The sequence below is a fragment of the Nocardia sp. GCM10030253 genome, assembly GCF_042675075.1.
Classification (GTDB): Bacteria; Actinomycetota; Actinomycetes; order Mycobacteriales; family Mycobacteriaceae; genus Nocardia.
In genome coordinates, this window is the sequence record NZ_JBHTDL010000004.1 from 287,827 (window position 1) to 400,303 (window position 112,477).

A 112,477-nucleotide genomic window follows, 5' to 3' on the forward strand; every position below is an offset into this window, starting at 1 on the left:
GCGGTGACGGACCCGCCGCCCGGCGGCATGCACACCAGTTGGTGGCGGGCCGCGGCGTCGGCCCGCAGCACGCGCAGCCAGTCCGTGGCTGCGATGGTTCGGCGCACGTCGATCTCCTTCTGTGTGGAACAACCAGTAGGCGGATATTCCTTTGTAGCAACTTCGCCGGTCTGCCGTTGGGCCGACACCCTGCTCTGCCGGGTTATTCTTGCTGCTCCGGTGAGCTGTTCGTATCGACGAGGCGGTAGGTATGACGGAGTGGACGACAGAGCAGTCCAGTGGATCGACCACGATCGAGATTCGGGTGCCCGCGCTGCTGGAGCAACTGGTCATGCTGCGGGCGCTCGCCGAAACAGTCGCTCTCATTGCGGATTTCGGGCTCGACGAGGTCACCGACATCCGCTTGGCGCTCGACGAGATCGCCACCGAGCTGATCCTCGGCGCCGTACCGGACTCGACCATCGATTGCCGGTTCACCTATCGCGAGTCCGCGATGCTCGTTCAGGTTTCCTCCGTCGCCGCGGCGAACACCGTGCCGGGCCAGGACAGCTTCGGCTGGCACATCGTGCGCACACTGACCGACACGGTGAACGCGGTTCAAGCCCCGCTCGACACGGCGGTTGGCGGGTATCCGACCGTCGTCGATTTCCAATGGGTGCGAGGTGGCACCGATGGCCGATGAGCAGGCCTCGCCACCGGCGCCGAGGCCGCGGCGAGCTCGTTCAGGCGGCGACCCCTACGACAATATCGGGCCACTACTCACCGAGCTCGCCGCACTCGACGCCGCCGATCCGCACCGAGAAGCGGTGCGCCAGCAGGTAATCGAGCGCTGCCTGCCGCTGGCCGATAACATCGCGCGCAAATTCAGCGGCCGCGGCGAGAACTTCGACGACCTGCTGCAGATCGCCAGGGTGGGCATGGTCCAGGCCGTCGACCGGTTCGATCCGTCCTTCGGTGCATCATTCCTGTCTTTCGCGGTGCCGACCATCATGGGCGAAGTACGGCGGCATTTTCGCGATCACACCTGGGCGCTGCGAGTTCCACGGCGGCTCAAGGAAATTCAACAGACAATCGGCCCCACCACCGAAGCACTTGCGCAGCGCCTCGGCCGTATGCCGAAGGCCAGGGAGATCGCCGAGGAAATCGACGCCGATCTGACCGAAGTCACCCAGGCGTTCATCGCCCGCAATGCCTACCAAACCTCTCCCATCGACCCCGCACCCGGTAGCGGCGACGACGGAGCCGCGGCGTCGGTCCTGGATACCCTCGGCTCCGACGAACCGAACTACCGCACCGTCGAGGACTACCTGGCGGTCAAACCGCTCATCGCCGCCCTGCCCGAGCAGCAGCGTCAGGTACTGATCATGCGTTTCTTCAAATCCATGTCCCAAGCCCAGATCGCCGAGCAGCTCGGCTGCTCCCAGATGAATGTCTCCCGCATCCTCTCCAAGACCCTCAACACACTGCGAGAGCAAGCACTACGCGATTGACCCGAACCTCTCGGCGTCCGGGAGGTTCGGCCCATGTGCAGCCGGCTCAGAGCCGGGTGTAGTTCTCGTCGTCCTGCTCGAAGGCGGTCAAGATGTCGGGCGTCAGGGTTGGACGTGTGTCCGCGATGGCCGTGAGGTAGTCCGCGGTACTCGCGAGTTCACCCCTGCCGTCCAGCATTTCGCGTTCGAACGCGGCCTGTGCGCCCTTGCGCGCCGCGAACTCGATATCGGCGGGAGTGAAAAGCGCGCTCGCGCTCACCAATTGGTGGAGATCGATGTGATCACCGGCGGGCCCGATGTATCGACGCCACATTGCGCGGCGGGCGGGCGCATCCGGAGGTCCGATCGGAATCACATAGTCGAACCGCCCCGGCCGCAGGAAGGCAGAATCCAGCGAACGCACGGAGTTCGTCGCGCACACCAGCAGGCGGCTGTCCTTCTCCCGGAAAGCCGGGATCAGCTTCAGCAACTCGTTGGTGACGCCGTGCGCGGCGCTGGTCGCGCTACCGGAGCGTGCGACGGCGATCTCCTCGACCTCGTCGATGAAAAGCACGAGTTCGTCGAGTTCCGCGATGTCATCGAATGTTTCACGCAGCGAGGCCGCCAAGCCGCCCTGTGCGGCCGCGGCCAACCTCGACGGGAACAGCTCGACAAACGGCCAGCCGAGCCGCGACGCCACCGCCTTCGCGAAACTCGTCTTGCCGGTGCCCGGCGGCCCGAACAGGATCACGCTCTTCGGCGTCTGCACGCCATAGCGTTCGGCGGTGTCCCGGTTCGCCAGTGGCAGCACGATCCGGCGTTCGATGACGTCCTTCTCACGGTCCATGCCTGCCATCGACTGCCACAGGCCAGGCGGCAGCAGACGCCCACCCAGCTCGGTGAGCAGGTTGGTCTGCTGGGGCCCGAGGCGCTCGAGCATCTCGTAGTAGACCAGTCCGTCACGGCGCAGGTATCCGGAATTCTCGAAGGCAGTGGCGCCCGTCGCACCGTCGGGAAGCACAGCGCAGATCCGTCGGACACCGGCCGTCCGTAGTCGCCGCTCGAGCTCGGCGAGCAGAGCACTGCCGATGCCGCGCTGCCGCCAGCGCGACCCGAGCGCGACCAGCAGCACCCAGGCACGCTCGCCCTGAACTTCCGCAACAGCCATCCCGACCATCTCGGCACCGACCTCGGCGACCACCGCCGACTGTCCCTTCCTGGCGGCCGCCATCACCTCGGCAACGGCAAAGACCGGTTCAACAGATCCGGGGGTTCGACTCTGATCCCAGATCTGAATCGCCTGGTCCAAGTCGTCATCGCGAAAGTCGCGCAACCGCCATACCGGCATGCACACCTCGACTCGGCCATCCGAGAGCCCCATCCGGTTCCAGTGAACACCCTGGGACAACACCTCGACAAGGACCGCTGCACCGATGCCTGTTTTCCGAGGATCGCCGGGCCGCGCAGCGGCGGACTCGCGACATCCGGGAAGACGCGCAACCGTCCCTCCCTGTCGTCCACTCGGGCCAGTTCGCGAGGCCGCCCGAGATCGTCATTCCGGCCACGCCGAAGTCGTTGGGGGCCAACGAGACCACCACCGTGTGCTGTGACAGTATGAGAACTCGTGAGTCGCGAAGCCGCTGCATCCAAAATGTTCGATCCGGTGAACGCGCATGAACGGCTGGTCCACGACTATGAATCCGGAATCGGTATCAGCGGCTCCAGCATCGCGCCGTCTTTCGTTCCCGGCAGATATCTCGCCGCCACACTGCCGGTCTGGGCGCTGGCCGCCGGATCGGTCGCGGCGCTGAACACCGCCGCGAATCGAATCAGGGTCACGCACGGCCTGCACCCGGTGGCGTATCGGCTCGACCCGGACCGCATCACCGCTGCCTTCTCCAGCGAACGTCTGCTGCGAGTCGACGGACGACCGCCGACGATGTTCGCGGATCTGTCGGGCTTCTTCCCCACCTTCGACGGCTGGGTCCGCACGCACGCCAACTACCCGCACCACCGCACCCGGCTCCTCGCCGCCCTCGGTCTGCCCGACGACATCCCGATCGATCTGGCCGTCGCGCAGATGGCGATGAGCCGCGCATCCGATATCGAGGAGCGCGCCGCCGAGGCGGGTGCGATCGCCGTGCGGGTCCGCACCGAACAGGAATGGGCCGAAAGCCCGCAGGGGCAGGCGGCCGCGGCCGGACCGCTGGTCGCGATCGAAACCAGGGACGATCGTGGCGAGTCCGGATTGCCTATCGGCGCAACGCCTTTGCAGCCGCTGCGCGGCGTCCGAGTGCTCGATCTGACCCGAGTGATCGCCGGGCCGGTCGCGACCCGCGCGCTGGCGCTGCTCGGCGCCGAAGTGTTGCGCATCGATCCACCACAGCTGCCCGAGATTCCGTGGCAGTTCGCCGACACCAGCCAGGGCAAACGCTCCGCCCTCCTCGACCTGCGCACCCAACTCGCCGTGCTCGACGATCTACTCGCCTCCGCCGACGTGCTGATCACCGGATACCGGCCCGGCGCGCTCGAGCACGCGGGACTGAGCACTGCCACCCGACCTGGACTCGTGCACGGCCGGGTCAGCGCGTGGGGCGAATCAGGTCCGTGGGGCAATCGCCGCGGTTTCGACAGCATCGTGCAGGCGGCGGCGGGCATTTCGATCGTGGAGGGCGCTCCTGCCGTCCCCGGCGCGCTGCCCGCGCAGGCCCTCGACCATGCCTCCGGCTACCTGCTCGCCGCCGGTGTGATCGATGCGCTGGTCGCCCGGGCGTCCGACGGTATCGGCCGCGACGTCCGAGTTGCCCTCGCGCGCACCGGTTCGTGGCTGCTGGCCGCACCGAATCGCGCGCCGAGTCATCCGCAGGCCGCCGCGCCGAATCCCGCCGCGACCGTGATGCACGGAAACGTGGTCACCGCCGCTCCCGCACTGCCCGAGTATCCCGACTACGCCTGGCCAGCTCCCGCGTACGGCACAGACGCAGCCGCCTGGCCCGTCCGCATGCGCTGACCTAACCCGGCACCCATCCAGCAGACCAGCTACGCATCGACGATGCGTAGCTGGGCGCTGCGTTCGTGTGTGCGGGTAGTTGGCGGAAAATTCGTTTGCGATTTCTTGTCGGTGGGCGATGAGATGGTGGTCCCTACATCGTCTGCACCGACATGTACCTCATGGATGACATCGCGCCGGAAGGAACCAGCACTGTGGCCACCACTATCGGCCCATTGCCCAGCTCGGCCGCCGAGCCGCTCGCGGGGCGACGGGAGTGGATCGGGCTCGCGGTGCTGGCGCTGGCCTGCTTGGTCTACGCGATGGATCTGACAGTGCTGCATCTCGCCGTGCCGATGATCAGCGCGGATCTGCACCCGACCAGCGCGCAGCTGCTGTGGATCATCGACGTCTACGGCTTCATGGTGGCCGGCCTGCTGATCACCATGGGCACCCTAGGCGACCGGATCGGGCGGCGCAGGTTGCTGATGATCGGCGCGGCCGCCTTCGCGGTGGTGTCTATCGTGGCGGCATTCTCCCCCACCGCGGAAATTCTGATCGGCTGCCGGGCCATGCTCGGTATCGCAGGGGCGACACTCGCGCCGTCCACCCTGTCGTTGATCTTCAACATGTTTCGCGACACCAGGCAGCGCTCGGTGGCCGTCGGCGTGTGGGTCGGCGCGTTCTCCGCGGGCGGCGCGGTCGGGCCACTGTTCGGCGGCGTGCTGTTGGAGAGCTTCTGGTGGGGCTCGGTGTTTCTACTTGCCGTCCCGGTGATGGCACTGCTGCTGGTACTCGGCCCGAAGGTGTTGCCGGAGTTCCGCGATCCGAACGCGGGCAGACTCGATCCGGTCAGCGCTGCCCTCTGCGTGGCCACCATGATCGCGCTGGTCTTCGGTATGAAGAAGATCGCGCAGGACGGCATCGGCAGCGTCGCGCTGCTGGCTATGATCGGCGGCGGCACTGTCGGCGCGCTCTTCGTCCGCCGCCAGCTCACCCGCCCCGATCCGATGCTGGATCTGCGACTGTTCCGGCTCAGCACTTTCCGGATCGCGTTGCTGATCAACATGATCGGCATCTTCGTTGCCTTCGGATACTTCTTGTTCGTCGCACAGTACTTCCAGTTGGTCCTCGGCCTTTCGCCGCTGGCCACGGGTGTGGTGATGGCACCATCCGGGCTCGGCTTCATCGTCGGGTCGCAGCTGGCGCCGCGCATCGTCCGAGTGGTGCGACCCGCCTACCTCATCGGTGCCGGGATGGCGGCCTCCGGTGTCGGATTGCTACTGATGCTGCAACTCTCGGTAACCGGCGACCTCGCGCTGGCGGTGGTCGCGTCGGTGATCATTTCGCTCGGGCTTGCCCCGGTATTCGGCATCACCACCGAGCTCATTGTCGGGTCGGCACCACCGGAGCAGGCGGGCGCGGCATCCGGCGTGTCGGAGACGGGCGCCGAACTCGGTGGCGCGCTCGGTATTTCGATCCTCGGCAGCATCAGCATCGCGCTCTACCGCGGCGACCTCACGGAGTCGCTGCCCGCGGGACTACCCGCCGAGGCCGACCGGTTTGCGCGCGACACCCTCGGTGCTGCCACCGAGGTCGCCGCCGCCTTGCCCGGGCAAATCGGAGAGTCTGTCCTGCTGGCGGCACGCGAGGCGTTTCTGCACGGCGTGCACGTCACCGCGGGCATCGCTGCCGTTGCCGCACTGGCGATTTCGGTGATCGCGGTGATTCGACTTCGCCATATTCCGGCCGGGGCACCCGAGCAGGACTGACCGGTCAGGTGCGCAAATCCTGGGCGAGCACCGCGATCGCTTCGGTGAGCCTGGCGCCGTCGGGCAGATTCTTGCCCCGAGTGATCATCCACAGCACACCGAGTCCCTGGGTGAGAACGAAATACAGCTCGGCGATCGCCCGCGCCGCGTCGTGATCCAGTGCGGGATGCGCCTCTCGCATCGACCGCGCGAGGTCCTCGTAGGCGCCGCTGAGGCTGTCGGTCATGAATTCCTGCGACTCCGGTGAGCGCGCGACGCGCAATAGGTTCTCCAGACTCGCCAGCATCCCCTCGCGGTTGTTCTCGAATACCTCCCCCATGCCGTCCCACATCTGGGCGAACGCCGCCAGCAGCGGTGTGCCGCTGGTGTCGTTGATCAACGCCTCCATGCTGTCACCGATGCCGGTGCCGAGCGCCTCCGCCAGCGCCTCGGTGATCAGCCGTTCCTTGGAGCCGAAGTGGTAGCCGATCGCGGCAAGGCTCACCCCGGCCGCCGCGGCGATATCCCGCGCGGTGGTTTTCGCGACACCGCGTTCCAAGATGGCCTTCCGTGCTCCCGCCAGTAGATCTTCTCGGTTTCCCATGCCCTCACCATACAACGTCTTAGACATTCGTGCTAGACACACGTGCCACATTCGTGTTAGACATATGTCTAATACGAATGTTCTTCAGACGGGAATTGAGAATATGAGCACCACCAGCACGCTCCACGTCCTCGTCAGCGGTGGCGGAATCGCAGGCAATGCGGTGGCGATGCAGTTGCTGCGCGCGGGCATCCGCACCACCGTTGTGGAGCGGGCGGCCGAGCCACGGCCCGGCGGTCAGGCCGTCGACCTGCGCGGACCCAGCCGCGAGGCGGCCGAGCGGATGGGACTGATGCCTGGCATTCGCAAGTACCAGCTCGACGAGCGCGGCATCGCCTACGTCGACAAGAACGGCAGGGAATTTGCCAGAATTCCCGCCGAAATGTTCGACGGCAAGGGCCCGGTCGCCGAAATCGAGATCACCCGCGGCGATCTGAACCAGGTGCTGCTCACCGAACTCGCTACCGTGGGAGGCGAACTCGACTACCGCTACGGGGAGTGGATCGCCGGTCTGAAGCAGCACGACACGGGTGTCGACGTCACCTTCGCATCGGGTTCCACCGAACGCTTCGATCTCGTCATCGGCGCGGACGGCGTGCACTCGGCGACACGACGGCTGGCGTTCGGTCCGGAAGAACAGTTCGCGACCTACCTCGGCGGCTACATGTCCTTCTTCACGATGCCGACACCCGCCGGTTCCGAACCCGGCTGGTTCACGATGCACACGGTCCCCCGCGCCGCCGTCGCGATCCGTCCCGACGCCGAGCCCGCCACCTCGAAGGCGATCATCACGCTGCGCACCGACGCCGACCCTGCCCTGCGGGGCGATGTCGCCGCACAGCAACAGCTCATCCGGGACATGCTCGCCGAGGCGGGCTGGGAGGCCTCCGCGGTGATTGCCGCAATGGCAACGACGCCGGATTTCTATTTCGACGAATTGGCGCGCGTCGACATGCCGACCCTGGCGGCAGGACGGGTCACGCTGCTCGGTGACGCAGGGTTCTGCGGCTCCCCGATGACCGGTATGGGCACCGCGATGGCCATCGTCGGCGCCTACGTACTCGCTGGCGAAATAGCCGCAGCCCCAGACGATCTCGCCGGTGCGCTGGCCCGCTACGAGGCCATCGTCACGCCGTTCCTCGCCAAGGCCAAGGAACTGCCTGGCGGTGGCATCAAGATGATGCTGCCCAACTCGCGCCTGGGGACCAGGGTGGCCCACGCCAGCATGAAATTGATGACCTCACGACTGTTCAAGCCGTTGATCATGAAGATGATGACCAACACCGACGACTACGAACTGCCTACCTACTGAGCCTCGAGCCGGATGGCCCGCCGCCGCTCGCTACGCTCGCAGGGTGCGGCAGCAAATCATTATGGACGTCGATACCGGGATCGATGATTCCCTCGCGCTGCTCTATCTGCTGGCCTCCCCGGAGGCCGAGGTCGTCGGCATCGCCGCCACCGCGGGCAATGTGCCCGCATCTCGCGTGGCGGCGAACAACCTCGCGTGGCTGGATGTGTGCGGGGCGCCCGACATCGAAGTCGCGCTCGGCGCCACCGAGCCCCTGGCTATCCCACTGCGCACCACCGAGGACACGCACGGACTGCAGGGCGTCGGCTACGCGGAGCTGCCGGAATCCGCGCGCCGACTTTCGCGTCGTTCGGCCGCCGAGATGTGGGTCGAGCTGGTCCGCGAGCGCCCCGGACAGATCGTCGGCCTGTGCACCGGACCGCTGACCAATCTCGCGCTTGCCCTCCGGGTGGAACCCGAACTGCCCCGACTGTTGCAGCGACTGGTCATCATGGGCGGCGCGTTCAACCATCCTGGCAATACGACGCCGACCAACGAATGGAACGTGCACGTCGACCCGGAGGCGGCGAAGGAGGTTTTCGACGCCTTCTCCGCCGCAGCACCGGACCGTCGACCGATCGTGTGCGCGCTCGACATCACCGAGACCATCGAGATGTACCCCAGACACCTTGCGCTGCTGGCCGAACGCGCGGGGAGCCTACCCGTGGAGATCGTTTCGGAAGCCGATTCGGTGGATGCCCGATCCGCGGCGAGCAACCCCATCGTGCGATATCTGACCGATGCGGTGCGTTTCTACTTCGACTTCCACCGGCTCTACGACCAGGGCTATCTGGCGCACATGCATGACCCGTTCGCGGCGGCGGTCGCCCTGGACCCCGCGCTCGCCCGCACCCGTCCGGCGACGGTCGATGTCGAACTGACGGGAGCACTGACCCGGGCTACCACGGTGGCCGATTGGGCCGGGATGTGGGGCCGAGAACCCAACGCCGACATCGTGATCGGCACCGATCCCACGGCGTTCTTCGAGCGAATGATCACCAGGGTCGGCGATTACGCCCGAGCCGTCCACCCGCCGGCGACACCCGAGGATGCGTGATGATCGGCGACAACGACGACGACAATTCTTACCTAGCCGACTTCCGCACCCGGCTCGATCTGCCCGGCATCATCGACGTGCATACGCATTTCATGCCCGACCAGGTGATGCACAAGGTGTGGGCGTACTTCGATGCCGCGGGTCCGTTGACCGGCAAAGCCTGGCCCATCGCCTACCGAGACGACGAGCAGGTCCGGCTCGAGACGTTGCGCGGCTTCGGCGTTCGCGCATTCACCTCGCTGGTGTATCCGCACAAACCGGATATGGCGGCGTGGCTCAACGAATGGGCCGCCGACTTCGCCGAACGCACCCCGGACTGCCTGCACACCGCCACGTTCTACCCGGAACACCACGCCGCGAGCTACGTCGAGGCGGCCATCGAGCGCGGTGCCCGAGTGTTCAAGGTGCACATTCAGGTCGGCGACTTCCATCCCTGCGATCCGCTACTCAATCCGGTCTGGGGGCTGGTCGAGGACGCCCAGATCCCGGTCCTGATCCATTGCGGTTCAGGTCCGGCGCCCGGCGAATATACCGGCCCGGAACCCATTGCGGCTCTGCTGCACCGGTTCCAACGACTGCGGCTGATCATCGCCCACATGGGCAATCCGGAGTACTCCGAATTCCTCGATCTGGCCCAGGATTACCCCGGAGTCCACTTCGACACCACGATGGTGTGGACCGATTTCAGCGAGGCCGACTCGCCCTTCCCCGCCACCGAGCACGGCAGGCTGCACTACTTCGGTGACCGCATCCTCTTCGGCAGCGACTACCCGAACATTCCCTACTCCTACGGTCATTCGATCTACGCGCTGGAGCGGCTCGATCTCGGCGACACCTGGTTGCAGCAGGTCTGCTATCGAAACGCGGCCCGGCTCTTCGAGATCGAATGATCGTCGGAGTCCTCAGGCGGAGGCGACGGTGAACCTGGTCCGGGAGTGCGCAGGGTGCTCGGCCTCGTCGAGCAGGGCGACCGCGAAATCCTCCATGGAAATCGTCGAGATCCCGTCGGCGCCTGCGAGCAGTTCGTCGGCACCGAGCTGGTAGGCACCGGTCCGCTCGCCCGGCACCAGCTCGGCGGGCGGGCTCAGATAGGTCCAGTCGGCGTCGGTTTCGGCACGGCAGATCGCCAGCTGATCGGCGCACGCCTGTGCGATCGGCCGCAGTTCGGCCGGGAAGTCGGGGATCTCGTGCAACATGGCGCCATCGGCGCCCGGCACGGTCAGGGTGGACGCACCACCGACGACCAGCAATCGGGCGCCGGTCTGCGCCAACCCGGCCAGCAGCACCGTGGTCAGTGCGGGTAGTTCGTGCTCGCGACCCGACGCCGGACGCGTCGCGGTGATCACCACATCCGTCTCCGCGCTGAGCGTCACCACATCGACCGGATTCGAAGCATCTCCGGTGCGGATCGCCGCGCCGGAGGGCACCGCGGCCGCGCGCGCCGGGTCGCGGACCACTGCGACGACCTCATGTCCCCGTTGGAGCGCCTCGGCCACCACCCTGCTGCCCACATCGCCCGCCGCTCCGAACACTGTGATGCGCATGATTCCTGCCTCCTCCGGGCCACTGCCCGATCCACTTGCTTAGCTCTAAGGAATATAGCTTAGCGATAAGCAACTTCCCTATGAGATAACTCACCGCTGAGATATTCGCTAGGCTGCGCAGGTGACCGATCATGTCGAACAGGTGCTCGTGCAGTGGCAAGCACAGCGGCCTGACCTGGACGTCTCCCCGATGGCCGTCTTCGGACGGCTCACCAGACTGTCGCAACTCGTCAGCGCCGAGCTCCGCAAAACCTTCGCCCCACACGGCCTCGACGCCGCTTCTTTCGATGTGCTCGCCACGCTGCGCCGCAACGACCCACCGCACCGCCTGACACCTACCGAGCTCATGCGCTCCGCCATGGTGACCTCCGGCGCCATCACCCAACGCCTGGACCGGCTGGAGGAACGCGGCCTGGTGAGCCGCGCCCGCAGCGAACACGACGGACGCGGCATCCTGGTGACGCTCACCGAAGCCGGTCACGAGGTCATCGACGCCGCGCTCCCCGACCACGTCGCGACCGAACAACGACTACTGATTCCGCTGTCCCCCGCGCAACGTGATGCACTCGCCGAAACCCTGCGCACGCTGCTCGAATCCTTCGGCGAATCCGCCTGATTCGGCTCCACTCGCACACCCGTACTACCGCGGGTTTCTAAGCGGCCGGGCGATACCGCTCGGCGCGGGTATTCGCCCCGACCACTCGCAGCGCAGTACGCAAACCCCACTGGTTGACACGCCCCGGAACGACTCGACCACCCTGCGCGAACGCGGTGGCGAGAGCGGCAAAGGCAGCGCTGTCGGCCAGCGTCCATGGGATGTCGAAGCGGTCACGCACCAGCTCCGGCAGGCAGCCGTAGGTGAGCAAGCGCAACGGCGGCGACAGCACCACACCTGCCGCGCGGCCGAGACGATCCGGTGCCATCGGCACACCACATTCAGTGTGCCCCCACCATGCTCGGCAATGTGCAACGCCCGCGCCGCCGACGGCGTCATCTCCAGCACCTCGGCGCAGATGCGACGGAATTTCGCTTGGAACGCAGCGTAATTCGGCGGTATCGGCCGGGCACTCACGCCGTAGCGCTCATACCACTCGACGGTTTCGGCGTAGAGCTGTTCCTGCTCGGCCACGGTCAGCGTGTGCGGCTGGAAGAACTGCACCGACCGGAAGATCTCCCAGGTGAAGGTGGCATGCGCCCACCAGAATGTCTCCGGCTGCAGCGCGTGATATCGGCGGCCTCGCGCGTCGAAACCGCCGATACCCCGATGCAGATCCCGAATGTGGTGTGCACGTTCGGTGCCGCCAGGCGCGAGAATCGTCGCCCAGATCTGCGGCACCGAACGTGTGATTCGCTCGAATGGCTCATTGAAGAAGTCCGAGTGCTCCTCCACACCGGCACCCAGCTGCGGATACATCAGCTGCATGACACCGGCCGCCGTCCCGGGAAGCAGCGAGCGCACGTCGGCGGCGTAGCGCCGCAACAGCGAATCGGATTTCACTATTGAAACCTCCCGGGCCAGGCCGTATCCCACCACGGTAGGGCGACTGAGACAGTGAATCAACAGCTGTCTCGGTCTTGTTGGCGCATTGTTAGGCGATGCCCTCGCCTGCACTGGTCCGAGCGCAGGTTCGGCGACGGACCCCGTCCCGCAGCACTATTCGGTGTCGACCCGATCGAAGTGGAACGGGCAGTGTGTGCCGCCGAAACCGATCGTGGTGGCGCGGTCGAACCGGAAGCCGTCCCGCCGCGGCTGGATCGCACCGATCCAGTTCGCGTCGAACTCGCACATCACCGACGTCAGCTCCGCCGCCGAATGATCAACCAGCACGTCGTGATAGAAGCAGCGGACGACATCGACGTGATAGCTCCGCTCGTCGTCGACCGGTCGCACGAAGGTGAAGCCCGCGCCGAACGTTTGCTCCTCCCGCGTCTTCGATACCGCGACCATGGCCGCGAACGGATCCGGCGCCACATCCAGCATCGCCCGGGTGCTGTCCGCGACGAATTCGCCGACGGGTTCGACGAATGCCGCGCGCAGGATGGCGATGGCTGCTTCGCGGCCGAGTCGAGGCCGAAGTTCGCGGTATGCGACCACCAGTGCGAGGGTCATACGCAGGTTGTATTCAGCGGGTGCGTCCACGATGTGATGCGCGTTCGCGGCTTCCAACTCCGCGAGCCGTGTCCGCATCGCGGTGGACAGTCCGTCGGGCAGATCGTGATTGCGCAGCGCCGCAGTGATGTGGTCGAAGAACCCGTCGACGATCGCCGCGGAATCACGGTCGGGGTCGGGCACGTAATCGTCGCCGGCAAGCCCGAATTGGTCGGTGTTCATGGTATGTCCTTTCGAGACGGATGCCGGTCCCGAAACACAGCAACGAACCCCGAAAGTCGGGAGCCTGCCGTGCTCGAAACCGAACGAGCACGCCAGCACGCTCCACCGACCTACCTGGTGCTGACGATCTTTGATTGATACTTGCCTTTGCAGCATCGCATGCCGCAGGCGGCTTCGTCCACCGCGGCGCACTGGTCGACACGATCGAACACAGCAAGGCTCGCGGCGAAATCCCCGAACGCGCTACACGCCGCCGCGGCGACCGAGATCGCCGGCGCGCTGACCACACAGCTGGGCACGTAACGGGGTTTGGTTCACTCAGAGGTATGAGCGATCTCTTCGTCAAGATCTGCGGCCTGCGCACCGAGCAGGACGTGGACACCGCGGTGGCGGCCGGAGCCGACGCGATCGGCTTCGTTTTCGCGGCAAGTCCACGTCAGGTCGACGCCGCGACCGCCCGCCGCCTCGCGCAACACGTGCCTGCCCGGGTGCTGACCGTCGGGGTCTTCCGCGGCCAGTCCGTCGACGAGGTCCAGCGGTTGGCACAGGACAGCGGTATCCGCGCGGTGCAACTGCACGGCGACGAAGGCCCGGAGTACTACGAAGCGCTGCGCGCACAGGGCCGCACCCTTATCCGCGCCACCGCCGCCACGGAGGTCCCCGCTCGATGTGGCGAACTCGGCGAGGACCTGCTGCTGCTCGACGCCCCGGATCCGGGCTCGGGCAAGCCGTGGAACTGGGCGTCACCGGAGTTCACCGCACCCACGGGCCACTGGCTCCTGGCGGGCGGCTTGCACCCTGGCAACGTGCGTCAGGCCGCCGAAGCGACCCTCGCGTGGGGTGTCGATGTCTCCAGTGGAGTGGAGAGCGAGCGGGGTGTGAAGTCCCCGGACCTGATCCGCGCCTTCATCGAGGCAGCGCGGCTTCAGCCGTAAACCGGCGGCGCCGCTCGGTGAGGCTCGGCGACGGCGCGGGACACGTTGCGACGAAGCAGGTCTCATGCTTGTCTTCATCTGCCCCGGCGCCGCACTCGCCCGCCAGTTACCGGCGACAGAGCCTTTCGCCCCTTGCTTGCCGTCCAGGCGTCTGCGAAAGTGATGGCCCGTCAGTACGAAGCGGAAGAAGGCGGACTCGACGGTGCTATCGCTGCTGTGGATCATCTTGCCTTACAGCGCTTTTCTCTCTTTCGCCGTAGGTCACCTATGGCGATACCGCCGCGACCGATTCCACTCTTACACCGCGCGCCCGGACATGGATCGCACACAACGCCTCGGATCGACAGCGTTTCGAATCGGTTTCGGCATCGTGGTCGGCGCACGCATCACCGACATGATCGCCTCGGGACCACACAGCCGCCCCGAAGGCTCGATCTATGTCGTCATCCTTATCGTCGAGATCATCGCCGGGGTAGCGGCGATGATCGGCGCGGCGTTGTTGTTTCTCCCGGATCTGATCGCCAGCCCCGCCCGGCCCGCGATCACCCGGTTGGACCGCATCACGCTGCCGGTCTTGATCGCGGGCCTGCTGTCCGGCGTGCTGATCAGATTCGATCCGAACTCCTCCGACGCCGGATACCGAACCGCTGAATCACTCTTCGCCTGGTTCCGCTCGCTGTTCACACTCCATCCCTACCCCGAGGCGATGCGACACGCCCCGCTGATCTACCAGGCCCGCGGTCTGATCCTGTTGCTACTCATCGCAATCTGGCCCTACACGCGCCTCGCGGGTATCTTCGCGGGCCCGATCATCCGCCTCATCCCGAGAGCCCGACCCGAACTCCCACGGCCCTTCCGGGCACGAACGGCCAAGGACTGAGTAGATCGTCGAGACCGGGTAGCTATGCCCCGAGCTTGTTCTCAGCCGTGGCGTCGGTCGCCCATCACCAGTTCGGAGAGATGTGCTTCGGATTCGGGCGAGAACGGGTCTCGCTGCGCCCGGTAGGCGGCCACCGCTTGTCGGGTGTCTTCGGCGACCAGGTCGGCGTTGATCTGGGCCGCGGCGGCAGCGCCCGCCGCGGCGGCGGTACCGACCTGGGCGGCCAGGTCGGTGACATTGCCCGCGACCCACACTCCAGGAATTTCGGTACGGCCGGTCGCATCGGCCGGGATGTGCTCGCCGAGCCCTGAAGGATGCTGCGTGGGCCGTAGTCCGAGCGATGCCAGGAAGGCGGCGCGCGCCACCATCCGTGATTGGACGGCCAGCGCGGCCCGGCGGACCACCGTGCCGTCGCTCAGCCGCACTCCCACGAGGCGGTCCTCGGCGATCTCCAGGGCAGCCACCTCACCCACCACCACGCTGATGCCGCGGGCAGCCAACTGCTCGGCCTCCCCAGCGGTCAGCGGCGGCATGATGTGGGAGAAGAACGTGACGTCGGCGCTCCACTGACGAAACAGCAACGCCTGGTGCACCGCCATCGGACCACTGGCCAGCACACCGATGGCCTGGTCGCGGACCTCCCAACCGTGACAGTACGGACAATGCAGCACATCCCGACCCCACCGAGACCGCAGCCCCGGCACATCCGGCAACTCATCGACGAGCCCGGAGGTCACCAGCAGACGACGCGTGCGGATGGACCTGCCATCGGCCAGCGCCACCCTGAACCCCTCGGCCTCCCGAACCGCAGCCGTGACCTCCCCGGCGACCATGTGACCGCCATAGCCACGAACCTCGGCCCGACCGATCTCCAACAATTCCTCCGGCGGCATCCCGTCCCGCGCCAGCAGCCCGTGCACACCCGCAGCCGGTGCGTTGCGCGGCGCGCCCGCGTCGATCACCACCACCGACCGCCGCGCCCGAGCCAGCATCAGCGCCGCGTTCGATCCGGCAGCGCCACCGCCGACCACCACCACGTCATATCCATCACTCAGTCGATCGGTCACCATGACCACCTCCTCTCGGACCACCATGCGAGACCACGGGCAATTCCGGCAAACTCTTTTGCCGATATGGCAAACTGACGGACATGGACGACGACCTCGATCACGCGCTCGACGCGGTCGGACCCCGGCTACGAGCACTGCGCCGCCAGCGCGAGACCACGCTGGCCGACCTGTCGGCAACGACCGGCATCTCGGTGAGCACCCTGTCCCGCCTGGAGTCCGGCACCCGGCGACCGACACTGGAGCTACTACTCCCCCTGGCCAGAGCGCACGGCGTCACCCTCGACGAACTCGTCGACGCGCCACCCACCGGCGACCCGCGCATCCACCTGCGCCCGGTCACCCGCCACGGCATGACCATGCTGCCCCTGACTCGCCGCGCCGGCGGCATCCAGGCATACAAGCTCGTCATCCCCGCAAGCAGCCACCGCAAGGAACCCGATCCACAGACCCATGAGGGCTACGAATGGCTCTATGTCCTCAACGGACGACTGCGGGTCGTCCTCGGTGCGCACGATCTGGTGCTCGCACCCGGTGAAGCGGCCGAGTTCGACACCCGCGTACCGCATTGGTTCGGCGCCGCGGAGGCCGAACCGGTCGAGTTCCTCAGCCTGTTCGGCAAGCAGGGCGAACGCGCACACCTCCGTGCCCGCCCGCAGACAGCAAAAACAGGTCCCAGCTAGCGCCCACCGCCCAGAACCATCCGTGGGCGACCGCCGCGCGCGCGAATGTCTGATCCGGTTGGACGCGCCTCCCACCGACGGCACTGCCACGCCCGCATCGGGCGGTAGGCTCGGCCAGATGCACGTCGTCGTCATCGGTTCGGGGATTTCGGGTCTCTCGACAGGGGCCGAGCTGCTACGCGGCGGCCATGATGTGACTGTCGTGAGTGCGGAACCGATCAGTGCGACGACATCGTTTCTTGCTGCGGCCGTGTGGTTTCCGACTGCGGCGGGCCCGGCCGATCGAGTCGGTGCGTGGAGCACTGAGACCTTCTCGCATCTGGAAGCACAAGCCGCCGCACGCACGCCCGGAGTACGCATGTGCGAATCGCTTGCCCTCTATCGGAGCGAACCCCCGACTCCGACGTGGTCGCGCACGGTACGTGCGTTTCGTGCCGCCGAAGCCGACGAACTCCCGCCCGGCTACAGCTTCGGCTTCAGGTTCACCGTTCCGCTTGTCGAGATGCCTGTCTTTCTGCCGCATCTGCACGACGAGGTCGCCGCAGCGGGGGCGCGGTGGGTCAGGCGCACGGTGCACCGACTCGAAGATGTCGCCGAGCTGGCACCGGACGTCGTGGTCAACTGTGCCGGGTTGCGCGCCGGACAACTGGTCGACGATCAGACGGTCTATCCGATTCGCGGACAAATCGTTCGCGTGACCAATCCGGGATTGTCCGTGTCGGTCCGCGATGAGGCGCATCCGCTCGGCCGCGCGTATGTCCACCCGCGTGAGAACGACTGCATCCTCGGCGGTTCCCTCGACTCCGACCAGTGGGATGTGACACCGAATCCCACTCTGGCACAGTCGATCCTGGATAGATGCCGTGACCTCGCCCCACAACTGGCCGACAGCCGAGTGATCGAAACACTGGTCGGCCTACGGCCGGGCAGAAGCGAGGTTCGCCTCGAGCTCGACGGATCCCCCGCGTCCGGCACACCCGTGATCCACAACTACGGGCACGGAGGATCCGGCATCACCATCGGTTACGGCTGCGCACGCGAGGTCGCGACGATCGTCGACAGCCTCTGACATTCGGGACGTTCAGCGACCACGCCAGTGTGTAGTGCGCCCGGTGACCGTCAACTATCGAAGGCGTCGAGTATCTCTTCGGCCGCTAGCGCAGCGGTGAGGGTGCCGTCGCGGACCTGCTTTTCTATCTGGGCGCGAATGGCTTTCACCTTCGGGTTGTCGGCGAGGCGGCGCAACAACTGGTCGTGAACCATGGTCCAGGTCCAGTCGATCTGCTGGCGGCGGCGCTTTTCGTCGAATTCGCCTGCGTCGGTGAGGACTCGGCGGTGCTCCAGGACAGTGTCCCAGAACTTGTCGAGGCCATGGCCTTCCAGACCGCTCATGGTGAGGACCGGTGGGCGCCACAGGGCGTCGTGCGGGTGGATGAGACGCAGGGCGCCTGCCAGTTCGCGGGCGGCGGACTTGGCTTCGAGTTCATGCTTGCCGTCGGCCTTGTTCACCGCGACCAGGTCGGCGAGTTCGAGGACACCTTTCTTGATGCCCTGCAACTGATCTCCGGTCCGGGCCAGGGTGAGGAAGCAGAACACGTCGACCATGTTGGCGACCGTCACCTCGGACTGGCCGACGCCGACGGTCTCCACCAGGATCACGTCATACCCTGCGGCCTCGAGCAGGACGATGGTTTCGCGTGTTGCCTTCGCGACCCCGCCGAGTGTGCCCGCGGTCGGTGACGGGCGGATGTAGGCGTTGCGCTCCAACGACAGTCGTGCCATGCGGGTCTTGTCGCCGAGAATGGAGCCACCGGTGCGGGTCGAGGACGGATCGACGGCCAGCACTGCCACCCGGTGGCCTTTGCCGATCAGGTCCATGCCGAGCGCGTCGATGAACGTCGACTTGCCGACGCCGGGAACACCGGTGATACCGACACGATTCGACACCACGGTGTTGTCGGTGTCCGCATCGGGGGTCAGCCGCAGCAGTAGTTGCTGTGCCAGGGCACGGTGATCGGCCCGTGTCGATTCGACCAACGTGATCGCTCGCGCCAGGGCGGCCCGCTCGTTGCCGCGGACCGCCTCGGCGAGTGCGTCTACGTCGATGACGCGTTTGCTCATTCGGCGCTGGTGGAGTCCACAGCGCCGCTACCGATCTCGTGTCCGAGCTCGGTAGCGAGCTTCTTCAACAGATCGATCGCCGCGTCGGCGATGACGGTGCCCGGCGGGAAGATCGCCGCCGCGCCTGCCTCGTACAGCTCGTCGAAGTCACCGGGCGGGATGACACCGCCGACGATGACCATGATGTCGGGTCGACCGACATCGGCCAATGCCTGTCGCAGGGCGGGCACCAGCGTGAGGTGGCCTGCCGCGAGCGAGGACACACCGACAACATGCACGTCGTTGTCGGCCGCCTGCTGCGCCACCTCTTCCGGGGTCTGGAACAGCGGACCCACATCGACGTCGAAGCCGATGTCGGCGAAGGCCGTAGCGATCACCTTCTGGCCTCGGTCGTGACCGTCCTGGCCCATCTTCGCGACCAGGATGCGGGGTCGACGACCTTCGGCCTCGGCGAATTCCTCGACGAGCTCGATCGCCTTGCTGATGTTGGTGACCTTCCCTGCCTCGTCGCGGTACACACCGGACAGCGTACGGATTTCGGCCTGGTGGCGGCCGTACACCTTCTCCAGCGCGTCGGAGATTTCACCGACGGTCGCCTTGGCTCGCGCGGCGTTGATGGCGAGTGCGAGCAGGTTGTTTTCCATGCTGCCCTCGGAAGAACCAGCGGCGCGGGTCAATTCGGCCAGCGCCCGCTCGACCTCGGCCGTATCACGTTCGGCGCGTAGCCGTTGCAGCTTCTCGATCTGCTCGGCGCGCACCCGCGAGTTCTCGACCTTGAGGACCTCGACCTGCTGGTCCTCTTCGACCTGGTACTTGTTGACGCCGATCACCGGCTGCTGGCCGGTGTCGATGCGCGCCTGGGTGCGGGCGGCGGCTTCCTCGATGCGCAACTTCGGAATGCCTTCGCCGATGGCCTGCGCCATGCCGCCGTGCGCCTCGACCTCGGCGATATGCGCACGAGCCCGGTTGGCCAGCTGATGGGTGAGCCACTCGACGTAGTACGAGCCGCCCCACGGGTCGATCGGACGAGTCGTGTTGGACTCTTGCTGGATCAGCAGCTGGGTGTTGCGGGCGATGCGGGCGGAGAAGTCCGTCGGCAGCGCGAGCGCCTCGTCGAGAGCATTGGTGTGCAGCGATTGGGTGTGCCCCTGGGTCGCGGCCATCGCCTCGATGCAGGTGCGCGCCACATTGTTGTAGGCGTCCTGCGCGGTGAGCGACCAGCCGGAGGTCTGCGAATGGGTGCGCAGCGACAGCGATTTCGCGCTCTTGGGCTCGAACTTCGCGACCAGCTCGCTCCACAGCAGGCGCCCGGCCCGCAGCTTGGCGACCTCCATGAAGAAGTTCATGCCGATGGCCCAGAAGAACGACAGCCGCGGCGCGAACTTGTCGACCTCCATGCCCGCGGCGATACCGGCGCGGATGTATTCGACACCGTCGGCGAGCGTGTAGGCCAACTCCAGGTCGGCAGTCGCGCCCGCTTCCTGAATGTGGTAGCCGGAGATGGAGATCGAGTTGAACTTCGGCATCTTCGAGCTGGTGTAGGCGAAAATGTCGGAGATGATCCGCATCGAGGGCTTCGGCGGGTAGATGTAGGTGTTGCGGACCATGAACTCTTTCAGAATGTCGTTCTGAATGGTTCCGGCCAGCTGTTCCGGCGTGACGCCCTGTTCTTCCGCCGCGACGACATACAGCGCGAGGATCGGAAGCACCGCACCATTCATGGTCATCGAGACACTGACCTGATCGAGCGGAATGTGGTCGAACAGCTGGCGCATGTCGAGGATGGAATCAATGGCGACACCGGCCATTCCGACGTCACCCTGGACGCGCGGATGGTCGGAGTCGTAACCGCGGTGCGTCGCCAGATCGAAAGCGACCGACAGACCTTTCTGCCCGGCCTGCAGGTTGCGGCGGTAGAAGGCATTCGAGTCAGCGGCGGTGGAGAAGCCGGCGTACTGGCGAATGGTCCACGGCTGGTTGACGTACATCGTCGGGTACGGGCCGCGCAGAAACGGCGCGATGCCGGGCACGCTGTCGAGCGGATACCCTTCCGCGGCAACGGCATCCCGGTCCGCCTTGGTGAATACCGGTGGCACCTCGATGCCTTCCGGTGTCGACCACACCAGCTGCTCGGGCGTGTAGTTGTTCGCCTCGGCCGCCCCCTGAATGTAAGCGTCCACCTGCGCGGCATCCACCGCAGCGGGTTCCGCGGGACGCTCGGCCAACGGCACATCGGCGAAACTGCCGATCACGTGCTCGATTCCACCTTGTCGTTCGATCCCACTCAGTGTCATCAGGCTCCCACCTTCTCCAGCAGGCCGGATAGCGCGGCAACCGCATCGATGCGAGCCGCGAGGTAACCGTCCGGACGCTGCGCGCCCGTCACATCCGCGACCGCCTTCTGTGCGCCGGCCAGCAGCACGGTCTCGACTCCAGCGGCACGCAATGCGTCGACCGCGGCGCCCGCATCGGTGCCGTAGCGCTTGTCCGAACCACACAGCACCGCGATCGTGGCGCCGGACTCCGTTGCCGCCGTACCGATTCCGTCGGCCGCAAGCGGGCCGGGGTTGATCGACTCGATGCCGCCGGAAGCCAGCAGGTTGGCGATGAAGGTCACCCGCACGTTGTGCTCGGCCACCGAGCCCAGCGGCACCAGCAGTGCACGCGGCCGGGCACCGTTGGCCGCCAGGTAGGCATCCGAACGGTTGCGCAGCGCCTCGAATTGGGCACCGTAGCGAGCGATCCGCGCGTCCCGGCGCGCGGCCTCCGACAGCGGCGCTTCGGCCAGGTTCGGGAATTCGTTCACCCCGGTGACCGCTGTCTTGCGGTGCGCCACATCGGAATCCCTTGCGGCTCTCGTCGCGGCGATCCGCTCGGCGAGCAAGCCGGACTCCAGCGCCGCCCGGTAGCCGCCCGCGGCCTCGATCTCCTGCATGAACTCCCACGCCTTGGCGGCGAACGCGGCGGTGAGGTCCTCGACGTACCAGGAACCGGCGCCCGGGTCCTGCACGTGGCCGAGGCGTGATTCCTCGAGCAGCAGCAGCTGCGTGTTGCGAGCCATGCGGTCGGCGAACGGCTTCGACACGCCGAGCTCGCCCGCGGGCAGAGCCGAGTCGAACGGCAGCACCGTCACGGTGTCCGCGCCGCCGACACCGGCGCCGAACGCGGCAAGCGTGGTGCGCAGCATGTTCACCCACGGGTCACGTTGCGTCATCATGGCCGCGGAGGTCACGGCGTGCTGCGGCGCGCCACCGAACGCGGGTGCACCGCACACGTGCGCGACGCGGGCCCAGAGCTGGCGGGCCGCACGGAATTTCGCGATGGTGGCGAACTGGTCGTCGGTCGCGGCGAAACGGAACTCGAGCTGGCCGAGCGCATCCGCGATGTCATGGCCCGCGGCGAGGGCTCTCAGGTACTCCAGACCGGCTGCCACCGCGGCACCCAGTTCCTGGGCGTCCGAGGCGCCCGCATCATGGAAGACGGTACCGTCCACGGTGATTGCACGAACTGTCTCGGCACGTGCGATCGCCTGCTCGGCCAGTACGAGCGCCTCCGCGAGGTCGACGTCGGCGGTGCCCGAGAAGCGGCTGGTGAGCGGGGCCGCGCCGAGCCCGATCTGAATGTCCTTGCGCGCGGAGAGTTCGTAGCCATCGAGGACGGTGAAGATCTGCGCGGCCGCCGCCGTGGCCGCGCTACCCGCATCCAGGGTCAGCGGAGCCAGCTCGAACAGCAGCCCGGAGAGGGCTGTGCGCACGTCGGCCACCGGCACGCCACGTTCGCCGACACCGAGCCACACTGCGCTGATGCCGTTCTCCAGACCGAACATGATCTCGCGGCTCGCCGCCGCGGCATCGGCGGCCCCGACGTAGGCGCTCACATACCAGCCGCGGTTCACGTCGCGGGCGGCGTCCCGGCCGCGCACGAACGGGAAGGCACCAGGCAGCGGCTGTTCCGGCCGCTCGTCGCGGCGGGTGTACAACGGGTTGACGGTGAGCCCGTCGTAGGTGGTTTCCGCGAGCAGCCGCTCGGGCTCGTCGGGAAGATCGGCGGCGTCGACCTTACGGGCCTTCGCCAGCACCCCGGCCACGCCCTTGCGCCATGCGGCGTACTCGGGTACCGGATCCGCCGTCGGATCTGAAGCAATCGGCATAGCTGCTGTTCCTCTTCCACTCGATTACGGGCGCACCCACTATGTGCGCCCGATACCGTCGTATTCGCCCAGCTCAGCGAGCACTTAGGTTAACGAGCATTCGTCCCGTTTCTTTTGATGCTAGCGGGAGGTTTCCGGTCGGTTGATCCTGGCCGCCACTACCAACCGGTAACCTGACGCGGGTGACCAGGCTGATCCGTAACCCGCGTATCGTCGCGCTGCTCGTCGGCGGCATCGTGGTTTTCGTCGCGGCCATGCTGGTCCCGCTACCGAGCCCGCAGCAGATGCAGGAGTGGGCCGGCACCGTTGGCCCGCTCTTTCCGCTGCTGTTCTTCGTGGTCCACGCACTCGTCACAGTAGCGCCGGTGCCGCGCACGGTGTTGACGGTGAGTGCCGGGCTGCTTTTCGGCCCCGCGCTCGGTATCGCACTCGCGGTCTCCGCCACCACCGTCAGCGCCGCCTTGGCGATCCTGCTCGTCCGCGCGCTCGACCGGGACCGGGTGGCAGCGCATCTCACCCATCCGGCGGTGCGCGCCATCGACAATCGCCTCGAACGCCGCGGCTGGCTGGCCGTCGGGTCGCTGCGGCTGATCGCGTTCGCGCCGTTCTCGGTGATCAACTACTGCTGCGGGCTGTCCTCGATCCGATTCTGGCCATACATGCTCGCCACCGTCTTCGGCATCCTGCCCGGCACCGTCGGCACCGTCATCCTCGGCGATGCACTCACCGGCGGCACCCATCCCGCGATGCTCGTGGTGTCCGCCGTCTGCATTGCCGTCGGGATCATCGGCCTGGTCGTCGATGCGCGGTGGACGCGGACCCACGAACCGGCGCAGGCTGCGGTTGTCACCACGCCCGCGCAAGTCTCGGTACCCGAGTAGCCGCGCACACCGACTGCACTGCCGCATCACACTCGACCGCTGCCACCCCGTGTGATGGCCGAGGCGACTCGACGCCGTTCGTCGCGGGCGAGGGATCCAGTAGCAGCCCACAGATGAGCGCGGGTGGCCTTGGCCGTCGACGGCGCGTCAGTCCACAGTCAACTCGATCGGCACCGCGAATACGTCCACCATCGCTCCGTTGCGCAGCACCGTCACCGGTAGCGAGACCCCGATCGCGTCGGCGAACAGCTGACGCTGAATGCCTTGCGCATCACGAACTTCCGAGCGCGCTACGCTGAGCACCAGATCGCCTCGGCGCAATCCGGCATGGTCGGCGGGACCACCGCGCACCACCTCGACAACGCGCACGCCTGCCGGCTGCCCGGTGCGCGCGGCGACAGTCGCGGGCAGTGGTGCGGGCACTCCGACCAAGCCGAGGTAGGCGCGGCGCACCCGGCCCTCGCTGAGCAGGGTGCTGATGATCCGCCGGGTGGTCGTGTTGATCGGAATCGCAAGGCCGAGCCCGACGCCCGCCACCGCGGTGTTCACCCCGACCACTCGACCCGACGAATCTGCCAGTGCGCCACCGGAATTGCCGGGGTTCAACGCGGCGTCGGTCTGGATCACGTCCTCGATCACCCGCCCGGCCCGCCGCGACGCGACCGGCACCGCCCGGCCGAGCGCACTGACAACGCCCGCAGTGACCGAGCCCGCCAACCCCAGCGGACTGCCGACCGCCACCACCAGTTGGCCGACGACCAACTTGTCGGCGTCGCCGAGTACGACCGCGCCCGGCGCCCCGGCTCGTGCGCGCAGCACCGCGAGATCCGACAGCGGATCGATGCCCACGACATCGATCTGCGATTCCACCCCGTCGGCGAACATCACCTCGCCACTGCCGGCCGAGCCGACAACGTGCGCGTTGGTCAGGAGAAAACCGTCGTCGGTGAATACCACCGCCGATCCGGTCCCTCGCCGCGTCCGCACGCTCGCCACATGCGGCGTCACCGATGCCGCCACCGCGATGACCGTGCGCGAATAGGCATCCATCGCAGCGTCTTCCGAGCGCCACGCCGAGGACCGAATCGACTCGTCGTCCACGACGGCCCCCATCCTGCTGCCTGAATTACTTCTTCTCACCAGGATGCGCCCGCCGGACCCGATCGCGCACCCTGTTCGCCTCGGGCACAATCGGCCGCCGGCGCACCGGCGGCCCGATCGTGTGCCAATCCGTCCAGCACGCAGCGCAAACGCTGTTCGAACCGCGGCACGGCGCTGGTGCCGAATCGTCGTTGCGGCGCTACCGAGCTGTCAACGCGAAGCGACTCGGCCCGGCATCCGATTACGCGCCCGGCACCCGGTCCAGGAAGCCGAACACGCTGATGATGCGCCCGTCGGGCGCCAATGTGATGACATCAGAGCCCGCGACCGGCGCACTCCCGTCCGCCACGGACACCAGCTCCCAGGAGAAGCGGGCGGTGTCGTGATGCCCGTCCACCGGGCCGGTCTGCCGAAATTCGAAACCGGGGAACTGCTCGTGCACTCCGCCGATCGCGGCGGCGACCGCGTCGTGCCCACTGACATCAGCGAGCGGATCCGTGTAGAAGCCGTCCTCGGTCCAGGCGTCGGCGACGGCCTTCGCCCGCACGTCCGCGTCGGTGGCGTTCCACGCGGCGAAGTAGCGGGCCACCGCATCGTCATACTGCGACATGATGAATTCTCCTCTGTCGTAATGGTTTCGACCATCCGACGCGATCGCTCGAACCGGATGCCTCAACCATGCCGGGTTCCGATCACCGAGTCGATTACGCCGGAGGTAATGATTCGGCCGACCCGCCTCACCCCTTGACCGACCGGTCGGTCATGCCTACGATTAATGCAACGCGTCCCTTCCGCGGCGACGCGATGAAGGAGTGGCGCCATGATTCTCCGAGTCGACACGCCCCTCGGCGAGGTCGCGGCCATGGTGACCGGGCAGGATCCCCAATCGGCTCCGACCCTCCTTTTGCTACATGCGAATCCGGGTGATCACCGAGACTTCGATGCGGTGATACCCGAATTCGGGAAAGACTGGTCGCTGGTGGCGGTCGATTGGCCGGGCTACGGCCGGTCCACGGCCGCCGACCCACGGTCGGTCACCGCGGCCGGTCTGGTGGATGCGGCCGAAGCCGTCCTGAATACGCTGGTGGCCAAGGGATTCCGGCAGATCTCAGTGATCGGCAACAGCGTCGGAGGGTACGTCGCGGTTCGGCTGGCACAGCGTCGGCCGGACCTGATCACCGCGGTCGTACTGGTTCAGCCCGCCGGGTTCGCCGGAGTGAACCCCGGCACCCGGGCGGTATGCCGTCTGATGGGGACCCGCGCGATCGCACGGTACGCGGTCGCACCAAGCGCACGCATGTATCTCGGGCCACGTCGAACGGCGAGCCAGCAAGCCACCTACGAACGCGCCAAGCAGATTCCACGAGATCCGCGGCGGCTGGACGTCTACTGCGCGCTCTGGCGCAGCCTCGCCGATCCCCAATGCGATCTGGTCGCCGAATCTCCACTGATTCCGCGGATCCCGGTGCAGGTGGTGTGGGGAACCCGCGACCCGATCAACCCCTGGCCGCTGAACCGGCGCGGCATCGCACGCGCGCTCCCCCAGGCCGAGGTCGTGACACTACCGACCCGACACGAACCCTTCAGCGAAGATCCGGATACGTTCCTCGACACCGTAATCCCCTTCTTCACCCGCCGAGAAGGCGCGCGATCATGAGGCCTGCGGAGCCGGGCCGAAGGGCGTTGCTGCGCGCCGGACAGGACCTGCTCGCTCGCTCGGATCTCGGCAAGCTCTCGGTGAACTCGATCACCGCCGCAGCCGGTATGGCGAAGGGCAGCTTCTACCAACACTGGCCGAGCCGCGCCGACTACATCCTCGCGCTGCACCGCGCCTTCCACGAGGACCTCTTCGAGCGGGTGCGGCAGACAATCTCGGGATTCACTCCCGGCGCGGATCGCCTCGCCGTCGGCATGCACGCCTACCTCGACGGCTGTCTGGCCGAGCCCGCGACCAAGGCGCTGCTGGTCCAAGCCCGCACCGAAGCAGGGCTCTGCGACGAGGTCGCCACGCGCAATCATCAAGCAGCCCAACTCATCACCGATGATCTGACCGCACTCGGATGGACCGCCCCGGAACCGATCGCCGTCCTGCTCGTCGCATCGATCGCCGAGATCGCGCTGGCCGAACTCACCGCCGCCGAACGCCGCGACGATCTACGTGACGCGGTATTGCGCCTGAGCCGCCCGGAGCGGGCCATCACCACAGCTAGCCCCGCTATTTGATACAGGCGGGGTGCGGCTCGGCGTCCGTTGCCCGCCCACCGCGACACGCACCGCCATCGAGCACAAACTTCCCGTGTTCGATGGCGGTGCCGCGCTTGTCATCTCAGCGTTCGGCTATCAGTTGCGGATTCTGCTCGAGATCTTCTGGCTCCTCCATCACCGCTTCGCCGCGGGCGACCATGCCCGCCTCGTCGGAGAGCTTCAGGTGTGGGATGAACAGGGCGAGCAGGAGCGCGATCAGCGCGCCGGGGATCAGGTACCAGAAACCGGGGACGAGGGCGTCGACGTATGCTCCGACGATCGCGTCGTGCAGGTTCTCGGGCAGCTGTTTGACCACCGATGGCACCAGTGCGCTCGGATCGAGTTTCGCCGCGGCCGTCTCCGGTCCGTGCGATCGGAACACATCGGTCAATCCCTCGGTCAGCCGACTGGTGAAGATCGAGCCGAAGAGCGCGCCACCGAGCGCGCCACCCATTTCCCGGAAATAGTTATTGGCGCTGGTCGCAGTGCCGATCTGGTTGGGCGCCACGGCATTCTGCACGACCAAAACGATGATCTGCATGATCAAGCCGAGGCCCGCACCCATCACGAAGAGCATGGCCGACACCACCCACATCGAAGTGTTCGCGTCCAGCCGGGTCAGCCACAGCATGTCGAGAGCAATGAGCGCCGCACCGAGCGGCGGGTACACCCGGTACCTGCCGGTCTTGGTGACGGCCGCCATCGACGTCACCAGGGTGATCATCAGGCCGACCATCATCGGTATCAACAGCAGACCCGAGACCGAGGCGGATGCTCCGGTGGCCATCTGCAGATAGGTCGGGATGAAGCCGATCGCCGCGAACATCACCAGACCGAGCAAGAATCCGATCACCGAGGTCAACACGAAGGTCCGATTGCGGAACAGCCACAGCGGCAGCATCGGCTCCTCGGCGCGCGCCTCCACCATGACGAATGCCGCCACCACGACCACGAATGCGGCAATCATCGTCACCATCGCCGTCGAGCCCCACGTGTACTGCTTGCCACCCCAATCGGTGATCAGGATGAGTAGCGTGGTCGCGGACGACATCAATACGACACCGAGATAGTCGGGCCGGGTCTTGGGGCGGTGGCTGGGGATGTCCAGGTAGCGGAATGCGATGACCAGCGCCGCAATACCGATCGGCACGTTGATCCAGAAGCACCAGCGCCAGTCGAGGTGATCGGCGAAGAAGCCACCGAGCAGTGGACCCGCGACCGAGGTGATACCGAAGACGGCGCCCATCGGAGCCATGTACTTGCCGCGATCCTTGGCAGGCACCACATCCGCGATGATGGCCTGCGCCAGGATCATCAGGCCGCCACCGCCGACGCCCTGCAGCCCGCGGAAGACGATGAACTCCCAGAAACCCGTCGACGCGGCCGCACCGACCGAGGCGGCCGTGAACACGGTGATCGCGAACAGGAAAAGCCAACGCCTGCCGAACATGTCGCCGAATTTGCCGTAGATCGGCATCACGATGGTGGTGGCCAGCAGATACGAGGTGGCGGTCCAGGCCATGTGGGAGATGCCGCCGAGATCGCCGACAATGGTCGGCATCGCGGTTCCCACGATCATCTGATCGAGGCTGGCCAAGAACATCCCCGCGATCAGCGCGGAGAAGATCAGCCAGATCCGCTTCTGGGTCAAGACAATGGGGGTTGGCGGCGAATCAGCCGTCGTGGTCATCGACACGTCTCCTTTTCGGGCCCACCGGCTGGTCGAACAGCCGAGCGGCCATTGCACAGTGATCGTGTATTGCGGTCGCCAGCGACCCGGTCGGGTCGCCGGACAAGGACATCGCCGCCCTCGAGGTGATGGTCGTCATGAGTCCCGCTGTGAGCGCGACGAATTCGGGTGACACCTCGGTACCCATCCGCGCCGAGAGGAGTTCACCGATGGCGGCCTCCAGCCGGACGCCGGAGGCGACGAAGGCAGCGAGCACCCTCGGCTCGGTCTTGATGATCTCGGTCACTAACGAGATACCCTCGCGCACTTCGCGTTCCGGCTCGAATCCCAGGGCGAACAACCAGGTGAGATCGTCGATGAGGATGCCGGTCGGGCCGCCGGCGATGAACTGCTCGCGCAGTTCCGGTGTGCCGATCTCGCCGACCGGCCCGACCACCGCGTCCATCTTCGTCTCGTAGTAGTTGAAGAATGTGCGCGGCGAGACCCCGACCGCCTTCGCAATGTCATCGACGGTCGTCGCGTCGAGCCCTCGCTCGACCGCCAGACGCCGCGCGGCGAGGCAGAGATCGAGCAGGGTCCGGCGCTTCTTCTGCGCACGCAGACCCATCGGTGGCTCGTCGCGCGGTGCCTGAGACATGACTGAAAATTTAGCACAATCTGCAATATTTCAGAAACTGCAAGCTTTTCGACTCAACTCGGCCACACCGCGTCACGGCCGCCACCCGGCCGAGCGGATACCGTGGGACCGAAAGTCAGCCCTGCGAGAATGTGGTGCGGTAGTGAAACTGTTACTCACCGGAGCGTTCGGCAATATCGGCTCGCATGTGTTGGCCGAGCTGCTGCGGCGCAAACACGAGGTCCGCTGTTTGGCCGCGCGGACACCCGCGGACGAGCACCGTGCGGCACGGTTCGCGTCCGTGACCGATGTCCGCTGGGCGGACATCCGGGACGCGGGCGCGGTGGCCGACGCGGTGGCCGGTGTCGAAGCGGTACTGCATTTCGCGGCGGTGATTCCGCCCGCCAGCGATGACGATCCCGAATACGCCCGGCAGGTCAATGTCGACGGCACCGCCAACGTCATCGCCGCCTGTCGCGCACAGCCGAAGTCGCCGCGCCTGATCTTCGCATCCACCTTCGACGTGCACGGTCGCACCCTGGACAAGCCGCCACCACGCCGGATCGACGATCCGCTGGAAGCCATCGATGCCTACAGCAGGCACAAGATCGAGGGCGAGGCGCTGGTGCGGCGCAGCGAATTGACCTGGTTCATCCCCCGTTTCGCCGACGTGCCGATCATCGGTGTGCGCAGGGCGGAGCCGATCATGTTCGAGATCGGCCTCGACAACCGGATCGAAGTGCTCCATCCCGCGGACGCCGCGTTGGCCATGGCCAATGCGCTGGAGACCGAGCTGATCTGGGGCACGACGATGTTCATCGGCGGCGGCGCCTCGTGTCAGGTCACCTATCGGCAGTTCGTCGCCGGAGTGCTCAATGCCATGGGCTTGCGGATGCTGCCGGAGGCGGCGTTCAGCGACAAGACCTACGCCACCGACTGGCTCGATACCGAGGCCGGCCAGCGGATGCTCTGGTATCAGCGCTGCGACTTCGACACCATCACCGCCGATATCGCCGCGACCCTCGGCTGGAAGCGCCACCTGATGCCGCTCACCCGCCCGTTCGCGGAACGCGCGATGCTCCGACTATCCCCGTACTACGCCGATGCCGTGGACGGCTCGTGATCGAGTTCGTCAGCTGCCGGATGGCGCGGGCCCGCCAACCGCGCTACCGGCTAACTGTTGTCCTAGTGGTTACTGAATTCTCAATTAAATGCCCATAACGCCCTATCGGCAGCGGCTTCCGCGTACGCTGCGAGGATGCTGACCACCCCCAAAAGGGGTGTCCGCGCCGCCGCTGTCACCCTGCGGCAAACACGGTCGGCTCTCTTGGGCGTCCATATTGATCGGCCCTGCTGGAGTCTCGGTCGGTACCGGGCAGGTACCGGCGACAGCGATGCCGCTGCCCGAGTGCGATGCGCTCCCCTGGTGTCCTGCACCCAGTGTTGATTCCGTAACCCGCAAGACAGGTGGTCGATTCGATGACCCCATTGCATATTTCCCTGGTCACCGTAGTGATTGCGTTCGCAACCATAGTCATGTGGCCCAGTACCCAAAAAATCCACGGACCGATCGCTTTTTTGCCACCCATACCGCCGCCCCGACGAGACGACAGTCGCCGCGTGCCGAGAACGCCCGTTTCCGCCGCGAGCGCCCATGCCGCCCCCGAAACCACTTTGGCGATCGACGAGGCGCACACGGTGATGCAACAGCACATGACCTGTCGAGTCGACAGGTGTGCACGCAAGGCAGCCGCATTCTCCACGCTCGTCGACGCAGGCCGCGTCACTCCGGACCACTCCTACTTCCGTTCCCGACCGAGGACTCATCCGAGCTGAGTCGTCAGCGCAGCCAACCCTTCCGCTTGATGTAGACCAACGGAATCACCGCCGCAACCAATGTCATCGCCGTGGTGGCCAGGAAGCCGTATTGCCACTCCATTTCCGGCATCCAAGTGAAGTTCACGCCGCAGAAGGCGGCGATCAGGGTTGGTGGCAAGAACACCGCGGTGATGATCGTGAACACTTTCACGATCTGATTCTGCTTCACGTCCAACCAGGTCGTCAGCGACTGCTGCAGGTAGCGAACCTTGTCGTGCTCGAAACTGGCATGCTCCTTCACCCCGTCTATGTCGGCGACCAGGACAGCAATCAACGCTCCAAGGCCCTCCAGGGTGTCCGGCGCATCTGCCATCAGATGACGCGCCGCGCGAGCAAGCTGAAGTTGACTTTCCTGGACGCGAGACACGATCTCCTCGGTCTCGTTCATCCGCGACATGATCTCGCGGATGTCCGCGACACCGATCTCACGCCCGCGTTGGTCGAATCCTGTTGTGACCATCTCGATCTCGTCGTTCATCGCTTCCAACGCATCGCTGCCGTGACGAACAACTTCCGCGGACTCCTCGTTCAGAGCCCACAGCAGCGCGTACATGACGCTGTGCGATGAAGCGGTCAGCGCGGGGTTGCGCTGCATCTTCGCGACAGCCTTGTCGAAGAGGGTGAAGTGCTCGTCCGGCTGCAGCGTGACCAAGAACTCCGCACCGAGCGCGAACACAATCGAGTTCCGTTCGATCACGTCGCCGCGCTTGACGTTCATCGCCACCGGCAAATACAGGAAGCTCTCGCTCTCCCCCACCCCACTCCCGGTGCCCGCGAAGTCCACACCCAACCGCTCGCGAAGCACCGCGGCCGTATCGATGTCAGGCTTGGAGAGCGTAATCCAGTGCCGCTGAAGGACTTCGGTATCGAACCTGCCAGCGGGAAGCGCAAAGATCGCCATGCCAGCACCTTACCCACGAGCCCACCGGTGACGTCATCGGCGAACCCGCCATCACACACCGCCACTGCGCCGCCGCCCGATGGCCACCGGTCTACCAGCCAATCGAAGAATGGACGCAGCAACCGGCCGATAATGACCTACGGCGGCTGGGACCGGCCAGGCTCCGATGGCGATGCGGCGACCTTGCGATCGTTACGACAATACGACGACGCGATCAGGCGTACCGCTGCTAGGCTCGTTCCAGAGGTGAGCTGACTATCTCCTGGGAACGGGGGTTCAATTGGTCGGATAGGAAACGGCTTGCTCTTTTGTGGGGATCGGGGCCAGAAAGCCAGCGTTCGGTAGGCGTTGCGCGAGGGCCTTTCACGGTTTCCAATTCATGAATTCGAATTCCCTAGCCATCCGGCATTCAGTCCGCAGCCATGGTCGAACTGTCGCTCCGGCTTCCACCAGAGGCGACGGAAGCCGCTGGCTTGGACGCCCGGTTTGCGGTTGATAGCCGACCAAGATTGGAGTGGACAATGAGTGATTCGGCGGAATCGGGCTCCGCACAGCCTGAACCGGTGCGCAGGAAGCTGAAGCTACGGCGGGAGACAATCGAACATCTCAGGGACGACCTGTTCAATCTGCAGGCCGAAAGCCTGTGGACCTGTCCCGGCGACCGCATCCCGCGGGACGATCCTGAAACCACTTACTTTCAGGTCGACGGTGTTCGGGTCGAGGTTCACATCGACGTCCACGAGACCCCGCGCGATCAGGTCTGAACCGGCATGCGGCTATACGCCGTACCACGCCTGCGCAGCAACGAGTTCCGAGTCCCGCTAGCCGGCGGTAAGCCATGCGTCGTGGTGAACGCAGCCCAGGAGTGGGACGCCGTGCGGCGCTGGCGGCCCAGCTACCTCGAGAAGATAGTGGGCGACCGTGAGGTGGCGGTACGTGAGACCACGGGCCCACCGATCAACATTTATCAGAGAGCGGCCGAGGGGGGCGTAATTCCGTTCGGGGAATTCTTGGATTGGGTTCTCGAGGTCGACGCCGATGTCTCCGAAAAACTCGACTCCCATGGTGATGGCCAATGCGACCTGGGTCCGGCAGAGATATATCAACTGGTCGCAACGCTTGGGTTCGAGTGCTCCTACTATCTCGACGCTGGTCTCGGGACGCTGTCGGCCACGTTGCTGAGGGACATCCGGGTGCCGGATTGGTTTAGCTCCGGCGTCCGCACCATCACCCTGTGGTGCGGGGTGTTCGGCACATCGTGCGGGCTGCACTGCGATCTGTCACCGAACTGCAATGTCCAGGTCATCGGTCGCAAACGCTTTATCCTGTTCGCGCCGGATCAGTCTCCATTGCTGTACCCGATCAGTGGTCGAACACATTGCCGCTTCGATCCGAACCTCCCTGACTTCGACTCATTCCCGTCGGCGCGCCGGGCGATCGGGTGGGAATGCACTCTCGAACCCGGCGAGTCGCTCTACATACCGGTCGGGTGGTACCACCAGACCACCATCGTCTCCGGGTGGGCGACCAACGTGAACGTCTTCTGGCGTCGCCCGTTTCCGCACGGGCTGGCCACGCCCGGAGTGTGGCCGCACCTGCTACGCCGGGCCAGAGCGCTGGCACTGGCTCGAATGGGAGTTGTCAAATGATGAGATCTCCATCAGCGCAGCGAAGTTCGGGGGCCATGGAGTCGGCGGGATTCTTCATCCTGCGCACTCCCTATCTTCCCGCGAAGGCGCTGTTGGCGCTCGGGGACCACATGGAGTCCGACAGTGGCGTACCGGACGCCGCGACGCTCGAACGTGACCGCGCGCGCGTGCACCGTTTTCTCGACGAGTTGTTCGCTCGCCCTGACATTGCCGAGGCGCTCTACCTCGCGTCGCCGTCGTTGTCGCGCCGGCTCGAGAACTGGCGCAATGCCCCCGCGGCTCCATCGGCCTCGCGTATCGAACGTGCGCTGCTGTCCTACGCCTCCCGCATGGCGACCAGAGCGACGCCGTTCGGGCTCTTCGCCGGGTGGTCGAGCGGAGAACTCGGTCCGGACACCAGACTTCAGCTTGCGGCCACGCACGCCTACGGTCGCCGCACCAGCCTCGATAGCGGATTCCTCGTTTCACTGGGTGAAGCCCTGCTCGCCGATCCGTCGATTGCCGCGAATCTGCACTTCGTGCCGAACCCGACCCTGTACGAGGCGGGTGACCGGCTGCGTTACGTGCTCGCGCGCGGCCGCGAAGTCGACCTCGTCGCGATCACCCCCGACAAGGCATTGCGACGGGTGCTGGAGCACGCCCGGCTCGGCGCCACCGCCGGCGTGCTCAGCGAGACAGTGCGCGACACCGACGACGGGATAGAACTCGACGAAGCCGCAGAGTATGTCGGGACACTCATCGAACAGCAGATTCTGATCGGCGGGTTGGACCGGTTCGTGACCGGGCCGGATCCGTTGGACGCACTTATCGAGAAGCTGGCGGGGGTGGCATCGGCCGACGTACTCGAGGCCTTACAAAGGTCCCGCTCGCTCGTGCGCGACCTCGACTCCCGACCTGCGGGAACGGGTCTCGGACACATCCACATGATTGCGGAGGCGCTGCGGCCCCTGCCCGTACCAGTGGACCCGGCCCGGCTCGTGCGATGCGATCTCGAGAAGCCCGCCGACGCGGCACTGAGCGCCGAGGTCGTCACCGTGATCGGCAATGGTGTCGACCTGCTGGCGCGAATCGGCGGCTCAACCGGCGGGGATCCGCTGCGCGCCTTCAAAACCGCGTTCATGCGCCGCTACGGCGACCGTGAGGTGTCGTTGTATGAGGCACTCGACGCCGACTACGGCGTCGGCTTCCCCGACCCCGCCATTCCCGGGCCGGTATCGGCCGGCTCCGAGCCGCTGCTCGAGGGACTCCAATTCCCCTCGATCGACGACCCGGCGCCTGACCTTTTCGGCCCGCGGGACGCTCTCCTGGCGGGATGGCTGCTGACGGCGGCGCGGGAGGGCCGCCGGGAGCTGGTCCTGGGGCCGGAGGAGGTCGCCGAACTCGAGCGGGTAACGCCGAGGACTGCGGATTTGCCTTCTTCGCTCAGCGCGATGGCGACTGTGCTGGCATCCGGCCCCGAAGCCGTTACCCGAGGCGACTATCGCGTCTACCTGTCGGGCGCGGCAGGTCCATCGGGCGCCAATCTGCTCGGCCGTTTCTGCGGCGGCGACGACGATCTCACCGACAGGGTTCGGGCGTATCTGCGCGCCGAAGAAGATCAACAGCCGGACGCGGTGTTCGCCGAGATCGTCCATCTACCCGAACCTCGCCTCGGCAACGTGCTGACCCGGCCGGTGCTGCGCCGGTACGAGATTGTCTACCTTGGTCAGTCCGGCGCAGCACCCGACAACCAGATTCCCGCCGCCGATCTGCGCGTCTCGGTGCGGGCCGGGCGGGTCGTGCTGCGATCGGCACGACTGGAACGCGAGATCATTCCCCGGCTGACCGCCGCACACAACTTCACCGGCCGTGGCAACATCGCCCTCTACCGGTTCCTGGGCTCGTTGCAACATCAGGCCATCACACCGTGGCTGTCGTTCTCGTTCGGTGCGCTGAGGAACGCGCAGTTCCTGCCCCGAGTATCGACGGATCGGTTCATACTGTCGCGCGCACGCTGGACCATCGGCGCAGGCGAGCTGACACCGGTGCGCGAAGGCAGCGGCGTCGCGCGTTTCGAGGCAATGCGGGCGTTGCGGGCCGCGCACGGACTGCCGCGCTGGGTCGCGGTGGCAGATGGGGACCGGCTGATCGCAGTGGACCTGGCGAACGTGGTGTTTGTCGACGTCGTCGCAGGTCTGGCGCGAGAACGCGGCCAACTCTCGTTCGTCGAACTGTTCCTCGGCCCAGACGAACTGCTGGCGTCCGGGCCGGAAGGCGCCTACACACACGAGCTCATCGTTCCGATGCGCAATACGGCAGCAGCACCGATTTCTGGCGACGATGCGCAGTCGAGGACCGCGGCAGGCGCTCCACCGCTGGTGCGGCGGTTGGCGCCGGGATCGGAGTGGCTATTCGTCAAGCTGTACACCGGGGCCGCGAGTGCAGACCGGGTGCTGCGCTCCGTCGTACGGCCGATCGTCTCCGACGCGCTCGCCGCGGGCACGGTCGACGAATGGTTCTTCGTCCGGTACAGCGATCCGGACTGGCACCTTCGTCTCCGCCTGCATGGCGATGGTGCGGAGCTACTCGGTGAAGTGCTACCCGCATTGACTGCGTGCTGCGATGCGCGTCTACAGGACGGGCTGATCTGGCGCATGCAGGTCGACACCTACGAGCGAGAGGTGGAACGCTACGGCGGCGCGAACGGTCTTCTGCTCGCCGAACGTGTGTTCTTCGCCGACAGCGAAGCTGCCCTTGGTGTGGTGGAGCGGCTCGACGGTGACGAAACCGCCGATGCCCGTTGGCAGTTCGCCTTCGTCGGCGCCCACCAGCTGCTCACCGACTTAGGCCTGGATCTGGTCGAGCGTCATGCCGTCGTCAGCGCCGCCCGAGCCAGGTTCGCGCGACGATTCCGGGTCGACACGCCACTGCGTCGGCAGTTGGGCAAGCGCTACCGCATCGAGCGCGCCGGATTGGAGCGGGCAATGCACGACCCGGCAGGCCCGCTGGCGGCGTTCGCGGCACGAAGCGCCGCGTTGCGGGCCGTCCGGATCCGGCTACCGGACACCGTGGACGCAGAGCTCCGGCACAGTTGGGCGGCAAGCATCGTGCACATGCAGATCAACCGGATCCTACGGGCGGCGACGAATCGGCAAGAGTTTGTGATCTATGACCTGCTCACCAGGCATTACGAGTCCGAGCTTGCTCGCCGGGGATGACCGACGCCGCCGTCCGCGGATCCGACAGACGCATGGTGTTGTCATCACCCGGCACCGACTGGCTCACCGCCCGAACGATCCCGAGCTCGCACGGCCCGATTCTCGCGACGAGGCGGGCGAGCTCGGGCTGGGTGGCGGTTATCCGTTGGCCAGGTGTTGAGCCAGCGAGGCGGCTTCGGCGGCCAGGCCAGGGGGATTGGTGGCGATGAACATCGAATCGGTGGCCAGGTTGCCCAGGATGTGCCAGGTCGGGTCGGGTCGGTCGGCGACGAGGAGTCGGCGGGTGCCCGGTTCGGCGCGTAGGCCGCCGGTCGGTGCCAGTTCGGCTGCGCCGCAGGCGAGTAGGGCGCTGACCAACGGTTCGGTTTCCACCGGTGTGGTGTAGGCAGGCGGGTTGACGGCGTTGAACACGGTGTCCGCGATCCACTCGGCGGCGTCGAACACCGTGAAGCCGCCGCCCGCACGCGCCTCGATCTTGGTGACCCCTGTGCGAAGTCGGAGCTGTCCCGAATCCAGCAGGCGCAGCATGATTCTCGCGTTGTGCGGGACCATCGGGGAGCTCAGGCTGCTGATAGTGCGGAAATGCGCGGTGCGAAGCAGGCTTCTGTCCTCTTCCGTGAGCATGGGCCACAGGATCGGGCCGATGGTGCGGATCGCCATCGCCAGCAAACGACGGCCCTGGTGCGGGGAGTCGATCGCGGCTAGTTGGCGGCGCAGCCGGGAAAGCGGCTCCTCGGTGTCGGTTTCCAGAATTTCGGCGGCGAAGGAGTCGAAATCCTGTCCGAGGTCGGCAAGTTCGGCGCGCATGAGCTCGACCAGCTGGGTGAAGGTGACGGTGCCGTGTTCGGCCAGCGGTAGCACGTTGGCGGGAATGAGGTGTTTCGGCGCCAGCGGAAGCGGGCGCTGCTGGACGAAGGGCAGGACACCGCTGCGGGACAGCAGGCTGATCGGACCTGTGTGGCCGTTCGCGGTCAGGGCAGCGGCGATGTCGACCGCGGTCAGGCCGCTACCGATAACCGCGACGTGTGCCTCGGGCCGGACGGCCGTCAATGTTCGGGCCAGCGGATAGGGCTCATTGGTGTATCCGGGCGCGCCGGTCAGTCCGTAATGGTCATGGGGACGGCCACTTCCGACGCAGAGGACGGCGCGATCGACCGCATGGGTGCTGCCGTCGGTGTACAGCGCACAGCCGCCGTCCGCGGCAAATCCCGTGACGCGGGCATTCACCACGCTCACCTGCCACCCGTTGCGTCGCAGCCGCGTGATCGCGGTCCGCGCGCTCTGCTCGAGATACTCGCCGTACACGCCACGCGGGACAAGTGGCTGCCCGAGACCCTCGTCGAGGTAGCGCGCCGTATCGCCGCGGCCATCCAACCAGCGCTCATAATGGCTCCGGTCGCCTGCTCGCACCGACATCAGTGCAGGCGGGGCGTTCACCCGCACCGCCTCCAGGTCCGGCTGGTACGGCCGACCCCGCCATACCGCGGGCGAACCATCGAACACGGTAATGGTGCCTGGCGTCGAATCGATGCCGGCGAGTGCGTCGAGCAGGCCGACCGCGGCCGCGCCGGCGCCGATGATGCCGATGTGCATGGTGAATCTCCCTTGGTTCGTATCCGCACCGGCTGTCGGGGCGATGCGGATCAGCGTCATCCGTCGGCGGCGCGCGCGATATCCCGCGATTGCGGGAATTTCCCTGCCGTCCTATGGCTTCCCCCTCACATGCGGGATGGCGATTGCGGGCGTACGGCAGCAGGATGGCGAGCATGAGCACTCCGGCACCGCACGCGGTCGGCGCACTGTTGTCGGGCATCGCCACCGCGCCCGACGCCCATGCGCTGTTCGCGCAGACCTCGGCTCGGCTACGCCGGATCGCGCCGTTCGATGCCGCGGTATGGGTGGCGACCGATCCGATCAACGGGCTGACCACCGCGCCGGTGCGGGTCGAGAACCTGCACGAGGGTGGCTGCGGAACCTATTGGGAATCCGAACTCTTCGCCGAACACGTGAATCTCTTCCGCGACCTGGCGCGAGCCCGGGTACCGGTCGCCGGGTTGCGCGAGGTGACCGGCAATCGCCCCAGCCTGAGCCCGCTGTACCGGAGTTTTATGTGCCCGCGTGGCTTCGAGGACGAACTGCGCGCGGTGCTGCGCGTCGACGGACAGCAGTGGGGTCAGCTGAGCCTGTTCCGGGAGCGCGGGCGAAAGCCGTTCCGAGCCGACGACATTGCGCTGGTGCATACTCTGTCCGCCCCGATGGCCCGGCGGCTGCGCGGCTTCGCACAGCCCTCGGCACCGGCTTCGACGCACCGCGGCGACGCTCCAGGCATGCTGCTCTTCGACGCGACCGGTGGGCTGGTTTCGATCAACGACGAGGCCCGTCACCTGCTCGCCGAGATGCCGCCGGGACCGTCCGCGACGACGGGCGTCGGCATCGAATTGCCGCTACCGGTCTGGATTCTCAGTACCGCGGGCCGGGCCCGATTGACCGGCGAGAGCGCCCGGATCCGCATCAGGACCACGACGGGCCGCTGGTTGATCTGCCACGCCTCATGCCTGCGTGATGCCGACGGGAATGCCGGAATGACCGCGCTGGTCATCGATGTGGCCACCCCGTCGGAGGTCATGTCCCTGGTGGTCGCCGCCTACGAACTGACCCGCCGCGAACTCGAGGTCACCGAACTGATTGCGCGCGGCCGGTCCACCGGCGAAATCGCCGCCGAGCTCACCCTTTCCGCGCACACGGTCCGCGACCATGTGAAAGCCATCTTCGACAAGGTCGGCGTCACCAGTCGCGGTGAACTCGTGGCAAAGCTCTTCACCGACCACTACGAACCTCTCGCCGCCCGCGTGACGCTGCGAGTCCTCGACGGTGCGGCAAGCGCCTGAAGGGACGCGACCACAATCACGGCCGCCTTGAACCCTTCCGCGTGATCATTCCCTTATAGTGCCGATTGCGGTCGAGTTCGGCACCGGGTGAGGCTCCCCCGGATCTGTAGCGACACTTCCGATGGGTTCCGACTGCTTGACCACATCCCAGGAATCGACATGTGCAACATTCCGTGAATGGAGTAGAAGCGTGACGATCAGCAGGCGTGGTCTCTTCGCCAGCGGTGCCGCGGCCGCAACGGCTGCCACCGCGGCGTCGGGCGTGATGGGGGTCGGCAAAGCCCGCGCCGATGTCGACCCTGATCGGCCGAATATCCTCATTGTGCTCGTGGACGAGATGCGCGCGCCGATGTGGTTCCCCGACCAAGAAGCGCTGGACGGGATACTGCCGCATATCGCTCGAATCCGCCGAGGCGCTGTGTCATTCGAGCAGCACTACACCGCGGCCAACGACTGCACACCGTCGCGCGGGGTCCTGCTGACCGGCTTGTACTCCCATCAGACCGGCTGCATGATGACCTCGCAGTCGACATTGTCGCCGTTGTTCCCCACCTGGGCTCGATGATCCGCGAACACGGATATGAGACGACGTGGTGGGGCAGTGGCATCTCGGCCATGATTCGGACACGATTCCGGGGTCGCTGGCGAATTACGGATTCGCGGGCGGCACCTATCCGTCGCCCAACGGGGCACCCGGACAAGGCTTGCAGATGGACCCGGCCATCGTCGACCAATTCATCGGATGGCTCGAAGCGGAAGCAGGTCGAGCACCGTGGTGCTGCACGGTGTCGCTGGTCAATCCGCACGACATCCAGTGGTGGCCCCGATGGACCCAATCGCCTCGGGCGGGAGCGCATGGCGCGGGGAAGCGAGGTACGCACACCTCGCCGATCGCCTCGACATCGCCGCCCTGTGCCGCGATGGAGGCAAACCCGGACGGCCCTGGATCGTCCACGCCACCGACGAACCCACCATCGAAGAGGCGGCGGTGCTCTTCAACCAGAGTGCGCCCGCACACGTCGCAGCGGTACGCACCGCCGACGCGAAATATGTGTCATATTCGCACTTCGTCAATGGACGAATAGAAGTAGACCCGGCGCGCGAACAAGAACATGAGCTCTACGACTACGCAGTGGCGGGCGGACAACTCGAACTCGACAACCAAGCCGAAAGTAACGGTGATCTGCGCGCCCAGATGGAACCGCTACTGCAACAAGCCATTGCCGAACTGAACCAGCCACTTCCAGCCCACCTGCGCCCAGCGCAGGAACAAGGGTGGGCGGACTACCTGGCACAGGAACACAATGTCCTCGCAATGGCACAACACGTGCTCGGCGAACTGCAAAACGCCCTCCCCAAGTAGTCCCGAGCGATCCGCGGAGGCGTCGTCCGAGATTGCCTGGTTCTCGTCGGATGGCTCGCCCGCGGCGAAGACCTGAGCTCGACGCCCCCGTCGCGATGTCTCGCAGCACCGTGGACATCCGCCAGTGGCTCAACGAGTTTCGATCAGCCGACCGGTCGCGGTCGACCCGGCCGTTGACTTATGCAGGTAAATACCTGCATAATCTCGATGTGAGCGTTGAGCCGCGAGAGATGGACTCGATCTTCAAAGCACTGGCCGACCCGACCCGGCGGCTACTGCTGGATCGACTGCGCGAGCACAACGGCCAGACCCTTCGAGAGCTGTGCGAACACCTCGACATGGCGCGTCAGTCCGCCACACAGCATCTCGACATCCTCGTACGGGCCAATCTCGTCACCGTCGTGCGGCGCGGACGGGAACGGCTCCACTACCTCAACCCGGCGCCGATCCACGAGATCGAACAACGCTGGATCTCGGGGTTCGACAAGCCCCGTCTGCAAGTGATCAGCGCCATCAAGAACCGAGCAGAGGAGTACGCCATGAGCGACAGCCCCGTGTCCGTGCCGACCTACGTCTACGTCACCTACATCCACGCCAGCGCGCAGCAGGTGTGGCGGGCCCTGACCGACGCCGACCTGACGACGCAGTACTGGGGACACGCCAACGTCTCGGACTGGCAGCCAGGCTCGGCGTGGGAACACCGGCGCGTCGATGGATCGGGCCACGTCGATGTCGTCGGCAAGGTGCTCGAGGCCGAGCCGCCGACGCGGTTGGTCATCACCTTCGACGACGCCCCCGACATCGCCTCGGCACGAGAACCGTCGGTAGTCACCTTCGTCGTCGAACCACATCACGACATCGTCCGCCTCACCGTGACCCACGAAAACCTCCCCAATCAGGAGATGCTCAACGGGATTTCGCACGGATGGCCCGCCGTACTGGCAAATCTCAAATCGCTACTCGAGACCGGCACCGTTCTCCCGCAGGCCCCCTGGGACATGTCACGCGCCCACGCCTGAGACGGCAACCGGCAACGGCCCCAACCGAATTCACGCAACTCACGCACGACTGGAGGCAGAAGCCATGATCGACACCACCGCGCTGCGGGACGCATACACCGCACTGGACAACGCGGCCGCCACAGTGGCCGACTCCGGCTCGAGCCCTGTCCCGCCGACCGGCGAATGGAACGCCGACCAGATCCTCGCGCACGTCGCCCTCGTCAACGGCGCCACCATCGCCGCTGCCGCCTCGGTCGCGTCGGGAGAAAACACGACCTATGACAACCGCCGAGCACTCGACACTTGGACCATCGAACGCCTCACCACACTCGCCGGCGGGAACACGGGGCTTCGCGACCGGATCCGCCGCCAAGCAAATGTCCTGTGCGAACTCAGCGAGCTGCTCAGCGACGCCGAACTCGACACACTGGTCCCCGCCCTGCTCCTGTCCAACAACACCGTCCTGGTCGATCGGCCGATGCCGCTGCGAGAAATCATCACCGGCCTCGCGGACGCGGAGCTGCCCGGCCACACCCAACAACTCATGGACCTGCTACCAGCCCGCGCCGAAGCCACAGCGTGATCTTCCGGCGAGACCACATCCCCTCTCGAGTCACCGGCCAACTCGGCTGCACCGACATCACTACCTGATCGCTCATTACCTGGCAGTCAGTCAGGCCAACACTTTTGAGCCACATTCGAGGTGGCCGGACAGATCCGCAGGAAGATGACGTCGTGATAGAGGTCCGCGTCGCCGATGTCGACTCCGGACGCCAGGACAACCGCCATGGTGTCCATGGTTCCATGCCTAAATCTCACCGGAATCGACACGGAGGGTGGGAGATCCAGACCGTGGGGTGTCTATTGGTGCGCGTGACCCCAGTAGATGCTGGTCATGTAAGTCGATCTGGCCGATTCTGAGGAGCTCAATTCATGCATAACACCCGGACCACCGTCGCAGCTCCCCTCATCGCCATTTTCGCGGCGCTCAGCATCTCGGCTGCCCTGCCAGCCTCCGCTCAGGCAAAGCCGGTAGCGCCGGGCGAACAATCCAATGAGCAGAAGTGCGAGGACTACCGAAAGATGAGCAACCTCGCCTCGGACCGAGCTGCCGCCGAGTACGCTGCGGGCAATATCGCAGAGTCCAAGAAGTGGTCGGGAATTGCGGATACCTGGTACACGCACGCCGTGAACCTCGGCTGCCGCTGGGCAACTTGGCGCGTGAACGGCCCGGGCGAGAGCCCCTCCAACCCCCCAGCCGTGAGCCCGCAGCCCTGAGGACCCGGCCCCGGCTCCCGGCAACAACCTGGCGGAAGCTGGCTACACGCAGTATTGGCAGGTTCCACTGGCAGGGAGCTGAATGTAGCACTGGGTGCACACCGCAGCGCGGGTCTGTTGCGGCTTGGTCTCGGCCTGCCCGGTGGCGCTACCCGAACGGCGGCTTGCCACCTTGGGAGTCAGCGGCGGGATGCCTCTGTCGGCCGGTATGTCTGCGCCGTGATACTGGTAGCACTGCCACCTGGCGTAGGCGGCGTGCAGCTCCAGATCGTCCGGGATCGGTAATCCGGCGAGTTCCAGCACGTATTTGTAGGTGTCGCCAACGGTGTGGTTCTGCCGCACACACAGTGCGGTGAGAGGCGGCTCGCCCGCGCTGTGGCACCGCCGGGCGACCTTGCGCAGGATGGCATCCATCCAGGTACGCGTCGGCGCCTCGGTGTGCACGCCGGACGTCTCCTGCACCCGCTCGGCCAGCGCGCTGACAGTGATGAAATGCCCGTACCCAGTGGCGATCTCGGACAGTTCGGCGTGCGCGGCCAACGCCCACGCCACCGTCGCCTCACGCAACGGTACCGCGGCGCCGTCATCTGCCCGCCATGCTGCTGCCACCGTGGGTGCCGAATTCCTGATCACCCGACCAAGTTATCCCGAGACCCCATGGACAAGCGAATGGCATGGCGAGGCCGCATCGAGGGCAGCTGGCACAGACTTCACGAAAGCGATTGCAGCACAGCGGAGTCAGCGTTCACGAATCCTCGGCGACGATCTGAACACCGGTCGAGATCACAGCCGTTGCCGTCAGGCCGAAGATTGTGTGAAATGTGTCGCTGAAGTGGCTGGGAGAGGCGAATCCGGCCTCGGTGGCGGCCCGGGTGAGGTCCATTCCTTTGCTGAGCGCTGCGGCTACGTACAGCATTCGTGCCCACATACGGTATCGGCGGAAGCTGGTACCGGCGTGCGCGGAGAAGAGATGGAGAAATCGTGAGGTGGATAGACCCGCTCTAGCCGCGAGTTCGGCGGCGGCGGGATTGCCCGCCGGTTGGTCTCTGATCGTGACCATGGCGGCGTGAATTCGCTCGTCGATCTTCTGGGATTCCAGCGCACCGAGAATCCGTTCCCGCAACTGTCCGAGGTTCGGTGAATCGGAGTCACGGAGGTGCCGGATGATCGGAAATTGGGCTCGGTGGTGGAGGCAGATAGTCGGTGACTGTTCGAGCATCAAATTCCGGATGCTTCGGGATCGCGCCGAGCCGGGGTCGAGGTAGAAGAACAGCATTCGACCACTGTCCGAAACGATCTGATGCATGGTTCGCGCAGGGATCAGGGCGGTGTGGACGTTTCGTTCGGCGAACCCAGACGCTCGCAATACGAACGGAGCATCGATTCCCATCGCGAAACAATCCACAGCGGTGGCATGCGCGTCGAGATGGAATGACGGCCCCAGGTAGGCAGCGTGACCGGGCCACAGCCAAATCGTGGGTGCCGACTCTCGCGGAGTTACCAGGCGCGTACGGCTGTCCATACGTGTCATGATCGCACCACTGAAACGCATCATGCGATCGTGATCAGCAATCCCGCGCCGAGGGCCTCGACACAGAAATAGAACCAGATCGGATAGAAGGATGTCGCGGTGTCGAACAGCCGTGACAGCAAGCGGCCGAATGCCATGCCCGCCAACGAAACTCCGACACCGATCACAATTCCAGCATGCATGTCAGTGTTTCCCGAGGCGGCCCACCACAGTATGGCTGCCACGGCGATCCCGAATCCGCCATATACCGCCCGGATCTCGGACCGGCTCGTCGGCGTCTCTACAGTGATGTCGAAAGGCCGGGCCAGCGCCGCCGGAGCGGCTATCGCGAAAACACCCATGGCACAGAAAAGCACACCGACACCGGCAATAGCTCCGGTTCTCATCGGGGCACCGCCACGCGATCGCGGATCGATGCGTCATGTCGTGGCGTCACCAGTGCGAACCCGACGGCGAGCGCGATCAACCCGGCGACATCGAACCATGCAATCCGCACGAGGGACGGATTCCCCGGACGCTCGGCCAGTACGAGAATGATGAAACTCGCGAAACTCGTAGCGTTCGCCGTCACCGCGGCGCTGCGCAGGTGCGGGCGAAAGACCGCGACCAGTAAACCGACGCCGACCACCGCGAACAGCACCCCCCGATGCCGCAACAACACCTCGACATCGCGGCTCACCACTTCTATCCCGTACGCCGAACGAGCCCACCACGGCGATACCGCACCGATCACCGGCAGGGCATTGAGCAATCCGGCCGCCACGAGCAGCCCATGTCCCCATTGTCGCGATCGCATACCTTCTCCTCGATTTCCGTTGGTGCGATCATGACGGGCACGCGCGGCGCCCGCTTCCAGAAACGTGCTGCGGAGCGATCGGTGATTCGGCGGAGTGAGCCACGCCACGTGGGGCCCTACCTGCATTGCGGCGGTCCCGGCGGCAGCCCGTGATAGGGCAACCGCCTGTCAGCCTGCGATCCCACTGACCTCGTTGTGCTGATGCAGCCTACGAAACCGGCTGCCGTGAAAGACAAGTGGATCGACGTCGCCGGGCGCGGCCAAGCGGTTGACGCGAAGCAGGACCACCGCGTGATCGCCCGCCGGTACCTGGACCTCGACCACGCCTTCGATCCACGCCGAGGCGCCGTCGACGAAGATCGCCTCGGTGGCCCCGCGATAGAGATCGACATTGTGGAAGCGGTTGCCGTTGCGGGTGCTCAATGCCCGGGCCGCGTCTTCCTGATGGGTGCCGAGCAGGCTCAGACCGAGGTGCGTCGCGTTGAACAGCTTCGGCCAGGTCGCCGAGCTGTTCTGCACGCAGAACGAGACCAGCGGCGGGTCGAGCGAGACCGGGACGAAAGTGCTCACCGCCAAGCCGTGCCGAACCCCATCGATCTCGGCGCATACCGCGACCACACCGCTGGGGAAACTGGCGAATGCACGGCGCAGGCCCGCACCGTCGGTGGGAAATTCGAAAAGGTCATGCATGATTCGCGGTCCTCGTGCCTAGTGCCTGCGCGACGGCGTGCCATCGGTCGGTGTAGCGCTCGATCACGCCGTCTTCCTGGAATGTCCGGTCCGACAGGTAGAGACCAGGAAGAGCCGCCGTCGCGCCGAGCTCGACCAGCACCGGCTTGAGCAACAGGTCCGGGGCGAGCGCATGGCCGGGTCCCGCGCCGAGCATCACCGGAACGGCGACGACGTCGGCGAGTCCGGTGCCACCGTCGAATTGTTCGAGGAACAGTTTCAGCAGTCCGGTGTAGGTGGCCTTGAAGGTGGGACTGGCGAAAACGACCAACTCCGAGGCCGCCACGGCCTGCACTGCCGCAGCCACGGCTGGGTCGCCCCAGGACAACAGGCCGGCACCGAAGGAGACGAGGTCGATGACCGCGGGCTCCACGTCCGGGCGCAGTCCCTTCGCGACCAGCGTGGCCGCGGTCGACGTGCGAGAGGCGGGCTTGGGGTTGCCGACGACGACTGTCACTGTCACTTTCGTATCCTTCTCTCGCTCAACTACTTTCGGCTGCGGGTGGGTCAGATCACCCCGTGCAGCGGTGGTGGCGTGTCATGCAGCAGCGCACGACCGATGTGCTGGTACTTCCACCGGATCGGGTCGTGCAGGGTGTGGGTGCGAGCGTTGCGCCAATAGTGGTGCAGATTAAGATCCGCTGCGGCGCTGCGTGTTCCGCCTACTTCGAACAATGCGGCCGACACCTCGTTCGCAGCTCGGTCGGCGAGCACCTTGACCGTGGCGACGGCTAGCGATGCCTGCGCAGCCGATTCCGGTGCGTCGACACCGCCCGACAAGCCATGCGTCGCGGCATCGACGGCTGCACCCGCCGCGGCGAGCGTCGCCTCCGCCGCGGCAACCGCGACGGACAGCTCGCCGAATCGCTGGATCAGCAGGGGGTCGTCCACCGCTCGGGTGACGCCCGCTTCGAACCACGGACGGCTGAAAGTCCGGACGAATTCCGTTGCCGCCGTGAGTGCGCCACGGGCGATGCCCGCGTCGATCGCCGCATGCAGCAGTTGGGCGAAGGCACCGTATCCAGTGGGTGCGTGGACCGCGGCCGAGCGCGCGATCAGCTGGTCACGCTCCACGACAACGCCCTCGAATGACACGGTCCCGCTACCGGTCGTGCGCTGCCCGAGGCCGTTCCAGTCGTCGATGATGCGCACGCCCGGCGTGTCCACCGGGAGAAAGGCGATGTATTCCCCCGCAGGCAGACCGCTATGAGTGTCCGGGTCCTCCAGCCGCGTGAGTACGGCGAGCACATCCGCGAAAAGCGAACCGGTGCAGTAGTACTTGACGCCATCGATGCGGAACCGGCCGGCAGTCGGCCGTACGGTTGTCGCGATATCGGCGACCGTCGCACTGCCCCGTTCGGACTGTGCGTTGGCAATCCGCCCGCCGTCGAGCACCCTCGCGAAATAGCGCCGCCGCTGCGCCTCGGAACCCGCCAGGCGCAATAGATTCAGGTAGACGAAGTGACTGTGGGGGATCTGCGCGATATTCGGATCCGCCGCGGCGAGAATTCGCACCACCTCGGCCACCGCGCTCGGCGGTAGATCTGCGCCGCCATACGGCGACGGCACCGTCACGGCGAGCAGCCCGCTGGCCGCGAGCCGATCAATCTCCTGGTGCGGCAACTCCCGATCGCGGTCGCGCGCGGCCGCCCCCGACGCGAAGTCGGCCGCGAGTTGGGTTGCGATCGACCGTGCCTGCGCCGCGGACTCGAGACGGTCGGCGCTGACCGCGGTCATCGGCTACCCACCGCGGCAGGCGTGCGCGCCGCCTCCAGTTCGCGCACCAGCGGCAGCACCTTCGCCCACATCCCCTTGTGGTCCTTCGTGGCGGCGCCCGCCTGCTGTACCGCTTCCCGGAATCCTTCGACCGCAGGCTTGTTGGCCTTCGCCACGATTTCGCGCAGGGTGTCGCGCGCTTCCTTCTCGGTGTCGCGGGCAATGATGAAGCCGTTCAGTCCGAACTTCACTTCCCGGTCGTGCGCCCTGGCAACCGCGCGCACATCGTCCAGTTGTTCGATAACGCCGTCGAAGTCCATGTTGAGCGGCTTCGGCTTCAGCGTGAAATCACGGATGCGGTAGAAGTCGCCGCCGTAGTTCACATTGTCCTCGGTCCAGATCTTTCGGATCACCTCGAGGAATTCGGCACTGCGCCGGTAGCGTTCGTCGTGCTCGAGCCACGGCTCCCCGAGCGCGGTGAATTCGCCCGCAAACCAACCGGATACGACATTGATAGCGAATCTGCCGTTCGAGAGGTGGTCGGCGGTGGCGCCGAACTCGGCGAGTACAGCCGGGTGCCACAGTCCGGGATGGATCGCAGCGATAACCTTCAACCGCTCGGTCGCGCCGAGCAGTGCCAGGCTGAACGAGGTCGACTCGTGCTGGAATTCGGCACCGTAGGAGGCGGTGTAGCGCACCTGTGAGAGCGCGTACTCGAAGCCGTTGTTCTCCGCGGTCTGTGCCAGCTTCTTGTTGTATTCGAAATCCCAGCCGGTGCGCTGTTCGATATCGCTGGTGACCAGTCCCCCGCTGACATTGGGCACCCAGTAGGCGAACCGGATCTGCTCGGCGATGTTCTCCGTGGTCATGGCTGCTCCAATGTTGTGGGGGAACCCGTCGATCGGAGGCCGGGCAAAGCCGTGCACCCGGCGCTCCTTCTACTCCAACACCGGAATCCGGTCGGCACGAGGGTTTGAATCTGTGCGATCGGATCGGTGTATTCGCGGACGTCGCGACCGACGTGAGATCCGCTGCCGCCGCAATGGGAAGAAACGGAATGCTCTGCTCCGATGCAAATGTCCTAGGATTCACCCATGTCGTTTACTGTTCCCGACCTCTCCGGCGACCGGTCCGAGCAGTACCGCCAGCTCGTCGAACAGGCCGAAGCGCTGGTTACCGGCGAGCCCGACCGCATCGCCAATGCCGCCAACCTCGCCTCGCTGGTATTCCACGCACTGCCCGACCTGAACTGGGTCGGCTTCTACTTCTACGACGGGCGCGAACTGGTCGTAGGGCCGTTCCAGGGCAAACCGGCATGCGTCCGAATCGCACTCGGGAAAGGTGTCTGCGGCACCGCCGCCGATACCTGGGAAACCCAACTCGTGCCCGACGTGCACGCCTTTCCCGGACATATCGCGTGCGACGGTGACACTCGCTCCGAAATCGTGGTGCCGCTGATCCGCGACGGCGAACTCATCGGTGTCTTCGATCTCGACAGCCCGCGTCCGGACCGCTTCGACGCGATCGACCAATACGGCTTGGAAGCCGTGGCCCACGTCTTTCTCGCCGCCGGTTAAGATTCCGGTTCGGTCGAGTCGGTGGACTCGACCTGCGCCATTTTCACCAGAACTCCGTGCAGCACTGTCGCCAGGCTGCCGGCCCGCTCCCCGCGGAGCACGACCTCGGTGAACCCTTCGACCAATGCCTTACCTGGGTCGAGCAGACCGCCACCGAAACCTCCTCCGCCACGCAGACTCTCGGTGATCAGTGTGCGCTGCGCCTCCTGGCGCGCACGGAAGTTACCCGCGGTATCGAGTGCTCGTCCGAACTCGCGAACGATCGTCGTGTACACCGGCCGCTCGTCGTCGCCGCGCCGATCGGCACCTGTTCCGGCTATCGACCCCGCAGGCCGGCCCCAGTTCGCGACGGCAGCCTTGTCGAGGACGATCCATGTCGCCGGGGGGCCCGATTGCCCTGCGCCCGAAACCCGATCCCGCACCAGGCGCGACGGCATGCCGTCGCCGCCTTCAGCGATCTCGATGCCGCGCAAGGGGATCGGGTACTTCGCGAGCAGTTCGTCGACTGCAACCGCGATCTCGCGAACGGTGGGTTCATCGACGCCCGCACTATCGAATCCGACGATCTCCAGGTCGTGCCGAACTGCCATCTCCCGTGCGATCCGCATGATTTCGCCATCGGTCGCGGTGCTGGTCGGCCGACGAGACACTACGGAATCCGGGTGGCGAGATGGCGCCCGCCAACGACCAGGTGGAGACGGTACGGCCCTAGCCCCAGCACTCAACACGTGGGGTGTATCCGACGCATAAGGCGTACCCGACGAATGGGGTTGGCTCGGCATATAAGACGTACCCGACGCATGCGACTGACTCGGCACATGCGACGTACCCGACACATGCGACTGACCCGACACATGCGACGTACCCGACACATGCGACTGACCCGGCACATGCGACGTACCCGACACATGCGACGTACCCGACACATGCGACTGACTCGGCACATGCGACGTACCCGACGCGCGGGGCGTACTCGGCACATGGGGCGCAGACGCGCGGGAGGGCGCAGTGGACGCCGGTGCACAGCGTGTGACAGGTTTCGACCACGGCGTTTCCGCTGAACTTCGAGACCAGGGGGTAGGTTTCGCCTTTCGAACGACGCCACTGTCTCGGCCGACCGGACCGTTGACATTCACGACGACCGCAGTCGGGGCCGTGACGGGCGACGGTATCGAGTGGTGGGAAGCGGGGATCGGCGCGTCGGCGTCTCGATCGCGTTGGTCAGCGTCCGAGTGTGCCTCAGCACTCGCAATGGTGGCCTTCAATTCGGCGACGGTTCGATTCGCCTCCGAGATGAGGCGTTCCAGGGCCGACACCATCGCGCGTAATTCGCCCGAATCGATCCGTAGCGACTGACTCACCGGTGTCTCCTGCTTGTCGGTCCGGCGGTCAGGATCGTGCCGAGTCTGTTCGTGCCCCAGCGTTCCGATCTCACGTTGGTGCGTCGACTGATTGTCTCGCAAACCTGTGCCACTCGACTCTGCCCGACACCTCCCAGCATGGGGAAGGCAGGACAATGAGAGATCGATAGTGAAATGTAATCACACCATCGGCGCTGCGCCGGGTCTGCGTGCAGCGCCGGTCGACCGAATGCTCACCGGCGAGCCCATGGCGCCGAAACCGGAATTTCCGTGCGGCAGATAGGCATCGGCGAGCGGCTGCGCACCGGCGGCGTCATTCGGCCGTCCTGCGCCGCCGGTGCTGTGGCACGAACTCGATCAGCGTTCTTCGTACCGAATGTCGTAGGCGGCGGCGATCGGGTTGATCTTCGCCGGGTCCAGTTCGCCATCGGTCAGTACGGCGGGCCCGGCCTCGAACAGGTCCTCGAGGTAGTGCTCCCAGCCTCCGGGCGAGGAAATCTGCAGAACGCGCGGGGGCGGCGTCGAGACGCAGCGCAGCGCATGCGGAATGCCGCGCGGCAACAACGTGAACGTCCCCTGCTTCGCGGTGTAGGTGCGGTCGTCGTAGTCGATCCCCAGTTCGCCCTCGAGGACGTAGATGCCCTCGTCGGCCGTGTGGTGGATGTGTCGCGGAATGTCCCTGGCGACAGTCACTTCGAGCAGCGAGAACCGGCCGTCGGTGTCTGCGGTCATCGCTTTCACGGCGAATGCGGGCGGCATCGGCACGCGCCCCGGTCGGACCTGGGCGGGCTCGAGAAAGATGAAGCGGTCTTCTGACATGGAAAGCTGTCCCCCATTGTGCGATACTGGAACCGGAATCCGATTCCGTTTCAATTAACACGGAGGAGTGCAGCAGTTGTCAACCCCCTCGGCTCCCGGCCGAAAAGACGCGCAGCGCAACCGGTTACGCGTACTAGAGACGGCGCGCGTGTTATTCGCCGAACGCGGCGACGAGGTACAGATGCCGGAGTTGGCGCGGGCGGCGGGCGTCGGAATCGGCACCGTGTACCGACACTTCCCCACTCGGCAGGCACTCGTCGAAGCTGCCGCCGAGCACCGATTCGCCGAGCTCGCCACGTACGCGCGCACCGAATGCCGCAGCGCGCCCGAACTGGGCCAGGGCCTCGAGCTGTATCTGACCAGGGTCGGCGAGGTGCTCGCAGGCGACCGCGGCCTCTCGGCTGCCATCGAAGCCACCCGGGCGACATCGGAGACCGAACCACGCGGCCCCGCCCTTGTCGAACTCGAATCAGCGATACAGGTGTTGATCACCGACGGGCAGGCCGCGGGAACTCTCCGGGCCGACGCCACGGTCTCGGACGTCTACATGCTCGTCGGGGCCTTGTCCGCGACCATCCGCACCGGCAGCGGTGACTGGAAGCGTTTCATCGATCTCGCCATGAACGGCTTGCGCACGGCATGAATCGGCCACCGTGACAATGAAAGCCGCCCCGGTGTCCTGGTGGACTCCGGGGCGGTCGGCGTGCGGAAACTACTGCTGGGGGTTGTCGCCCGGCTGCTGCCACGGGCGACCATGGGGATCGTCGGGTCGGTATTGCTGCGGTGGTTGCGGCTGGTCCGGCGGGAACGCCTCGTGCACGGGAAGCACCGGTTGATGCGGGGAAGGCTCGTATGAGCGCCGAGGCGGGGCCGTACCTTCGACCGGAGTGCGGGCATCCGCCTCGGCGGCGCGGACCGCGCGTTCGATGGCCGGATCGCGAGTCATATCGAACCAGCCAGCGACATCGGAATCGTCCTCCGGCTTGCTCGCCACATCGTCCACCGGCGCCGGCTCGTACCGGAACACGCCGTCCTCGCCCTTGGTGGCGAAGTTCTGCGCGAATCCTTCGAGCGCCTTGCCGAAATCACTCGGCACCAGCCACACCTTGTTCGCATCACCGCGGGCGACCAGTGGCAGCGTCTGCATATATTGGTAGGCAAGCAGTTCCGGCGTCGGCTTACCGGATTTGATTGCGGCGAAGACCTTTTCGATGGCCTTCGCCTGACCCTGCGCCTGCAGGTACGACGCGGCGCGTTCACCCTGGGCGCGCAGGATGCGGCTCTGCCGTTCGCCTTCGGCCGCGAGGATCGCCGACTGCTTGGCGCCCTCGGCGGACAGAATCGCGGCCTGCTTGGTGCCCTCGGCCGTCTTGATCTGCGACTCCCGCGTGCCCTCCGCGGTGAGGATCATCGCGCGTTTCTCGCGGTCGGCCTTCATTTGTTTTTCCATCGACTCCTGGATCGACGGCGGCGGATCGATGCTCTTCAACTCGACCCGCGCGACGCGAAGACCCCAGCGCCCGGTCGCCTCGTCCAGCACGCCGCGCAATTGCCCGTTGATCTGGTCACGCGAGGTCAGCGTCTGTTCCAGCGTCATGCCGCCGACCACATTGCGCAGTGTCGTCACGGTCAGCTGCTCGACCGCCGCGATGTAGTTGCTGATCTCGTACACCGCTGCCTGCGGGCTGGTCACCTGGAAGTACACGACCGTGTCGATGTGCAGCGTCAGGTTGTCCTCGGTGATCACCGGCTGCGGCGGGAACGACACCACCCGCTCGCGCAGATCCACCTTCGCCCTGATCCGATCGGCGAAGGGCACCAGGAACGTCAACTGGCCGGACACGGTCCGCGAATACCGGCCAAGCCGCTCGATGACGGCCGCCTCGGCCTGCGGCACCAGCGCGATCGACTTGAAGACCACCACTACTACCAGCAACACAAGGACGGCGGCAACGATCAGTACAGCCATTACGGCCCCTTCCAGACGACGGCGGTCGCGCCGTCGATCTTCATGACGAACACCTTGGTCCCCTCCGGATATTCTTCGGTCGGATCGAGCGGGCGGGCGGTCCACACTTCGCCGCCGAGCTTCACCTGCCCGCTGTGCTCGGTCACCGGTTCCAGCACCAGCGCGGACTTGCCGGGCAGCGCGTCCACATTCGTCGGTATCAGCGGCGGCTTTCCGTAGTGCCGCAACAGAACCGGACGCACACCCAGCATCAGCACGATCGACACCACCGCGAAGACGATCGCGTCCACAATCACCGATGTGTCTGCGGCGAAGCTGATTCCGGCGGTGAGGAGCGCGCCGCTACCCAACATCAGCAGAGTGAGATCACCGGTGAGCATCTCCGCCGCCGCGAGCAGAATCCCCGCGACCAGCCAAACAATTGCGGCCACAAAACCACTGTAGTGGTCCGGACCTCATCTGGGGCGCGACAGACATAAGATCAGACCCCGCTGCCGCCGAAATACCGATGGGTAGAGACATACCGACGCCGGACGCAACCTCCCGCTCACCGAGCCGTGGACGTAGGTTGCCCGCCGCGCCGGGCCCAGATGGCCCACCCAGCGGCCCAGGCACGGTAGCTTCGGGCCCGTGAGTTCGCGTGACATGTATGGCAACGACATCTTCGGCGGGCACTCGCGCAAGCAGCAGCGGACAGTACCGCAGGTGGCGGCGGAGCGAGATCTTGTCGTCGAGGATGCGGCCACCGGATTCTGCGGCGCCGTGGTCGGATTCGATCGCAGCTACGACGGTGAATTCGTGAAGCTGGAAGACGCGCGCGGCGCGGTCCGACTGTTCGCGCTCCGCGAGGCCGCGTTCTTGATCGACGGCCGACCCGTCACTCTGATCCGGCCCACCGCCACCACGTCGAAAAAGGACACCCGCTCGGCGTCCGGCTCCACCCGGGTCGAGGGATTGCGCGCCCGCGTCGCCCGAACCAGCCGGATCTGGGTGGAGGGCGTGCACGACGCCGCCCTTGTCGAACGGGTCTGGGGCCACGACCTGCGCGTCGAGGGCGTCGTAGTGGAACATCTGGAAGGCCTGGACAACCTCGCCGAGCGCCTCATCGAATTCGATCCCGGCCCCGGCCGCAAGGTCGGCGTGCTTGTCGACCATTTGGTCACCGGCTCGAAGGAAACCCAATTGACCACCGGCCTCGGCCCGCACGTCCTCGTCACCGGCCACCCCTTCATCGATGTCTGGCAGGCGGTCCGTCCGGCCACCGTCGGAATCGAAGCCTGGCCGGCCGTACCACGCGGCGAGGACTGGAAAACCGGCATCTGCCGCCGTCTCGGCTGGGGCACCCCCCAGGAGGGCTGGCGGCGTGTCTACAACGCCGTCGAGTCCTTCCGCGACCTCGAATCCCCGCTCATCGGCGCGGTGGAGCGTCTCATCGATTTCGTCACCGAACCCGAGGAGTAGACGGCGCGCCCGACTTATCCGATTTCACCGAAACTCTCGCTCGGGCGGCCGACCTGGCCGGGACGTCGATCCGACCGCGCCGCCGCACTCTGCAAGACTCGACGGGTGACCGACCATCGTGACGTGGACGCAACCCGGCTCGCTACCGATTCGCTCGCGCAAGGCGATCCGACCGGATGGTTCGAGCAACTGTATGCCGCCGCGGAGGCTGGCTCCGCCATCGTGCCGTGGGATGCCGACGAACCCAATCCACTGCTGGTCGACTGGGCCGAGCGGCATGAGCCCGCGGGCGTCGGCGGGCGGGCACTCGTGGTCGGCAGTGGGCTCGGGCGAGACGCGGAACATGTTGTGCGGCTCGGCTTCCGCACCACGGCGTTCGATATTTCGGAGACCGCGATTCGCACCACGCGCGAGCGCTTCCCCAATTCTCCGGTGGACTATGTGGTGGCCGATCTGCTCGATCCGCCCGCCGAGTGGACCGGCGCATTCGACCTCGTGGTGGAGTCCATCACTGTGCAGTCGATGCCGCCGTCCGTCCGCGCCGACGCGATTGCGCATGTCGCGGGCATGGTGGCGCCGGGCGGTGAGCTCTTGGTGATCTCCGGCATCCGGGTGGACGGTGAGCATGTGGACGGACCGCCATGGCCGCTGACCCGCGCGGAGATCGAATCGTTCGCGGTCGACGGGCTCGAACCTATTCGGATCGAGCAGGTATCCCTCCCTACCAGGCCGGACGCGTATCGCTGGCGCGCAGTGTTCCGCATGGTCTGACACCAATGAGTTAACCATGCACATTTCGAATCAGTCGGGCCATCGATGCACGCAGCTCACCGGGGTACCCGGCATGGATGCCCCCGAGTAGCGATCACCCTTTATGCTCGATGATTATGTGCTCTCCTAGTGCCACGCTGACGGTGTGGGCCGGCTCATGGCTGGCCGGATGCAGCGCGCCCGACGACATCCTGGAGGCTTTGTACGCCTGGGCGCCGCAGCACACCATTGCCGCCGGTGACCCGGTGACCGGCGGTCGCGACGATCTGCCGTGGTCCTCGCGTGGCAACCTGCCCGGTACCGGAGTCATGGCGTTGCTCAAGGTGATTCGCGAGACCATGGCGCAACCGGGCGCACAGCTGCGACTGGTGCTGCCGGTACCGGGCGATGTGCGCGGCCTGCCGACCGGCACCGTATTCGCCGCCGACGCCGTCGACACCGGCGAGGGCTTGCTCATCGGCGTCCCGGGAGCCGATGGCACCGGCCTGATTCCGCAATGGACCGACGACGACACCCTGCAGTGGACCCTCTACAGCACACCCATCCCGCCGGCCCCCGGTCCGGACATGTCGCTCGGCGAGGCCGAATACGCCATGCGCGAAGCCGTCCGCGACGCCGCCGACGCTCTGATGCAGCTGCACACCACCTCGGTCAACGCCGCCGATTCCGACCCGCGCGAACTCATCGAGGCCGAGCTCGCCGATTACTCCAAGCACGACTACCCCGAGTCGATTCCGTTGCGTGCCAGGCGAATTCTGAACACGGCCGACCATGTTGCCGCCATTCTCACAGTCGCGCAGCGGGAACCGGCGTCCTCCCCCACGTCGGCAACGGCCATCGGCGCGCAAGAAGACCTGCTTCGCCCACTCTGGGATGCCCTCCGCGCCGCCCGCCTCGTCGCCGTGCACGCGGCGGCCCGCGGCACGTCCTGAGTCGGGCGAAACCATCGATCTGATCGCTCACCAGGTGGTGGCCCCCTTCTGGTTGAATGGGGCCGACCAACCCGGCTCTCCGACTCAGGGCGGTGCGCAATGGTCCTCACACAACGCAGTTGCGCGATCCTGGCCGCCGCGCTGATCAGCCTCGGTCTTCCCGCGGCGGTTCCCGCCTCGGCGATCGTGGGTGGCAGCGCCGCCGCGGCGACGGCGTACCCGTGGCTCGCCGCGATCGGCAGCCCACTCTTCCTCACCCGCGCGTCGGGACAGTTCTGCGCCGGCGCGCTCGTCGCACCGGATCAGGTGGTCACCGCGGCGCATTGCGTCCAGCTCGCCCAGCTGCTCCCACAGGCGCTCACCGTCACCTTCGGCCGCACCGACCTGCGCTCGAATGACGGAGACACCGTGCGAGTCAGAGACATTCGCATCCACCCCGGCTTCCACGACACCGACTTCGACGGCGAAACCGTCCACCACAACAACGTCGCGATCCTCACCCTGGACCGGCCACAACCGGGACCGTTCGTAGAAATCGCTACCCAGCGAGCCGATTTCGGCACGATCCTCGGGTGGGGCGCGACCGCCGAGGGTGATTACTCCAATACCGTCCTGCGCGCCGCCGTCGTCCCGCTGGTCTCCGACAGCGCCTGCGCCGCCGCGTACGGCTCGGCCTTCGATCCACGCGACATGCTCTGCGCAGGCTCTACCGAAGCGGACACCGGCCAACTCGATAGTGGCGGACCATTGCTCGTCGGCGGCGGGCTTGCGGGACTGACCTCATGGGGCAAAGGCAGCGCGCGTCCCGGCTTCCCGGGTGTCTATGCACTCCCACACCTGGATTGGTGATTGTCGGCAAACCCGATACGCCCCTGACCCCGCAGGTCAGTAGGTGGGCGGCTGCTGCGGCGGGTATTGCTGGGGCTGTTGAGGATACGGCTGCTGCCCGTACGGTTGCGGATAGCCCGGTGCGGGCGCTTGCTGCGGGTACGGCTGCGGCGAGTAGGGCTGGCCCGCCTGCTGTTGGGGATACGGCTGGCCCGGCGTCTGCGGCGCGTACTGCTGCTGCGGATAGGGCTGGCCGGGGGTCTGCTGCGGGTAGGGCTGGCCAGGGGTCTGCTGCGGGTAGGGCTGCGGCGCGTACTGCTGTTGCGGGTATTGCTGCGGCGGGTACGGCGGCGGGTTCTGCGGCAGCTGGTTCTGGTTTCTGCTGTTCGACGACGAGCGGACGACAATGACGATCGCGACGACGATGATGATCAGGCAGATGATGCCGACTACATAGGCGCCGACACTGACGCCGCCGCCGCTGCTGCTGCTGCCACGACGCCGTGCGTCGTAGGAGTCCAATGCCGACGCCCATGTGGTGCTATCGGACCAGACGTGGGTATCGAGCAGGCCTGCATTGGTCAGCAGGTCGACATAGACCATCGGGTTCCCCCTTCGCGCGGATTCGGCCCTCTTACCGAAGCCGAAAGGGATGTTATCGCAACATTGTTGATGCTCCCCAGGATGGGCAGCCGATGTGAGCAGTCCGGCACCTGGATCCGCGCCGCTGTGCGAGAGGCGGATTCACCGACCCGCAGGGGCCCTGCGACGGGGGGGAGCGCAGCAACCGACGGCGCACGGATCCCCGTTCCGTGTGCATCCATAACCCGGCACCTCGCCGAGTCTGCGCGCGGCCGTCTCTGTCACGTGCTCGCCGATCAATTCGACGACCAACTGAGCGAATCGCGGATCGGTGCCAGGAGTTGCTGCTCTGGCGAACGCCATACCCAGTTCGGCGGCTTTGCCTTTCGCCTCGTTGTCCAGGTCCCAGATCACTTCGAGGTGATCGGAGACGAAGCCGACGGGGCATACCACCACGGCATCGACAGCCTTGCCGGACAAGTCGTCGAGGTGATCGACGATGTCGGGATCGAGCCATGGGATCTGCGGTGGGCCCGAACGCGACTGCCACACCAGGTCGTAGTCGGTGAATCCGGTTGCGGCCGCGCACAACCGAGCCGCCTCGGCGACCTGACGACTGTAGAGTCTGCCGCCGTCGGCGGGCGGGCCCGCGGTGGCGTCGGCCGAGACCGGGATCGAGTGCGCGGTGAACACCAGGCGCGCCCGATCGCGGCGGTCGGCCGGAAGTTCCGCCACCGCGGCACGAATCGCATCGGCGAAGGAATCGATCAGCAGCGGATGGTCGAAATACTGTCGCAGCTTCACCAATTCCGGCGCACCCGCACCGAAAGCCGCACGCGCCCTGGTGATGTCCTCGTGGTACTGCAGGCAACCGGAGTAGCCGCCCCACGCCGAGGTCGGGAACACCAGCGCCGAGCGTACGCCGTCGGCGGCCATCCGCGCGACGGTCTCCTCGACCATCGGATGCCAGTTCCGGTTGCCGAAGTACACCGGCAGATCTATTCCGGCAGTGGCCAATTCGGCCTTTACCGCGGCGATGATGTCGAGATTGAGCGCGTTGATCGGCGAGACGCCGCCGAAGTGCAGATAGTGTTCGGCGACCTCGTCGAGACGCTCGCGCGGTACTCCCCTGCCCCGAGTGACGTTCTCCAGGAACGGCATCACGTCTTCGGGGCGTTCGGGGCCGCCGAAGGAAAGCAGCAGCAGCGCATCAAAACTCATGCTCGACCCATCCTCATGCCAGCGCCCGCCGGAATCCGCTTGCGAGTACCTCCGCCCGTGCGAAAGTTCCGACGCCGGGCCGACCGAAACGCCGGCATCCGGGCGACGGGGATACCCCGTGCCCGGATGCCGGGTGGTTCATACGCCCGGACGCCGGGAGTTTCACGCGTTCGCCGGCTCGGTTTCGCTCACCGGCGCGTCTTCGCCGAGCATGCTGGCCGGGATGGACCAGTTGTGGCTGGCGCCGCCGTCGACGTAGACGATGGAGGCGGTGGTGCCGGGCAGCCAGTCCGAGAGCAGCGCGCAGACCGACTTGGCAACCGGTGTCGGGTCGTTGACGTCCCAGCCGAGCGGGGCGTTCTCGTCCCACACCGTGTTGAGCGCCTCGAGCTTCTTGGCCTCGCCCGTCGCGGCACCGGCGATGGCCTTGGCCGCCAGCGTCTTGACAGGGCCCGCCGCAACCAGGTTGGAGCGGATGCCACGATCGCCGACCTCGCGGGCGACGTAGCGGTTCACCGACTCCAGGGTCGCCTTGGCGACGCCCATCCAGTTGTAGAACGGCACCGCCTGGCGCGGATCGAAGTCCATGCCGACGATGGAGGCGCCGTCGTTGAGCACCGGCAGCAGCGCCTTGGCAAGCGCGGCGTAGGAGTAGGCCGAAACCTCCAGCGCCACCGCGACATCCGACCACGGCGCGTCGAGGAACTCGCCGCCGATGCCGAGGCAGGAGCGCGGCGCGAACCCGATGGAGTGCACGACACCGTCGATGCCCTCGGGCGCGACCTCGCGCACGCGGTCGGCCAGCGTAGCCAGGTGCTCGACGTTCTGCACGTCCAGCTCGATGGCCGGCGGCACCGGCTGGGGCAGCCGCTGCGCGACCCGGTCGATCAGCCGCAGCCGGTCGAACCCGGTGATGAGCACCTTCGCGCCCGCCTCCTGCGCCACCTTGGCGACGTGCCAGGCGATGGACGCGTCGGTGATGATGCCGGTGACCAGAATGGTCTTGCCTTCGAGCAGTCCGCCCATGAGTTCTCGGTTCTCCTGAAAGTCGTGTGTAGGTTGCTTGCGGCCGCCGACGGTGTCGGCGCCACCCGGATTTCCGCTAGCTCAGTGGCCCATGCCCATGCCGCCGTCGACCGGGATGATCGCGCCGGAAACGTAGCGCGAATCCTCCGAGGCCAGGAAGCTGACCACGGCCGCGACGTCTTCGGGCTGGCCGAGCCGCTGCAGCGGAATGAACTTCTTGGCGGTGTCGCGCAGATCGTCGGGCAGTTCGGCCGTCATATCGGTTTCGATGAACCCCGGCGCGACGACGTTGGCGGTGATCGAGCGCGAGCCGAGCTCACGGGTGATCGAGCGCGCGAGCCCGATCACGCCCGCCTTGGAGGAGGCGTAGTTGATCTGGCCGGGGCCGCCGCCGAGACCGACGACGGAGCCGAGGAAGATCATCCGCCCCCAACGCGCCCGCAGCATGGCCCGGTTGGCCCGCTTGGCACAGCGGAACGCGCCGGTCAGATTGGCATCGATGACCTTGGTGAACTGGTCCTCGGTCATCCGCATCAGCAAGGTGTCGTCGGTGATGCCCGCGTTGGCGACCAATACCTCGACCGGTCCCTGATGCTGCTCCACCTCGGTGAAGGCGGCGTCGACCGATTCGCTGTCCGTCACATCGCATTTCACACCGAACAGCCCGTCCGGCACCCCCGACCCACGATGCGTGACGGCGACCTTGTGACCGTCGGCGAGCAGACGCTGGGCGACCGCGAGTCCGATGCCGCGGTTGCCGCCGGTCACCAGTACCGATCGGGATGTGATGTTCGACATAAAGACCAACCTATCTGTTCGAGTTCGTGCGCCGCGCCCGGGCACCACACATTCGGTGTGATGCCACAGTCGCGTCGCTCAAAGGCGAGGCCATCGGTTACGGCAGGCGTTGACGATAGAGCAATCCGGTCACGACACCCGCAGCGACGAGCAACATGCCGAGCAAAAGCCACGGCCTGCTCGCATCGCCACGGGTCATCTCGTAGCCGATCTGCTCTTCGAGGGTGTCGTAGACGGCGGTGAGCTCGGTCAGGCTCGACGCCGTATAGAAGTCGCCGCCGGACAGTTTGGCGATTTCCCGCAGTGAGTCGTCGTCGACGGGAACCTTGACCCGCTGTGCGCCGCCCTTGCCGTCCGGGTCCGGGATCTCCACCGTGCCCCACTGGGTGCCGAACGAAATCGTCGACACCGGAACGCCTTTGTTCTTGGCGAGGCGGGCCGCGGTGAATCCGTGCCGCGGATTGTCGACGTCCTTGTCGTCGGGCACGGTCTGCTTGCCGTCCGACATCAACACGATGCGGGCCGGCGGTGGTGTGCTGGCGCCGCCGAGCACCTGCGCCAGGGTCTCGATCGACTGCAGCGCGGTGAGGATGCCCTCACCGGTGGCGGTGCGCTCGGCCAGCTTGATGTTGTCGATAGAGGCCTTGACGGCTTCGCGATTCGTCGTCGGCGGCTGCATCACCGAGGCGGTGCCCGCGAAGGTGACGAAACCGAGGTTGATACCGGGGGTGAGCCCGTCGACGAATTCCTTGCCCGCCTTCTGCGCCACTTGCAGTCGGGTCGGCTCGACGTCGGTGGCCTCCATGGACAGCGAAACATCCATCACCAGAACGACTGTCGCGCGATTGCGCGGCACCTTCTTGACCGCCGTCGGTCCGGCGGCGGCGATGGTGAGGAACATCAGCCCGACCAGCATCAGCGCGATCGGCACATGCCGGATCGGACTCGGCCGCGCCGGTGCGACCTTTTCCAGCATCTCCATGTTGCTGAAGCGCAGCATGTGCTTGTGCCTGCTGCGCTGAACAAGGATGTAGCCGAGCGCGATCAGCCCGATGACGGCGAGGAAGCCCAGCCAGATGAGCGCGGTGAAATGCGAAATACTCACTGCCGCGCCACCTTTCCGGTCGGCGTGCCGAAGGCATGGCGCCGGGTGGATACGAACCGGACCACGTCGGCGATCCAGTCCCGATCGGTCTGCAGCGTCATGACCGGCGCGCCGCAACTGCGCAACGCCTGCTCGACCTGCTCACGGTGCCGCTGTGCGGCGCTCGCGAAATCGGCGCGCAGTGTCGGCGTCACGCTGAATTCGCGGGTGCGCCCGGTCTCCGGGTCGTGCAGCACCACATCACCCATGTCGGGCAGCGACAGGTCGCGCGGATCGAGCACCTCCACCGCGAGCAGATCGTGGCGCGCGGAGATCGCGCGCAGCGAGCGCTGCCAGTCGATGTCGCCGAGGAAATCGCTGATGACGACCGCGAGGCCGCGCTTGCGTTGCGGACGGCGCAGGGACTCGATGCCCGCACGCAGGTCACCGCGCACGCCGTCGGGGGCGTGCGGAGTGGTCGCGATGCTGCGCAGCAGCGACTGGGCGTGCACACGACCGCTGCGCGCGGGAATTCGGACCAACTGCTCACCGGTGGCGACGACCGCGCCGATCCGGTTGCCGCCGCCACTGGTGAGGTGGGTGATCGCGGCCGCGGCGGCGATCGCGAGATCGCGCTTCTGGCAGTAGGCGGTGCCGAAATCCAGACTGGCCGACAGGTCGACGACCATCCAGGTTTCCAGTTCCCGGTCGGCGATCATCTGCCGAACATGCGGATGGGTGGTGCGGGCGGTGACGGACCAATCCATTTGCCGCACATCGTCACCCGGCTGATACGTGCGGGCCTCTCCCGGCTCCGAGCCGGGGCCGGGAATCAGACCTTGATAATCGCCGTGCAGCACGCCGTCGAGCCGACGACGCACAGTGAGCTCGAGCGACTTCAGCGCCGCCGACAACTTCGGATCGGTCAGCTCTCCTGCTCGAAACGACGGCGGTGCGTGTGATGACATCGTCACTCGTGGAACCGGGTCGGATGCTCGGGTCACTTGGGCTGGTTATTGCCGGCGGTCTGCGGAATCTGCCCGACAGGCGGCTGCGGGACCGCCTGCTGCTGCGGGACCGGGGGCTGCGGAATCGACTGTTGCGGCAGCTGCGGCGCACCGTGCGGACCCATCGCGGGCGGCGCGGCAGGAGCGGGCGCGGCCTGCGCGCCCGGCACCATGGCTTGCGGCGCGACCTGCGGCAGACCGATGGTCTGCAGCACGCGCTTGATCACATCGTCCGGGCTGACCTCGTCGGCCAGCGCGTCGTAGGACAGCACCAGGCGGTGGCGCAGCACATCCGGGATGACCTCGACCACGTCCTGCGGCACCACGTAGTCGCGGCCGCGGATCAGGGCGACCGCGCGGGCCGCGGCGATGATGCCGAGGCTGGCACGCGGCGAGGCGCCGTAGGAGATCCAGCTCGCCACATCCTGCATGCCGAATTCGGCAGGCGTGCGGGTCGCCGCGATCACCCGGACCACGTAATCGACCAGCGCGTGGTGCACGAACGTGTTGGCCGCCAGCTTCTGCAGCCGGATCAGCTCGTCAGGTTCGAGAATCTGCCTGGCCTCCGGTGGGGTGACACCCATCCGGTAGATGATCTCGCGCTCCTCCTCGACCGACGGGTAGTCGACGACGACCTTGAAAAGGAAGCGGTCGCGCTGCGCCTCCGGCAGCGGGTACACACCCTCGCTCTCGATCGGGTTCTGCGTCGCCATGACGAGGAACGGATCGGGCATCGGGTAGGTCTTGCCACCGATCGACACGTGCCGCTCTGCCATCACCTCGAGCAGTGCCGACTGCACCTTGGCGGGCGCGCGGTTGATTTCGTCGGCGAGTAGGAAGTTCGCGACCACCGGTCCGAGTTCGGTATCGAACTGCTCGCGGCCCTGCCGGTAGATCCGGGTACCGATGAGGTCGGTGGGCACCAGGTCCGGGGTGAATTGCACCCGGGAGAACGAGCCGCCGACGACCTTGGCAAAGGTCTCCACCGCAAGGGTCTTCGCGATACCGGGCACACCCTCGAGCAAGACGTGGCCACGCGCGAGCACACCGACGAGCAGCCGCTCGACCAGTCGATCCTGGCCCACGATAACCCGCTTGACCTCGTAGATCGCCTTCTCCAGGATCTGGACGTCACGCTCCAGGGTGCTTGGCACGGGAGCAGGCGCCTCTTTCGCCAAGCTTGCCCCGCTCACACCGTCCGTCGAAGTCACCAACATCCCCGCTTTCGCTTTGGTCCTGTGCGTGCTGCCACAACTATTCCAGGTAATGGCCGCAAACGCCGCAACCGGCTCCGACAGTACGGGAATCCGGTGGATTCGCCAGCCTGGTTACGCCGCAACGCCACAACCCTCAGGAGACGATACGCACCGCGTACGGCATGATGCCGCCCTCGCGTACCGGGGACACCCGGACGACCTCACCGGATTGTGGCGCCTCCACCATTTTTCCGTTGCCCAGATACAGCGCGACGTGCTGGCTACCGTTGGGTCCCCAGAACAGCATGTCCCCGCGGGCGCGCTCGCCGACGGGAACCCGGGTGCCCGCGTTGTATTGGTAGCCGCTGTAGTGCGGCAGCGAAACGCCGACTCCGGCGAAGGCGTAGATCATCAACCCCGAGCAATCGAATCCGACCTTGTTGTAGTCGCCGTGGCTGTCGGCGACACCGCCGTCGCGAATGCCGAGGGTCGGTCCGTCCTCGTCACCGCCACCCCAGGCATAGATGACACCCAGCTGGGACATGGCCCGGTCGACGACCGTCTCGACAGCGTCGGAGCCGCCGATCGACGGCAGGCTCGGGCTCGTCCGCGGCGTGCTCGACCGCGGCGGCGGCGAGTCCTCCATCTGGATGTGCGGGCGCTTCCCCTCGCCCGCCTGGGCCGCGCGCTCCCTGGCGGCGGCGTCCTGGGCAGCGCGGGCGGCGGCGGCCGCCGCGGCGGCGCGGATCGCGGCTTCCTCGGCCTTACGCTGCTCGTCCCAGGCCAGGAATGCTTCTCGTTGTCCTTGCAGCCCGGCCACATTCGTGCGCGCGGCATCCAGTCGCCCCTGGGCGGCGGTGCGCTCGCGGACGATGTTGTCGCGCAGCACGGTCTGCTGATCCAGCTCGGCCTTCGCCGCGGCGACCGCGTTCGCCGCGTCGATCTTCTTCTGCTCGGCCACCGCGGCCGCGGCGTCGGCCTCGGATTTCGCCTGGCGCGCGCTGGAATTCTTGTTGGCCTGATCGATCTGGGCGCGCCGCAGGCCGTCGAGCACCTGCTGCTGGTTCTTCGATACCAGAGTCAGCACCTGGGCACGGTCGAGGGCGAGGTCAGGGGTGGCGGAGGTGAGATAGGTGACCATCGCGCTGGAGCCGGGGCGGGTATAGGCCTGGGTGGCGAACTGGTCGAAGTTGCGTCGCGCCTCACCGACTTTGATTCCGGCATCGGCGAGTTCGCGCTGGGTGGCGACGACCACCGCGGCGGCCGCGTCGGCGGCGGCACGAGCGTTCTGCAGATCGACAAGGGCCTTGTTGACCTCTTCGCGCTTGCGCGCCACGGCGTCGTCGAGCTGCTGCAACTGCTGGTCGGCCGCGGCGATCTGGTTGATCAATCCGCCGACCTCGGTCACTCTGGCGTCGACTTGGGCTCCGGCATCAGCGATCTGCCCGTCGCTCGGGTTCGGTGGGGCCGGTGGCACCGCGGCGGCGGGTCCCGACGTCACCACCACGACAACCGAGACCAGCAACCCCAGAGCGACCCACAGCGGACGCCGAGATCCGGTTACGCCGTTGTTGCGCATCGCACCTCCCAAGGACCCGGCTCGGCTTCGCCTCACGAGCATCAGCCGAACCATCGAGCTCAGTAGTCGGCAAACAGCTCTCTCGACACTTCTTCCCCATCAGTCATCATTCGAACCGTACGACACATCCGTCACCAAAGAAACTCCAGCAACAGAATCACAGCCGCGTAATTTTCCCTTTGCCCGAAATTAGCCGGATGCGCACAAGGGTTCACTCGGTTGAAACAAACCGACCGTCAGGAAAAGTAGCCGAACGGATATCAGTCAGTGCGCGAAATCTTGGTCGTCGCCTCGACCCGAAACCCCGACCGGCACAGATTCCTGCGACGCCCGCCGAGACTTGATCCAGTACAGCCCGCCGACCACGATCGCCGTACCGACCAGCAACACACTGGTGATCGCGGTCCAGGAGATGGCGTCCGGTCGCTCCAGCTGATCCACGAAGAGCTGGGCTGCCTGTGCGGAATGCGCCTGCTGACTCTTCGAAACGTCTTCGGCCCGCTCCAACTCGACCCGGCTGATCGAGTCGCTGTAGGTGCCGACCCAGTCGTCACTGAGGACAACGACGGTTCCGTGCTCGGTCTTGCCGACCACGGTGGCAAGGTCACGTAAATTGGAGTCGTGGCCTGGATTGCCGGGGATCACCACGATGCTGAGCTCGATTCCATGGGACCGAGCATCGGCGACGACCGCCTCCAACGCCTTCTGATCCTTGCCCTTGGGTGTGGCGACATGGTTGTCCGCTACGTCCCTCTTGATGGCGTCCAAGGATTTGTCGTCGATCCCGGGCGGCAGGTCGGCGGCCATGGGTGTGAAAACCGAGGTGTGCGAGACGGTCATCTTCCATCCGGTCTGTCGAGCCGCACGCGAGGCGACGGGCATCCAACACTGCGGGGTGAGCGATGCTCTGAGCCGGTACATGCCCACCGGCCACCCCTGCAACTCGAAAGCACAGTACGCGACGGTGTGTCGGGCCGCCCTCACGCGGCACACGGTACGGCCCCCGCGCGTTTCACAGGACAAGCGTACTGTTAGGCTCGAAGGCGCGAGGAGCCAGCACCTTCCAGCGCTGGAGCCCTCCATAGACGTATCGCTAAACCAGCCACTGGCACAGCCCCGCCGGTGGCAACCCTCACAGACGAGTGGAGCTGACGTGACGACAAGTATCGATACTTTCGGCGCCAAGGGCACCCTCGAGGTCGGAAGCAACTCCTACGAGATCTTCCGCCTCTCCGCCGTGCCCGGCACCAAGAAACTTCCCTACGCACTCAAGGTCCTCGCGGAGAACCTGCTCCGTACCGAGGACGGCGCCAACATCACCGCCGATCACATTCGCGCCATCGCGGATTGGGATCCGTCGGCCGATCCGAGCATCGAAATCCAGTTCACCCCGGCCCGCGTGATCATGCAGGACTTCACCGGTGTGCCCTGCATCGTCGACCTCGCCACCATGCGTGAGGCCGTCGCCACCCTCGGCGGCGACCCGAACAAGGTCAACCCGCTCGCGCCCGCCGAGATGGTCATCGACCACTCGGTCATCATCGATGTGTTCGGCCGCGCCGACGCACTCGAGCGCAACGTGGACATCGAGTACTCCCGCAACCGTGAGCGCTACCAGTTCCTGCGCTGGGGTCAGGGCGCGTTCGACGACTTCAAGGTCGTCCCCCCCGGCACCGGCATCGTGCACCAGGTCAACATCGAGCACCTGGCCCGCACCGTCATGGTCCGCAACGGCCAGGCCTACCCCGACACCTGTGTGGGCACCGACTCGCACACCACCATGGTCAACGGCCTCGGTGTGCTCGGCTGGGGCGTCGGTGGTATCGAGGCCGAGGCGGCCATGCTCGGCCAGCCCGTCTCCATGCTGATCCCGCGCGTCGTCGGCTTCAAGCTGACCGGCGAGATCAAGCCGGGCGTCACCGCCACCGACGTGGTGCTGACCGTCACCGACATGCTGCGCAAGCACGGCGTCGTCGGCAAGTTCGTCGAGTTCTACGGCAAGGGCGTCGCGGAGGTTCCGCTCGCGAACCGCGCCACCCTCGGCAACATGAGCCCCGAATTCGGTTCCACCGCAGCGATCTTCCCGATCGATGAGGTGACCATCGACTACCTGCGCCTGACCGGCCGTAGCGACGACCAGCTCGCGCTGGTCGAGGCTTACGCCAAGGAACAGGGCATGTGGCACGACGCCGACCACGAGCCCGCGTACTCGGAGTACATGGAGCTCGACCTCGGCGACGTGGTGCCGTCCATCGCAGGCCCGAAGCGTCCGCAGGACCGAATCCTGTTGTCGGAGTCCAAGGTTGCCTTCCGCAAGGACATCCACAACTACACCAGCGACGCGGAGAGCGGCCCCGCCGCCGTGACCCCGCACACGCACCTGGACGAGGCCATCGAGGAGTCCTTCCCGGCCAGTGATCCGGCGGTGCTGTCCTTCGCCGACGACGACTCGGAGTTCGTGCCGTCCGCCGCGAACGGCGCGACGGGCCGTCCGAGCAAGCCGGTCAAGGTCTCCTCGGAGGAGTACGGCGACTTCGTGCTCGACCACGGCGCGGTGGTGGTCGCCTCGATCACCTCCTGCACCAACACCTCCAACCCGTCGGTCATGCTCGGCGCCGCGCTGCTCGCCCGCAACGCCGTCGAGAAGGGCCTGACCTCCAAGCCGTGGGTGAAGACCTCCATGGCGCCGGGTTCGCAGGTCGTCAACGACTACTACAACAAGGCAGGCCTGTGGCCCTACCTGGAGAAGCTGGGCTTCTTCCTGGTCGGCTACGGCTGCGCTACCTGCATCGGCAACACCGGCCCGCTGCCGGAGGCCGTGTCGAAGGCGATCAACGACAACGACCTCTCGGTCACCGCGGTGCTTTCGGGCAACCGCAACTTCGAAGGCCGTATCTCCCCCGACGTGAAGATGAACTACCTGGCCTCGCCGCCGCTGGTCATCGCATACGCACTCGCGGGCACCATGGACTTCGACTTCGAGACCGATGCGCTCGGCCAGGACACCGACGGCAACGATGTCTTCCTGAAAGACATCTGGCCCTCCTCGAAGGAGATCGAGGAGACCATCGGCACCTCGATCAGCCAGGACATGTTCGTCAAGTCCTACGCCGACGTGTTCAAGGGCGACGAGCGCTGGCGCGGCCTGCCCACCCCGGAGGGCAAGACGTTCGAGTGGGATCCCCAGTCGACCTACGTGCGGAAGCCTCCGTACTTCGACGGCATGCCGCAGACCCCGAACCCGGTCACGGATATCACGGGCGCGCGCGTGCTCGCGTACCTCGGCGATTCGGTCACCACCGACCACATCTCCCCGGCGGGCAACATCAAGCCCGGCACCCCGGCCGCGCAGTACCTGGAGACCAACGGCGTCGAGCGCAAGGACTACAACTCCTACGGCTCGCGTCGCGGTAACCACGAGGTGATGATCCGCGGCACCTTCGCGAACATCCGGCTGCGCAACCAGCTGCTCGACGACGTTTCGGGTGGTTACACCCGCGACTTCACCCAGGACGGTGGCCCGCAGGCGTTCATCTACGACGCCTCGCAGAACTACCAGGCCGCGGGCATCCCGCTGGTCGTGCTTGGCGGCAAGGAGTACGGCTCGGGTTCCTCGCGAGACTGGGCCGCCAAGGGCACCAGCCTGCTGGGCGTGAAGGCCGTCATCACCGAGTCCTTCGAGCGCATCCACCGCTCCAACCTCATCGGCATGGGCGTCATTCCGCTGCAGTTCCCGGCCGGCGAGTCGGCCGCGTCGCTGAAGCTGGACGGCACCGAGACCTTCGACATCGCGGGCATCACCCAGCTGAACGAGGGTGCGACTCCGAAGACCCTGAAGGTCACGGCCACCAAGGAGAACGGTGACAAGATCACCTTCGACGCCGTGGTCCGGATCGACACCCCCGGTGAGGCCGATTACTACCGCAACGGCGGCATCCTGCAATACGTGCTGCGCAACATGATCAAGGGATAACACCCGGACGATCACGGTGACTGTGCGTGAAAGTTCTTGCCCCGCTTGTGAAAGGCTAGGCTCGAACTTTCACGCACAGTTCGTTTGCGGCAACGGCGCGGAGCTTGCGGAGCGCCAGGAAGACTCTAGCCACGAAACGGAGACTGTGTGCCCAAGGTCAGTGACGATCACCTCGCCGCCCGGCGCAACCAGATCCTCGACGGCGCACGCAGCTGCTTCGCCGAATATGGTTACGACGGCGCCACGGTGCGCCGCCTGGAGGAGACCACCGGACTCTCGCGCGGTGCGATCTTCCACCACTTCCGCGACAAGGACGCCCTGTTCCTGGCGCTCGCGCAGGACGACGCCGAGCGCATGGCCGACGTCGCCGCCCACCAGGGTCTGGTGCAGGTGATGCGGGACATGCTCGCCGACCCGAAGCAATTCAATTGGCTCGGAACACGTTTGGAGATCGCGCGGCGGTTGCGCACCGACCCCGAATTCCGAGCCAACTGGGAGCAGCGCTCCGAAGAGCTCACCGCCGCCACCCTGGCTCGCCTCGAGCGCCGCAAGGCCGAGGGCAGACTGCGCGACGACGTCCCCACCGATGTCCTCCTCGGCTACCTCGATCTGGTCCTGGACGGCCTCATCGCCCGCATCGCCTCCGGCCACACCAACGAAAACCTCTCAGCGGTACTGGATCTCGTCGAAGCTTCGGTCCGCCGCAGGGAGTGACCGCCGCAACGCCACCTGGTGACGCGTCGTCGTCTGTGGTCCGCTGGAGCCGAGGTTGGCGAGCGCCGACGGGCTGGACCGGCGGATGCTCGGGCGACTGGAGGTCTCATCCAGCCGCGGTGTACGCGCCGGAAAGGTCGCATCGGGTGCTACCGGCCGGGATTATGATCAGTACGTCGGGGCTCGAGTTTCGCCTCGAGCGCTGGACGCCATGAGCGGTGGCGGTTCGACGCAGGGCCTGGTCTGCCGCGAATATTCGGCGGAGATCGGTGCGGCCCACAGATCCACTCCGGCCTACGAGAGAGTGCACGGTGTCCGATGACGGTATCGAGGGGACGCAGCGCGACCTGAGGTTCGGTATCGCGGCGGAGTTGGCCGAGGCCGGCTTCGACGATGCCCGAGAGGTCGGCCGCGGCGGCTTCGGGGTCGTATACCGGTGTATCGAGCATGCTCTCGACCGCGCGGTGGCGGTCAAGGTCCTGTCGACGGAGGTCGACGTCGACGGGCGGGCTCGCTTCCTTCGCGAACAGCGGGCACTCGGCCGGTTTTCCGGGCATCCGAATGTCGTGCAGGTGCTGCGCGCCGACATCACCGCAACCGGCCGTCCGTTCATCGTGATGCCATTTCATCGCCGCGGATCCCTGGATTCCCGCATTCGAACCACCGGGCCGGTGCCCTGGCAGGAGGTGCTGTCGATCGGCGTGAAGCTGGCGGGCGCTTTGGCCTCGGCACATGCCGTCGGCGTGGTGCATCGTGACGTGAATCCGGGCAATGTCCTGCTGACCGACTACGGGGAGCCACAGCTGGCGGACTTCGGTATCGCCCGTATCGGCGATATGTTCGAGACCGCGACCGGGCTGGTGGCCGGGACACCTGCGTATACCGCTCCCGAGGTTCTGAAGGGCGCACCACCATCGGCGGCATCGGACGTCTACGGTCTCGGTGCGACGCTGTTCTGCTTGCTCACCGGTCACGCGGCCTTCGCAAGGCGCAATGGCGAATCGATGGTCGCGCAGTTCGTGCGGATCACCTCTGAACCGGTGCCGGACTTGCAGGCGCAGGGCGTGCCTCCCCTGCTGCACGCCGCCATCGAAATCGCAATGGCACCCGATCCGGCGGACCGGCCCGCATCCGCCCGAGACTTCGGCGAGCGGCTGCGCAACCTACAGTTCGCCTGCGGTCTGCCGGTCGACACGCTGGCTGTCCCGATCGGGGCCGAAGCAACAGCCAGCGCAACGGCGCACGCGGTTTCGCGCACATCGCAGACGCCGGTGACCGCCGCGTCGACGCCGACCACCAGGTATCGGCCACGGACGTCACCGCACCGCCTGGTTGAACGCCCAGCGCTGCTGCGGCTGCTGCGCGACGGGCAGTCACGACGCCTGGTGCTGATCCACGCACCCGCCGGTTTCGGCAAGAGCACCCTGGCGACACAGTGGGCGGACATCCTCGAAGCAGACGGGTTGAGCGTCACCTGGCTCACGGTGGACACCGACGACGACAATGTCGTGTGGTTCCTGTCCCACCTCGTGGAGGCGGTGAGACACGTACGGCCCACGCTTGCCGCCGAACTGGCCCAGATTCTCGAAGAACGCGCCAGCGACGCCGCCCGGCATGTGATGACGATGCTCATCAACGAGATCCACGCCCACGGTGAAACGGTCGCCGTGGTGATCGAGGACTGGCATCTGATAACCAGCCCTGCGACGATCGCGGCGATGGAATTCCTGCTCGACAACGGATGCCATCACCTGCGAATGATCATCACCAGCCGAAACAGGACGGGGCTCCCGCTAGGACGGATGCGGGTGCAGGACGAACTTGTCGAGATCGACGAAGGACAGCTCCGATTCGATACCGCGGAAACAGCGCGGTTCCTCGCCGGGGTCGAGGGCGTCGAACTGGACGCGTCCGAAATCGACAACCTGTGTGAATCGACCGAAGGGTGGGTTGCCGCACTGCAGTTGACCGCGCTGTCACTACGCGGAAAGGACCGGCCCGGTAAGTATCTGGACCAGATCTCGGGTCAGCACTACACCATCGGCGAATACCTCATGGAAAATGTCGTGGCGGCCCTCGATCCCCCGGTCCTCGATTTCCTGATGCGGACCACGGTCACCGCCACGATTTGCGGAGACCTCGCGGCAGTGCTGGCCGAGGTACCGTCCGGGCAGCAAATGCTGGAGGACCTGTATGAACAGGATCTGTTCCTGCGCAGCGTCGACGGTGACCTGCGCTGGTTCCGATATCACGGATTGTTCGCAGATTACTTGCGCCGCAGGCTGATTCGGCAACATCCCGGCCTGATCGAGCAATTGCACGCGACCGCGTCGACCTGGTTCGCCGCCCACGACATGCTCGCCGAAGCGGTCGATCACGCGCTCGCGGCGGGTACGCCGGACCGCGCGGTGCGCCTGATCGAGGAGCATGCCGACGAGTTGCTCGAGAACGCTCGGATGGCCACCCTCCTCGGTCTCGTCGCGAAGCTGCCCACCTCACTCGGTATCGACAACCCCCGGCTGCAACTGGCGATCGCCTGGGCGACCATTGCCCTGCAACGCACCCCCGCGACCCGCACCGCGCTGGAGCGGGTCGACTCCGCGATAGCGTCGCTGCCCGCCGACGATGCGCTCGGCACCGATCTTCGCGCCGAGGCCGCGGTAGCCCGGGCGGCCGATTCGATGGTGATGGACAGATGCGCCGAACTGCCGGACGACGTGACCGCACGCTTGCAGGCGCCGATCAGGCCGTTCTTGGCCAATGCCCTGGCCGCCACCGCATCGGCGATTGCGCTGTGCCGCTTCGACTTCGAAGGCGCTGCCCGATGGCACGAGTGGGCCGCGCCCTATCGGACGCGCACCACCGGTCCGTTCGGCGCCGTCTACAGCCACTGCATCGCCGGACTCGCGGCATTCGATCGGCTCGACATCGTCGACGCCGAGGCGAGCTACCGGACGGCGTTGCGCCTTGCGCTCGAGACCGGCACACAATCCCACGCCACTCGCCAGTCCAGCGCATTACTCGGGGATCTGCTGTACGAGACCGGGCAGTTCGTCGAGGCCGAAGAGCTGCTGGCACCCTGGCCAGGAATGGAAGGCGGCACCATCGAGGTCCTGCTCGCCGTCTACGGCACCGGAGCGCGGCTGGCGGCGTTGCGGGGCGATCTCGATACTGCCGAGGCACGGCTCGACGAAGGGCAGCGGATCGCCGACCATCTGATGCAGCCTCGGGTCGCGGCCCGGATCCTCAACGAACGGGTTCGCCAAGACCTGCCGATTCCCGAGGCCGATCGCGAGAAACTCGAGCACCTCCCGACCTATCGTCGGCAACCGGACGCCATCCTCGCCGTCACCTCCGAGCTCGCTCAGGACTCGGCCGTCCGCCTGCTGCTCGCGCAGAATTCCGTTGCCTCGATTCGGTCCGCCACCGCCAGAGCCGAGCAGCTGGTGCGGGTAATCGAGTCCCAGCAGCGGCCACGGGCATTGCTGCACGCTCAACTCCTGTACAACTGCTGCCTGTCGGCATCCGGAAGGTCCGACACGGCGGCGGCGCTGCTCGCGCCCTTGCTGCGACGCTGTGCCGAACTCGGCTTGGTCCGAACCGTTGTCGACAGCGGACCCGCGATCGCTCCGGTGCTGGAGACCCTGTCCAAGGCGTCCGACGAAAAGACCCGGCCGCCGGGCTTGTTCCTACGGCAGGTGCTGGCTGCCATCGATCAATCGCACCGGCAGGGGTGACCCGGCACCGCACGACCCGATTCGATCGGGTCCGATCCCCACATCGAAGACAAGTCACCCCGCCCGATCGACGAATTCTCCGCATCGAGCCACACGCCCGCCGGGTTCAGTGGTTGGCGTTCAGGTAGTTGGCGGCGTGGGTTGTCCAGAGGATGTCGGTGCCTGGCATGTTGTGGCCGGAGTAGAGGACGTGTTGGCCGTCGGGCCATGGGGTGAGGTATCCGATGACTCCGTTGACCGCTGTGGCATAGCGGTTGAGGTTGGCAATGGGGTTTTTCATCAGGAAGTTCAGCAGTTCCGCGAAGATCAGTGGTGCCACGTTGCCGACGCGGGCGCCTTCGACGAAGGAGAACGGCGAAATGCCTACGTCGATCACTCGCAGTGGGGAGTTCCCCGGTGACGAAGTGATGATGTCGTGCGGGTTCGCGTATTCGCGGACGTCCAGAACCGGCCAGTTGCCGCGTTCTCCGTGCAGGCCGTAAGTCGTTGCGGGGCACAGATTGCCGACCGACTGGCCGCGCTTGCGCAGCGGGTTGGCGATGTTCACCGTGAAAGCGATCTCGAGGGGGGAGCCGTCGGTGTTGGTGTACTCGCCCGACCGCACTCCTTCCAGGATCTTGCTCGCGCAGATGCCGCCGAGTGAATAGCTCAGCAGGCCACAGACATTCGGCGAGTCCTGGATCGCCTGCACGCCCGCCTCGACGCCGCGGCGGATCGAGGTGTTCAAGGATGGACCCCACACGTCCGGAGTCGGGCCGACCGACGCGGGCCAGTCGGGTTCGAAGGAGGTGAAACGATCCGGGTCGAGCAGCTTGGTGACGTCGCGAAGCATGCCCGTCGGTGTCCCGTCGGTATTCCGCGGCTCACCCGTGCCGCGGAGGGTGATGATGTCGATCATCGGTATTACCCCCATGTCCGTGCGCTGTCTGGAAGCTCAGCGTAGGACCGCCCCGCACCCGACACGCGAGTAACGGACTACTTCATTTCGTGCAGGTCAGGCGTGTTCGAGGCTGCCGAGCAGGATGCGGGCGATGCGGTCGAGTTCGCGACGTTCCTTTGCCGAAAGCACCGACAGGATGCGGGTTTCGTTCTCCGTATGCGCGGTGACCACCGTGTCGATGAGCGTGCGTCCCGCATCGGTGAGTGCGACGCGGATGGCGCGGCGGTCCTCGGCGTCGGCGATGCGTCGGACCAGCCGGGCCGACTCCAGGCGGTCGAGTCGTCCGGTCATGCCCGCGCGGGACAGCATGAGCGTGTCGGCGAGCACCGACGGGTTCAGCTCGAAGGGTTCTCCCGAACGACGCAGCGCCGCAAGCACATCGAACTCGCCGCGCTGCAGGCCGTGTGCGGTGAAGACGGCCTCGATCTCCCGTTGTGCGACGACGAGGAGTCTCCCGAGGCGACCGATCACCGCCATCGCGTCGAGTTCGAGGTCCGGTCGTTCCCTGCGCCACTGCTCGACGATCGCGTCGACGGGATCCTGATTCATCTCAACCATGGACAAGATTCTATTCGCTGAGATATAGTTCGGTAGCGAATTATCAACGACCGAACCAGTTGGAGAAGATCATGGACACCACCACCCGCACGTTCGCCATCCGTCAGCCGCACGACGCGGAGGTGCTGCGAACCGACTCGGTCACCATGCGACTGCTCATCGACTCGAGCGAGGCGGGCGGCGCGGTGAGCCACCTGGAGGTCAGCATGAATCAGGGCGCCGACGGGGCGGCCCCGCACTACCACACCAGGTCCGATGAGCTCTTCTACGTCGCCGACGGCGAATTGCAGGTGCTCGCGGGCGACGAGATCATCACCGTCGGGGCGGGCGGATCGATCGTGGTGCCCAAGCTCATGCCGCACGCCTTCGGTGCCACCCCGGACAGCTCGGCACGAATCCTGATCGCCCTCATGCCCGCCGTCGAACGCTTCGGCTACTTCCGACTGCTCGACCGGCTCGCCAAAGGCGAGGCGACCTTCGAGGAACTCGCGGCGTCCCAGGAGGAATTCGACAACCACTTCATCGATGCACCGGCCTGGTGGGCCGAGCGCAACGCGAACCGGCGTTGACTCCGACACTCACCGAATGCGGACTCCAACCGACAGAGCGATACCCGATCACGCGAAATGTGGCGAGAACATCAGCCTGCACGGGAACAATCCGCGGCGAACGCGAAGTTTTCCCTGACATGACCTTTTCCGTCCCTGTCGTGGTGCGCGGCTATGAGCTCGATACACAAGGCCACCTCAATCAGGCCGTGTACCTGCAATACGCCGAGCACGCCCGCTGGGAATTGCTGCGCGCGGCCGGAGTAGGCCAGGACAAGCTCCTGGCCACCGGCGTCGGACCGGTCGTACTGGAGACCACCATCAAGTACCGTCGCGAACTTCGCGGCGGCGACGAGGTGACCATCACCTGCGAATTCGATTGGCAGCAGGGCAAAACCTTCCGCATCCATCAGGAGATCCGCAAGCTGGATGGAACGGTCGCCGCCGAGGTTTCGGTCATCGGCGGCGTCCTGGACCTCACCGCACGCAAGCTCGTCGAGTCGCCTGGTGAATGCTTCCGCGCGCTCGCCGAACGACCGGACCTGCTCGGCGTCTGAACGAGCTCACGTACCCGCCCCGCGGCCGGTCGGCTCCGGCCTGAACCGCACGGTCGGCTGTACGACCGCCAACACTCGGCAATACCACTAGGCATACCTACGTATTCCGATAGCTTGACGCTTGCTGACCATCGTTATTCGTCGCGCCGAAAATCTTTCGGCTCAAGCGCATCCCACGCCGTATCCGGTTTGCCAGCCGCCGTGAAATCTTTCGATCCGAACCGATCAGGGGCCCCTGCACGTTATGCTTCAGTTCACGCTCGGGGGCCCTGGCAAATCGCGAGCAGATCGGAGAATCCACTATGACCGACGCCATCCACCTTCCCGGTACCGCGCCGACGGGAGATCGCGTTCCCGCGTTGCAGGGCCTACTGGTGGCCGAGTCGGAACGAGCTATTACCGTCCGGGTCACCGAGGGCACCTGGACGTTCCGTAGGGACGATGTGCTGCGGGTGCTCGCCGACGATCATGCCGCGAATTCCGACGGTCGTCCGGTACTTGTCGACATTCGCCCCGGCGCCACCGCCGACTTCACCCGCCGCCTGCGCGTCGACCTCGTCGAGCGGCCCATGACCATCGCGGCCGAGCCGTCGCTCGCACTGGGAGATGAACTGCTGCAACAACTCACGACGTCGTGGGCCGATTCGCTCGAGCTCGTGGACTGCCCCGGCGTCAACAGTGCGACGTTCACCTATTGCCAGACCAAATCGTTCGACAGTAGCGACGACGGCATCAACTGCGACAGTCTCGACTGAACGGGACCCCGCATGGCGGCGCGCCGTACAGGTTCGGTCCTGATCGTTACCGAATCCGATGATCTGCACGGCACCGCCATGGCGGCGACGTTGCGAGAACACCACGGGCTCAGCCCGATTCACCTCGACCTACGCGACTTCCCGCGCGAATCCGGAAGCTTCCGGCTCGACCGGTTCGGTACCGCGCGCTCACTTTCGCACCTGATCGGGATCGACGATGTGCGTTCGGTGTGGTGGCGACGACCGCATCCGACGCGAGTTCCAGTCGGCGTGCGCGCGTCCGATGACGCCTACCGTCAGGCCGAATGCGACGGGTTCATCCAGGGACTGCTCTGGTCGATTCCGGCGAACTGGGTCAACGACCCCGGCGCCGACCGCACCGCGACCCGAAAGATCGTGCAGTTGGAGACCGCGCAGCGGGCCGGGTTCACCATCCCGGAGACACTCATCACCAACGATCCGGACGAGGCCCGCAGTTTTGTCGAATCGCGCTCCGGTGCAGTCGTTTACAAGCGCACCGGCACCGGACGCGCCGAATTCGCCGAAACCAGGATCATCACCAGGTCCGACTTCGGCAGGCTCGCGGGCATCCGCTCCGCGCCGACCACATTCCAGGACTACGTCGAGGCCGAGTGCGATCTGCGCATCGTGTGGGTCGACGGCGTCGAATGGACGGTCCGAATCGATTCACAGGCCGGTGTCGGCCGTGTCGACTCGCGCCTGGACACCACTGTGGACTTCGTCCCCGCCAGCCTGCCCGCATCGGTCAGTAAGTCGCTGGCCACCCTGATGGGCGCGCTCGGCCTGAGCTTCGGCGTTCTGGACCTGCGGCTCGGCCTCGACGGCGAGTACTACTTCCTCGAGGTCAACCCGCAGGGCCAGTTCGCCTACCTGGAGATCAAGACGGGGCTGCCGATCTTCCGCAGCCTCGGCAACCTCCTGATGCACGGCGACGGCGCGGTGCCAGGGTACTGACCGGCTCAGCGGGCGTAGCGCAACAGCACGACCCCGGACTTCGGGAATGTCTCAGTGGCCACGAGCCGCAGATCCTGGCGTGACCCGCCGTCGAACAAGCGCTGCCCCGCGCCCGAACACACCGGGAAAACCAGCAGCCGATACTCGTCGATCGCGTCCAACCGCTCGAACGCCTGCGCCGTCGAGGCTCCGGCGAACACGACCAACGGCTTGCCCGGCGCCGCCTTCAGCTCGGCAACCTCCGCCGCGAGGTCCGCACCGATCCGCCGTGCCGGCTGCCATGGCAGCCGCGGTTCCGGCTCGGATGTCAGCACCAGCTTCGGCAAATCATTGACCAGCGGCGCGAGCACAGCGTCACCCGGTGTCGCCGGATTCCGTTGTGCCTCAGGCCAATACCCCGCGAGCAACTCGTAGGACACCCGGCCGAAGATCTGCGCGCCGACGCTGCCGAGCAGCTCCGCAAGATATGCGTCCAGCTCGGGATCATCGACCCCGACCCAGTCCAGATCACCATCCGGTCCCGCCGCGTAGCCGTCCAGCGTCACCATCATGTGCAGAATCAGTGCCCGCATGTCGATCGCCCTTCCTCACGTACGAACTGCATCGAAGATGCAGACCGGTCGTGCGGAAAGAACTCATCGCGGTGTCGGGGCGCAGTCGCGCCGCGGACACCGGATCCACGCCGACGGTGCTACGAACTCTTCCTGCGGTTTGCACCACCGCGGCTGCGGAGTTGCACATGCGACTCCACCAGCACGTTGTGGATGAAGCCGTACGATCGGCCGGTAGTCCGGGCCAGCGAACGAATGCTGGCGCCCGCCTCGTATTGCTTCTTCAACTGGGTTTGTAGCCGATCGCGTGACTTGCCGGTGACGCGTGTGCCCTTACCCAATGGGGCCTTGACTTGTGTGGGCCTGTCGCTCATGGCTTCCTCCGAGTCGCCGAGCCGCGTCTATTCAGGCTAAGCACTCAGCGGGCCGTGATCAACAGTTCCTTGTGATGAAAATCACGCGAGCTGAATAAGTTCCAGATAATCCTGGGACCAGTGATCCTCGGTGCCGTCCGGAAGCAAGATCACGCGCTCCGGGTTCAGAGCTTCGGCCGCCCCAGGATCGTGCGTGACGAGCACGACGGCACCCGCATAGCTACGCAGTGCGTCGAGCACCTGCTCGCGTGATACGGGGTCCAGGTTGTTGGTCGGCTCGTCCAGCAGCAGCACATTCGCCGCCGAAGACACCAGTCCGGCCAGCGCGAGGCGGGTCTTCTCACCACCGGACAGCGTTCCCGCAGGCTGGTCCAGCTGCGGACCGGTGAACATGAACGCACCGAGCAGACTGCGCAATTCCTGCTCCCCCGCATCGGGTGACGCATGCCGGATGTTTTCCCACACCGACGCGTTGTCGTCGAGCGTGTCGTGTTCCTGGGCGAAATATCCGATCTTCAGACCGCGCCCTTCTTCGAGTCCGCCCGAATCCGGTGTCTCCACGCCCGCGAGCAGCCGCAGCAGCGTCGTCTTGCCCGCACCGTTGAGTCCGAGCACCACCACCCGGCTGCCCTTGTCGATCGCGAACTCCACGCCGGTGAAGATCTCGAGCGAGCCGTACACCTTCGTCAGGTTGTTCACCATCAGCGGCGTCCTGCCGCAGGGCGCGGGTTCGGGGAACTTGATCCGCGCCACCTTGTCGGCGACCCGGATGTCATCGAGTTCCGCCATCAACCGGTCGGCGCGCTTGGCCATGTTCTGCGCCGCAGTAGCTTTCGTGGCCTTGGCACCGAGCTTGGCGGCCTGAACGCGCAGCGCGCTCGCCTTCTTCTCGGCGTTGGCGCGCTCCCTGCGGCGGCGCTGCTCGTCGGTGGCACGGGCGTCGAGATACTTCTTCCAGCTCATGTTGTAGATGTCGGCCTCGCCGCGCACCGCGTCCAGGAACCACACCTTGTTGACCACGTCGCCGAGCAGTTCGACATCGTGGCTGATGACGATCAGTCCGCCGTCGTGGTTCTGCAGGAAACCGCGCAGCCAGGTGATGGAGTCGGCGTCGAGGTGGTTGGTCGGCTCGTCCAGCAGCAGGACCGTGTCGGAGCGGCCGCCGCTGCCGTCGGAGGCGGCAAACAGGATGCGCGCCAACTCGATTCGGCGGCGCTGACCACCGGACAGGGTACGCAGCGGCTGGCCGAGCACGCGGTCGGGCAGGCCGAGGCTGTTGCAGATACGCGCCGCCTCGCTCTCGGCGACGTAGCCGCCGAGCGAGGAGAAGCGCTCCTCCAGTCGTCCGTACTTGCGCACGGCTTTGTCGCGTTCATCGTCGTCGGCCACCTCGGCCATCAGCGCCTGCTGCTTCTCCATATCGCGCAGCAGCGCGTCCAGGCCGCGGGCGGAAAGGACGCGATCGCGGGCAAGCACGTCCAGGTTGCCCTCGCGCGGATCCTGCGGCAGATATCCGATGTCGGTGGAACGCAGAATTTTTCCGGCGTACGGCTCGCCCTCGCCCGCCAGAATGCGCAGCGTGGTGGTCTTGCCCGCGCCATTGCGCCCGACCAGTCCGATCCGGTCGCCGGCCTGCACCCGCAGTGCGGGCCCTGGGGCCGACAGCAGGGTGCGGACTCCGGCCCGGACCTCCAGGTCCGTCGCGGTGATCACAGGCTTCTCCTCACGGATACATGGTGCTGGTCGGTTGCTGCTCGATTGTGCGACGAGATCAGCACAAGAACCACCGATTTTACCTGGCCCGGGAGACCACTCTTGCACTCGGCGAGCTCGGTGTGACCGCCGTAACGCTCAGGGACTGCGGTAAACGTCGAACGCGATGTCGATGCGAGCTCACTCGGAATTCGTCGCCGCGTCCCTGACCGGCCACGCATCGCCGATTCGGGCCCCGAACCCGGTGGTCATCCGACTTTCCGACAGAATTCGTCGATCGCATCCGGTAGTTGGGTGAGAGCGGGCTCCTCCAGCGGGTAATGGCCCGCACCGTCCAGCATGACGGCGGTGACCGGAACTCGCCGCACTCGATCGAGGAAGGTAGTACTGATGTTCAGCGGCGTCCAGCGATCCGCGGTGGGCTGAGTGAGCAGGATCGGGCAGACGGCGAAGTCCTCGGGTTCGGTGGCGGGCACCGCGTTCATGTACTCGTCGAGGAACTTCACCGAAACCCAATTGCCCGCGGAGGTCGGGTCGGCAAGACAATCACGCAGTGCGGCTCGGCTGTTCACGAGCGCCTTCATCTTGCCCGCCAGCGCAACCGGCACCTTCACCACTCCGGCGACTCTGGTGAGCGGACCACCGATCAGGGGAAAGCAGGCGCCCACCGGGCCGAAACGCGCTGTCTGCCAACGCACTTTCCACACCTGCTGATCCATGAAGCAGGTACCGACGATGCCCGCGACCCGCTGGTCGATGGCCGCGACCTGATAGGCGAGCATGCCGCCCGCGCTCAGCCCGTAGAGCACGATCGGCCGGTCGTCCCGAGTGCGCTCATGGGCGAGGAAGTCGACGACCTGGTCGATCCAGTCGCCATAGGACCAGTTGTGGCCCTTCGCCACCGTGGTCTGCCCGTAGCCGAGCAGATCCATTCCGATCGGCTCGACCCCGCGATCACGCATGGGAGCTCCGACGATCGTGGTCATCATGCGCCCGTTGGTACCGACACCGTGCAGCTGCACCAGTTTCACCGGCGCGGCGGGGCGCGGGTAGCGGTCGATATGCACCGAGTGCCCGCGCCACGCCCACTGCTCTTCGCTCGGCAGCTCGTCCCCGACCAGATGCAGGCGCTCAGGAAGATGGCGCTGGATATTCCGCCAGTAGGGCTGGTCGTCGTAAGTCAGGCCCGTCATCGCTCCCGGCTCGGCAGCACGGGCGGAATAGGCGACTGATCAGGCATGATGCTCCTCGCGATCCAAGTCGCGGACAACTGTCCTGGCGAGATGTTTCGAGGCTATATAGAACATTTGTCCTAGTCAAGGATCGCGACGACGATACCGGCGGACTCGTTCTCGGTTGTCCCGACCTGCCGTTCCCAGTGATGAAGACCTGGCCCGTGGGTGAAGAAGTCACAATCGATGGTGAAACCAGCGGCGTCAGAGGAGCGGTCGGATGAAATCTGGGGCATGGGGAGGCTGCGCTGACTAGCAGTGAGTGGCCACAGCTGACTACAGACCTCGACGAGGCGACCGACGACGAGGCGACCGCAGACCAGCCCACCGTGCCGGGTCAATCTGCGTCGACGCCGGACCGACAGTCGGATGCCACAGCGAAAACGGCTCTGGCTCTTGCGAATCTGGGACAGCATCTGCCCGGGTCCACCGTGCCGCAGAGTTCGACCGCACCTTGGCAAGGGTTGCCTGCGGTCCGCCCGACGGCCGCTGGGCCCAACGGTCCGACGCCGATGGCGCGTGACAGCACAACACCTCCGCATACGGTTCCCGCGCAACCTTCGGTCGCGACCACACTTCCGCCGGCCAACGCCCCTGCCGCTGCGGCGCCGGCACCGGCGGGTGTCGATCCAGAGATGCTCCACGACATTGCGCCGACGGCCATGAACGCCGGTTCGGCGGCGCTGTCGGCACTGCCGATGCTGGCCTCCGCGCTGGCAGGGCTGTCCAACAGCGATTCCAGCTCCCCCACCGCGTCCAACTCCGTCACCTCGCCTGCGGCAACCACCGGCGGCGGCCTGACCCCCGAAGCGCAACAAGCGCTCGCGGCGTTGGGATCTTTGGCTGCCCTGTACGGCGACGAGGGCGACACACCCTCGAGCACCAACGGTTTGCAGACACGACCCGCCGCGGTCAAAGGCTCAGGTGCCACGGCAGAGGCCATCAGTGCAAAGTCCATGTTCCAGAAGAATGCGGCACAGGCGTTCAACACCCTCGACAACGGCCTCGCGAGACACCTCATGAGCATGGCTGGATCCAATAAAGTCGACAAGAAAGCCGTACTCCGGCTCATCCGCGAAGTCAACGTGGAACTCGCCGAGCTCGGGCCGAACGCCTACACCAAGGCCGGTCAGCGAACAGTGCACCGAATACTCACCGCCGCACTGCAAAAAGCCCAGTCGATTGTCGGAAACGGTCAAGCCAACGCTTCGGTGACCGCCTCCGCGGTCAACCAGCTCACCAACCAGTACCTCAACGGGCTAGTTGGAAGACGAACAGCGATCAGCGGCACTGCGCGGCCGGGCGACGGCCGAGCCCGGCTGCCCCTCGACTCCGGAACGTACAGGGTCAGTTCCAAATACGGCCCCCGCAATGGCGATCACCACGGCGGTATTGATTTTGCGGCCCCCGCGGGCACCCCCATCTACGCCGCTACCGGTGGCACAGTGACTTACGCCGGTAACAAGGGCGGCTATGGCTATCACGTGCGTATCCGTTCCGCCGACGGCACCGAGACCATTTACGCGCACCAAACCGCGGGCAGCATCAGTGTGAATGTCGGCGACCAGATCCCCGCGGGCACCCCGATCGGCGCGGTCGGATCGACCGGCAACTCCACCGGCAACCATCTGCATTACGAGGTTCGCCGTGGGGGCCAGTCTGTCGACCCCACCGGCTATTTGGCCGCCAATGGGCTACGAGTATGAGCGAACGCTGATGAGTCCGGAGACCATCACGAGGCGACACGGCGAGGTGATCGTGGAGCCGTTGCCCTATTGCCGGGCCATGTGCATGCGCATTTCGCTCGGGACGTCCGTGATCAGGTCCCCGGAGAGGTCGACGGTTACGGTGTGCAGTGTGCCGGTGAACCGGAAGGGCGGCGCGTAGTCGGGTGCCACCGCGGAGCCCGGGTTGGCGCCGCAGGTCATACCACCGGGGTTGAAGGCGACGGGCGTGGTGACCGGGATCTCGGCCTCGCCGACCAGGCGGCGGTCGATGTAGAGCTGGCCGCGGCCCGGTGTGCCCTTACCGTGGGCGATATCGGGCATGCCGGTGGGTTCGAACTCGAAGCGCAGCTCGTGGCGGCCTTCGGGGACCATGTCCGCGGAGTAGACACGGTATATGGTGCGCCGAACGTAGTTGTGGGCGTAGTGCAGGCGGCCGTCCTTGACGTAGAAGGTCCACCCGCCGACGTTGGTGCCCTGGCAGAGCAGGATGCCCTCGGCGCCGCCCGGCGGGATCTCCGCATCGGCGGTGATGCTGTGCGGCCGGTTCAGCACGCGGGGTGCGACAGCCGCCGGCAGCGAATCGGTGCCCGCACGGAGCGTGTAGCTGGTCTGCGCCGGGGTGATCTGGGGACGCTCCGCGATCAGTCGTTGCAACGTACTGCTGTCGATCGGCAGCACGTTGTACCTGCCGGCCTCCACGTACCACATCGAGATCATCTCGATGAGTTTGTCCGGATGCTCGGCGGCGAGGTCGCGGGTCTCGGCGAAGTCCTCGTCGATGTGGAAGAGCTCCCAGTGGTGGGCGTCCAACTCGCCGAGGCCCTCTGCGGTGATGGGGGTGCCGAACGGTTTGCCCGCTTCGGCGAAGGAGGGGCCCGGCCATGGACACACGGCCCGCCATCCGTCGTGGTCGATCGCGCGGTGGCCGAGCATCTCGAAGTACTGCGTGCGGTGCCGAGTCGGCGCGGCCGGGTTGTCGAAGGTGTGAGCGAAGCTGACGCCGTGGAGGGGCGACTGGGGTACGCCTTTGATGGTGGCCGGAGGCTCGATTCCGAGCACGTCGAGGACTGTGGGGACCATGTCGACGAGGTGCGCGTACTGAGTGCGCACCTGACCCCGTGCCGTGATGCCCCGTGGCCAGTGGACCAGGAACGGATCGCTGGCGCCGCCGCGATAGGTCTCGCGCTTCCACCGCCGGAAGGGGGTGTTGCCCGCCCAGGTCCAGCCCCACGGGTAGTGGTTGAACGTACTCGGGCTGCCGAGTTCGTCGATCGCTCGGAGGCTGTCCTCGATCGGTTCGGGGGCGTTGTTGAAGAACTGCAGCTCGTTCGTGGTCCCGGTGACTCCGCCCTCGGCGCTGGCGCCATTGTCGGAGACGACCATGATCAGCGTGTTGTCGAACTCGCCGGTCTCCTTCAGGAAATCCAGCAGCCGCCCGATGTGGTGGTCGGTGTGGGAGAGGAATCCGGCATAGACCTCCATCATCCGCGCGGCGAGGCGGCGCGTGTCCGGTGGCAGCGAGTCCCAGTCCGGCACATCCGGGTCGTGGCGGGAGAGCTGCGCGTCAGGTGGCACGACGCCCCGTTGCTTTTGCCGGTCGAAAGTGAATTCGCGGTAAGCGTCCCAGCCGTCGTCGAACCGGCCCCGGTAACGGTCCGCCCACTCCTTCGGCACGTGATGCGGGGCATGCGTCGCCCCGGTGCAGAGGTTCAAGAAGAACGGCTTGTCCGGAGCGACCTGCTTCGCGCTCGATATGAAGGAGATCGCCTTGTCGACCAGGTCCGCGGTCAGGTGGTAGCCCTCCTCAGGGGTGGCGGGGGGCTCGACCTGGTGGTTGTCGTAGACCAGATCCGGGTGCCACTGGCTGGTGTCGCCGCCGAGGAAGCCGTAAAACCGCTCGAAACCACGGCCGAGTGGCCAACGCTCGTACGGGCCGGCAGCCGATTCCTGCTCCGAGGGCACCAGGTGCCACTTGCCAACCATGTAGGTGTTGTATCCGTGCTGCAGCAGCATCTCCGAGAGGAACCCGTTCTCGAACGGAACGTTGCCGTTATAGCCCGGATATCCCGTGGCTATTTCCGTGATGCCCGCCATCGCGTTGGCATGGTGGTTGCGTCCGGTCATGATGCACGAACGCGATGGCGAACACAGCGCCGTCGTATGCATGCTGTTGTACAGCAGCCCGCCCTCGGCCAGTGCGTCGATGTTCGGCGTGGCTATGGGACTGCCGTAACAGCCGAACTGTCCGAACCCGGTGTCATCGAGCACGATGAAAAGTACGTTCGGCGCCCCCGATACGGCCCGCACCGGCTGAGGCCAAGCCGGACTCGACACGTCGGTCGTCCGCCCGATGATTCCGGGAAAAGCAGTTCCCGGCTTGTATTCCTTCGGCGACATCTGCACGGTCCTCCATCTCGCTGACCGGCATGCGACGCACCGGCCGGCACGTAGGCTCCTCGTTGGTCGAAATTGCCTTTCACTGCGGTCTTGCTCTGCCGGACAGGAATTGCGTGGCGCGCCGCTGGAAATTCCGTAAAGAGCAACAGATTGCAATGGTGAAGTCGCTCCGTGAGTCGTCACCGTCGATGGCTCCGCACGTTCAGGACAGGACCACACGAATGCAAATCGGGAGGAAGCCAACGCCACTCATGCATCCGACGCTTTTTCTTTTGTCCACCGGCTACAGCACAAGTAAAAATGCTAGACGACGAATAGTGTGGCCGCCAGAGGCGCAGTTCGCGCACCGGGCTCGTACGTCGTCGAGATTTTCCAGACGTCGGTGAGTACTGTTCGGGCAGCACTTCGGGCTTCATTCAGCTCAGGTCTCGTGAGCTCGCCGAAGCGTCGACCTTTGCGACCGGTCGACCGCACGCTCGCGCCCTACGCCATCTACTCGCGCCGAGAATGGTGGATCACTCCCGGTCAGGTGTGCCGCTATGAACCCCACAGATCGAGCGAATTCGCTCAGATCATGTGACAGAGGTAACCTGCCGTCACATGAGTACCGATCTGTTGGGCAAGAGCGCACTGGTCACGGGAGCCAGCCGGGGTATCGGCAAGGCCGTGGCAGCCGAATTGCTGAGTCGCGGCGCAAATGTGCTGATCACCGCGCGTAAACCGGAACCGCTCGAAGAGGCGGCCGGTGAACTTCGCGCGTTGGGCCACCAGGGTGAGGTCGTCGCGCTCGCGGGCAACTCCGGCGACGCGGAAAGCCGGGCGGCCGCGGTCGGGCGCGTGGTCTCCGAGTTCGGCTCGCTGGACATCCTGATCAACAACACCGGCATCAACCCGGTCTACGGCTCGCTGATGGAGGCGGACCTCGAGGCCGTCCGCAAGATCTTCGACGTCAATGTCGTCGCGGCGCTCGGCTATATCCAGGAGGCGTACAAGGCATGGATGCGCGATAACGGCGGCGCGGTCGTCAACGTCGCCAGTGTCGCGGGCATCCGCTCCTCCGGCGTGATCGCCGCTTACGGCGCCTCCAAGGCCGCCCTGATCCGCCTCACCGACGAACTGGCCTGGCAGCTCGGCCCGAAGATCCGCGTGAACGCGGTCGCCCCCGGCGTGATCAAGACGAAGTTCGCCGACGCCCTCTACTCCGCGGACGAGGAAGCGGCCGCTTCGGTGTATCCGCTGAAGCGCCTCGGCGCGCCGGAGGACGTGGCGAAGCTGATCGGCTTCCTGGTCTCCGATGAGGCCGCATGGATCACCGGCGAGACCGTCCGGGTGGACGGCGGCCTGTTGTCCACCGGCGGAATCTGACCCGTCCGGACGACGCCGATGGCCGTTCGGCGAATACCGAACGGCCATTGTCGAATTCGGCTTTTTCGGATCGTCAGACCCGGGCGGGCTGCCTGCGTTCGTCCTGGCGGGGCATCGGCGGTGCCGAACCGCCTTCATCGAAGCCGAATCGTGCGTGCAACTTCTCCAGCGGCCCCGGCGCCCACCAGTTCCAGTCGCCGAGCACCTTCATCACCGCGGGCAGCAAGAATCCGCGCACGAGGGTCGCGTCGACGAGCACGGCCAAGGGCAGGCCGATACCGAATGCCTTCATGAAAGTGATGTCCGAGGCGAGGAAGCCGAGGAATACCAGTGAGATCAGCACCGCCGCGGCCGTGACTATGCGGCCGATTCGCTCCAGTCCGAACGCCACCGCCGACTCATTCTTGCCAGTGCGTTCGTACTCCTCGAGAATCCGGGACAACAGGAATACCTGGTAGTCCATCGCCAGGCCGAACGCGACGCCGAACAGCATCACCGGCACCGTCGGCGGCAGATCGCCGGTCACGGTGAAGCCGAGCAGCCCGGACAGATGCCCGTCCTGGAAGATCCAGACCAGCGCGCCGAAGGTTGCGGTGAGGCTGAGCACGCTCAGCACAATGGCGACCAGCGGCAGCACCACGCTGCCGGTCAGCAGGAACAGCACGATCAGCATCACGAGCACCACGAAGCCGAGTGCGATCGGCAGGGTCGAGATCACCGAATCGATGGCGTCGGCGTTGGCCGCGGCGATGCCGCCGACCAATACCCGCGAGGGTGCCGCGACCGCGCGCACGTCGCTCGCCACCCGGTCCAGCGTGCCGGGGTCGGTCGTATCAGGAAGCACCGCGAGGTATGCGGCGTCGATGGCGGCGAAGCGTTTGTGCTGCTCGGTCGGCTGTGCGAGGAAGCCACCGTGCGCGTAGCTTCCGGTGGCGGTGTCCACCCGGTGGACATTCTCGACCTCCGAGAGTTTCCTGGCGTAGTCGTCGAGTCCCTGTGCGCTGTCCGGCAATACGGCGAACAGGCTGTTGGCGTCGGTGGCGGTGAAGTCGCGCTGGATGATCTCGGTGACCTGCCGATTGTTCATCGACTCCGGAAGTGCTCGCTCATCGGGGAAACCGAGCTTGACCCCGAGGAACGGGGTGCCGAGCAGCAACAGGACCGCGGTGACCGCCAGACCGATGGGCACGGGACGACGCATCACGAATGTCGCGAGGCGATGCCAGAATCCCTCGCCGGGCGCGGGCCGCGGCGCACGCAGGAACCAGCCGAGCTGGCCGCTGTCGATGCGGGTGCCGATCAACAGCAGGATCATGGGCAGCACGGTCAGCGAGACCGTTGCCGCGATAACCGCGACCGCCAGGCCCGCGTACCCCATCGAGCGCACCGCGAGCAACGGGAAGAACAGCAGCCCCGAGAGCGCGACGCCGACCGTCACAGCGGAGAACGCGACCGTCCGACCCGCCGAGCGCATGGTCGCGCGCACCGCGGCGGCAGGCTGCGCGCCGGTGGCCAGTTCGTCGCGGAAGCGGTTGATGATCAGCAGGCTGTAGTCGATCGCCAAACCGAGCCCGAGCAGGGTGGCGACATTGGTAGCGGTCGCGGCCAGATCGGTGCACAGGGTGATCAACCACAACGCGCCCATGGTGATCATGACGGTGATGATGGCGACAACCAGCGGCAGGCTGGCCGCGACCAGGCCGCCGAACACGAACAGCAGCGCGAGCAGGGTAACCGGGAAGGCGATGGATTCGCCGAGTATCGCGTCCTTCTCGCTCTGTTTCACAGTCTCGTGCAAGAGCATTGCGTACCCGCCGACGCGCACGTCGAGGACGCCGTGGCGGCCGCCGTACTTGTCCGCGAGGCCGCCGACCTGTCGATCGACGTCCGCTTCCGCACCCAGAATGCTGGCGACGATGAGGCCTTCGGCGCCGTCGGCGCTGACCAGCGCGGGCGGCTTGCCGTCGGTCCAGTACGACGCGACACCCGAAACATTGGTCTCGTTCTTCAGCTGCCGCGCCAACTCGGTTGCGGCGGCCACCGATTCCGGGTCGTCGACCGACTTCTCGGTCTGCACCAGCAGCACGAAATTGGGTGACGCCTGGCCGAACTTGTCGCGCAGGATCTCGGTGGCTCGACTGGATTCACCGCCGGGGTCGGAGTATCCGCCGCCTTGCACGCGGTCGAAAAGCGTCGAGCTGAGCATGCCCATCGCCAGCGCGAACACCGCGAACACGGCCAGGATCTGCCAGCTACGCCGCCTGGTCAGTTCGAACACTGCCTTACCCCTAACTCCTTATGCCGCAGCGGGTCCTGTGACACCGCGTCGGCTCGCCCGGCTTTCGCCACCTACCTGGCCGTTCCCGCCTCGAGCAACTGCCGAGGGTGGACCAGCGCGCCGATCACCGTTGATCACCGCGACACCGGGCATCGGGCGCTGGCGTCGGCGCCCCGAGATCGTAACAACGAACGAGCAAACCCGGTGAGCGAGAACACAATTCCCGCAACTGTTCGGCTAACCGTCACCGGAAATCTCCGCTGTCGTAGGCCACCACTAAGCTCGCCCCGACGAAAGGACGCGCGCGACCGATGCCTCGATCCGAATACGCACATCAGCGGCGAATACACCTCACGACAGGCGCGGCATGACCGCGGACCTCATCGTGTGCGGCCTCGGCCCCGCAGGTCGGGTGCTGGCACATCGCGGTCTCGCCCATGGCCTTTCGGTCACGGCCATCGATCCGCACCCCGATCGACTCTGGTCGGCGACCTACGCCGCGTGGGAAGACGAACTGCCCGCCTGGCTGGACCCGGCGGCGGTCGGCGCGACGGTCGATCAGCCGACGGCGTGGGGCACCAGGTGCCACCGAATAGCGCGACGCTATGCCGTTCTCGATACGCCTCGACTACAAGACGCCCTCGACATCACCGACGCCGAGGTCGTCGCCGATCGGGTAGTCGACCTCGGGCGCCACTCCGTGTCGCTCGCCTCAGGGACGGTGCTCAACGGCAAGCGAGTCGTCGACGCCCGCGGCATCGCCCGCTCCCCCGCCTTGGCCGAGCAGACCGCATACGGGGTGGTTGTCGAGGGCGACCACGTCGATCCGCTGTTCATGGATTGGCGCCCGGATAACGGCGCGCACCCGCAAGCACCGCCGTCTTTCCTGTACTCGGTGCCGCTCGGCGGCGGCGCGACGCTACTCGAGGAGACCTGCCTCGCCGGGCGGCCCGCACTCGACGGCGCGGTGCTGCGCGACCGCCTGGAACACCGATTGCGTTCCCGCGGAATCGAACTCACCGGCAGCGAACCTGTCGAGCGAGTGCGTTTCCCGGTGCAGGGCGGTCGGCCGGGACGGCGAACATTCGGCGCGGCAGGCGGATTCACCCATCCCGCCACCGGATACAGTGTCGCGGCCTCGCTCGCCGCCGCCGACGCGGTAGTAACGGGGGCCTCGCCGTGGCCCGCCTCGGCGCGGGCGGTGCACGCGCTGCGGATGGCGGGTCTGCGTGCCTTGCTCGCCTTGCCGCCCGCCGATGTTCCGGTCTTCTTCGATGCCTTCTTCACACTGCCGCCTGCCTTGCAGCGGGCATACCTCTCGGGACGCACCGACCTCGGCGGCACTGCCGGCGCCATGCGGGCGCTGTTCTCCGCCCTTCCTGCCGGACCACGGCGCCGAATCGCCGCTGCGACCGTGGGGATTCCGGTTCGCTCGCGTATTCGAATGGGTTCGTTCATCATGGAATGATGCGAGCTATTTGGAAGGGCTCGATTGCATTCGGGCTGGTAAACGTCCCCGTGAAGGTCTACACGGCCACCGAGGACCACGACATCCGGTTCCACCAGGTGCACGCCAAGGACGGCGGGCGGATCAAGTACGACCGGGTCTGCACGGTCTGCGGGAAATCCGTGCAGTACGCCGATATCGACAAGGCTTACGAATCACCCGAGGGCGAGAAGGTCATTCTCACCGACGAGGATTTCGCGAAGCTGCCCGCGGCGGAGAAGCATGAGGTCCCGGTGCTGCAGTTCGTCCCTTCCGACCAGATCGATCCGATCCTGTTCGACAAGAGCTACTACCTGGAGCCGGATTCGAATACACCGAAGGCCTATGTGCTGCTCGCGACGACGCTCGAGCGCATCGATCGGACCGCTCTCGTGCACTTCACGCTGCGGCAGAAGACCAGGCTGGCGGCGCTGCGAGTGCGCGACGGGGTACTGGTGTTGCAGACCCTGCTGTGGCCCGACGAGGTCCGTGCCGCCGAATTCGAATCGCTCGACGGAGTGGCCGAACCCAAGCCACAAGAGATCAAGATGGCCGAGACACTCGTCGAGACCATGTCCGATGATTTCGATCCGAGCCAGTACACCGACGAATACCAGATCGAACTCGTGCGGGTGCTCGACGAGGCCATTGCCAGCGGCACCGGCAAGGTGGCCAGCCAGCCCGAGGCAGCACCCGCCGTAATGGATGCCGAGGTGGTCGACCTGGTCGCCGCATTGCAGCGCAGCCTGGAGGCCAGCGGTCGCCGTGCCGCGTCCGGCAATGGCGACAGCGATGGCAAGAAAACCGCCCCGGCCAAGAAAACCGCCGCCAAGGCTGCGAAGAAGACCGCCGAAAAACCGGCGAAGAAACCGGTGAAGAAGGCAGCGGCCCGCAAGGGCGCGTGACCTGCTGGCAAACTATGAGCTATGGACCCCGCCATAGCGATCGTCCCGATGGGCCTCGGACACCTCCGCCAAGTGCTCGATCTCGGACACGAGGTATTCGACATCACCGCCAAGCCGTACACCTCGTGGTCGTTGACCTCGGTGGCCGAACACCTCGACAGCCCGGACAACGCGTGCTGGATCGCCCTCGACTCCGACCGGGTCGTCGGTTTCGTACTCGGCTCGATGGAATTCGAGCACCGCGACGACTGGGCCTACCTCGAATGGATCGCGGTCTCCCCCGACATGCAGGGGCACGGCATCGCCCGCCGCCTGGTCGACGTTTGCTCGGAGGCACTGTTCGCCCGCGGCGCGAAGCGCATCGTCACCGACGTGGAAAACCGCAATGCCGCATCGTCGGCGCTGATGACCCGCAGCGGCTTCACCCCGGCCGCTACGGTCACCTTGTTCGTCCGCCCCAATCCGACCGAACCCGAACCAGATCCCGACGAAGCCCTTCCCGCGGTCGCACCGGGAACCAAACGAGCACTCATCCGGCGCGGCCGCCTTGCCGGTGAAGGGCGGGGCGCTCGCTGAGCGCGGTCCGTTCAGAACATTCCGTGCGGGATTTCGGCTGCGTCGGGCACCGGCTGCACGACGTCCCAGTGCTCGACAATGCGTCCCTCGACCAATCGCCAGACGTCGATCACGGCGAGGCCGCAATCATCGCCGGGCGGAATCATCTGATAGTGCACGACCGCATAGTCGGCATCGGTGATCACCCGTTTGATCTCCAGCCGCGCCGCGGCCACCGGCGACTTCGCGATGAACTCGATGAAGGCGTCGCGGCCGGACGGGTTGCCGGGGCTGTGCTCGATGAAGTCTTCGTGCAACAGGTCGCGTAGCACTTCGATATTGCCCTTGGCGAATTCGGCCAGACCATGCAGGACGAGTTCTTTGTTGTCGGTTGCCCGCTTGTCGTTCGTCATGCCGCAACCGTCGCAACCGCGAGGTATGCCTGTCGATTACCAGTCATGTAATGGCAGCCGATCGCACCGGGCGGCGATACTGACTCGATGGATCACGATCGCCCCGTCGGCGCACTGCTACGCGAGTGGCGTACCCGTCGCGCGCTGAGTCAGCTCGAGCTGTCGATCCGATCCGGGATCTCCGCCCGGCACGTCAGCTTCGTCGAAACCGGCCGTACCATCCCGAGCCCGGCCATGCTGGAGCGGTTCGCCGAGCACCTGAATATCCCACTGCGCGAACGCAATCGGTTGTTGCTCGCGGCGGGGCACGCGCCCGCCTATCGGCAGCGGCCGTTGGATGATCCTGACCTCGCCGAAGCCGAGGCCGCGGTGCGGCGGGTCATGGACGCGCAGGAGCCATACCCGGCGCTGGCCCTCGATCGTCGCTGGAATCTACTGTTCGCCAATTCGGCCGCCGAGATCTTCTTTCAGGACGTGGGCGCGGGGTTGCTGGAGCCGCCGATCAACATGATGCGACTCGGCTTGCACCCCAGCGGATTCGCACCGCGCGTGCGCAATCTGGCGCAGGTGCGCGGCTTCCTGCTGCCGCGCCTGGCGCGCCAGGCCGCACATACCGGCGATCCCGAATTAGCGGCACTGCACGAGGAATTGAGTCGGTACGCCACCGATACCGAACCGGTGCGCCTCGACCCGGCAGATGTCGCGCTGACCATCCAGTTGCGGCACGGCGGCACGGATCTGTCGCTGTTCAGCACGATCATGACCTTCGGCGCGGCGTTCGACGTCACGCTCGACGAGATCGCGGTCGAGTCGTTCTTTCCCGCCGATGCCGTGACCGCGGACTATCTGCACGCGCTCGCGCGCGATGCCATGGATCGTGCTGCGGCGCTGCCGGTTCCGTCGGGCGCGGACCGCTGATCAGGCGGTCTCCGCGGCGCGTACCCGGCCCTCCTCGAAGAACGCAAGCAGGTCCGCCTCGGCATTCACCTCAGCGCGTGGGAGCAGCGCTCCGAACGAGGCGTTCCAGAATTCACCGCTGCGCGGCGTCCACGGGCCGACATAGGCGTAGGGGCCAGGGTGTGCGTCGTCGCCGGGCGACACACCGTAGTTGACCTCGTTCAGGGTGGCCGACAGGTCGAAATGCTCCGGCCACAGCACCGCGGTGGCATCGGGCGCCAAGCAGCGCAGTGCCGAATTACCGAGGGCGAACCAGTCGGCGATCACCGCGGCCGCCGCCGCGTCGACCCGGATCGGATCATCGAGGTCGACGCCGGTGGTGTCTTTGTACACCCCGTCAGGTGCCTGCGGTTCGAAGCCCGCTTTCGCCGCGACCTCGCGATACGTGCCTACCAGCGGGATGCGCCACTCGGCCGACACCAGGTCGGTGCCCACCACCGAGACCGGCCACCGCACACCCCCGAATCCGCCGAGCACCGACCGCAAGCGAATGGTTCCGAACATTCGATATTGCGGGCCCGCGATCAACAACTCCCCCGCGGCATGCAATGCCAGCCGGGTCTCCCGGTACTTTGCCTCGTCCACCCAAGGAATCATTGCCGGTCAGCAGATCGCCCGCAGGTGTTTCGACACCGAAATCGTCCGAGCGCCGACTACGTAACTGTTCAGCAGTGTGCCAACCAGCCGAACACGGCGCTCGCAAGCTGATCACGGCGAGACCGACACACCAGAACACGGCGAGCGTGGCATCGCGCCCGGTGTCGGTGGAATAGAGCAGCCCGCGCACTGTGTCCAAGATGGGCGTAGCCGGTTGATACTCGGTCCGATCGACGTGGTGCACACGCACACCACCTACGGCGTCGAACACTGACCCGTGCACCGCGCCACATCGCACGAACCGGCGACGCGCCGTGGCGCCTCACCCAGCGGCAACCTCATGGGTTCGAGCCAGTTCAGCGTCTCCGGCAAGGGCGCCGATCTGGTCGGCCAGCCCGTTCAGCACGCTGTAGTATTAGCACTCTCGGCGGCGTGCACAGAATCTACGCCAGCACCTACTGCCACCCCGTCTGTTTCAAGCCCTCCAGCAGTTTTCACAGTGCAAGATATGTGCAATGCATTGTCGAGTTTCTTTGCTAACGATCTGATGGTGCAAGATCTTAGGATCAGGGCAGACGATGATCCTGGAAGGGCGATATATGGGGCTGGAGCCTGTTTTGTCGACGCGAATTCCGAAATGGTTGCATACGCTTCAATCGCGCTTATTAAGAATCCAAGCACAACCTGGACGCCCACCCCGATGATGAAGCCGATGAGCGGCACCTCGGAACCGACCTGGATCTTCGATGGCCGCCCATATGGACTTGTCGATATTACTACCCGCAGCAACGAGCGGCGAGGGGTGATCCAAATAAGTGGAGAGCACGCACGGACTCCCAGCGGCCGACTGAGTCTCACCGATGAACAGTTGCGCCGCGTTGCTGAATTCTGCATCGGGTTAACCCGCTATCTTAGGCAATAGAGTCGAGCACTTCGAACGGCCAGATCTGAACTCACTCGAGACTGTCGTCACCGTTGGCGTTGGAGTACGTCGCGTTGATTGGCGAAGCACCGGACGCCGACCATGCCGCAGATCGCATCGACGCTTGCGCACAAGTGATGGCAGCCAACGCTTTTCGGCACCGGCCCTGGAGGACCCGACCTGCTCCCGGTCCTCGGCACCGCCGCCGACCCCGATATGTCGGCGATCCTCGTGGGCGCCCGCAAACAGCCCCTGGGGCTACAGAGCGGTCATCGCCGAGATCGGCGTCACCATCGCCAAACGCCCGGGCCCCCACCCCCAAATGCGGGTTTGGTCTGGCGTCGCGTATGTGCGAACGACCAAGCGGCAGAACAAGACCGGGACCGTCACGTATCTGCAGTTGGCGCACAACGAGTGGGATCCGGTGAAGGCGAGGGGGGTGCCGAAGGTGCTGTTCACGTTGGGCACGGCTCTCGCTGAGTGAGGGTGATTACGCGGCGAGCGCATAGTCGCTGTCGGATGGCTGGTAGTATCGAACACACGTTCGAACCGGAGGGAGTCGGGTATGCGGGCGCTTCGCCAAGCCGAGATCGCCGGGCTGCTGGCCAACGACATCGTCGCGCATCTGGCCACGGTCGATGCGTCGGGATATCCGCACGTCACGCCGATCTGGTTCCTCTGGGACGACGGCGCCTTCCGTCTCACCAGCTATGCGGGGCGGCCACATCTGCGCAGGATCCGTTCGAACCCGCGCGTCGGCCTGGTCATCGATCGGGAAGCCGGGCTGCGGGCGGATTGTCAACGCCCCAATCGGCAAGTCCGCGTCATCGGTGACGCCGAACTCGCCACCGACCGAGACGGCATCTGGACCGCGCGGATCCGGGAGAAGTACCTCGATGGCCGGAGCGTTTCCGGGATGGCCGAACGAGATGTCGCCCGCGACCGGATACTGATCACGGTCACACCGAACCTGTTCATCGCTGTCGCAAGCACCTGACGATCCGCAAACCACCGAGCATGGGCGACACCGCACGCGAGGGGACACCGCGGGAAAGGAAGTGCTGGTTCGATGCCGTTTCTGGCCGGTCCGAGGGGATCCCCTGCCCCGCACCGCAGTTCCCGGACTCCGTTAAGGTTCGCTCAGTCACTGTCCGCAACGTTCTGGAGTCCCGAGTGAGCGACGACCTTGCGATCGAGCTGCGCGACGATCATGTGGCAGTGGTGGAATTCTCGCGGCCACCGTACAACTACTTCGACACCGCGCTGATCCGGTCCCTGGCCGATGCGTACGCGGCGCTGGACGAAGACCCCGACTGCCGATCAATTGTCTTGTGCTCCACCGGAAAACACTTCTGCGCTGGCGCCGACTTCGCCGGGCCGGGGATCGGCGATCCGCGCGAGCTGTATGCGGAGGCCGCGCGGCTGTTCGAGGTCGGTACTCCGACCGTGGCGACAGTGCACGGCGCGGCGATCGGAGGTGGGCTCGGGCTGGCGTTGTCGGCCGACTTCCGGGTCGCCACCCGCGAGACGCGATTCATCGCCAACTTCGCCAGGCTCGGCATCCACCACGGATTCGGACTTACCGTCACGCTGCCCGCGGTCATCGGCGCACAGAAGTCTCTCGACATGCTGACCACCGGCCGGGCCGTCGACGGGGCCGAAGCCGAAACCATCGGCCTGTGCGATCGACTGACCGCCGCGAGCACACTCCGCGACGAGGCCATCGCACTGGCTGCGCAGCTCGCGGCCAACGCGCCGCTCGCGGTGCGCTCGATCCGCACCACCTTGCGCGGCGATCTGGCCGAAAAGGTCCGTGCCGCAACTGATCACGAGGCCGCCCAGCAGGCGGAACTGATGCACAGCGCCGACTTCGTGGAAGGTATCCGCGCGCTCGGCGAACGCCGCGCGCCGAAGTTCACCGCCTCCTGAGGACTGCTCGTCGTCACCAAGCGTCTTCCGCACGACCGAAGGTGAATTCGCGCCAGAAGTCGCTGCCGAGGTGTTGTCGAGTTCCGGCGGAAGTCAGCTGTGCTGATTCTGCAATTCCCTTATCAGGATCGCGGCCTGCCTCCACAGCCGACGCCTTGGCCAGCTCCCACTGAATGTCGCGTTCGGGCTCGGGCAATATCCCACCGGCGAAATATCCGTCACCGCGCTGACCGGTCCGACGCGCCGCCGCTCGACTGCTGCCACCGATGTGGATCGGAAGCTCGCTCGTCCCTTGGGGTTTCGGGGAAGCTGCACAGATCGTCGAAGTCGAAGAACTCGCCGTGATAGCCGACCCCCTCCGGCCCGCCCGACCACAGCAGGCGCATGACGTCGATCGCTTCGTCGGCGCGTCTGCCCCGCAAACGCGGTGAGCCTGTCGGGGTCGGTGCCGTTGAACGGCGTGCTGTAGCCTCCGGGTGCGAGCCCCGCGTATCCGGAGTGACATGCCGCCGTGCGGCTTTACGCGATCGTGACCCGAATGACCGAACGCGGCATGCATCCGGCGACAAGCTGGATGTATGCCGCTCGGCCAGGAAAGGACACGCACATGATGGAGTTCCATGTTCCCGTCATCGATATCTCGTCCTACGTCGACCAGGCAAGCGATGCCGAGCGGGCCGCGGTCGCCCGTCAGGTGGATGCGGCCGCGAGCACGGTCGGGTTCATGCAGATTCGCGGGCACGGCATCGCGCGGTCGGTCCTCGACGACTTCGCCGCCGCGCTCGACGACTTCTTCTCCCTCGATCCGGCGACCAAACAGCGGTACCGGACCGCCGTCGAGTTCAACCGCGGTTACACGCCGCCGAAAAGCGAGAACCTGAGCTCGAGTCTCGGGGTGACCTCGGCAACGCGGATGAACGATTACTTCGAAGCGTTCAATGTCGGCACCACCACGGCCGATTACCCGGACCTGGACCTGCCCGCGGCGGCAGGCTATGCCGACAACGTCTGGCCCGCAGAACTGTCCACATTCCGGCAGCGGGTCCAGGCGTACTTCGCCGAGGCCGCGCGCGTCGTGCGTACCCTCACCACCATCTTCGCCGACGCCCTCGACCTGCCCGCCGGGTATTTCGACCGGTTCACCGATCACTCGCTGGACGTGCTGCGGATGAACAACTACGCCATGCCACCGGGCACCGTCGACCTCGACGGCGAACTCAAGGGCATGGGCGAGCACACCGATTACGGCATCGTCACCGCGCTGTGGGCCGACCAGGTCCCGGGCCTGCAGGTACTCGGAGCGGACGGACGCTGGCACGACGTGCAGCCCGCCGCCGACGCACTGCTGGTCAACCTCGGCGACCTGATAGCGCGCTGGACCAACGAACGGTGGCTCTCCACCCTGCACCGGGTGATGCCGCCGATCGTCGACGGCACCATCGAACGCCGCCGCAGCGCCGCGTTCTTCCACGACGGCAATTTCGACGCGGTGATCGAGACGCTGCCTTCGTGCATCGGTGCGGGCAGCAAGTACGCGCCCATCACGGTCTCCGAGCACGTGCAGGCGAAGCTGGCCGGTTCGCGTGCGCTGCAACCGAATACGAACGCACAGCGCGAGGCTGCCCGAGTACTGTCCGCGATGGACAGGTGAGACCTACTTGCGGAACTTCGCCTCGAGTTCTTTCAACGTGGCTTGTAGGTTCGCGGGATCGTTGGTCTTGAACACACCCTGGTAGCCGGTCTCGGCGCGCACGGCCGCCTCGACCTCGGGGTCGTGGTACAGCCTCGCGAGAGCTATCAGTTTCGGGTTGTCCTTGTCCGCGGCGCGGGCGGCGAAAATGTTGATGTACTGCTCGAGGTCCGGTCGATCAGGATCGTCGGTGAAGATCACTTCGTTCTTGGTCAGACCGGCGGGCCTTGCGAAGGTGTCGTCGACGAAGGCCGCGTCCGCGCTGTCAAGCGAGGGCGCGGTCAGTGTCGGCTCGATCGTGGTCAGGCGCACCTTGGAGGCGTCGGTGTCGACGTCCTCGATCTTGGAGTCCCAGCTCGCACCGCCCTCGAGCACGATCAGGCCCGCCGCGGCCAGACTGAGCAGCGGCCGCACCTGATTGGCCGGATTGTTGCTGAGGGTGATCTGGCCGCCCTTCGGAATGTCGTTGACCGACTTGTGCTTCCGTGAGTACAGGGTGAGCGGGAAGATCTCGGTGGCGCCGATCGGCACCAGAGTGTCGTTGTTGCGGACGTTGTAGTTGGCCAGGTATCGCACGTGCTGGAACTTGTTGAGATCGATCCGCTTCTGCGCCAGCGCCGGATTCGGCTGGTTGTAGTCGGTGAAGTTGACGTACTCGACCGTAATGCCCTGCTCGGCCGCCTTCTTCTTGTAGACCTCCCAGTGCGGCAGTGCGATGTCGTTCACACCGACACGGACCACGTCCGGACTGCGCTCGTCACCACATGCGACCGCACCGGCGGCAAGGGCGAACAGGATCGGGATCACCGCAACACGGCGCAGTACTCGCATTGCTCGCAAACTAGACGCCCGTCCAAGAGTTCGCGAGAGTTTTGCTCAGCACAATTCAAACCGTTGCCGCGCCCCGCGAGACATCGCTTGGATTACCGGGTTCAGAAAACGCTCGACCGGACACGGGTCCGCCGGGCACATGTTGCGACAAGCATTCGGGAGCACGAGTGAAATTCCATCGGGTACTGGCGATCCCGGTCCTGGTTGCCACCGCGGCCCTCGCCCTCACGGCGTGCGGTTCCGACGACAAGGCCTCCTCCGACACGGTAGTGCGCATCGGCACCACCGACAAGGACAAGGCCTGGGACGTCTTCGAGGAGAAGGCGAAGGAACAGGGCATCACCCTGAAGATCACCAACTTCTCGGACTACAAGCAGCCGAATCTCGCGCTGTCGCAGAAGCAGATCGACATCAATCTGTTCCAGCACCTGCAGTTCCTCGGCGCATACAACGTCGCGAACAACGCGGATCTGACTCCGATCGGCTCCACCTACATCGTGCCGCTCGGCCTGTACTCCAAGAAGCACAAGACCATCGCCGACCTGCCGCAGGGCGCGGAGATCGCGATCCCGAACGACCCGACCAATCAGGCGCGGGCGCTGTTCGTGCTGCAGGCCGCCGGCCTGCTGAAACTGTCGTCGGACACCAAGGCGCCCTCGCCGGCCGATATCGACAAAGGTGCGTCCAAGGTCAAGGTGACGCCGGTCGACGCGGCGCAGACAGCATTGTCGCTGGCGTCGGTCGACGGTTCGATCATCAACAACACCTTCCTGGATCGCTCCGGCATCGACCCCAATTCGGCTCTGTACAAGGACGATCCGAAGAACCCGTCCGCCGAGCCCTACATCAACGCGCTGGTGACGAGGGCCGAGGACAAGAACAACCCGAGGTACCAGAAGCTCGTCGAGCTATGGCACTCCCCCGAGGTGCAGCGGGCTCATTCCGAGGTGACCAAGGGCACCGCGGTCGAGGTGCGGCGCAGCGGTCCCGAGTTGGAGCAGATCCTGCAGCGGGTGCAGCAGACCATCCGCGACGGTAAGTGACCGAGCAGCAGGTCCCCGCGGTCGAATTTCGTTCGGTCACCAAGGCTTTCGGCAAGGGGGCGGATCGGCATGTCGCGCTCGACAGCATCGATCTGCGGATCGAAAAGGGTGAGATCTTCGGTGTGATCGGCTATTCCGGCGCGGGCAAGAGCACGCTGGTGCGGCTGATCAATGCCCTGGAAAAGCCGACGAGCGGCACCGTCGAGGTCTCCGGCACCCCCATCACGGGGGTGCGGGAGGCCGAGGTGCGACGGATTCGCAGAGATATCGGCATGGTGTTCCAGCAGTTCAACCTGTTCCGATCACGCACGGCCGCAGGAAATATCGAATATCCGCTGAAGGTGGCGCGGTGGCCGCGGGCAGAACGCAAGACGCGGGTCGCCGAACTGCTCGAGTTCGTCGGCCTGTCCGACAAGGCTCGCAGCTATCCCGATCAGCTGTCCGGTGGCCAGAAGCAGCGGGTCGGCATCGCCCGTGCCCTTGCCACCTCGCCATCGTTGCTGCTCGCGGACGAATCGACTTCGGCACTCGACCCGGAGACGACCCAGGAAGTGCTGCGGCTGCTGAAGAAGGTCAACCGCGAACTGGGCGTCACCATCGTGGTCATCACCCACGAGATGGATGTGATCCGTGCGGTGGCCGATCGTGTCGCGGTGCTCGCCGAGGGTCGAATCGTGGAGCTGGCGCGCACGTTCGACGTCTTCGCCGACCCGCAGGCGACGCCGACCCGGTCCTTCGTCGACACTGTCCTGCACAACCGGCCCAGCGACGAGGAGTTCCGCAGGCTCAGCGACCTGCACGGCGGCAGGTTGGTCACCGTCGACATCGACGACAAGCGCGGGATCGGCGCGGCATTGGCGACGGCGGCCAACGCCGACGTCCGGTTCGAGGTGGTGTACGGCGGCGTGAGCACGTTGCAGGACAAGACGTTCGGCAGCGTCACGCTGGCTTTGCACGGGCCCGATGATGCCGTCGACAAGGTGGTCGACGAGCTCGATCGCCGATCGGCCTGAGAGGAGCAAGCACCCATGCATACCGATTGGGACAAACTACGGCCGGTGCTGCAGGAAGCGATCGGCACCACCATCTACCTGGTACTGCTCACCTTCGTGATCGGCGGATTGATCGGGCTGTTCGTCGGGACCGCGCTGTACACCACCCGTAAGGGCGGTCTGCTCGCGAACGCCCCGATCTACTTCCTGCTCAACGTGATCGTGAACGTGGTGCGGCCGATTCCGTTCATTATCCTGCTCGCGGCGCTCGGACCGGTGACCTTGGAGGTGGTCGGCACCACCATCGGCACCGAGGCGGCCGCCTTCGTCATGATCGTCGCGGCCTCGTTCGGCATAGCGCGCATCGTGGAACAGAACCTCGTCACCGTCGATCCCGGCGTCATCGAGGCGGCGCGGGCCGTCGGCGCGGGTCCGCTGCGGATCATTCTGACGCTGCTCATCCCGGAGGCACTCGGCCCGCTCGTGCTGGGCTACACCTTCGTGATCGTCGCGATCGTCGATATGTCGGCCATGGCGGGCACCGTCGGTGGCGGCGGACTCGGCGACTTCGCGTTGGTCTACGGCTACCAGCGGTTCGACTGGCAGGTCACGCTGGTCGCGACGCTGATCATCATCGCAGGAGTCCAGGGCATCCAGTTCTTCGGCAACTTTCTGGCCAGAAAAGTATTGCGCCGCTGAACATCGACGCACGCGGCACGTTGTCGTGAGACAGTTCGCCGCGCGCATCGATGGGGTGGTCAGTGCGCGTTCGCCGTGCCCTCCGAGGTGACGATCTCCGCGGCTCGGCGGCGCGCTACCCACGGCCGCCAGCACCGGTGGCGGGTCAGGGCCGAGCTGACTGATCGCGCCGGCCAGATCCTCGTCCAGCCGTCACCGATTGTCCAAACCTCGGGATCATCGCGACATCATTCGATTCCGCAGCGGGACAACCGCTCTCCAGTCGGCGGGCCAGTTCACCAGCGCGACGACGAACATGATCGCCAGATGCAGTGGCGCGGAAACCTCTTCGTATATCGCGCCGTCATCAATAATGTGCGTGGTCACGGCCCCGGTCAGTACCAGGACCAGCATCGCGGCGCCGACGAATCGGGTCTGCCTGCGCGGAATCACCAGCAGCACCGCAGCAATCAGCTCCAGTGCGCCGACGACGAATCGCATGTTCGGGTCCAAGCCCCACTCGGCGAACTTCTCCGAGTACGCCGGGCCGAAGAAAGTCGGCCCCGGCCAGAATTTCGTAGCGAAACCGACGAAGAACTCGAACCCGAGAAACCAGTAGATGGCCGTATGCAGCCAGGCCGATGTTGAGCGTCGCGACATGTCGTTCCTCCAAAGTGCCTCACCACCTGTCGTGGCGACGACGGGTACATCCCGTCACCGCTATGACCGTGGGCGGCCGGAGGATGTGACAGCCGCCCGGCGAGTAGGTTCCAGTTCAGAACCAGCGGGACAGCAGGGTGGCCAGACCGTCCTCGGTAACCGGTGGACAGACTTCGTCGGCCACCGCGCGGACCACCTCCGGCGCCTGGCCCATGGCCACCCCGTACGCGGCCCACGCCAGCATCTCCAGGTCGTTGGTGCCGTCACCGACGGCGAGCGTGTCGTCGGCGGACACACCCAAACGGACGCGAAGCGCTTCCAGCGCAGAGCCTTTGGTGACGCCGATAGGGCTGATATCCATCCACGCCCCGTCCACTTCGTATACGCAATGTGCGCCCGGCACCTGGACGCCCGCGAGCGCGGCGGCCAGCTCGACCCGGGAGCGGTCGGGCCAGTGCACCGTCAGCCGAGTGCTCGGGGTGGACACCAATTCGTCGAGGTCCACCACCCGCAAGGTCCCGCCGAAATCCTCCAGACCGGGAAGGTGCACGGTGGTCCGCTCCCCCACACCGACCTCCTCCACCGTGAATACCGCACCGGGCAACACTTTCCGCAGCACCGCGACCGGCTCGACCAGATCGAACACGGACTGATCCAATACCGCCCCGGTTGCCGCGTCGATCGATACCGCGCCGTTCGAGCAGATTGCGGTACCTACCGATAGCCCGAGCTCGGCCAGGAAGGGCAGCGTGGCGATCGTCGACCTGCCGGTCGACAACACCACGTGGGTGTCGGAGCGCAACACCGCGCCGACGGCCGCGCGCACCGCGGGACTCATCGTGGTGTGCGCAAGGATTGGACTCACTCCATGCCCCGAGCACAGCGTGCCGTCGATATCCAGGGCCACCAGGCGTGGGCGCCAATCCGACGGTGGTATCGCATCGGATAGTGCAGGCGCTGCCATCCCGCTCCCCTTTCCGGCCTCGCGTCGACCCACGGCTCAGCTGGGCGAGCGGGGTCGGAATATTCGATCGTACTTCCACTGCGCCTGCAGGACAGTCGAATAGCCCCGGCATGCGACATCGACAAGGGCGATCGGGCCCGCTCGGCGCATCCCCCTCGGCGGCCTACCTCACTGCCCGTCGCCCGGCGCGGTGGTGATGCCGGTGCAGAACGGCTGACACGAACCAGGGGTGTACGGAACTGTCGTCGTCGATCCGTCCCCGAAATCGCCGGTGCTGACCAACACCATCACCATCACGGCGAAGACCACCACGGCGGCCAGGATGATCGCCACCAACCCCCACCGCGGCTGACGGTTTCGTGAGAACTCGTGGATCTCCAACCAGAACATCGCAGCTTCTTCCGCACTCCCCCCGCTCATCATCGCAGCCGCCGAACATCCCGACAGGACAACAGCACGACTCACATACTCGCCATCCGGTCGGCGTCCGGGTGCGGGAGCCGCACCACGCGAAGCCATTCACGCGATCCTGATCTACTCCGCCGCAAACGCCAACACCCCGACCGAGGTCGGGGTGTTGTGCGGCTCGTGCGATCGGGTCAGACCGTGAAGCCGAGGGCGCGGAGTTGTTCGCGGCCGTCTTCGGTGATCTTGTCAGGGCCCCACGGGGGCATCCAGACCCAGTTGATCTTGAGGTCGTCGACAAGGCCGCTGCGGACGAGGGCGTTGCGAGACTGGTCCTCGATGACATCGGTGAGCGGGCACGCCGCCGAGGTGAGGGTCATGTCCAGGATGGCGACTTCGTCTTGGACGGCCAGGCCGTAGACCAGGCCGAGGTCGACCACGTTGATGCCGAGTTCGGGGTCGACGACGTCGCGCATCGCCTCTTCGAGGTCCTCGAGGCGCTTGATGTCCTCCGCCGACAGCTCGACCTGTTCGATCTGCTCGGCGGATTCGGTTACTGGTGTCTCGCTCATGCCGTTTCCCCATTCATTGGCAAATCACTGCCCATCGGACGCTTGGCTTCCGCGGCGGAGGTTATCCGGACCACCGCGTCCTTGAACGCCATCCAACCGAGCAAAGCGCACTTCACCCTGGCGGGATACTTGGCGACGCCCGCGAAGGCGATGCCGTCGCCGATGACGTCCTCGTCGCCCTCGACGGTGCCGCGGCTGGCGACCATCTCGTTGAAAGAGTCGACCACCTTCAGCGCCTGCTGCAGCGGCAGTCCGATGACCTGATCGGTGAGCACCGACGTCGACGCCTGGCTGATCGAGCAGCCCTGACCGTCGTAGGAGACGTCGGCGACGTCACCGTTGTCGTCGAGCTGGACGCGCAGGGTCACCTCGTCACCGCAGGTCGGGTTCACGTGGTGCACCTCGGCACCGAACGGTTCCCGCAGCCCGCGGTGATGCGGGCGCTTGTAGTGATCCAGGATCACTTCCTGGTACATCTGCTCCATGCGCATGTTCTATGCAACTCCGAAGAAGCTCTGAGCCTTCCGCACTGCGGCTACCAGCTTGTCTACCTCGTCGAGGGTGTTGTAAACCGCGAAGGAGGCACGGGCGGTCGCAGGCACGCCGAGGCGACGCATCAGCGGCCACGCGCAGTGGTGACCCACCCGAATAGCGACGCCCTCGTCGTCCAGGATCTGGCCGACATCGTGCGCGTGGATGCCATCGACCACGAACGACACCGCGCCACCGCGGTCGACGTTCTCGGTCGGGCCGACAATCCGCACGCCGTCGATGGCGCCGAGTCCGGCCAGCGCCGCATCGACGAGCGTGTGCTCATGCGCGGCAACGGCTTCCATACCGATCGCCTCGAGATACCGCACCGCGGCACCCAATCCGACCACCTGCGAGGTCATCGGCACGCCCGCCTCGAACCGCTGCGGCGGCGGAGCGTAGGTGCTGACCTCCATGGTGACGGTTTCGATCATGGAGCCACCGGTGATGAACGGCGGGGTCTCCTCCAGCAGCGCACGGCGGCCGAAGAGCACGCCGACACCGGATGGGCCGAGCATCTTGTGACCCGAGAACGCGGCGAAATCGACACCGAGCTCGCGGAAATCCACCGGCATGTGCGGCACCGACTGGCAGGCGTCCAGCACCGTCAAGGCACCGACTTCCTTTGCCCGGCGCACCAGTTCGGCTACCGGCGCGATCGAGCCGGTGACATTGGACTGGTGCGTGAAGGCGACAACCTTGGTGGCGGGCGACAATTCGAGCGAATCGAGATCGATCCGTCCGTCATCGGTGATGCCGTACCACTTCAGCGTTGCACCGGTGCGGCGCGCGAGCTCCTGCCACGGAACAAGATTCGCGTGGTGCTCGAGCTCGGTGATGACGATCTCGTCGCCGGGGCCGACGTGGTACGGGAACCGGCTGTCGGCGAACGAGTACGTCACCAGGTTCAGCGATTCGGTCGCGTTCTTGGTGAACACGATCTCACCGGCATGCACGCCGACGAACCGGGCGATATCGGCCCTGGCGTCCTCGTAGGCGTCGGTCGCCTCCTCGGCCAGCTGGTGCGCGCCGCGGTGCACGGCCGAATTGTGCTGAACCAGGAATTCGCGTTCCGCGTCCAAAACCGCGACGGGCCGCTGCGAGGTCGCGCCGGAGTCCAGGTACACCAACGGTTTCCCGTCCCGAACCGTACGGCTCAGGATCGGGAAATCGGCCCGGATGCGGGCCACGTCGAGCGCGGGGACCGTGGCGGTCATATCAGGCTCCTGCGGTAGCAGACTGGGTGAAGCGGACGTAGCCGTTGGCGTCGAGTTCGTCAGCCAGTTCCGAGCCGCCCTCGGCGACGATACGGCCGCCGACGAAGACGTGCACGAACTCCGGATTGATGTAGCGCAGGATCCGGGTGTAGTGCGTGATCAGCAGGATGCCGCCGTGCTCGCGCTCTTTGTAGCGGTTGACGCCCTCGGAGACGATGCGCAGCGCGTCGACGTCGAGGCCGGAGTCGGTCTCGTCCAGGATGGCGATCTTCGGCTTGAGCAGACCGAGCTGCAGGATCTCGTGACGCTTCTTCTCGCCACCGGAGAAGCCCTCGTTCACATTGCGTTCCGCGAAGGCGGGGTCGATCTCGAGCTCGCTCATCGACTCCTTGACTTCCTTGACCCAATGCCGCAGCTTGGGTGCCTCACCGCGGACCGCGGTGACAGCGGTACGCAGGAAGTTCGACGTGGAGACGCCGGGCACCTCGACCGGGTACTGCATGGCCAGGAACAGGCCCGCACGCGCACGTTCGTCGACGGACATCGCGAGGACGTCCTCGCCGTCGAGGGTGATCGAACCGGAGGTCACCGTGTACTTGGGGTGGCCGGCGATCGCGTACGACAGGGTCGACTTGCCGGAGCCGTTGGGGCCCATGATGGCGTGCGTCTCACCGGACTTGATGGTGAGATCCACACCCTTCAGGATCTTGATGGGCTCACCGGACTCGTCCGGGTTGGCAACCTCGACGTGCAGGTCCTTGATTTCCAGGGTGGTCATCGAATTCGAGTTCCTTTGTGGGGGTAAGTGGTTCGGGATCAGACGCCGACAGCGGCGAGCTCGGCCTCGATGGCCGACTCCAGCCGCTCCCGGATCTGGGGGACCGCGATCTTCTGGATGATTTCTTGGAAGAAGCCGCGCACCACCAGGCGTCGCGCCACATCCTCCGGGATACCGCGGGAGCGCAGGTAGAAAAGCTGCTCGTCGTCGAAACGGCCGGTAGCGCTTGCGTGACCCGCGCCGACGATCTCGCCGGTCTCGATCTCCAGGTTCGGCACCGAGTCTGCGCGCGCGCCGTCGGTGAGCACCAGGTTGCGGTTCACCTCGAAGGTGTCGGTGCCCTCTGCGGCCGCGCGGATCAGCACATCGCCGATCCACACAGTGCGGGCGTCACCCTTGGGCGAATGCGGATCTCCCTGCAGCGCACCCTTGTACAGCACGTTCGACTTGCACTTCGGCTGCGAGTGGTCGACGAGCAAGCGCTGCTCGAAGTGCTGGCCCGCGTCGGCGAAGTAGAGGCCGAGCAGTTCGGCGTCGCCGCCGGGACCGGCATAGCGGACGGTTCCACTGAGGCGAACCAGGTCACCACCGAGCGTGACCGCGATATGGCGCAGCGTGGCGTCGCGGCCGAGCAGCGCGTGGTGTGCGGTCGCATTCACGGCGTCGTCGGCCCAGTCCTGGACCGCGACGACGGTCAGCTTCGCGCTGTCACCGAGCACGAATTCCACATTCTCGGCGTAGGTTCCGCTGCCGCGCTGGTCGATGACCACGGTGACGGTGGCGAAATTGGCCAGCCGGATCTGCAGGTGCCCGTAGGCGGTCTTGCCCTCGCCGGGGCCGGTGACCGTGACGATCACCGGTTCGGCGACCTCGGTCTCCGCGCCGACCGACACGATGGTCGCAGTCTCGAAGCCCGAGTACGCCTGGGCAGCAACGCGATCCGACGGCACACCGGCCTCGCCGAGGCGAGAGTCGGTGCGCGCCACGGTCTCCACGTTCACATCGGCGACCGAGCTGACCTCGACCGTGGCCTTTCCGTCGCGCACCGCGGTGCCGTCGTGCAGGCCGCGCAACCGACGCAACGGCGTGAACCGCCACGCCTCGTCCTTGGACGAGGGCACCTCGAAGGCGTTCACGTCGTAGGAGGTGAACACCTCACCCTTGTTGGTCGCGGAGCCGGCACCCGGGTTCTGAATCGGCTTGGCCGTGGGGTTCTCGCCCTCGACCGCTCCAACAACACCAGTCGCCATCAGCCGACGGCCCCTTCCATCTGCAGCTCGATGAGCCGGTTCAATTCCAGTGCGTATTCCATCGGCAGTTCCTTGGCGATGGGCTCGACGAACCCGCGCACCACCATCGCCATTGCCTCGTCCTCGGTCATGCCGCGGCTCATCAGGTAGAACAGCTGGTCCTCGGACACCTTCGACACGGTGGCCTCGTGGCCCATCGTCACGTCGTCCTCACGGATGTCGACGTAGGGGTAGGTATCCGAGCGGCTGATCGTATCGACAAGCAGCGCATCACATTTCACGGTCGACTTGGAGCCGTGCGCGCCCTTGTTGACCTGAACGAGGCCGCGGTAGGAGGCCCGGCCACCGCCGCGCGCCACCGACTTGCTGATGATGGTCGAGGAGGTGTGCGGCGCCAGGTGCAGCATCTTCGCGCCGGTGTCCTGGTGCTGACCCGGACCGGCGAACGCCACCGAGAGCACCTCACCGCGGGCGTACTCGCCGGTCATCCACACGGCCGGGTACTTCATGGTGACCTTGGAGCCGATGTTGCCGTCGACCCACTCCATGGTCGCGCCCGTCTCGGCCTTGGCCCGCTTGGTGACCAGGTTGTAGACGTTGTTCGACCAGTTCTGGATCGTGGTGTAGCGGCAGCGACCGCCCTTCTTCACGATGATTTCGACGACCGCGGAGTGCAACGAGTCCGACTTGTAGATCGGCGCGGTGCAGCCCTCGACGTAGTGCACGTAGGCGTCTTCGTCGACGATGATCAGGGTGCGCTCGAACTGGCCCATGTTCTCGGTGTTGATCCGGAAGTAGGCCTGCAGCGGGATGTCGACGTGCACGCCCGGCGGCACGTAGATGAACGAGCCACCCGACCACACGGAGGCGTTCAGCGCGGAGAACTTGTTGTCGCCGGCCGGGATCACAGTGCCGAAGTACTTGTGGAACAGCTCGGGCTGCTCCCTCAGCGCGGTGTCGGTATCGAGGAAGATGACGCCCTGCTTCTCCAGGTCCTCACGGATGGAGTGGTAGACGACCTCCGACTCGTACTGCGCCGCGACACCGGAAACGAGGCGCTGCTTCTCCGCCTCGGGGATGCCGAGCTTGTCGTAGGTGTTCTTGATGTCCTCGGGCAGGTCTTCCCAGGTCTCGGCCTGCTTCTCGCTGGAGCGCACGAAGTACTTGATGTTGTCGAAGTCGATGCCCTCGAGGTTGGAGCCCCAGTTCGGCATGGGCTTGCGATCGAAGATGCGCAGCGACTTGAGCCGGTAGTCCAGCATCCAGGCCGGCTCGCTCTTCTTCGCCGAAATGTCGCGGACAACCGCCTCGGAGAGGCCTCGTTGTGCGCTGGCACCGGCCACATCCGAATCGGCCCAGCCGTAACCGTATTTGCCCAGCGAAGCGATGGTCTCTTCCTGAGTGAGCGGTTGCACCTGGTCGGTGGTTGTCGTCATTCGGCACTCCTTCCGGAGTCGTTCGTACGTACCGCTGCGGGCTGTGCAGCGGTTGATATGGAAGCTGATTTCGTTTCGGTATTAGGGGGAACGAGCAGCGGCACGTGCGTGGTGCACGCGCAATCGCCGTTGGCGATCGTCGCAAGTCGCTGAACGTGAGTCCCGAGCAGGTCCCGGAAAGCCTCGAGCTCGGCCGCGCACAGCTGCGGGAATTCCTCCGCCACGTGGGAGACCGGGCAGTGATGCTGGCAGATCTGTACACCCGCGCCCACCTTGCGGGTAGTTGCGGCGAAACCGGCGTCGGTGAACGCCTCGGCGATCTCTTCCGCCTTCGCGGTGGTCGTCTCCGGCGTGTGCTGACCGACCGGCTCGATGCCTGCCACGATGACGCGTGCCCGACTGCGTGCGAACTCGGTGATGGCCTGTTCGCCGCCGATCTCGCCGAGTTGCCGAATGGCCGCTCCGGCCAGGTCGTCGTAGGCGTGTCCCAATCGGCCGCGGCCGACCGAGGTGAGCTGATACTGCTTGGCGGGCCGACCGCGCCCCTTCTGCTGCCAGGGTGCCGACCGGCTGGCCCGCGCCTGCCCGGAGTCGATGAGCGCATCGAGGTGGCGACGGACTCCCGCCGGGGTCAGACCCAGCTTGGTTCCGATGGCGGTCGCGGTGATC

Annotated in this window: 108 protein-coding genes and 2 pseudogenes (2 of these 110 running past the window's edge); 50 read left to right on the top strand and 60 right to left on the bottom strand. The window is 65.9% G+C overall.

Features of this window, described 5'->3' with window-relative positions:
- Positions 1 to 107, bottom strand: the beginning of a protein-coding gene (locus ACFQZZ_RS05355; protein ID WP_378674788.1) for a thioesterase II family protein. Its footprint begins 667 nt before the window's first position; 107 of the gene's 774 nt are visible here — the first part of the coding sequence; it begins with the start codon at positions 105 to 107; its stop codon lies beyond the left edge, outside the window.
- A 143-nt stretch (positions 108 to 250) separates the two neighbouring features.
- On the opposite strand from ACFQZZ_RS05355, the gene ACFQZZ_RS05360 reads away from it, so the two are divergent.
- Entirely contained in the window at positions 251 to 682 is a 432-nt protein-coding gene (locus ACFQZZ_RS05360) for an ATP-binding protein (RefSeq protein WP_378674790.1), read from the top strand.
- Positions 672 to 1,490, top strand: coding sequence for an RNA polymerase sigma factor SigF (locus ACFQZZ_RS05365; protein WP_378674793.1), 819 nt, complete (start codon positions 672 to 674; stop codon positions 1,488 to 1,490). The genes ACFQZZ_RS05360 and ACFQZZ_RS05365 overlap by 11 nt, the downstream gene beginning before the upstream one ends.
- A gap of 46 nt (positions 1,491 to 1,536) precedes the next feature.
- Here the strand turns inward: ACFQZZ_RS05365 and ACFQZZ_RS05370 are convergent, their stop codons facing one another.
- Positions 1,537 to 2,817, bottom strand: coding sequence for an ATP-binding protein (locus tag ACFQZZ_RS05370; RefSeq protein WP_378676378.1), 1,281 nt, complete (start codon positions 2,815 to 2,817; stop codon positions 1,537 to 1,539).
- Between the two features lie 315 nt (positions 2,818 to 3,132).
- Between ACFQZZ_RS05370 and ACFQZZ_RS05375 the strand changes: the two genes are divergently transcribed.
- The gene (locus tag ACFQZZ_RS05375; RefSeq protein WP_378674796.1) at positions 3,133 to 4,479 is read left to right on the top strand and encodes a CoA transferase; all 1,347 of its coding nucleotides are present in this window, start codon (positions 3,133 to 3,135) and stop codon (positions 4,477 to 4,479) included.
- Positions 4,480 to 4,640: 161 nt separating this feature from the next.
- A complete protein-coding gene (locus ACFQZZ_RS05380) occupies positions 4,641 to 6,230 on the top strand; it encodes an MFS transporter (protein ID WP_378676380.1) in 1,590 nt (529 codons plus the stop codon).
- Positions 6,231 to 6,234: 4 nt separating this feature from the next.
- Here ACFQZZ_RS05380 and ACFQZZ_RS05385 read toward each other — a convergent pair whose 3' ends face one another.
- A complete protein-coding gene (locus ACFQZZ_RS05385; protein ID WP_378674798.1) occupies positions 6,235 to 6,813 on the bottom strand; it encodes a TetR/AcrR family transcriptional regulator in 579 nt (192 codons plus the stop codon).
- 103 nt (positions 6,814 to 6,916) lie between these two features.
- Here ACFQZZ_RS05385 and ACFQZZ_RS05390 point away from each other — a divergent pair, with 103 nt between their 5' ends.
- From ACFQZZ_RS05390 to ACFQZZ_RS05400, 3 genes are all read left to right on the top strand, one after another.
- The gene (locus tag ACFQZZ_RS05390) at positions 6,917 to 8,125 is read left to right on the top strand and encodes an FAD-dependent monooxygenase (RefSeq protein ID WP_378674801.1); all 1,209 of its coding nucleotides are present in this window, start codon (positions 6,917 to 6,919) and stop codon (positions 8,123 to 8,125) included.
- 61 nt (positions 8,126 to 8,186) lie between these two features.
- Entirely contained in the window at positions 8,187 to 9,221 is a 1,035-nt protein-coding gene (locus ACFQZZ_RS05395; RefSeq protein ID WP_378676383.1) for a nucleoside hydrolase, read from the top strand.
- On the top strand, positions 9,221 to 10,111 hold the full coding sequence (locus ACFQZZ_RS05400; protein ID WP_378674804.1) for an amidohydrolase family protein: 891 nt from the start codon (positions 9,221 to 9,223) through the stop codon (positions 10,109 to 10,111). Before ACFQZZ_RS05395 ends, ACFQZZ_RS05400 begins: the two co-directional genes overlap by 1 nt.
- A gap of 12 nt (positions 10,112 to 10,123) precedes the next feature.
- Here ACFQZZ_RS05400 and ACFQZZ_RS05405 read toward each other — a convergent pair whose 3' ends face one another.
- A complete protein-coding gene (locus tag ACFQZZ_RS05405; protein ID WP_378674806.1) occupies positions 10,124 to 10,765 on the bottom strand; it encodes an NAD(P)-dependent oxidoreductase in 642 nt (213 codons plus the stop codon).
- 121 nt (positions 10,766 to 10,886) lie between these two features.
- Between ACFQZZ_RS05405 and ACFQZZ_RS05410 the strand changes: the two genes are divergently transcribed.
- A complete protein-coding gene (locus ACFQZZ_RS05410; protein WP_378674808.1) occupies positions 10,887 to 11,381 on the top strand; it encodes a MarR family winged helix-turn-helix transcriptional regulator in 495 nt (164 codons plus the stop codon).
- Positions 11,382 to 11,418: 37 nt separating this feature from the next.
- Here ACFQZZ_RS05410 and ACFQZZ_RS05415 read toward each other — a convergent pair.
- Together ACFQZZ_RS05415 and ACFQZZ_RS05420 are read right to left on the bottom strand one after the other, a co-directional pair.
- Positions 11,419 to 12,188, bottom strand: a pseudogene (locus ACFQZZ_RS05415) (oxygenase MpaB family protein).
- 231 nt (positions 12,189 to 12,419) lie between these two features.
- Positions 12,420 to 13,097: an L-2-amino-thiazoline-4-carboxylic acid hydrolase gene (locus ACFQZZ_RS05420; protein WP_378674810.1), complete on the bottom strand. Its 678-nt coding sequence runs from the start codon at positions 13,095 to 13,097 to the stop codon at positions 12,420 to 12,422.
- Positions 13,098 to 13,423: 326 nt separating this feature from the next.
- Here ACFQZZ_RS05420 and ACFQZZ_RS05425 point away from each other — a divergent pair, with 326 nt between their 5' ends.
- Together ACFQZZ_RS05425 and ACFQZZ_RS05430 are read left to right on the top strand one after the other, a co-directional pair.
- Positions 13,424 to 14,032, top strand: a complete 609-nt coding sequence (locus tag ACFQZZ_RS05425; RefSeq protein WP_378674811.1) for a phosphoribosylanthranilate isomerase — start codon at positions 13,424 to 13,426, stop codon at positions 14,030 to 14,032.
- 202 nt (positions 14,033 to 14,234) lie between these two features.
- A complete protein-coding gene (locus tag ACFQZZ_RS05430) occupies positions 14,235 to 14,912 on the top strand; it encodes a respiratory nitrate reductase subunit gamma (protein WP_378674814.1) in 678 nt (225 codons plus the stop codon).
- 41 nt (positions 14,913 to 14,953) lie between these two features.
- On the opposite strand, the gene ACFQZZ_RS05435 is transcribed toward ACFQZZ_RS05430, so the two are convergent.
- The gene (locus ACFQZZ_RS05435) at positions 14,954 to 15,982 is read right to left on the bottom strand and encodes an NAD(P)/FAD-dependent oxidoreductase (RefSeq protein WP_378674816.1); all 1,029 of its coding nucleotides are present in this window, start codon (positions 15,980 to 15,982) and stop codon (positions 14,954 to 14,956) included.
- A gap of 80 nt (positions 15,983 to 16,062) precedes the next feature.
- Here ACFQZZ_RS05435 and ACFQZZ_RS05440 point away from each other — a divergent pair, with 80 nt between their 5' ends.
- Together ACFQZZ_RS05440 and ACFQZZ_RS05445 are read left to right on the top strand one after the other, a co-directional pair.
- A complete protein-coding gene (locus tag ACFQZZ_RS05440; RefSeq protein WP_378674819.1) occupies positions 16,063 to 16,662 on the top strand; it encodes a helix-turn-helix domain-containing protein in 600 nt (199 codons plus the stop codon).
- Between the two features lie 118 nt (positions 16,663 to 16,780).
- The gene (locus ACFQZZ_RS05445) at positions 16,781 to 17,731 is read left to right on the top strand and encodes an FAD-dependent oxidoreductase (protein ID WP_378674822.1); all 951 of its coding nucleotides are present in this window, start codon (positions 16,781 to 16,783) and stop codon (positions 17,729 to 17,731) included.
- A 50-nt stretch (positions 17,732 to 17,781) separates the two neighbouring features.
- Here the strand turns inward: ACFQZZ_RS05445 and meaB are convergent, their stop codons facing one another.
- Genes meaB through ACFQZZ_RS05460 form a run of 3 tightly spaced genes read right to left on the bottom strand, consistent with a single transcriptional unit; the run spans position 17,782 to position 22,933 of the window.
- On the bottom strand, positions 17,782 to 18,783 hold the full coding sequence (gene meaB, locus ACFQZZ_RS05450) for a methylmalonyl Co-A mutase-associated GTPase MeaB (RefSeq protein WP_378674825.1): 1,002 nt from the start codon (positions 18,781 to 18,783) through the stop codon (positions 17,782 to 17,784).
- Positions 18,780 to 21,077, bottom strand: a complete 2,298-nt coding sequence (scpA, locus tag ACFQZZ_RS05455) for a methylmalonyl-CoA mutase (RefSeq protein WP_378674828.1) — start codon at positions 21,075 to 21,077, stop codon at positions 18,780 to 18,782. The genes meaB and scpA overlap by 4 nt, the downstream gene beginning before the upstream one ends.
- A complete protein-coding gene (locus ACFQZZ_RS05460; protein ID WP_378674831.1) occupies positions 21,077 to 22,933 on the bottom strand; it encodes a methylmalonyl-CoA mutase family protein in 1,857 nt (618 codons plus the stop codon). Before ACFQZZ_RS05460 ends, scpA begins: the two co-directional genes overlap by 1 nt.
- Before the next feature lie 182 nt (positions 22,934 to 23,115).
- Here ACFQZZ_RS05460 and ACFQZZ_RS05465 point away from each other — a divergent pair, with 182 nt between their 5' ends.
- Positions 23,116 to 23,814, top strand: a complete 699-nt coding sequence (locus ACFQZZ_RS05465; RefSeq protein WP_378674834.1) for a TVP38/TMEM64 family protein — start codon at positions 23,116 to 23,118, stop codon at positions 23,812 to 23,814.
- A 147-nt stretch (positions 23,815 to 23,961) separates the two neighbouring features.
- On the opposite strand, the gene ACFQZZ_RS05470 is transcribed toward ACFQZZ_RS05465, so the two are convergent.
- Entirely contained in the window at positions 23,962 to 24,864 is a 903-nt protein-coding gene (locus ACFQZZ_RS05470; RefSeq protein ID WP_378676384.1) for a S1C family serine protease, read from the bottom strand.
- A 292-nt stretch (positions 24,865 to 25,156) separates the two neighbouring features.
- Positions 25,157 to 25,525 carry a nuclear transport factor 2 family protein gene (locus ACFQZZ_RS05475; RefSeq protein WP_378674837.1) on the bottom strand — a complete coding sequence of 123 codons (369 nt, stop codon included), beginning with the start codon at positions 25,523 to 25,525 and terminating at the stop codon, positions 25,157 to 25,159.
- 210 nt (positions 25,526 to 25,735) lie between these two features.
- On the opposite strand from ACFQZZ_RS05475, the gene ACFQZZ_RS05480 reads away from it, so the two are divergent.
- Together ACFQZZ_RS05480 and ACFQZZ_RS05485 are read left to right on the top strand one after the other, a co-directional pair.
- Positions 25,736 to 26,572: an alpha/beta fold hydrolase gene (locus ACFQZZ_RS05480; RefSeq protein WP_378674840.1), complete on the top strand. Its 837-nt coding sequence runs from the start codon at positions 25,736 to 25,738 to the stop codon at positions 26,570 to 26,572.
- Positions 26,569 to 27,138, top strand: coding sequence for a TetR/AcrR family transcriptional regulator (locus ACFQZZ_RS05485; protein WP_378674842.1), 570 nt, complete (start codon positions 26,569 to 26,571; stop codon positions 27,136 to 27,138). Before ACFQZZ_RS05480 ends, ACFQZZ_RS05485 begins: the two co-directional genes overlap by 4 nt.
- A gap of 103 nt (positions 27,139 to 27,241) precedes the next feature.
- On the opposite strand, the gene ACFQZZ_RS05490 is transcribed toward ACFQZZ_RS05485, so the two are convergent.
- Together ACFQZZ_RS05490 and ACFQZZ_RS05495 are read right to left on the bottom strand one after the other, a co-directional pair.
- Positions 27,242 to 28,849, bottom strand: a complete 1,608-nt coding sequence (locus ACFQZZ_RS05490) for an MDR family MFS transporter (protein WP_378674845.1) — start codon at positions 28,847 to 28,849, stop codon at positions 27,242 to 27,244.
- On the bottom strand, positions 28,833 to 29,486 hold the full coding sequence (locus ACFQZZ_RS05495) for a TetR/AcrR family transcriptional regulator (RefSeq protein ID WP_378674848.1): 654 nt from the start codon (positions 29,484 to 29,486) through the stop codon (positions 28,833 to 28,835). The genes ACFQZZ_RS05490 and ACFQZZ_RS05495 overlap by 17 nt, the downstream gene beginning before the upstream one ends.
- Before the next feature lie 142 nt (positions 29,487 to 29,628).
- Between ACFQZZ_RS05495 and ACFQZZ_RS05500 the strand changes: the two genes are divergently transcribed.
- Positions 29,629 to 30,588 (top strand): NAD-dependent epimerase/dehydratase family protein, encoded by a 960-nt coding sequence (locus tag ACFQZZ_RS05500; RefSeq protein ID WP_378674851.1) that lies wholly within the window; start codon positions 29,629 to 29,631, stop codon positions 30,586 to 30,588.
- 717 nt (positions 30,589 to 31,305) lie between these two features.
- On the opposite strand, the gene ACFQZZ_RS05505 is transcribed toward ACFQZZ_RS05500, so the two are convergent.
- On the bottom strand, positions 31,306 to 32,244 hold the full coding sequence (locus ACFQZZ_RS05505; protein ID WP_378674854.1) for a CorA family divalent cation transporter: 939 nt from the start codon (positions 32,242 to 32,244) through the stop codon (positions 31,306 to 31,308).
- 422 nt (positions 32,245 to 32,666) lie between these two features.
- On the opposite strand from ACFQZZ_RS05505, the gene ACFQZZ_RS05510 reads away from it, so the two are divergent.
- The 3 genes from ACFQZZ_RS05510 to ACFQZZ_RS05520 are packed head-to-tail and all read left to right on the top strand — an operon-like array spanning position 32,667 to position 37,090.
- A complete protein-coding gene (locus ACFQZZ_RS05510) occupies positions 32,667 to 33,008 on the top strand; it encodes a hypothetical protein (protein WP_378674856.1) in 342 nt (113 codons plus the stop codon).
- Between the two features lie 6 nt (positions 33,009 to 33,014).
- Complete coding sequence (locus tag ACFQZZ_RS05515; RefSeq protein WP_378674858.1) at positions 33,015 to 33,893, top strand: cupin-like domain-containing protein; 879 nt, start codon at positions 33,015 to 33,017, stop codon at positions 33,891 to 33,893.
- A 35-nt stretch (positions 33,894 to 33,928) separates the two neighbouring features.
- A complete protein-coding gene (locus ACFQZZ_RS05520) occupies positions 33,929 to 37,090 on the top strand; it encodes a lantibiotic dehydratase (RefSeq protein WP_378674859.1) in 3,162 nt (1,053 codons plus the stop codon).
- A gap of 138 nt (positions 37,091 to 37,228) precedes the next feature.
- Here ACFQZZ_RS05520 and ACFQZZ_RS05525 read toward each other — a convergent pair whose 3' ends face one another.
- On the bottom strand, positions 37,229 to 38,683 hold the full coding sequence (locus tag ACFQZZ_RS05525) for an FAD/NAD(P)-binding protein (RefSeq protein WP_378674862.1): 1,455 nt from the start codon (positions 38,681 to 38,683) through the stop codon (positions 37,229 to 37,231).
- Positions 38,684 to 38,856: 173 nt separating this feature from the next.
- Here ACFQZZ_RS05525 and ACFQZZ_RS05530 point away from each other — a divergent pair, with 173 nt between their 5' ends.
- The 5 genes and pseudogenes from ACFQZZ_RS05530 (at position 38,857) to ACFQZZ_RS05550 (ending at position 43,620) form a co-directional block, all read left to right on the top strand.
- Positions 38,857 to 39,978 carry a LuxR C-terminal-related transcriptional regulator gene (locus ACFQZZ_RS05530; protein ID WP_378674864.1) on the top strand — a complete coding sequence of 374 codons (1,122 nt, stop codon included), beginning with the start codon at positions 38,857 to 38,859 and terminating at the stop codon, positions 39,976 to 39,978.
- 319 nt (positions 39,979 to 40,297) lie between these two features.
- Positions 40,298 to 41,341 (top strand): annotated as a pseudogene (locus tag ACFQZZ_RS05535) (sulfatase-like hydrolase/transferase).
- A gap of 230 nt (positions 41,342 to 41,571) precedes the next feature.
- Entirely contained in the window at positions 41,572 to 42,360 is a 789-nt protein-coding gene (locus tag ACFQZZ_RS05540; protein ID WP_378676387.1) for an ArsR/SmtB family transcription factor, read from the top strand.
- Positions 42,361 to 42,424: 64 nt separating this feature from the next.
- Positions 42,425 to 42,925 carry a hypothetical protein gene (locus ACFQZZ_RS05545; protein WP_378674865.1) on the top strand — a complete coding sequence of 167 codons (501 nt, stop codon included), beginning with the start codon at positions 42,425 to 42,427 and terminating at the stop codon, positions 42,923 to 42,925.
- A gap of 350 nt (positions 42,926 to 43,275) precedes the next feature.
- Positions 43,276 to 43,620: a hypothetical protein gene (locus tag ACFQZZ_RS05550; protein ID WP_378674867.1), complete on the top strand. Its 345-nt coding sequence runs from the start codon at positions 43,276 to 43,278 to the stop codon at positions 43,618 to 43,620.
- A gap of 42 nt (positions 43,621 to 43,662) precedes the next feature.
- Here ACFQZZ_RS05550 and ACFQZZ_RS05555 read toward each other — a convergent pair whose 3' ends face one another.
- The 8 genes from ACFQZZ_RS05555 to ACFQZZ_RS05590 all read right to left on the bottom strand — a co-directional run bounded on the left by ACFQZZ_RS05555 (position 43,663) and on the right by ACFQZZ_RS05590 (position 49,261).
- Positions 43,663 to 44,253, bottom strand: a complete 591-nt coding sequence (locus tag ACFQZZ_RS05555) for a hypothetical protein (RefSeq protein ID WP_378674869.1) — start codon at positions 44,251 to 44,253, stop codon at positions 43,663 to 43,665.
- Between the two features lie 112 nt (positions 44,254 to 44,365).
- A complete protein-coding gene (locus ACFQZZ_RS05560; protein ID WP_378674872.1) occupies positions 44,366 to 45,010 on the bottom strand; it encodes a helix-turn-helix domain-containing protein in 645 nt (214 codons plus the stop codon).
- 161 nt (positions 45,011 to 45,171) lie between these two features.
- Positions 45,172 to 45,537, bottom strand: a complete 366-nt coding sequence (locus ACFQZZ_RS05565) for a DUF4345 family protein (protein WP_378674875.1) — start codon at positions 45,535 to 45,537, stop codon at positions 45,172 to 45,174.
- A complete protein-coding gene (locus ACFQZZ_RS05570; RefSeq protein ID WP_378674878.1) occupies positions 45,534 to 45,947 on the bottom strand; it encodes a hypothetical protein in 414 nt (137 codons plus the stop codon). Before ACFQZZ_RS05570 ends, ACFQZZ_RS05565 begins: the two co-directional genes overlap by 4 nt.
- Before the next feature lie 168 nt (positions 45,948 to 46,115).
- Positions 46,116 to 46,637 (bottom strand): flavin reductase family protein, encoded by a 522-nt coding sequence (locus tag ACFQZZ_RS05575; RefSeq protein ID WP_378674881.1) that lies wholly within the window; start codon positions 46,635 to 46,637, stop codon positions 46,116 to 46,118.
- A complete protein-coding gene (locus ACFQZZ_RS05580; protein ID WP_378674884.1) occupies positions 46,630 to 47,139 on the bottom strand; it encodes an NADPH-dependent FMN reductase in 510 nt (169 codons plus the stop codon). Before ACFQZZ_RS05580 ends, ACFQZZ_RS05575 begins: the two co-directional genes overlap by 8 nt.
- 44 nt (positions 47,140 to 47,183) lie before the next feature.
- Positions 47,184 to 48,413 carry an SfnB family sulfur acquisition oxidoreductase gene (locus ACFQZZ_RS05585; RefSeq protein ID WP_378674887.1) on the bottom strand — a complete coding sequence of 410 codons (1,230 nt, stop codon included), beginning with the start codon at positions 48,411 to 48,413 and terminating at the stop codon, positions 47,184 to 47,186.
- Positions 48,410 to 49,261 carry an LLM class flavin-dependent oxidoreductase gene (locus tag ACFQZZ_RS05590; RefSeq protein WP_378674890.1) on the bottom strand — a complete coding sequence of 284 codons (852 nt, stop codon included), beginning with the start codon at positions 49,259 to 49,261 and terminating at the stop codon, positions 48,410 to 48,412. Before ACFQZZ_RS05590 ends, ACFQZZ_RS05585 begins: the two co-directional genes overlap by 4 nt.
- 225 nt (positions 49,262 to 49,486) lie before the next feature.
- Here ACFQZZ_RS05590 and ACFQZZ_RS05595 point away from each other — a divergent pair, with 225 nt between their 5' ends.
- Positions 49,487 to 49,969, top strand: coding sequence for a GAF domain-containing protein (locus ACFQZZ_RS05595; RefSeq protein WP_378674892.1), 483 nt, complete (start codon positions 49,487 to 49,489; stop codon positions 49,967 to 49,969).
- Here the strand turns inward: ACFQZZ_RS05595 and ACFQZZ_RS05600 are convergent.
- Positions 49,966 to 50,577, bottom strand: a complete 612-nt coding sequence (locus ACFQZZ_RS05600; protein ID WP_378674895.1) for a hypothetical protein — start codon at positions 50,575 to 50,577, stop codon at positions 49,966 to 49,968. The genes ACFQZZ_RS05595 and ACFQZZ_RS05600 overlap by 4 nt on opposite strands.
- Positions 50,578 to 51,687: 1,110 nt before the next feature.
- Positions 51,688 to 52,149, bottom strand: a complete 462-nt coding sequence (locus ACFQZZ_RS05605; RefSeq protein ID WP_378674898.1) for a cupin domain-containing protein — start codon at positions 52,147 to 52,149, stop codon at positions 51,688 to 51,690.
- A gap of 76 nt (positions 52,150 to 52,225) precedes the next feature.
- On the opposite strand from ACFQZZ_RS05605, the gene ACFQZZ_RS05610 reads away from it, so the two are divergent.
- A complete protein-coding gene (locus tag ACFQZZ_RS05610) occupies positions 52,226 to 52,792 on the top strand; it encodes a TetR/AcrR family transcriptional regulator (protein ID WP_378674901.1) in 567 nt (188 codons plus the stop codon).
- A gap of 69 nt (positions 52,793 to 52,861) precedes the next feature.
- Here the strand turns inward: ACFQZZ_RS05610 and ACFQZZ_RS05615 are convergent, their stop codons facing one another.
- Both ACFQZZ_RS05615 and ACFQZZ_RS05620 read right to left on the bottom strand, forming a co-directional pair.
- On the bottom strand, positions 52,862 to 54,118 hold the full coding sequence (locus ACFQZZ_RS05615; protein WP_378674903.1) for an SPFH domain-containing protein: 1,257 nt from the start codon (positions 54,116 to 54,118) through the stop codon (positions 52,862 to 52,864).
- Entirely contained in the window at positions 54,118 to 54,549 is a 432-nt protein-coding gene (locus ACFQZZ_RS05620; protein WP_378674904.1) for an NfeD family protein, read from the bottom strand. The genes ACFQZZ_RS05615 and ACFQZZ_RS05620 overlap by 1 nt, the downstream gene beginning before the upstream one ends.
- A 214-nt stretch (positions 54,550 to 54,763) precedes the next feature.
- Between ACFQZZ_RS05620 and ACFQZZ_RS05625 the strand changes: the two genes are divergently transcribed.
- The 4 genes from ACFQZZ_RS05625 to ACFQZZ_RS05640 all read left to right on the top strand — a co-directional run bounded on the left by ACFQZZ_RS05625 (position 54,764) and on the right by ACFQZZ_RS05640 (position 58,131).
- The gene (locus tag ACFQZZ_RS05625) at positions 54,764 to 55,579 is read left to right on the top strand and encodes a DUF3097 domain-containing protein (RefSeq protein ID WP_378676389.1); all 816 of its coding nucleotides are present in this window, start codon (positions 54,764 to 54,766) and stop codon (positions 55,577 to 55,579) included.
- A 105-nt stretch (positions 55,580 to 55,684) separates the two neighbouring features.
- Positions 55,685 to 56,350, top strand: a complete 666-nt coding sequence (locus tag ACFQZZ_RS05630; protein ID WP_378674907.1) for a class I SAM-dependent methyltransferase — start codon at positions 55,685 to 55,687, stop codon at positions 56,348 to 56,350.
- Positions 56,351 to 56,466: 116 nt separating this feature from the next.
- Complete coding sequence (locus ACFQZZ_RS05635) at positions 56,467 to 57,282, top strand: hypothetical protein (protein ID WP_378674910.1); 816 nt, start codon at positions 56,467 to 56,469, stop codon at positions 57,280 to 57,282.
- A gap of 99 nt (positions 57,283 to 57,381) precedes the next feature.
- The gene (locus tag ACFQZZ_RS05640) at positions 57,382 to 58,131 is read left to right on the top strand and encodes a S1 family peptidase (RefSeq protein ID WP_378674912.1); all 750 of its coding nucleotides are present in this window, start codon (positions 57,382 to 57,384) and stop codon (positions 58,129 to 58,131) included.
- A gap of 36 nt (positions 58,132 to 58,167) precedes the next feature.
- Here the strand turns inward: ACFQZZ_RS05640 and ACFQZZ_RS05645 are convergent, their stop codons facing one another.
- From ACFQZZ_RS05645 to ACFQZZ_RS05685, 9 genes are all read right to left on the bottom strand, one after another.
- Positions 58,168 to 58,713 carry a hypothetical protein gene (locus ACFQZZ_RS05645; RefSeq protein ID WP_378674915.1) on the bottom strand — a complete coding sequence of 182 codons (546 nt, stop codon included), beginning with the start codon at positions 58,711 to 58,713 and terminating at the stop codon, positions 58,168 to 58,170.
- Between the two features lie 141 nt (positions 58,714 to 58,854).
- Entirely contained in the window at positions 58,855 to 59,913 is a 1,059-nt protein-coding gene (locus ACFQZZ_RS05650; RefSeq protein ID WP_378674918.1) for a ferrochelatase, read from the bottom strand.
- A gap of 162 nt (positions 59,914 to 60,075) precedes the next feature.
- Positions 60,076 to 60,939, bottom strand: coding sequence for an NADH-dependent enoyl-ACP reductase InhA (gene inhA, locus ACFQZZ_RS05655; RefSeq protein ID WP_378674921.1), 864 nt, complete (start codon positions 60,937 to 60,939; stop codon positions 60,076 to 60,078).
- An 81-nt stretch (positions 60,940 to 61,020) separates the two neighbouring features.
- Positions 61,021 to 61,737, bottom strand: a complete 717-nt coding sequence (gene fabG1 / locus ACFQZZ_RS05660) for a 3-oxoacyl-ACP reductase FabG1 (RefSeq protein WP_378674924.1) — start codon at positions 61,735 to 61,737, stop codon at positions 61,021 to 61,023.
- 97 nt (positions 61,738 to 61,834) lie between these two features.
- Entirely contained in the window at positions 61,835 to 62,842 is a 1,008-nt protein-coding gene (locus tag ACFQZZ_RS05665) for a VWA domain-containing protein (protein WP_378674927.1), read from the bottom strand.
- On the bottom strand, positions 62,839 to 63,789 hold the full coding sequence (locus tag ACFQZZ_RS05670) for a DUF58 domain-containing protein (protein WP_378674930.1): 951 nt from the start codon (positions 63,787 to 63,789) through the stop codon (positions 62,839 to 62,841). Before ACFQZZ_RS05670 ends, ACFQZZ_RS05665 begins: the two co-directional genes overlap by 4 nt.
- Before the next feature lie 32 nt (positions 63,790 to 63,821).
- Positions 63,822 to 65,045 carry an AAA family ATPase gene (locus ACFQZZ_RS05675; protein WP_378674933.1) on the bottom strand — a complete coding sequence of 408 codons (1,224 nt, stop codon included), beginning with the start codon at positions 65,043 to 65,045 and terminating at the stop codon, positions 63,822 to 63,824.
- A 133-nt stretch (positions 65,046 to 65,178) separates the two neighbouring features.
- Positions 65,179 to 66,603: an NlpC/P60 family protein gene (locus tag ACFQZZ_RS05680; protein ID WP_378674935.1), complete on the bottom strand. Its 1,425-nt coding sequence runs from the start codon at positions 66,601 to 66,603 to the stop codon at positions 65,179 to 65,181.
- A gap of 264 nt (positions 66,604 to 66,867) precedes the next feature.
- Positions 66,868 to 67,443 (bottom strand): DUF6676 family protein, encoded by a 576-nt coding sequence (locus ACFQZZ_RS05685; protein ID WP_378674938.1) that lies wholly within the window; start codon positions 67,441 to 67,443, stop codon positions 66,868 to 66,870.
- 313 nt (positions 67,444 to 67,756) lie between these two features.
- Here ACFQZZ_RS05685 and ACFQZZ_RS05690 point away from each other — a divergent pair, with 313 nt between their 5' ends.
- The 3 genes from ACFQZZ_RS05690 to ACFQZZ_RS05700 all read left to right on the top strand — a co-directional run bounded on the left by ACFQZZ_RS05690 (position 67,757) and on the right by ACFQZZ_RS05700 (position 75,027).
- On the top strand, positions 67,757 to 70,576 hold the full coding sequence (locus ACFQZZ_RS05690; protein ID WP_378674941.1) for an aconitate hydratase: 2,820 nt from the start codon (positions 67,757 to 67,759) through the stop codon (positions 70,574 to 70,576).
- A 147-nt stretch (positions 70,577 to 70,723) separates the two neighbouring features.
- A complete protein-coding gene (locus ACFQZZ_RS05695) occupies positions 70,724 to 71,290 on the top strand; it encodes a TetR/AcrR family transcriptional regulator (RefSeq protein WP_378674944.1) in 567 nt (188 codons plus the stop codon).
- 311 nt (positions 71,291 to 71,601) lie between these two features.
- Positions 71,602 to 75,027: a protein kinase gene (locus tag ACFQZZ_RS05700; RefSeq protein WP_378674947.1), complete on the top strand. Its 3,426-nt coding sequence runs from the start codon at positions 71,602 to 71,604 to the stop codon at positions 75,025 to 75,027.
- A gap of 106 nt (positions 75,028 to 75,133) precedes the next feature.
- Here the strand turns inward: ACFQZZ_RS05700 and ACFQZZ_RS05705 are convergent, their stop codons facing one another.
- Both ACFQZZ_RS05705 and ACFQZZ_RS05710 read right to left on the bottom strand, forming a co-directional pair.
- Positions 75,134 to 75,925: a hypothetical protein gene (locus tag ACFQZZ_RS05705; RefSeq protein WP_378674950.1), complete on the bottom strand. Its 792-nt coding sequence runs from the start codon at positions 75,923 to 75,925 to the stop codon at positions 75,134 to 75,136.
- 96 nt (positions 75,926 to 76,021) lie between these two features.
- On the bottom strand, positions 76,022 to 76,525 hold the full coding sequence (locus ACFQZZ_RS05710) for a MarR family winged helix-turn-helix transcriptional regulator (RefSeq protein ID WP_378674953.1): 504 nt from the start codon (positions 76,523 to 76,525) through the stop codon (positions 76,022 to 76,024).
- Positions 76,526 to 76,671: 146 nt separating this feature from the next.
- Between ACFQZZ_RS05710 and ACFQZZ_RS05715 the strand changes: the two genes are divergently transcribed.
- The 4 genes from ACFQZZ_RS05715 to ACFQZZ_RS05730 all read left to right on the top strand — a co-directional run bounded on the left by ACFQZZ_RS05715 (position 76,672) and on the right by ACFQZZ_RS05730 (position 79,360).
- Positions 76,672 to 77,094 carry a cupin domain-containing protein gene (locus ACFQZZ_RS05715; protein WP_378676391.1) on the top strand — a complete coding sequence of 141 codons (423 nt, stop codon included), beginning with the start codon at positions 76,672 to 76,674 and terminating at the stop codon, positions 77,092 to 77,094.
- A 119-nt stretch (positions 77,095 to 77,213) separates the two neighbouring features.
- On the top strand, positions 77,214 to 77,630 hold the full coding sequence (locus ACFQZZ_RS05720; protein ID WP_378674956.1) for an acyl-CoA thioesterase: 417 nt from the start codon (positions 77,214 to 77,216) through the stop codon (positions 77,628 to 77,630).
- Positions 77,631 to 77,932: 302 nt separating this feature from the next.
- Positions 77,933 to 78,385 carry a hypothetical protein gene (locus tag ACFQZZ_RS05725; protein ID WP_378674959.1) on the top strand — a complete coding sequence of 151 codons (453 nt, stop codon included), beginning with the start codon at positions 77,933 to 77,935 and terminating at the stop codon, positions 78,383 to 78,385.
- A 12-nt stretch (positions 78,386 to 78,397) separates the two neighbouring features.
- Positions 78,398 to 79,360 carry a hypothetical protein gene (locus ACFQZZ_RS05730; protein ID WP_378674962.1) on the top strand — a complete coding sequence of 321 codons (963 nt, stop codon included), beginning with the start codon at positions 78,398 to 78,400 and terminating at the stop codon, positions 79,358 to 79,360.
- A 5-nt stretch (positions 79,361 to 79,365) separates the two neighbouring features.
- Here ACFQZZ_RS05730 and ACFQZZ_RS05735 read toward each other — a convergent pair whose 3' ends face one another.
- From ACFQZZ_RS05735 to ACFQZZ_RS05750, 4 genes are all read right to left on the bottom strand, one after another.
- On the bottom strand, positions 79,366 to 79,932 hold the full coding sequence (locus ACFQZZ_RS05735) for a dihydrofolate reductase family protein (RefSeq protein WP_378674965.1): 567 nt from the start codon (positions 79,930 to 79,932) through the stop codon (positions 79,366 to 79,368).
- 119 nt (positions 79,933 to 80,051) lie between these two features.
- On the bottom strand, positions 80,052 to 80,285 hold the full coding sequence (locus tag ACFQZZ_RS05740; RefSeq protein WP_378674968.1) for a helix-turn-helix domain-containing protein: 234 nt from the start codon (positions 80,283 to 80,285) through the stop codon (positions 80,052 to 80,054).
- An 81-nt stretch (positions 80,286 to 80,366) separates the two neighbouring features.
- On the bottom strand, positions 80,367 to 81,998 hold the full coding sequence (locus ACFQZZ_RS05745; protein WP_378674971.1) for an ABC-F family ATP-binding cassette domain-containing protein: 1,632 nt from the start codon (positions 81,996 to 81,998) through the stop codon (positions 80,367 to 80,369).
- Positions 81,999 to 82,246: 248 nt separating this feature from the next.
- A complete protein-coding gene (locus ACFQZZ_RS05750) occupies positions 82,247 to 83,191 on the bottom strand; it encodes an alpha/beta hydrolase (protein WP_378674974.1) in 945 nt (314 codons plus the stop codon).
- 674 nt (positions 83,192 to 83,865) lie between these two features.
- On the opposite strand from ACFQZZ_RS05750, the gene ACFQZZ_RS05755 reads away from it, so the two are divergent.
- On the top strand, positions 83,866 to 84,936 hold the full coding sequence (locus tag ACFQZZ_RS05755) for a peptidoglycan DD-metalloendopeptidase family protein (protein WP_378674977.1): 1,071 nt from the start codon (positions 83,866 to 83,868) through the stop codon (positions 84,934 to 84,936).
- A gap of 66 nt (positions 84,937 to 85,002) precedes the next feature.
- Here ACFQZZ_RS05755 and ACFQZZ_RS05760 read toward each other — a convergent pair whose 3' ends face one another.
- The gene (locus ACFQZZ_RS05760) at positions 85,003 to 87,354 is read right to left on the bottom strand and encodes an arylsulfatase (RefSeq protein ID WP_378674980.1); all 2,352 of its coding nucleotides are present in this window, start codon (positions 87,352 to 87,354) and stop codon (positions 85,003 to 85,005) included.
- Between the two features lie 600 nt (positions 87,355 to 87,954).
- Between ACFQZZ_RS05760 and ACFQZZ_RS05765 the strand changes: the two genes are divergently transcribed.
- The gene (locus ACFQZZ_RS05765) at positions 87,955 to 88,719 is read left to right on the top strand and encodes an SDR family oxidoreductase (RefSeq protein ID WP_378674983.1); all 765 of its coding nucleotides are present in this window, start codon (positions 87,955 to 87,957) and stop codon (positions 88,717 to 88,719) included.
- Between the two features lie 73 nt (positions 88,720 to 88,792).
- On the opposite strand, the gene ACFQZZ_RS05770 is transcribed toward ACFQZZ_RS05765, so the two are convergent.
- Positions 88,793 to 90,997 (bottom strand): MMPL family transporter, encoded by a 2,205-nt coding sequence (locus ACFQZZ_RS05770; protein WP_378674986.1) that lies wholly within the window; start codon positions 90,995 to 90,997, stop codon positions 88,793 to 88,795.
- 367 nt (positions 90,998 to 91,364) lie between these two features.
- On the opposite strand from ACFQZZ_RS05770, the gene ACFQZZ_RS05775 reads away from it, so the two are divergent.
- The 3 genes from ACFQZZ_RS05775 to ACFQZZ_RS05785 are packed head-to-tail and all read left to right on the top strand — an operon-like array spanning position 91,365 to position 93,964.
- Entirely contained in the window at positions 91,365 to 92,465 is a 1,101-nt protein-coding gene (locus ACFQZZ_RS05775; protein WP_378674989.1) for a lycopene cyclase family protein, read from the top strand.
- A complete protein-coding gene (locus ACFQZZ_RS05780; protein ID WP_378676394.1) occupies positions 92,465 to 93,388 on the top strand; it encodes a Ku protein in 924 nt (307 codons plus the stop codon). The genes ACFQZZ_RS05775 and ACFQZZ_RS05780 overlap by 1 nt, the downstream gene beginning before the upstream one ends.
- Before the next feature lie 21 nt (positions 93,389 to 93,409).
- Entirely contained in the window at positions 93,410 to 93,964 is a 555-nt protein-coding gene (locus tag ACFQZZ_RS05785) for a GNAT family N-acetyltransferase (RefSeq protein ID WP_378674992.1), read from the top strand.
- 11 nt (positions 93,965 to 93,975) lie between these two features.
- Here the strand turns inward: ACFQZZ_RS05785 and ACFQZZ_RS05790 are convergent, their stop codons facing one another.
- The gene (locus ACFQZZ_RS05790; protein WP_378674995.1) at positions 93,976 to 94,356 is read right to left on the bottom strand and encodes a nuclear transport factor 2 family protein; all 381 of its coding nucleotides are present in this window, start codon (positions 94,354 to 94,356) and stop codon (positions 93,976 to 93,978) included.
- Between the two features lie 87 nt (positions 94,357 to 94,443).
- On the opposite strand from ACFQZZ_RS05790, the gene ACFQZZ_RS05795 reads away from it, so the two are divergent.
- Entirely contained in the window at positions 94,444 to 95,274 is an 831-nt protein-coding gene (locus ACFQZZ_RS05795) for a helix-turn-helix domain-containing protein (protein WP_378674998.1), read from the top strand.
- Here ACFQZZ_RS05795 and ACFQZZ_RS05800 read toward each other — a convergent pair whose 3' ends face one another.
- Entirely contained in the window at positions 95,275 to 95,898 is a 624-nt protein-coding gene (locus ACFQZZ_RS05800) for a hypothetical protein (RefSeq protein WP_378675001.1), read from the bottom strand.
- Between the two features lie 1,283 nt (positions 95,899 to 97,181).
- Between ACFQZZ_RS05800 and ACFQZZ_RS05805 the strand changes: the two genes are divergently transcribed.
- The 3 genes from ACFQZZ_RS05805 (at position 97,182) to ACFQZZ_RS05815 (ending at position 98,761) form a co-directional block, all read left to right on the top strand.
- The gene (locus ACFQZZ_RS05805) at positions 97,182 to 97,316 is read left to right on the top strand and encodes a hypothetical protein (protein WP_378675004.1); all 135 of its coding nucleotides are present in this window, start codon (positions 97,182 to 97,184) and stop codon (positions 97,314 to 97,316) included.
- 81 nt (positions 97,317 to 97,397) lie between these two features.
- Complete coding sequence (locus ACFQZZ_RS05810; protein ID WP_378675007.1) at positions 97,398 to 97,829, top strand: pyridoxamine 5'-phosphate oxidase family protein; 432 nt, start codon at positions 97,398 to 97,400, stop codon at positions 97,827 to 97,829.
- A 176-nt stretch (positions 97,830 to 98,005) separates the two neighbouring features.
- Positions 98,006 to 98,761, top strand: a complete 756-nt coding sequence (locus ACFQZZ_RS05815) for an enoyl-CoA hydratase/isomerase family protein (protein WP_378675010.1) — start codon at positions 98,006 to 98,008, stop codon at positions 98,759 to 98,761.
- A gap of 13 nt (positions 98,762 to 98,774) precedes the next feature.
- Here ACFQZZ_RS05815 and ACFQZZ_RS05820 read toward each other — a convergent pair whose 3' ends face one another.
- Both ACFQZZ_RS05820 and ACFQZZ_RS05825 read right to left on the bottom strand, forming a co-directional pair.
- Positions 98,775 to 99,035 carry a hypothetical protein gene (locus ACFQZZ_RS05820; protein ID WP_378676397.1) on the bottom strand — a complete coding sequence of 87 codons (261 nt, stop codon included), beginning with the start codon at positions 99,033 to 99,035 and terminating at the stop codon, positions 98,775 to 98,777.
- Positions 98,980 to 99,183 carry an LLM class flavin-dependent oxidoreductase gene (locus ACFQZZ_RS05825; RefSeq protein ID WP_378676486.1) on the bottom strand — a complete coding sequence of 68 codons (204 nt, stop codon included), beginning with the start codon at positions 99,181 to 99,183 and terminating at the stop codon, positions 98,980 to 98,982. The genes ACFQZZ_RS05820 and ACFQZZ_RS05825 overlap by 56 nt, the downstream gene beginning before the upstream one ends.
- Positions 99,184 to 99,371: 188 nt before the next feature.
- Here ACFQZZ_RS05825 and ACFQZZ_RS05830 point away from each other — a divergent pair, with 188 nt between their 5' ends.
- Entirely contained in the window at positions 99,372 to 100,412 is a 1,041-nt protein-coding gene (locus ACFQZZ_RS05830) for an isopenicillin N synthase family dioxygenase (protein ID WP_378676400.1), read from the top strand.
- 3 nt (positions 100,413 to 100,415) lie between these two features.
- Here the strand turns inward: ACFQZZ_RS05830 and ACFQZZ_RS05835 are convergent, their stop codons facing one another.
- Positions 100,416 to 101,282: a MetQ/NlpA family ABC transporter substrate-binding protein gene (locus tag ACFQZZ_RS05835; RefSeq protein WP_378675013.1), complete on the bottom strand. Its 867-nt coding sequence runs from the start codon at positions 101,280 to 101,282 to the stop codon at positions 100,416 to 100,418.
- 167 nt (positions 101,283 to 101,449) lie between these two features.
- On the opposite strand from ACFQZZ_RS05835, the gene ACFQZZ_RS05840 reads away from it, so the two are divergent.
- Genes ACFQZZ_RS05840 through ACFQZZ_RS05850 form a run of 3 tightly spaced genes read left to right on the top strand, consistent with a single transcriptional unit; the run spans position 101,450 to position 104,016 of the window.
- Complete coding sequence (locus tag ACFQZZ_RS05840; RefSeq protein WP_378675016.1) at positions 101,450 to 102,325, top strand: MetQ/NlpA family ABC transporter substrate-binding protein; 876 nt, start codon at positions 101,450 to 101,452, stop codon at positions 102,323 to 102,325.
- Positions 102,322 to 103,338: a methionine ABC transporter ATP-binding protein gene (locus ACFQZZ_RS05845; protein ID WP_378675019.1), complete on the top strand. Its 1,017-nt coding sequence runs from the start codon at positions 102,322 to 102,324 to the stop codon at positions 103,336 to 103,338. Before ACFQZZ_RS05840 ends, ACFQZZ_RS05845 begins: the two co-directional genes overlap by 4 nt.
- A gap of 15 nt (positions 103,339 to 103,353) precedes the next feature.
- Positions 103,354 to 104,016, top strand: coding sequence for a methionine ABC transporter permease (locus tag ACFQZZ_RS05850; RefSeq protein WP_378675022.1), 663 nt, complete (start codon positions 103,354 to 103,356; stop codon positions 104,014 to 104,016).
- 216 nt (positions 104,017 to 104,232) lie between these two features.
- Here the strand turns inward: ACFQZZ_RS05850 and ACFQZZ_RS05855 are convergent, their stop codons facing one another.
- The 10 genes from ACFQZZ_RS05855 to ACFQZZ_RS05900 all read right to left on the bottom strand — a co-directional run.
- A complete protein-coding gene (locus ACFQZZ_RS05855; RefSeq protein WP_378675025.1) occupies positions 104,233 to 104,655 on the bottom strand; it encodes a DoxX family protein in 423 nt (140 codons plus the stop codon).
- A 115-nt stretch (positions 104,656 to 104,770) separates the two neighbouring features.
- Positions 104,771 to 105,619 carry an HAD family hydrolase gene (locus tag ACFQZZ_RS05860; protein WP_378675028.1) on the bottom strand — a complete coding sequence of 283 codons (849 nt, stop codon included), beginning with the start codon at positions 105,617 to 105,619 and terminating at the stop codon, positions 104,771 to 104,773.
- 168 nt (positions 105,620 to 105,787) lie between these two features.
- Complete coding sequence (locus ACFQZZ_RS05865; protein ID WP_378675031.1) at positions 105,788 to 106,009, bottom strand: hypothetical protein; 222 nt, start codon at positions 106,007 to 106,009, stop codon at positions 105,788 to 105,790.
- 209 nt (positions 106,010 to 106,218) lie between these two features.
- Positions 106,219 to 106,596, bottom strand: a complete 378-nt coding sequence (locus ACFQZZ_RS05870) for a metal-sulfur cluster assembly factor (protein ID WP_378675034.1) — start codon at positions 106,594 to 106,596, stop codon at positions 106,219 to 106,221.
- Positions 106,593 to 107,087 (bottom strand): Fe-S cluster assembly sulfur transfer protein SufU, encoded by a 495-nt coding sequence (sufU, locus tag ACFQZZ_RS05875; protein WP_378675037.1) that lies wholly within the window; start codon positions 107,085 to 107,087, stop codon positions 106,593 to 106,595. Before sufU ends, ACFQZZ_RS05870 begins: the two co-directional genes overlap by 4 nt.
- 3 nt (positions 107,088 to 107,090) lie before the next feature.
- Positions 107,091 to 108,344, bottom strand: a complete 1,254-nt coding sequence (locus tag ACFQZZ_RS05880) for a cysteine desulfurase (RefSeq protein WP_378675040.1) — start codon at positions 108,342 to 108,344, stop codon at positions 107,091 to 107,093.
- 1 nt (position 108,345) lies between these two features.
- Positions 108,346 to 109,122, bottom strand: a complete 777-nt coding sequence (sufC, locus tag ACFQZZ_RS05885) for a Fe-S cluster assembly ATPase SufC (protein ID WP_378675043.1) — start codon at positions 109,120 to 109,122, stop codon at positions 108,346 to 108,348.
- A 38-nt stretch (positions 109,123 to 109,160) separates the two neighbouring features.
- Entirely contained in the window at positions 109,161 to 110,372 is a 1,212-nt protein-coding gene (gene sufD / locus ACFQZZ_RS05890; RefSeq protein WP_378675046.1) for a Fe-S cluster assembly protein SufD, read from the bottom strand.
- A complete protein-coding gene (gene sufB / locus ACFQZZ_RS05895; RefSeq protein WP_378675049.1) occupies positions 110,372 to 111,808 on the bottom strand; it encodes a Fe-S cluster assembly protein SufB in 1,437 nt (478 codons plus the stop codon). The genes sufD and sufB overlap by 1 nt, the downstream gene beginning before the upstream one ends.
- Positions 111,805 to 112,477, bottom strand: the 3' portion of a protein-coding gene (locus ACFQZZ_RS05900) for a helix-turn-helix transcriptional regulator (RefSeq protein WP_378675052.1). Its footprint extends 149 nt past the window's final position; only the last 673 of its 822 coding nucleotides appear in the window; the start codon falls outside the window, past its right edge; it ends in the stop codon at positions 111,805 to 111,807. Before ACFQZZ_RS05900 ends, sufB begins: the two co-directional genes overlap by 4 nt.

Coding starts and splice junctions, on each gene's coding strand:
- ACFQZZ_RS05625 (WP_378676389.1), top strand. CDS start 54,764: ATGTATGGCAACGACATCTTCGGCGGGCACTCGCGCAAGCAGCAGCGG.
- scpA (WP_378674828.1), bottom strand. CDS start 21,077: ATGACACTGAGTGGGATCGAACGACAAGGTGGAATCGAGCACGTGATC.
- ACFQZZ_RS05605 (WP_378674898.1), bottom strand. CDS start 52,149: ATGTCAGAAGACCGCTTCATCTTTCTCGAGCCCGCCCAGGTCCGACCG.
- ACFQZZ_RS05810 (WP_378675007.1), top strand. CDS start 97,398: ATGCGGGCGCTTCGCCAAGCCGAGATCGCCGGGCTGCTGGCCAACGAC.
- ACFQZZ_RS05360 (WP_378674790.1), top strand. CDS start 251: ATGACGGAGTGGACGACAGAGCAGTCCAGTGGATCGACCACGATCGAG.
- ACFQZZ_RS05870 (WP_378675034.1), bottom strand. CDS start 106,596: ATGAGCGAGACACCAGTAACCGAATCCGCCGAGCAGATCGAACAGGTC.
- ACFQZZ_RS05685 (WP_378674938.1), bottom strand. CDS start 67,443: ATGACCGTCTCGCACACCTCGGTTTTCACACCCATGGCCGCCGACCTG.
- ACFQZZ_RS05480 (WP_378674840.1), top strand. CDS start 25,736: ATGATTCTCCGAGTCGACACGCCCCTCGGCGAGGTCGCGGCCATGGTG.
- ACFQZZ_RS05435 (WP_378674816.1), bottom strand. CDS start 15,982: ATGGTGACCGATCGACTGAGTGATGGATATGACGTGGTGGTGGTCGGC.
- ACFQZZ_RS05865 (WP_378675031.1), bottom strand. CDS start 106,009: ATGTTCTGGTTGGAGATCCACGAGTTCTCACGAAACCGTCAGCCGCGG.
- fabG1 (WP_378674924.1), bottom strand. CDS start 61,737: ATGTCGAACATCACATCCCGATCGGTACTGGTGACCGGCGGCAACCGC.
- ACFQZZ_RS05850 (WP_378675022.1), top strand. CDS start 103,354: ATGCATACCGATTGGGACAAACTACGGCCGGTGCTGCAGGAAGCGATC.
- ACFQZZ_RS05385 (WP_378674798.1), bottom strand. CDS start 6,813: ATGGGAAACCGAGAAGATCTACTGGCGGGAGCACGGAAGGCCATCTTG.
- ACFQZZ_RS05530 (WP_378674864.1), top strand. CDS start 38,857: ATGAGCACTCCGGCACCGCACGCGGTCGGCGCACTGTTGTCGGGCATC.
- ACFQZZ_RS05470 (WP_378676384.1), bottom strand. CDS start 24,864: ATGGATGCCTATTCGCGCACGGTCATCGCGGTGGCGGCATCGGTGACG.
- ACFQZZ_RS05785 (WP_378674992.1), top strand. CDS start 93,410: ATGGACCCCGCCATAGCGATCGTCCCGATGGGCCTCGGACACCTCCGC.
- ACFQZZ_RS05680 (WP_378674935.1), bottom strand. CDS start 66,603: ATGCGCAACAACGGCGTAACCGGATCTCGGCGTCCGCTGTGGGTCGCT.
- ACFQZZ_RS05860 (WP_378675028.1), bottom strand. CDS start 105,619: ATGGCAGCGCCTGCACTATCCGATGCGATACCACCGTCGGATTGGCGC.
- ACFQZZ_RS05600 (WP_378674895.1), bottom strand. CDS start 50,577: ATGCGGATCGCACGGGAGATGGCAGTTCGGCACGACCTGGAGATCGTC.
- ACFQZZ_RS05790 (WP_378674995.1), bottom strand. CDS start 94,356: ATGACGAACGACAAGCGGGCAACCGACAACAAAGAACTCGTCCTGCAT.
- ACFQZZ_RS05395 (WP_378676383.1), top strand. CDS start 8,187: ATGGACGTCGATACCGGGATCGATGATTCCCTCGCGCTGCTCTATCTG.
- ACFQZZ_RS05390 (WP_378674801.1), top strand. CDS start 6,917: ATGAGCACCACCAGCACGCTCCACGTCCTCGTCAGCGGTGGCGGAATC.
- ACFQZZ_RS05635 (WP_378674910.1), top strand. CDS start 56,467: ATGTGCTCTCCTAGTGCCACGCTGACGGTGTGGGCCGGCTCATGGCTG.
- ACFQZZ_RS05585 (WP_378674887.1), bottom strand. CDS start 48,413: ATGACCGCGGTCAGCGCCGACCGTCTCGAGTCCGCGGCGCAGGCACGG.
- ACFQZZ_RS05510 (WP_378674856.1), top strand. CDS start 32,667: ATGGTCGAACTGTCGCTCCGGCTTCCACCAGAGGCGACGGAAGCCGCT.
- ACFQZZ_RS05590 (WP_378674890.1), bottom strand. CDS start 49,261: ATGACCACGGAGAACATCGCCGAGCAGATCCGGTTCGCCTACTGGGTG.
- ACFQZZ_RS05490 (WP_378674845.1), bottom strand. CDS start 28,849: ATGACCACGACGGCTGATTCGCCGCCAACCCCCATTGTCTTGACCCAG.
- ACFQZZ_RS05485 (WP_378674842.1), top strand. CDS start 26,569: ATGAGGCCTGCGGAGCCGGGCCGAAGGGCGTTGCTGCGCGCCGGACAG.
- ACFQZZ_RS05645 (WP_378674915.1), bottom strand. CDS start 58,713: ATGGTCTATGTCGACCTGCTGACCAATGCAGGCCTGCTCGATACCCAC.
- ACFQZZ_RS05830 (WP_378676400.1), top strand. CDS start 99,372: ATGGAGTTCCATGTTCCCGTCATCGATATCTCGTCCTACGTCGACCAG.
- ACFQZZ_RS05650 (WP_378674918.1), bottom strand. CDS start 59,913: ATGAGTTTTGATGCGCTGCTGCTGCTTTCCTTCGGCGGCCCCGAACGC.
- inhA (WP_378674921.1), bottom strand. CDS start 60,939: ATGGGCGGACTGCTCGAAGGCAAGACCATTCTGGTCACCGGCATCATC.
- ACFQZZ_RS05495 (WP_378674848.1), bottom strand. CDS start 29,486: ATGTCTCAGGCACCGCGCGACGAGCCACCGATGGGTCTGCGTGCGCAG.
- ACFQZZ_RS05545 (WP_378674865.1), top strand. CDS start 42,425: ATGATCGACACCACCGCGCTGCGGGACGCATACACCGCACTGGACAAC.
- sufD (WP_378675046.1), bottom strand. CDS start 110,372: ATGGCGACTGGTGTTGTTGGAGCGGTCGAGGGCGAGAACCCCACGGCC.
- ACFQZZ_RS05595 (WP_378674892.1), top strand. CDS start 49,487: ATGTCGTTTACTGTTCCCGACCTCTCCGGCGACCGGTCCGAGCAGTAC.
- ACFQZZ_RS05720 (WP_378674956.1), top strand. CDS start 77,214: ATGACCTTTTCCGTCCCTGTCGTGGTGCGCGGCTATGAGCTCGATACA.
- sufB (WP_378675049.1), bottom strand. CDS start 111,808: ATGACGACAACCACCGACCAGGTGCAACCGCTCACTCAGGAAGAGACC.
- ACFQZZ_RS05715 (WP_378676391.1), top strand. CDS start 76,672: ATGCGACTGCTCATCGACTCGAGCGAGGCGGGCGGCGCGGTGAGCCAC.
- ACFQZZ_RS05835 (WP_378675013.1), bottom strand. CDS start 101,282: ATGCGAGTACTGCGCCGTGTTGCGGTGATCCCGATCCTGTTCGCCCTT.
- sufC (WP_378675043.1), bottom strand. CDS start 109,122: ATGACCACCCTGGAAATCAAGGACCTGCACGTCGAGGTTGCCAACCCG.
- ACFQZZ_RS05730 (WP_378674962.1), top strand. CDS start 78,398: ATGGCGGCGCGCCGTACAGGTTCGGTCCTGATCGTTACCGAATCCGAT.
- ACFQZZ_RS05735 (WP_378674965.1), bottom strand. CDS start 79,932: ATGCGGGCACTGATTCTGCACATGATGGTGACGCTGGACGGCTACGCG.
- ACFQZZ_RS05460 (WP_378674831.1), bottom strand. CDS start 22,933: ATGCCGATTGCTTCAGATCCGACGGCGGATCCGGTACCCGAGTACGCC.
- ACFQZZ_RS05540 (WP_378676387.1), top strand. CDS start 41,572: ATGGACTCGATCTTCAAAGCACTGGCCGACCCGACCCGGCGGCTACTG.
- ACFQZZ_RS05740 (WP_378674968.1), bottom strand. CDS start 80,285: ATGAGCGACAGGCCCACACAAGTCAAGGCCCCATTGGGTAAGGGCACA.
- ACFQZZ_RS05420 (WP_378674810.1), bottom strand. CDS start 13,097: ATGAACACCGACCAATTCGGGCTTGCCGGCGACGATTACGTGCCCGAC.
- ACFQZZ_RS05780 (WP_378676394.1), top strand. CDS start 92,465: ATGCGAGCTATTTGGAAGGGCTCGATTGCATTCGGGCTGGTAAACGTC.
- ACFQZZ_RS05505 (WP_378674854.1), bottom strand. CDS start 32,244: ATGGCGATCTTTGCGCTTCCCGCTGGCAGGTTCGATACCGAAGTCCTT.
- ACFQZZ_RS05675 (WP_378674933.1), bottom strand. CDS start 65,045: ATGTTGGTGACTTCGACGGACGGTGTGAGCGGGGCAAGCTTGGCGAAA.
- ACFQZZ_RS05710 (WP_378674953.1), bottom strand. CDS start 76,525: ATGGTTGAGATGAATCAGGATCCCGTCGACGCGATCGTCGAGCAGTGG.
- ACFQZZ_RS05525 (WP_378674862.1), bottom strand. CDS start 38,683: ATGCACATCGGCATCATCGGCGCCGGCGCGGCCGCGGTCGGCCTGCTC.
- ACFQZZ_RS05520 (WP_378674859.1), top strand. CDS start 33,929: ATGGAGTCGGCGGGATTCTTCATCCTGCGCACTCCCTATCTTCCCGCG.
- ACFQZZ_RS05640 (WP_378674912.1), top strand. CDS start 57,382: ATGGTCCTCACACAACGCAGTTGCGCGATCCTGGCCGCCGCGCTGATC.
- ACFQZZ_RS05855 (WP_378675025.1), bottom strand. CDS start 104,655: ATGTCGCGACGCTCAACATCGGCCTGGCTGCATACGGCCATCTACTGG.
- ACFQZZ_RS05880 (WP_378675040.1), bottom strand. CDS start 108,344: ATGACCGCCACGGTCCCCGCGCTCGACGTGGCCCGCATCCGGGCCGAT.
- ACFQZZ_RS05550 (WP_378674867.1), top strand. CDS start 43,276: ATGCATAACACCCGGACCACCGTCGCAGCTCCCCTCATCGCCATTTTC.
- ACFQZZ_RS05560 (WP_378674872.1), bottom strand. CDS start 45,010: ATGGGAATCGATGCTCCGTTCGTATTGCGAGCGTCTGGGTTCGCCGAA.
- ACFQZZ_RS05440 (WP_378674819.1), top strand. CDS start 16,063: ATGGACGACGACCTCGATCACGCGCTCGACGCGGTCGGACCCCGGCTA.
- ACFQZZ_RS05795 (WP_378674998.1), top strand. CDS start 94,444: ATGGATCACGATCGCCCCGTCGGCGCACTGCTACGCGAGTGGCGTACC.
- ACFQZZ_RS05725 (WP_378674959.1), top strand. CDS start 77,933: ATGACCGACGCCATCCACCTTCCCGGTACCGCGCCGACGGGAGATCGC.
- ACFQZZ_RS05445 (WP_378674822.1), top strand. CDS start 16,781: ATGCACGTCGTCGTCATCGGTTCGGGGATTTCGGGTCTCTCGACAGGG.
- ACFQZZ_RS05515 (WP_378674858.1), top strand. CDS start 33,015: ATGCGGCTATACGCCGTACCACGCCTGCGCAGCAACGAGTTCCGAGTC.
- ACFQZZ_RS05765 (WP_378674983.1), top strand. CDS start 87,955: ATGAGTACCGATCTGTTGGGCAAGAGCGCACTGGTCACGGGAGCCAGC.
- ACFQZZ_RS05615 (WP_378674903.1), bottom strand. CDS start 54,118: ATGGCTGTACTGATCGTTGCCGCCGTCCTTGTGTTGCTGGTAGTAGTG.
- ACFQZZ_RS05570 (WP_378674878.1), bottom strand. CDS start 45,947: ATGCGATCGCGACAATGGGGACATGGGCTGCTCGTGGCGGCCGGATTG.
- ACFQZZ_RS05400 (WP_378674804.1), top strand. CDS start 9,221: ATGATCGGCGACAACGACGACGACAATTCTTACCTAGCCGACTTCCGC.
- ACFQZZ_RS05755 (WP_378674977.1), top strand. CDS start 83,866: ATGCTCCACGACATTGCGCCGACGGCCATGAACGCCGGTTCGGCGGCG.
- ACFQZZ_RS05565 (WP_378674875.1), bottom strand. CDS start 45,537: ATGAGAACCGGAGCTATTGCCGGTGTCGGTGTGCTTTTCTGTGCCATG.
- ACFQZZ_RS05750 (WP_378674974.1), bottom strand. CDS start 83,191: ATGACGGGCCTGACTTACGACGACCAGCCCTACTGGCGGAATATCCAG.
- ACFQZZ_RS05575 (WP_378674881.1), bottom strand. CDS start 46,637: ATGCATGACCTTTTCGAATTTCCCACCGACGGTGCGGGCCTGCGCCGT.
- ACFQZZ_RS05760 (WP_378674980.1), bottom strand. CDS start 87,354: ATGTCGCCGAAGGAATACAAGCCGGGAACTGCTTTTCCCGGAATCATC.
- sufU (WP_378675037.1), bottom strand. CDS start 107,087: ATGCGCATGGAGCAGATGTACCAGGAAGTGATCCTGGATCACTACAAG.
- ACFQZZ_RS05365 (WP_378674793.1), top strand. CDS start 672: ATGGCCGATGAGCAGGCCTCGCCACCGGCGCCGAGGCCGCGGCGAGCT.
- ACFQZZ_RS05425 (WP_378674811.1), top strand. CDS start 13,424: ATGAGCGATCTCTTCGTCAAGATCTGCGGCCTGCGCACCGAGCAGGAC.
- ACFQZZ_RS05380 (WP_378676380.1), top strand. CDS start 4,641: ATGGATGACATCGCGCCGGAAGGAACCAGCACTGTGGCCACCACTATC.
- ACFQZZ_RS05670 (WP_378674930.1), bottom strand. CDS start 63,789: ATGTCATCACACGCACCGCCGTCGTTTCGAGCAGGAGAGCTGACCGAT.
- ACFQZZ_RS05475 (WP_378674837.1), bottom strand. CDS start 25,525: ATGTCGCAGTATGACGATGCGGTGGCCCGCTACTTCGCCGCGTGGAAC.
- ACFQZZ_RS05370 (WP_378676378.1), bottom strand. CDS start 2,817: ATGCCGGTATGGCGGTTGCGCGACTTTCGCGATGACGACTTGGACCAG.
- meaB (WP_378674825.1), bottom strand. CDS start 18,783: ATGAGCAAACGCGTCATCGACGTAGACGCACTCGCCGAGGCGGTCCGC.
- ACFQZZ_RS05405 (WP_378674806.1), bottom strand. CDS start 10,765: ATGCGCATCACAGTGTTCGGAGCGGCGGGCGATGTGGGCAGCAGGGTG.
- ACFQZZ_RS05705 (WP_378674950.1), bottom strand. CDS start 75,925: ATGATCGACATCATCACCCTCCGCGGCACGGGTGAGCCGCGGAATACC.
- ACFQZZ_RS05775 (WP_378674989.1), top strand. CDS start 91,365: ATGACCGCGGACCTCATCGTGTGCGGCCTCGGCCCCGCAGGTCGGGTG.